96 protein-coding genes (1 of these 96 running past the window's edge) are annotated in these 112325 nt (G+C 71.2%); 57 read left to right on the top strand and 39 right to left on the bottom strand.

The genetic code is table 11. The features are described from left to right. A protein-coding gene (locus ACFQUV_RS12325; protein WP_129607419.1) for a BolA family transcriptional regulator crosses the window boundary here: on the top strand, positions 1-201 show its 3' portion. Its footprint begins 69 nt before the window's first position; 201 of the gene's 270 nt are visible here — the last part of the coding sequence; its start codon lies off the left edge, out of view; it ends in the stop codon at positions 199-201. Positions 202-601: 400 nt separating this feature from the next. On the opposite strand, the gene ACFQUV_RS12320 is transcribed toward ACFQUV_RS12325, so the two are convergent. The 3 genes from ACFQUV_RS12320 to ACFQUV_RS12310 all read right to left on the bottom strand — a co-directional run bounded on the left by ACFQUV_RS12320 (position 602) and on the right by ACFQUV_RS12310 (position 3929). Beyond that, a complete protein-coding gene (locus ACFQUV_RS12320) occupies positions 602-1894 on the bottom strand; it encodes an HlyC/CorC family transporter (RefSeq protein WP_129607418.1) in 1293 nt (430 codons plus the stop codon). A 233-nt stretch (positions 1895-2127) separates the two neighbouring features. Further along, complete coding sequence (aroB, locus tag ACFQUV_RS12315; protein WP_111388616.1) at positions 2128-3255, bottom strand: 3-dehydroquinate synthase; 1128 nt, start codon at positions 3253-3255, stop codon at positions 2128-2130. Next, positions 3255-3929, bottom strand: coding sequence for a shikimate kinase (locus ACFQUV_RS12310; RefSeq protein ID WP_111388615.1), 675 nt, complete (start codon positions 3927-3929; stop codon positions 3255-3257). Before ACFQUV_RS12310 ends, aroB begins: the two co-directional genes overlap by 1 nt. 252 nt (positions 3930-4181) lie before the next feature. Here ACFQUV_RS12310 and ACFQUV_RS12305 point away from each other — a divergent pair, with 252 nt between their 5' ends. From ACFQUV_RS12305 to ACFQUV_RS12265, 9 genes are all read left to right on the top strand, one after another. Continuing rightward, positions 4182-4808, top strand: coding sequence for a Spy/CpxP family protein refolding chaperone (locus ACFQUV_RS12305; RefSeq protein WP_378394935.1), 627 nt, complete (start codon positions 4182-4184; stop codon positions 4806-4808). Positions 4809-5014: 206 nt separating this feature from the next. Beyond that, positions 5015-5704: a response regulator gene (locus tag ACFQUV_RS12300; RefSeq protein WP_111388568.1), complete on the top strand. Its 690-nt coding sequence runs from the start codon at positions 5015-5017 to the stop codon at positions 5702-5704. Between the two features lie 68 nt (positions 5705-5772). Continuing rightward, on the top strand, positions 5773-7074 hold the full coding sequence (locus ACFQUV_RS12295) for a HAMP domain-containing sensor histidine kinase (RefSeq protein ID WP_207211509.1): 1302 nt from the start codon (positions 5773-5775) through the stop codon (positions 7072-7074). Between the two features lie 49 nt (positions 7075-7123). Next, complete coding sequence (locus ACFQUV_RS12290) at positions 7124-7276, top strand: histidine kinase (RefSeq protein WP_129609663.1); 153 nt, start codon at positions 7124-7126, stop codon at positions 7274-7276. A gap of 5 nt (positions 7277-7281) precedes the next feature. Then, positions 7282-8313: a site-specific tyrosine recombinase XerD gene (locus tag ACFQUV_RS12285; protein WP_129609662.1), complete on the top strand. Its 1032-nt coding sequence runs from the start codon at positions 7282-7284 to the stop codon at positions 8311-8313. 64 nt (positions 8314-8377) lie between these two features. After that, a complete protein-coding gene (locus tag ACFQUV_RS12280) occupies positions 8378-8674 on the top strand; it encodes a nucleotidyltransferase family protein (protein ID WP_129609661.1) in 297 nt (98 codons plus the stop codon). Between the two features lie 30 nt (positions 8675-8704). Next, the gene (locus tag ACFQUV_RS12275) at positions 8705-9025 is read left to right on the top strand and encodes a DUF86 domain-containing protein (protein WP_129609660.1); all 321 of its coding nucleotides are present in this window, start codon (positions 8705-8707) and stop codon (positions 9023-9025) included. A gap of 109 nt (positions 9026-9134) precedes the next feature. Further along, on the top strand, positions 9135-10091 hold the full coding sequence (locus ACFQUV_RS12270; RefSeq protein ID WP_111386251.1) for an acetyl-CoA carboxylase carboxyltransferase subunit alpha: 957 nt from the start codon (positions 9135-9137) through the stop codon (positions 10089-10091). Between the two features lie 390 nt (positions 10092-10481). After that, on the top strand, positions 10482-11945 hold the full coding sequence (locus ACFQUV_RS12265) for a murein L,D-transpeptidase family protein (RefSeq protein ID WP_244601621.1): 1464 nt from the start codon (positions 10482-10484) through the stop codon (positions 11943-11945). Between the two features lie 73 nt (positions 11946-12018). On the opposite strand, the gene ACFQUV_RS12260 is transcribed toward ACFQUV_RS12265, so the two are convergent. From ACFQUV_RS12260 to secA, 3 genes are all read right to left on the bottom strand, one after another. Further along, positions 12019-12348 (bottom strand): PilZ domain-containing protein, encoded by a 330-nt coding sequence (locus ACFQUV_RS12260; protein ID WP_165363991.1) that lies wholly within the window; start codon positions 12346-12348, stop codon positions 12019-12021. 168 nt (positions 12349-12516) lie between these two features. After that, positions 12517-13605, bottom strand: coding sequence for a DUF2336 domain-containing protein (locus ACFQUV_RS12255; protein WP_165363989.1), 1089 nt, complete (start codon positions 13603-13605; stop codon positions 12517-12519). 383 nt (positions 13606-13988) lie between these two features. Then, complete coding sequence (gene secA, locus ACFQUV_RS12250; RefSeq protein ID WP_129609656.1) at positions 13989-16778, bottom strand: preprotein translocase subunit SecA; 2790 nt, start codon at positions 16776-16778, stop codon at positions 13989-13991. 435 nt (positions 16779-17213) lie between these two features. Between secA and ACFQUV_RS12245 the strand changes: the two genes are divergently transcribed. The 3 genes from ACFQUV_RS12245 (at position 17214) to ACFQUV_RS12235 (ending at position 20331) form a co-directional block, all read left to right on the top strand. Further along, positions 17214-18176: a peptidylprolyl isomerase gene (locus ACFQUV_RS12245; RefSeq protein WP_111386261.1), complete on the top strand. Its 963-nt coding sequence runs from the start codon at positions 17214-17216 to the stop codon at positions 18174-18176. Positions 18177-18476: 300 nt separating this feature from the next. Then, complete coding sequence (gene argJ / locus ACFQUV_RS12240; protein WP_129609655.1) at positions 18477-19715, top strand: bifunctional glutamate N-acetyltransferase/amino-acid acetyltransferase ArgJ; 1239 nt, start codon at positions 18477-18479, stop codon at positions 19713-19715. A gap of 214 nt (positions 19716-19929) precedes the next feature. After that, positions 19930-20331: a (deoxy)nucleoside triphosphate pyrophosphohydrolase gene (locus ACFQUV_RS12235; RefSeq protein ID WP_280176760.1), complete on the top strand. Its 402-nt coding sequence runs from the start codon at positions 19930-19932 to the stop codon at positions 20329-20331. 8 nt (positions 20332-20339) lie between these two features. Here the strand turns inward: ACFQUV_RS12235 and ACFQUV_RS12230 are convergent, their stop codons facing one another. Continuing rightward, a complete protein-coding gene (locus tag ACFQUV_RS12230) occupies positions 20340-21248 on the bottom strand; it encodes a methyltransferase domain-containing protein (RefSeq protein WP_129609653.1) in 909 nt (302 codons plus the stop codon). A 407-nt stretch (positions 21249-21655) separates the two neighbouring features. Here ACFQUV_RS12230 and ACFQUV_RS12225 point away from each other — a divergent pair, with 407 nt between their 5' ends. The 4 genes from ACFQUV_RS12225 (at position 21656) to ACFQUV_RS12210 (ending at position 24541) form a co-directional block, all read left to right on the top strand. Then, positions 21656-22453 carry a ComF family protein gene (locus ACFQUV_RS12225; RefSeq protein ID WP_129609652.1) on the top strand — a complete coding sequence of 266 codons (798 nt, stop codon included), beginning with the start codon at positions 21656-21658 and terminating at the stop codon, positions 22451-22453. A gap of 389 nt (positions 22454-22842) precedes the next feature. After that, positions 22843-23100 carry a glutaredoxin 3 gene (grxC, locus tag ACFQUV_RS12220; protein WP_111387622.1) on the top strand — a complete coding sequence of 86 codons (258 nt, stop codon included), beginning with the start codon at positions 22843-22845 and terminating at the stop codon, positions 23098-23100. Positions 23101-23114: 14 nt separating this feature from the next. Then, a complete protein-coding gene (locus ACFQUV_RS12215; protein WP_111387620.1) occupies positions 23115-24005 on the top strand; it encodes a carbon-nitrogen hydrolase family protein in 891 nt (296 codons plus the stop codon). After that, positions 24002-24541 carry a DUF1178 family protein gene (locus tag ACFQUV_RS12210; protein WP_129609651.1) on the top strand — a complete coding sequence of 180 codons (540 nt, stop codon included), beginning with the start codon at positions 24002-24004 and terminating at the stop codon, positions 24539-24541. The genes ACFQUV_RS12215 and ACFQUV_RS12210 overlap by 4 nt, the downstream gene beginning before the upstream one ends. A 43-nt stretch (positions 24542-24584) precedes the next feature. Here the strand turns inward: ACFQUV_RS12210 and ACFQUV_RS12205 are convergent, their stop codons facing one another. Beyond that, the gene (locus tag ACFQUV_RS12205) at positions 24585-25481 is read right to left on the bottom strand and encodes an EamA family transporter (protein WP_129609650.1); all 897 of its coding nucleotides are present in this window, start codon (positions 25479-25481) and stop codon (positions 24585-24587) included. A gap of 92 nt (positions 25482-25573) precedes the next feature. After that, entirely contained in the window at positions 25574-25948 is a 375-nt protein-coding gene (locus ACFQUV_RS12200; RefSeq protein ID WP_129609649.1) for a hypothetical protein, read from the bottom strand. On the opposite strand from ACFQUV_RS12200, the gene ACFQUV_RS12195 reads away from it, so the two are divergent. The 3 genes from ACFQUV_RS12195 (at position 25899) to ACFQUV_RS12185 (ending at position 29283) form a co-directional block, all read left to right on the top strand. Beyond that, the gene (locus tag ACFQUV_RS12195; RefSeq protein ID WP_111388608.1) at positions 25899-27041 is read left to right on the top strand and encodes a carbohydrate kinase family protein; all 1143 of its coding nucleotides are present in this window, start codon (positions 25899-25901) and stop codon (positions 27039-27041) included. The genes ACFQUV_RS12200 and ACFQUV_RS12195 overlap by 50 nt on opposite strands. 198 nt (positions 27042-27239) lie before the next feature. Further along, positions 27240-28883 carry an exodeoxyribonuclease VII large subunit gene (gene xseA / locus ACFQUV_RS12190; RefSeq protein ID WP_129609648.1) on the top strand — a complete coding sequence of 548 codons (1644 nt, stop codon included), beginning with the start codon at positions 27240-27242 and terminating at the stop codon, positions 28881-28883. 169 nt (positions 28884-29052) lie between these two features. Next, entirely contained in the window at positions 29053-29283 is a 231-nt protein-coding gene (locus ACFQUV_RS12185; RefSeq protein WP_111388800.1) for a DUF2093 domain-containing protein, read from the top strand. A gap of 27 nt (positions 29284-29310) precedes the next feature. Here the strand turns inward: ACFQUV_RS12185 and lpxK are convergent, their stop codons facing one another. The 4 genes from lpxK to ACFQUV_RS12165 all read right to left on the bottom strand — a co-directional run bounded on the left by lpxK (position 29311) and on the right by ACFQUV_RS12165 (position 34024). Next, positions 29311-30315, bottom strand: a complete 1005-nt coding sequence (lpxK, locus tag ACFQUV_RS12180) for a tetraacyldisaccharide 4'-kinase (RefSeq protein WP_129609647.1) — start codon at positions 30313-30315, stop codon at positions 29311-29313. After that, on the bottom strand, positions 30308-31612 hold the full coding sequence (locus tag ACFQUV_RS12175; protein WP_129609646.1) for a 3-deoxy-D-manno-octulosonic acid transferase: 1305 nt from the start codon (positions 31610-31612) through the stop codon (positions 30308-30310). The genes lpxK and ACFQUV_RS12175 overlap by 8 nt, the downstream gene beginning before the upstream one ends. Positions 31613-31842: 230 nt before the next feature. Continuing rightward, positions 31843-32685: a 3'(2'),5'-bisphosphate nucleotidase CysQ gene (locus ACFQUV_RS12170; protein WP_129609645.1), complete on the bottom strand. Its 843-nt coding sequence runs from the start codon at positions 32683-32685 to the stop codon at positions 31843-31845. Further along, positions 32672-34024, bottom strand: a complete 1353-nt coding sequence (locus tag ACFQUV_RS12165) for a TldD/PmbA family protein (RefSeq protein WP_129609644.1) — start codon at positions 34022-34024, stop codon at positions 32672-32674. The genes ACFQUV_RS12170 and ACFQUV_RS12165 overlap by 14 nt, the downstream gene beginning before the upstream one ends. A gap of 324 nt (positions 34025-34348) precedes the next feature. On the opposite strand from ACFQUV_RS12165, the gene ACFQUV_RS12160 reads away from it, so the two are divergent. After that, positions 34349-34924, top strand: coding sequence for a DUF6101 family protein (locus tag ACFQUV_RS12160; RefSeq protein WP_129609643.1), 576 nt, complete (start codon positions 34349-34351; stop codon positions 34922-34924). 39 nt (positions 34925-34963) lie between these two features. Here ACFQUV_RS12160 and ubiA read toward each other — a convergent pair whose 3' ends face one another. After that, a complete protein-coding gene (ubiA, locus tag ACFQUV_RS12155; RefSeq protein ID WP_129609642.1) occupies positions 34964-35887 on the bottom strand; it encodes a 4-hydroxybenzoate octaprenyltransferase in 924 nt (307 codons plus the stop codon). Next, a complete protein-coding gene (locus ACFQUV_RS12150; protein WP_129609641.1) occupies positions 35884-36642 on the bottom strand; it encodes a hypothetical protein in 759 nt (252 codons plus the stop codon). The genes ubiA and ACFQUV_RS12150 overlap by 4 nt, the downstream gene beginning before the upstream one ends. A gap of 246 nt (positions 36643-36888) precedes the next feature. Here ACFQUV_RS12150 and ACFQUV_RS12145 point away from each other — a divergent pair, with 246 nt between their 5' ends. Further along, a complete protein-coding gene (locus tag ACFQUV_RS12145; RefSeq protein ID WP_129609640.1) occupies positions 36889-37644 on the top strand; it encodes a 16S rRNA (uracil(1498)-N(3))-methyltransferase in 756 nt (251 codons plus the stop codon). A 148-nt stretch (positions 37645-37792) separates the two neighbouring features. Continuing rightward, entirely contained in the window at positions 37793-38263 is a 471-nt protein-coding gene (locus ACFQUV_RS12140) for a hypothetical protein (RefSeq protein WP_111387103.1), read from the top strand. A gap of 85 nt (positions 38264-38348) precedes the next feature. Here the strand turns inward: ACFQUV_RS12140 and ACFQUV_RS12135 are convergent, their stop codons facing one another. Then, positions 38349-39260 (bottom strand): uracil-DNA glycosylase, encoded by a 912-nt coding sequence (locus ACFQUV_RS12135; protein ID WP_129609639.1) that lies wholly within the window; start codon positions 39258-39260, stop codon positions 38349-38351. A 306-nt stretch (positions 39261-39566) separates the two neighbouring features. Here ACFQUV_RS12135 and ACFQUV_RS12130 point away from each other — a divergent pair, with 306 nt between their 5' ends. From ACFQUV_RS12130 to ACFQUV_RS12120, 3 genes are all read left to right on the top strand, one after another. Further along, positions 39567-41234, top strand: coding sequence for an electron transfer flavoprotein-ubiquinone oxidoreductase (locus tag ACFQUV_RS12130; RefSeq protein WP_165363987.1), 1668 nt, complete (start codon positions 39567-39569; stop codon positions 41232-41234). Positions 41235-41917: 683 nt separating this feature from the next. Next, a complete protein-coding gene (locus tag ACFQUV_RS12125; RefSeq protein ID WP_244601620.1) occupies positions 41918-43726 on the top strand; it encodes a tetratricopeptide repeat protein in 1809 nt (602 codons plus the stop codon). A 217-nt stretch (positions 43727-43943) separates the two neighbouring features. After that, a complete protein-coding gene (locus ACFQUV_RS12120) occupies positions 43944-44834 on the top strand; it encodes a 4-(cytidine 5'-diphospho)-2-C-methyl-D-erythritol kinase (RefSeq protein WP_129609636.1) in 891 nt (296 codons plus the stop codon). A gap of 144 nt (positions 44835-44978) precedes the next feature. Here ACFQUV_RS12120 and ACFQUV_RS12115 read toward each other — a convergent pair whose 3' ends face one another. Both ACFQUV_RS12115 and ACFQUV_RS12110 read right to left on the bottom strand, forming a co-directional pair. After that, a complete protein-coding gene (locus tag ACFQUV_RS12115; RefSeq protein WP_155478188.1) occupies positions 44979-45569 on the bottom strand; it encodes a Uma2 family endonuclease in 591 nt (196 codons plus the stop codon). 125 nt (positions 45570-45694) lie between these two features. Beyond that, positions 45695-46705 (bottom strand): polyprenyl synthetase family protein, encoded by a 1011-nt coding sequence (locus tag ACFQUV_RS12110; RefSeq protein WP_111388497.1) that lies wholly within the window; start codon positions 46703-46705, stop codon positions 45695-45697. A gap of 182 nt (positions 46706-46887) precedes the next feature. Between ACFQUV_RS12110 and ACFQUV_RS12105 the strand changes: the two genes are divergently transcribed. The 5 genes from ACFQUV_RS12105 (at position 46888) to ACFQUV_RS12085 (ending at position 50836) form a co-directional block, all read left to right on the top strand. After that, positions 46888-47898, top strand: coding sequence for a glycosyltransferase family 2 protein (locus ACFQUV_RS12105; protein ID WP_378394919.1), 1011 nt, complete (start codon positions 46888-46890; stop codon positions 47896-47898). Continuing rightward, positions 47895-48125 (top strand): DUF2007 domain-containing protein, encoded by a 231-nt coding sequence (locus ACFQUV_RS12100; protein ID WP_111388496.1) that lies wholly within the window; start codon positions 47895-47897, stop codon positions 48123-48125. The genes ACFQUV_RS12105 and ACFQUV_RS12100 overlap by 4 nt, the downstream gene beginning before the upstream one ends. Continuing rightward, entirely contained in the window at positions 48115-48972 is an 858-nt protein-coding gene (locus ACFQUV_RS12095; protein WP_129607150.1) for a tRNA1(Val) (adenine(37)-N6)-methyltransferase, read from the top strand. The genes ACFQUV_RS12100 and ACFQUV_RS12095 overlap by 11 nt, the downstream gene beginning before the upstream one ends. 515 nt (positions 48973-49487) lie before the next feature. Further along, the gene (locus tag ACFQUV_RS12090) at positions 49488-50480 is read left to right on the top strand and encodes a S49 family peptidase (RefSeq protein WP_244601401.1); all 993 of its coding nucleotides are present in this window, start codon (positions 49488-49490) and stop codon (positions 50478-50480) included. 158 nt (positions 50481-50638) lie between these two features. After that, positions 50639-50836 (top strand): hypothetical protein, encoded by a 198-nt coding sequence (locus ACFQUV_RS12085; RefSeq protein ID WP_129607149.1) that lies wholly within the window; start codon positions 50639-50641, stop codon positions 50834-50836. 304 nt (positions 50837-51140) lie between these two features. On the opposite strand, the gene ACFQUV_RS12080 is transcribed toward ACFQUV_RS12085, so the two are convergent. The 5 genes from ACFQUV_RS12080 to ACFQUV_RS12060 all read right to left on the bottom strand — a co-directional run bounded on the left by ACFQUV_RS12080 (position 51141) and on the right by ACFQUV_RS12060 (position 59699). After that, a complete protein-coding gene (locus ACFQUV_RS12080) occupies positions 51141-51833 on the bottom strand; it encodes a 2-phosphosulfolactate phosphatase (RefSeq protein ID WP_129607148.1) in 693 nt (230 codons plus the stop codon). A gap of 252 nt (positions 51834-52085) precedes the next feature. Next, on the bottom strand, positions 52086-55100 hold the full coding sequence (gene ppdK, locus ACFQUV_RS12075; RefSeq protein ID WP_207211322.1) for a pyruvate, phosphate dikinase: 3015 nt from the start codon (positions 55098-55100) through the stop codon (positions 52086-52088). A 266-nt stretch (positions 55101-55366) separates the two neighbouring features. Further along, positions 55367-57481 (bottom strand): glycine--tRNA ligase subunit beta, encoded by a 2115-nt coding sequence (glyS, locus tag ACFQUV_RS12070; protein ID WP_129607146.1) that lies wholly within the window; start codon positions 57479-57481, stop codon positions 55367-55369. Next, on the bottom strand, positions 57474-58574 hold the full coding sequence (locus ACFQUV_RS12065) for a Fic family protein (protein ID WP_378394914.1): 1101 nt from the start codon (positions 58572-58574) through the stop codon (positions 57474-57476). Before ACFQUV_RS12065 ends, glyS begins: the two co-directional genes overlap by 8 nt. Before the next feature lie 186 nt (positions 58575-58760). Next, complete coding sequence (locus tag ACFQUV_RS12060) at positions 58761-59699, bottom strand: glycine--tRNA ligase subunit alpha (protein ID WP_129607144.1); 939 nt, start codon at positions 59697-59699, stop codon at positions 58761-58763. Positions 59700-60103: 404 nt separating this feature from the next. On the opposite strand from ACFQUV_RS12060, the gene ACFQUV_RS12055 reads away from it, so the two are divergent. The 4 genes from ACFQUV_RS12055 (at position 60104) to ACFQUV_RS12040 (ending at position 65782) form a co-directional block, all read left to right on the top strand. Further along, positions 60104-62347 (top strand): TRAP transporter fused permease subunit, encoded by a 2244-nt coding sequence (locus ACFQUV_RS12055; protein WP_129607143.1) that lies wholly within the window; start codon positions 60104-60106, stop codon positions 62345-62347. Positions 62348-62437: 90 nt separating this feature from the next. Then, entirely contained in the window at positions 62438-63433 is a 996-nt protein-coding gene (locus tag ACFQUV_RS12050) for a TAXI family TRAP transporter solute-binding subunit (protein WP_129607142.1), read from the top strand. A 124-nt stretch (positions 63434-63557) separates the two neighbouring features. Beyond that, positions 63558-64505, top strand: coding sequence for an amidohydrolase family protein (locus ACFQUV_RS12045; protein WP_129607141.1), 948 nt, complete (start codon positions 63558-63560; stop codon positions 64503-64505). A gap of 335 nt (positions 64506-64840) precedes the next feature. Continuing rightward, positions 64841-65782, top strand: a complete 942-nt coding sequence (locus tag ACFQUV_RS12040) for a transposase (RefSeq protein ID WP_378394911.1) — start codon at positions 64841-64843, stop codon at positions 65780-65782. 159 nt (positions 65783-65941) lie between these two features. On the opposite strand, the gene ACFQUV_RS12035 is transcribed toward ACFQUV_RS12040, so the two are convergent. Both ACFQUV_RS12035 and ccrA read right to left on the bottom strand, forming a co-directional pair. After that, complete coding sequence (locus ACFQUV_RS12035) at positions 65942-68707, bottom strand: phosphoenolpyruvate carboxylase (protein WP_165363909.1); 2766 nt, start codon at positions 68705-68707, stop codon at positions 65942-65944. Between the two features lie 311 nt (positions 68708-69018). After that, on the bottom strand, positions 69019-70296 hold the full coding sequence (gene ccrA / locus ACFQUV_RS12030) for a crotonyl-CoA carboxylase/reductase (protein ID WP_129609290.1): 1278 nt from the start codon (positions 70294-70296) through the stop codon (positions 69019-69021). Positions 70297-70847: 551 nt separating this feature from the next. Here ccrA and ACFQUV_RS12025 point away from each other — a divergent pair. The 5 genes from ACFQUV_RS12025 to ACFQUV_RS12005 all read left to right on the top strand — a co-directional run bounded on the left by ACFQUV_RS12025 (position 70848) and on the right by ACFQUV_RS12005 (position 76697). After that, a complete protein-coding gene (locus ACFQUV_RS12025; protein WP_129609289.1) occupies positions 70848-72080 on the top strand; it encodes a glycosyltransferase family 87 protein in 1233 nt (410 codons plus the stop codon). Beyond that, positions 72077-73291, top strand: a complete 1215-nt coding sequence (locus ACFQUV_RS12020) for a glycosyltransferase family 87 protein (protein WP_129609288.1) — start codon at positions 72077-72079, stop codon at positions 73289-73291. Before ACFQUV_RS12025 ends, ACFQUV_RS12020 begins: the two co-directional genes overlap by 4 nt. A gap of 204 nt (positions 73292-73495) precedes the next feature. Next, positions 73496-73744 carry a GlsB/YeaQ/YmgE family stress response membrane protein gene (locus ACFQUV_RS12015; RefSeq protein WP_111384073.1) on the top strand — a complete coding sequence of 83 codons (249 nt, stop codon included), beginning with the start codon at positions 73496-73498 and terminating at the stop codon, positions 73742-73744. Between the two features lie 292 nt (positions 73745-74036). Then, positions 74037-76007, top strand: a complete 1971-nt coding sequence (locus tag ACFQUV_RS12010; protein ID WP_129609287.1) for a methylmalonyl-CoA mutase family protein — start codon at positions 74037-74039, stop codon at positions 76005-76007. 489 nt (positions 76008-76496) lie between these two features. Then, entirely contained in the window at positions 76497-76697 is a 201-nt protein-coding gene (locus ACFQUV_RS12005; protein WP_111384075.1) for a hypothetical protein, read from the top strand. A gap of 117 nt (positions 76698-76814) precedes the next feature. Here ACFQUV_RS12005 and ACFQUV_RS12000 read toward each other — a convergent pair whose 3' ends face one another. After that, the gene (locus ACFQUV_RS12000; RefSeq protein WP_129609286.1) at positions 76815-78563 is read right to left on the bottom strand and encodes an ABC transporter ATP-binding protein/permease; all 1749 of its coding nucleotides are present in this window, start codon (positions 78561-78563) and stop codon (positions 76815-76817) included. A 498-nt stretch (positions 78564-79061) separates the two neighbouring features. On the opposite strand from ACFQUV_RS12000, the gene ACFQUV_RS11995 reads away from it, so the two are divergent. The 3 genes from ACFQUV_RS11995 to ACFQUV_RS11985 all read left to right on the top strand — a co-directional run bounded on the left by ACFQUV_RS11995 (position 79062) and on the right by ACFQUV_RS11985 (position 82793). Further along, positions 79062-80162 (top strand): TRAP transporter substrate-binding protein, encoded by a 1101-nt coding sequence (locus ACFQUV_RS11995; protein ID WP_244601593.1) that lies wholly within the window; start codon positions 79062-79064, stop codon positions 80160-80162. A gap of 190 nt (positions 80163-80352) precedes the next feature. Further along, positions 80353-81054, top strand: coding sequence for a TRAP transporter small permease subunit (locus ACFQUV_RS11990; RefSeq protein WP_129609294.1), 702 nt, complete (start codon positions 80353-80355; stop codon positions 81052-81054). Beyond that, positions 81051-82793 carry a TRAP transporter large permease subunit gene (locus ACFQUV_RS11985; protein WP_129609284.1) on the top strand — a complete coding sequence of 581 codons (1743 nt, stop codon included), beginning with the start codon at positions 81051-81053 and terminating at the stop codon, positions 82791-82793. Before ACFQUV_RS11990 ends, ACFQUV_RS11985 begins: the two co-directional genes overlap by 4 nt. 161 nt (positions 82794-82954) lie before the next feature. On the opposite strand, the gene ACFQUV_RS11980 is transcribed toward ACFQUV_RS11985, so the two are convergent. Continuing rightward, positions 82955-84163 (bottom strand): hypothetical protein, encoded by a 1209-nt coding sequence (locus ACFQUV_RS11980; RefSeq protein ID WP_129609283.1) that lies wholly within the window; start codon positions 84161-84163, stop codon positions 82955-82957. A gap of 214 nt (positions 84164-84377) precedes the next feature. Between ACFQUV_RS11980 and ACFQUV_RS11975 the strand changes: the two genes are divergently transcribed. Continuing rightward, positions 84378-84848 carry an META domain-containing protein gene (locus tag ACFQUV_RS11975; RefSeq protein WP_165363907.1) on the top strand — a complete coding sequence of 157 codons (471 nt, stop codon included), beginning with the start codon at positions 84378-84380 and terminating at the stop codon, positions 84846-84848. 71 nt (positions 84849-84919) lie between these two features. Here ACFQUV_RS11975 and ACFQUV_RS11970 read toward each other — a convergent pair whose 3' ends face one another. Beyond that, positions 84920-86416 (bottom strand): UbiD family decarboxylase, encoded by a 1497-nt coding sequence (locus ACFQUV_RS11970; protein ID WP_129609281.1) that lies wholly within the window; start codon positions 86414-86416, stop codon positions 84920-84922. Positions 86417-86552: 136 nt separating this feature from the next. On the opposite strand from ACFQUV_RS11970, the gene ACFQUV_RS11965 reads away from it, so the two are divergent. The 3 genes from ACFQUV_RS11965 to ACFQUV_RS11955 all read left to right on the top strand — a co-directional run bounded on the left by ACFQUV_RS11965 (position 86553) and on the right by ACFQUV_RS11955 (position 89246). Continuing rightward, on the top strand, positions 86553-87107 hold the full coding sequence (locus ACFQUV_RS11965) for an SCP2 domain-containing protein (RefSeq protein ID WP_111384082.1): 555 nt from the start codon (positions 86553-86555) through the stop codon (positions 87105-87107). Next, a complete protein-coding gene (locus ACFQUV_RS11960) occupies positions 87104-88138 on the top strand; it encodes a peptidase U32 family protein (RefSeq protein WP_129609280.1) in 1035 nt (344 codons plus the stop codon). Before ACFQUV_RS11965 ends, ACFQUV_RS11960 begins: the two co-directional genes overlap by 4 nt. Positions 88139-88286: 148 nt before the next feature. After that, a complete protein-coding gene (locus ACFQUV_RS11955) occupies positions 88287-89246 on the top strand; it encodes a U32 family peptidase (RefSeq protein ID WP_244601591.1) in 960 nt (319 codons plus the stop codon). Positions 89247-89335: 89 nt separating this feature from the next. Here ACFQUV_RS11955 and ACFQUV_RS11950 read toward each other — a convergent pair whose 3' ends face one another. From ACFQUV_RS11950 to ACFQUV_RS11940, 3 genes are read right to left on the bottom strand one after another with little or no spacing between them, the layout of a single operon-like run. Beyond that, the gene (locus ACFQUV_RS11950) at positions 89336-89767 is read right to left on the bottom strand and encodes a RidA family protein (RefSeq protein ID WP_111384084.1); all 432 of its coding nucleotides are present in this window, start codon (positions 89765-89767) and stop codon (positions 89336-89338) included. Between the two features lie 39 nt (positions 89768-89806). Continuing rightward, the gene (locus tag ACFQUV_RS11945) at positions 89807-90637 is read right to left on the bottom strand and encodes an ABC transporter permease (protein WP_129609279.1); all 831 of its coding nucleotides are present in this window, start codon (positions 90635-90637) and stop codon (positions 89807-89809) included. Continuing rightward, positions 90634-91524 (bottom strand): ABC transporter ATP-binding protein, encoded by an 891-nt coding sequence (locus ACFQUV_RS11940; protein WP_129609278.1) that lies wholly within the window; start codon positions 91522-91524, stop codon positions 90634-90636. Before ACFQUV_RS11940 ends, ACFQUV_RS11945 begins: the two co-directional genes overlap by 4 nt. A 291-nt stretch (positions 91525-91815) precedes the next feature. Between ACFQUV_RS11940 and ACFQUV_RS11935 the strand changes: the two genes are divergently transcribed. Together ACFQUV_RS11935 and ACFQUV_RS11930 are read left to right on the top strand one after the other, a co-directional pair. Continuing rightward, on the top strand, positions 91816-92331 hold the full coding sequence (locus tag ACFQUV_RS11935) for a MarR family winged helix-turn-helix transcriptional regulator (RefSeq protein WP_165363905.1): 516 nt from the start codon (positions 91816-91818) through the stop codon (positions 92329-92331). Positions 92332-92528: 197 nt separating this feature from the next. Next, positions 92529-93584, top strand: a complete 1056-nt coding sequence (locus ACFQUV_RS11930; RefSeq protein WP_129609276.1) for an ABC transporter substrate-binding protein — start codon at positions 92529-92531, stop codon at positions 93582-93584. 146 nt (positions 93585-93730) lie between these two features. Here ACFQUV_RS11930 and groL read toward each other — a convergent pair whose 3' ends face one another. Continuing rightward, positions 93731-95368 (bottom strand): chaperonin GroEL, encoded by a 1638-nt coding sequence (gene groL / locus ACFQUV_RS11925; protein WP_129609275.1) that lies wholly within the window; start codon positions 95366-95368, stop codon positions 93731-93733. 92 nt (positions 95369-95460) lie between these two features. Next, positions 95461-95757: a co-chaperone GroES gene (gene groES / locus ACFQUV_RS11920; RefSeq protein WP_111384090.1), complete on the bottom strand. Its 297-nt coding sequence runs from the start codon at positions 95755-95757 to the stop codon at positions 95461-95463. A gap of 622 nt (positions 95758-96379) precedes the next feature. Between groES and ACFQUV_RS11915 the strand changes: the two genes are divergently transcribed. The 3 genes from ACFQUV_RS11915 to ACFQUV_RS11905 all read left to right on the top strand — a co-directional run bounded on the left by ACFQUV_RS11915 (position 96380) and on the right by ACFQUV_RS11905 (position 98679). Continuing rightward, positions 96380-96925: a hypothetical protein gene (locus tag ACFQUV_RS11915; protein ID WP_129609274.1), complete on the top strand. Its 546-nt coding sequence runs from the start codon at positions 96380-96382 to the stop codon at positions 96923-96925. Positions 96926-96944: 19 nt separating this feature from the next. Next, entirely contained in the window at positions 96945-97376 is a 432-nt protein-coding gene (locus ACFQUV_RS11910) for a GNAT family N-acetyltransferase (protein ID WP_111384092.1), read from the top strand. 61 nt (positions 97377-97437) lie between these two features. Further along, complete coding sequence (locus ACFQUV_RS11905; protein WP_129609273.1) at positions 97438-98679, top strand: MFS transporter; 1242 nt, start codon at positions 97438-97440, stop codon at positions 98677-98679. A 35-nt stretch (positions 98680-98714) separates the two neighbouring features. Here ACFQUV_RS11905 and ACFQUV_RS11900 read toward each other — a convergent pair whose 3' ends face one another. Then, on the bottom strand, positions 98715-99485 hold the full coding sequence (locus ACFQUV_RS11900; protein ID WP_129609272.1) for a protein phosphatase CheZ: 771 nt from the start codon (positions 99483-99485) through the stop codon (positions 98715-98717). 359 nt (positions 99486-99844) lie between these two features. Between ACFQUV_RS11900 and ACFQUV_RS11895 the strand changes: the two genes are divergently transcribed. Next, on the top strand, positions 99845-100678 hold the full coding sequence (locus ACFQUV_RS11895) for a L,D-transpeptidase (RefSeq protein ID WP_129609271.1): 834 nt from the start codon (positions 99845-99847) through the stop codon (positions 100676-100678). A 634-nt stretch (positions 100679-101312) separates the two neighbouring features. Further along, positions 101313-103667, top strand: a complete 2355-nt coding sequence (locus tag ACFQUV_RS11890) for a tetratricopeptide repeat protein (RefSeq protein WP_129609270.1) — start codon at positions 101313-101315, stop codon at positions 103665-103667. A gap of 66 nt (positions 103668-103733) precedes the next feature. On the opposite strand, the gene ACFQUV_RS11885 is transcribed toward ACFQUV_RS11890, so the two are convergent. The 3 genes from ACFQUV_RS11885 to ACFQUV_RS11875 form a co-directional block, all read right to left on the bottom strand. After that, the gene (locus ACFQUV_RS11885) at positions 103734-104597 is read right to left on the bottom strand and encodes a DUF2076 domain-containing protein (protein ID WP_129609269.1); all 864 of its coding nucleotides are present in this window, start codon (positions 104595-104597) and stop codon (positions 103734-103736) included. 216 nt (positions 104598-104813) lie between these two features. Continuing rightward, positions 104814-105683 (bottom strand): ChbG/HpnK family deacetylase, encoded by an 870-nt coding sequence (locus tag ACFQUV_RS11880; RefSeq protein WP_129609268.1) that lies wholly within the window; start codon positions 105681-105683, stop codon positions 104814-104816. Further along, on the bottom strand, positions 105680-106786 hold the full coding sequence (locus ACFQUV_RS11875; protein WP_129609267.1) for a glycosyltransferase family 2 protein: 1107 nt from the start codon (positions 106784-106786) through the stop codon (positions 105680-105682). The genes ACFQUV_RS11880 and ACFQUV_RS11875 overlap by 4 nt, the downstream gene beginning before the upstream one ends. Before the next feature lie 130 nt (positions 106787-106916). Between ACFQUV_RS11875 and ACFQUV_RS11870 the strand changes: the two genes are divergently transcribed. Further along, positions 106917-107489, top strand: a complete 573-nt coding sequence (locus ACFQUV_RS11870) for a GtrA family protein (protein ID WP_244601590.1) — start codon at positions 106917-106919, stop codon at positions 107487-107489. A 7-nt stretch (positions 107490-107496) separates the two neighbouring features. Here ACFQUV_RS11870 and hisG read toward each other — a convergent pair whose 3' ends face one another. Together hisG and ACFQUV_RS11860 are read right to left on the bottom strand one after the other, a co-directional pair. Next, entirely contained in the window at positions 107497-108465 is a 969-nt protein-coding gene (gene hisG, locus ACFQUV_RS11865) for an ATP phosphoribosyltransferase (RefSeq protein ID WP_129609266.1), read from the bottom strand. Then, positions 108462-109613 (bottom strand): ATP phosphoribosyltransferase regulatory subunit, encoded by a 1152-nt coding sequence (locus tag ACFQUV_RS11860; RefSeq protein ID WP_129609265.1) that lies wholly within the window; start codon positions 109611-109613, stop codon positions 108462-108464. The genes hisG and ACFQUV_RS11860 overlap by 4 nt, the downstream gene beginning before the upstream one ends. A 458-nt stretch (positions 109614-110071) precedes the next feature. Between ACFQUV_RS11860 and ACFQUV_RS11855 the strand changes: the two genes are divergently transcribed. Continuing rightward, on the top strand, positions 110072-110884 hold the full coding sequence (locus ACFQUV_RS11855) for an enoyl-CoA hydratase (protein WP_129609264.1): 813 nt from the start codon (positions 110072-110074) through the stop codon (positions 110882-110884). A 311-nt stretch (positions 110885-111195) separates the two neighbouring features. Beyond that, positions 111196-112005, top strand: a complete 810-nt coding sequence (locus ACFQUV_RS11850) for a molybdopterin-synthase adenylyltransferase MoeB (protein ID WP_111385312.1) — start codon at positions 111196-111198, stop codon at positions 112003-112005. The last annotated feature ends 320 nt before the right edge of the window (positions 112006-112325 follow it).

Here is a 112325-nt window from a genome sequence, read left to right as displayed (position 1 = left end):
GACGAGTCCGACCGCCACGAGGGCCATGCCGGGGCGCGGCCCGGCGGCCAGACGCATTTTCGCGTGCGCATCGTTGCGGAAGCGTTTCGCGGCCGCAGCCGGCTCGATCGCCACCGGCTGATCAACCAGGCGCTCGCCGCCGAGATCGCTGGCGGTGTCCACGCGCTCGCCATCGAGGCGGCGGCGCCGGGGGAAGGCTGATCTTCTCCCTCTCCCCGCGCAGCGGGGAGAGGGTCGGGGTGAGGGGGCCTCTCGTAGATGCGAAGGCGCCCCCTCACCCGGAGCCCGCGCTGACGCGCGGACTCCGACCTCTCCCCGCGCAGCGGGGAGAGGTGAAGAGCACCGTAGCCCGGGTTGAGCGTAGCGAAACCCGGGAGAGTACCCCTATGGGGGCAGTGGCCGCCGCGGAATCGCCCTGGATCTCGCTTCGCTCGATCCAGGCTACACCGTGCGGCATGGCGCCTGTGCTCCCTCTCCCCGCGTGCGGGGAGAGGGTCGGGGTGAGGGGGCCTCTCGTAGATACGGAGGCGCCCCCTCACCCGGAGCCCGCGCCGACGCGCGGACTCCGATCTCTCCCCGCCTGGCGGGGAGAGATGAAGAGTCAGCCCACCCGCACCAGGGCACCGCGGCGGGAGAGCGGCGCGATGCGCAGCGCCGTGATGCGGTTGCGCTCGCGGCGCAGCACATGGAAGCGGAAGCCGTGGAACGTGAAGCTCTGTCCCGGCTCGGGGATCGAGCGCGCCTCGTGGATCACCAGGCCCGCGATGGTGGTGGCGTCGCCGTCCGGTAGGTTCCAGTCCATGGCGCGGTTGAGGTCGCGGATCGGCACGCCGCCGTCGACATTGACGGAGCCGTCCGGCTGGAGCCGCACGCCGGGGACGTCGATGTCGTGCTCGTCGGCGATGTCGCCGACGATCTCCTCCAGGATGTCCTCCAGGGTGACCAGGCCCATCATCTCGCCGTACTCGTCGACGACCAGCGCGAAGTGGCTCTTGCGCCGGCGGAACGCCTTGAGCTGCTCGGACAGCGGCCGGATCTCGGGGACGAACCAGGCCGGTCGCGCCAGCCCGAGCACGTCGATGCGGGAGAAGTCGCCGTCGCTGGCGTGCAGCGCCCGCAGCACGTCCTTGACGTGGAGGACGCCGACGATGTTCTGGGGCGAGCCCTGCCACAGCGGCACGCGAGTCTTCGGGCCGGCCAGCACCGCCTCGATGATCGCGGCGGGCGGATCGGCGGCGTTCGCCATGATGACGTCGGTGCGGTGGATCATCACGTCGGCGACGGTCAGCTCGCGCAAGTCGAGCAGGCCGCCCAGCATGTCGCGGTCGTGCTTCTCGACGCCGCCTTCGCGGTGCAGGAGATCGACGGCGCCGCGCAGCGCCTCGTGCGGTGTCAGGATCGGGGCGCTCTCGCCGATCACGATCCCGGTGCGGGCGAGCAGCCAGCGCACCAGCGTGCTGACCGCCCACAGCACCGGGCCGAGCAGGCGGACCGCCGTGGCGATCGGCCGCGCCACCGCGAGAGCGATGCGGTCCGGGCTGTCGAACGCCGCCGTCTTCGGCAGCACCTCGCAGAACACCACCACCAGCACCGTCATGATCAGCGTGGCGTAGATGACGCCGACCTCGCCGAACCAGGCGAGCAGCAGGCCCGTCGCCATCGACGAGGCGGCGATGTTGACGACGTTGTTGCCGATCAGCAGTGCGCCCAGCAGCCGCTCGCGCGAGGCCAGCAGCTCGGCCACGAGGGCGGCACGCGGATTGCCGTCGCGGGCGAGGCGCAGCATGGCGGCGCGCGACGAGGCGGTCAGTGCCGTCTCGCTGCCGGAGAAGAGAAACGAGGCCACCAGGCAGAGCAGGACGGCGGCGACGATCAGCCAGTCGGTCAGGTCCATGGCGGGGTCTCGCGTGAAAGCGCGTGCGACCGGACGGTCGCACGACGCAACCCGACCTCTCCCCGTGAGCGGGGAGAGGTCGGAGTCCGCGCCTCAAGGCGCGGGCTCCGGGTGAGGGGGCGTCGCGGCTCGAGCCGAAGCGCCGTTGCCCCTCGCCCGTCTCGCCTCTTCGAGGCGAGCCACCCTCTCCCCGCTGTGCGGGGCGAGGGCGCGCCGGTGCCGTGCCGACCGGCTCACGCCAGCTGCGACGCCACGAAGGCGCGCACGTCGTTCGCATCGACGTCGCGGGTGACGAACGCCTGCCCGATGCCGCGCACCAGGATGAAGGTGAGACGGCCGCGGCTGACCTTCTTGTCCTGCGCCATCAGGTCCATCATCCGGTCGGCGTCGGGCCAGCGGAACGGCACGTCGGCGACCCGGGTCGGCAGGCCCATCTCGGTCAGGTGGCGCTCGACCCGCTCCACTTCGGTCTTGGCGATCAGGCCGAGGCGGGCCGAGAAGCGGAACGCCAGCACCATGCCGAGCGACACCGCCTCGCCGTGCAGAAGCTTGGCCGAGAAGCCGGCGGCGGCCTCGAACGCATGCCCGAAGGTGTGGCCGAGATTGAGCAGCGCCCGGTCGCCGGTCTCGCGCTCGTCGCGGGCGACGATCGCGGCCTTCATCCGGCAGCAGGTCGCGATGGCGTGCTCGCGGGCGGCACCGCCGGCGAACAGCTCGGGGGCGTTGGCCTCCAGCCAGGCGAAGAAGCCGGCATCGCCGAGCAGGCCGTATTTCACCACCTCGGCATAGCCGGCGCGGAACTCGCGCTTGGACAGGGTGTCGAGCAGCGCCGTGTCGGCCACCACCAGGATCGGCTGGTGGAAGGCGCCGACCAGGTTCTTGCCGAGCCGCGAGTTGATCGCGGTCTTGCCGCCGACCGAGGAGTCGACCTGGGCCAGCAGGGTGGTCGGCACCTGCACGTAGTCGAGGCCGCGCCGGGTGATCGCCGCCGCGAAGCCGGCGAGGTCGCCGACGACGCCGCCGCCGAGCGCCACCACGAGGTCGCCGCGCTCGATCTTGGCGGCCAGGATCTCGTCGCAGACGCGCTCCAGGGTAGCGAAGCTCTTGGAGCCCTCGCCGGCCGCCACGATGACGCGGGTGCAGGGAATGCCGGCGGCCTTGAGGGCCGTCTCGACGGCGCCGAGATGCAGCGCCGCCACGGTGACGTCGCACACGATCGCCGCCTTGGCGCCCGGCTTGAGGGCGGCGAGGCGGGCGCCCAGCGAGGCCGCGAGGCCGCGCCCGATGACGATGTCGTAGGCGCGCTCGCCGAGCGCGACGGCGACCACGGTGGGCTCGCCCGGTCGAGTCGGAGCGTTCATCATGCGGGTCCCTTCTCGGTCGGGCGGTCCGGTGCGGGCGTCGCGGGTGGGACGGCCGATCGCGCCGCCACCGGGCCGGATGGCGGCGCCACGCCAAGCCGGTCCGCCAGCGTCGCGACGATCTCCTCGACGATCACGTCGTGGGGCACGTCGCGCGACTGCACCGTCAGGTCCGCCTCGGCGTAGACCGGATAGCGTTCCGCGATCAGCTTGGCCAGCGTCGCTTCCGGATCGTCGGTCTGCAACAGCGGCCGGTCGGCGCGCCGGCGGATGCGCCGCATCAGCACGTCGAGATCGGCGGCGAGCCAGACCGAGAGGCCGCGCGACGCGATCATGGCGCGGGTGCCCGGGTTCATGAAGGCGCCGCCGCCGGTCGCCAGCACGCGCGGCCCGTCGGCGAGCAGCCGGGTGATGACCCGCGCCTCGCCGGCGCGGAAATAGGGCTCGCCGTGCTCGGCGAAGATGTCCGGGATCGACATGCCGGCGGCCGCCTCGATCTCGTTGTCGGCGTCGACGAAGGGCAGCCCCATGCGACCGGCGAGCCGGCGGCCGACCGAGGACTTGCCGGCCCCCATCATGCCGACCAGCACCAGCGAGCGCCCGCCGAGCGCGCGGGCGACGGCGAGCGCCAGCGGCGACGGCTCGGCAGGAGAGCGCAGGGCGGGGTCGGTCATGCGGTCGGGCCGTCCGTTCGTGCCGTTCGTTCGAGGATTGTTCGCTCGATACAATCCCCTGCTGCGCCTGTCCATGGCGGCCAGCGGCAGGCGGAGCCGTCACCGGCGGGGCCTGCGATCGGGGCCGGTCGGCCGGCCGCCGGCTTTACACAACTTTACCCGGGGGAGAAGCGGGCGAAACCGGGGTCCCCGAGAGTGTCGTCATGGCCGATCGGCCGAACCGCTTCGGTTCGCAAGACAGGAGACACCGCCATGACCCACCAGCCCGCCCCGCAGACCTCCGCGGACGCCGCCTCCGCCGCCCCGCGCCGGCGCCGCCTCGCCCCCTATGCGGTCGCCGCCGCGCTCCTCGCCGGCGCCGTCGGCCTCGGCGCCTTCGCCACCACCTCGTTCGGCCAGGGGCCGGGATTCGGGCCGAGCTTCAGCCAGCCCTTCGGCCAGGCCGGCGGCGGCTTCGGGCCGCACGGCATGATGGGCTGGGGCGGCGGCCCGTTCAGTCGCGGCGCCTTCGATCCGGCCCAGGCCGAGCAGCGCGCCGACCGCATGGTCCGCCATCTCGCGGTCGAGCTCGACGCCTCGACCGAGCAGCAGGAGAAGCTGCGCACCATCGTCCGCGCCGCCGTCAAAGACGTGCTGCCGGTGCGCGAGAAGATGCGCGCCGCCCGCGGCCAGGCGCGTGACCTGCTGCTCGCCCAGACGGTCGACCGCGCCGGCATCGAGAAGCTGCGGGCCGAGCAGATGGCGCTCGCCGACGCCACCAGCAAGCGGGTCGCCCAGGCGCTCGGCGACGCCGCCGAGGTGCTCACCCCCGAGCAGCGCCGCAAGCTGGAGGATCGCATGTCGAGCTTCGGCCTGATGCGCGGGTTCTGGCGCGGCTGACCGCGGCTGACCGCGCGCTGGCGCGGCTGAGCGCGCGACGGCGTGACGAGCCGGGCTCTCGCCCCCCATTCCCCGCCCGCCCGCGCGCCCGAGCGTCGCCGTTCCACCCCGGACGGCGACGCTCTACAGTTCCGGGACCAATCCCGGCGCCCGAAGGCGGCGGCCGCCCGCCGCCGTCTCCCGGTCGCCGATTATCCAGGCCCGTCGTGACCGACCGCATCCTGCTGATCGAGGACGACGCCCGCCTCGCCGAGATGGTGCAGACCTATCTCGGCACCGCGGGCTTCGACGTTGTCGTCGCGCCCACCGGCCGCGCCGGCCTGGCACTGCATGCGCGCGAATCCTTCGATGCGCTGATCCTCGACCTGATGCTGCCCGACATGGACGGGCTCGACGTCTGCCGCACTATCCGGGCCTCGGCCCAGACCCCGATCGTGATGCTGACGGCGCGCGGCGACGCCATGGACCGGGTGATCGGGCTGGAGATCGGCGCCGACGACTATCTGCCGAAGCCGTTCGAGCCGCGCGAGCTGTCGGCCCGGCTGCGGGCGGTGCTGCGGCGGGCCAAGGGAGGCGGCGAGCCCGCCGAGGTGCTGCGCTTCGGCCGGCTGGAGATCGATCTCGGCGCCCGCCAGGTGCGGCTCGACGGCGAGCCGCGGCCGCTGACCAGCCACCAGTTCGCGCTGCTCGTCGTCCTCGCCCGCCATGCCGGCCGGGTGATGTCGCGCGACGCCATCATGGATCTGGTGAAGAACGAGCCGCTGGAGGCGTTCGACCGCTCCATCGACGTGCATGTCTCGCGCATCCGCGCCGCCATCGAGGACGATCCGAAGCAGCCGCGACGGGTCATCACGGTGCGCGGCGCCGGCTACGTCTTCGCCAAGGCGCAGGAGTGAGCATGGCGACGATCATCCGCTGCCGCGTCCGGGACACGCGGCGTCGGCCCGCGGACAGGTGACGCCGCATGCGCCGCCTCTACCAGAAGATCTACCTGACCATGATCGGCGCCCTGCTGCTCTTGGTGCTGATCGCCGGCGCCGCCTGGCGGTTCGGGCCGGGCGGCCCGCCGGTCGGGCAGGCGTTCGAGCTGATCGGCGAGCTGGCCGCCGTGGCACTGCCGCCGGCCGAGGCGGCGCCCGCCGTCCAGGCGGAGGCGCTGCGCCAGCTCGCCGGGCGGCTGCGGCTCGATCTCGCCCTGTTCGATTCCGGCCGCCGGTCGATCGCCATGATCGGCCACCCGCTGCCGCCGCCCGATCCCGATCGCGACAGCGGCGTCCGCTACGGGCCCGGCGGTCCGGCCTGGGTGTTCCGCCTGCCGGATGATCGCTGGCTGGTCGCCCGGCCGCCGCCCCGCCATCGCAGCCCGGTGGTCGCCCTGATGGCGGCGCTCGCCGTCGTGGCCGTGGTGGTGGCGGTCGCCGCCTTTCCGGTGGTGCGCGGCCTGACCCGGCGGCTCGAAACCCTCCAGGCCGGCGTCGAGACGCTGGGCGCCGGCCATCTGGCCGCACGGGTGCCGGTCGAGGGCCGCGACGAGGTGGCGCGGCTGGCCGAGAGCTTCAACCGCGCCGCCGGGCGCATCGAGGAGCTGGTCGGGGCGCATCGGCTGCTGCTCGCCAATGCGTCGCACGAATTGCGCACGCCGCTCGCCCGCATCCGCCTCGGCATCGAGCTGATGCGGGCCAGGCCCGACGACGACCGCCATGCCGCCGATCTCGCCCGCGACATCGCCGAGCTGGACGGGCTGATCGACGAGATCCTCCTGGCCAGCCGGCTCGACTCCATCGCGGCCCCGCCGGCCGCCGAGGAGGTCGATCTCCTGGCGCTGGCCGCCGAGGAGTGCGCCCGCTTCGACGGCACGCTCGACGGCGAGCCGGTGACGCTGACCGGCGATCCCCGCTTGCTGCGGCGGATGATCCGCAATCTCCTGGAGAATGCCGCCCGCTACGGCGCGCCCCCGGTGCGGGTCGGCCTGCGCGCCGAGGCGGGGCGGGCCGTGCTGACCGTCGCCGATGGCGGTCCCGGCATTCCGGCGGGCCAGCGCGAGCAGGTGTTCGCGCCGTTCTTCCGCCTCGCCGGCGACGGCCGCGGCGCCGGGCTCGGTCTCGCGCTGGTGCGGCAGATCGCCCGCCTGCACGGAGGCGACGCCGTGGTGGCGCCGCAGCCGGGGGTGCCGAGCTGCTTCCGGGTCGACCTGCCGCTGGCGCGGGGCGGTCCCGAGCCGAGCCGCGCCGACGCCCCGACGCTTGCCAGAGGCGGGCGAACATGATCGTAGTCGGGATGCGTCCCGCCCGATGTGCGGCGCCCGGAATCCCGTCATGCCCAGCCTGTTCCGCTTTCTCGCGGTCGTCGCGCTGATCGCCGGCCTCGTCTATGCCGGGATGCTGGCGCTCACCCTGTTGGTCGAGCTGAAGCCGCGCGAGATCAGCGTGTCGGTGCCGCCCGACCGCTTCGTCAAGCCGCCGCGCTGACCGCCATGGGCCGTCCCCCGAAGGCCCCCGGCCGGCGCCCCTCCGCCACGCCCGCGAAGCCGGCCCCGGCCCGTCCGAGGCGCGGCCGGCCGAAGGCGCCGCGCGCGCCGGTCGACCGCCATGTCGCCCTGTTCCTCGACATGATCGCGGCCGAGCGCGGCGCCGGCCCCAACACCACCGACGCCTATGCGCGTGATCTCGCCGACGTGGTCGCTCGCCTCGCCGCCGTCGGCCGCACCGTGACGACGGCCCGCACCGAGGATTTTCGGTCGTATCTCGCTGGACTCGCGGCGCGCGGCTTCGAGCCGACCTCGGTGGCGCGCAAGCTCTCGGCGATCCGCCAGCTCTGCCGCTTCCTCCAGGCCGAGGGCCACCGGAAGGACGATCCGGCCGCCACCATCGAGGGACCGCGCCGCGGCCGGGCGCTGCCCAAGATCCTGTCGGTGGCCGAGGTCGACCGGCTGCTCGACACGGCGCGGGCGCTGGCGGCTCGCGCCGAGCAGCCCGCGGGCGAGCGGCTGCGGGCGCTGCGCCTCGTCTGCCTGGTCGAGGTCCTGTACGCCACCGGCCTGCGCGTCTCCGAGCTGGTCGCCCTGCCGGCCGCCGCGGCGCGGCGCGACGAGCGCATGCTGGTGGTGCGCGGCAAGGGCGCCAAGGAGCGCATGGTCATCCTCAACGAGGCCGCCCGCGCCGCCATGAAGGAGTGGCTTGCGGCGCTGGCCGAGGCCGGCCGGCACGCCGGGGCCAAGTGGCTGTTCCCCTCGTTCTCCGAGAGCGGCCATCTGACGCGCCAGCACGCCGCCCGCGAGCTCAAGGACCTCGCCGTCTCGGCCGGCCTGCGGCCCGACAAGGTGAGCCCGCATGTCCTGCGCCACGCCTTCGCCAGCCATCTGTTGCAGAACGGCGCCGACCTGCGCTCGGTGCAGATGCTGCTCGGCCATGCCGACATCGCCACCACCCAGATCTACACCCACGTTCTGGAGGAGCGGCTGAAGAGCCTGGTGCGCGACCTCCATCCCCTGGCCGACGAGGGGTAGGGCGGGTGGAACGGGACAACCACCCGGGTTATTCTCGGCTGGAGGGCAGCCGTAGGATTGGCCTGTGAACCGGCAGGACGTGATCGATATCTTGCGACGGAACCAGGATGCTCTGCGCGCTCGGGGAGTCCTGCACGCTGCCCTGTTCGGCTCTCTGGCCCGCGGTGAGGAGCATCCCGGAAGCGATATCGACATCGTCATCGATTTGGCGCCGGACCTCGCCATCGATGTCTACCAGTATGTCGGGCTGAAGAATTACATCGAGGATCTATTTCCGTCTCCGGTTGATGTGGTCGACCGAGACACCATCAAGCCGCTCATCCGCGATAGTGTTATCAAAGAGTCCATTTTTGCCTTCTAATATAAGTCTCCGCTTCTCGCGCTTTCTGAAATGGCGGCGAATATCGATCTTGCCAAAGAATTTGTGAAGGGGCTCTCGTTTGAAGAATTCAGTGTCGATACGAAGACCTTGTATGCTGTCATCCGCTGCCTCGAGATCATCTCGGAGGCGTCACGACGCTTGCCGTCCGAGCTGCTTCAACGCCATCCGGACATACCGTGGGTCCAGATCGCTCGCGCGGGAAACATCTATCGTCATGAATACAACGACGTTCGTGAGAAGATGATCTGGACCACTATCCACGGTTCGCTCGATCCGCTGGAGGCCGTCGTCCGCCAGGAGCTCGCTCGCTTGAACGACGGGCAGGCTTGACGGCGGCTCCGCCCAGACAGTTCACCCGCACTTGACTTACCCGCTCTCTTGGGCGTCTTGTGCCGCGCCGCCGCCTAGGGCGGCAGGTCCTTGTCCCGATTTCCCGAAAATGCGCAGCTATCTCGATTTCGAAAAGCCGGTCGCCGAGCTCGAAGCCAAGATCGAGGAGCTGCACGCCCTCGAGCAGCCGGCGGGCGCCGTCGAGATCGGCGAGGAGGTCGCCCGGCTCGAAGCCAAGGCGGCCGAGGCCCTCAAATCGCTCTATTCGAACCTCACGCCCTGGAACAAGACCCAGGTGGCGCGCCATCCGCAGCGGCCGCACTGCCTCGACTATGTGGCCGGGCTGATCGCCGACTTCACGCCGCTCGCCGGCGACCGCAAGTTCGGCGAGGACGAGGCGATCGTCGGCGGGTTCGGCCGCTTCCGCGGCGAGAGCGTCTGCGTCATCGGCCAGGAGAAGGGCTCGTCGACCGAGAGCCGGCTCAAGCGCAACTTCGGCATGGCGATGCCGGAGGGCTACCGCAAGGCGGTGCGCCTGATGGAGCTGGCCGACCGCTTCGAGGTGCCGGTCATCACGCTGGTCGACACCGCCGGCGCCTATCCGGGCATCGGGGCCGAGGAGCGGGGCCAGGCCGAGGCGATCGCCCGCTCGACCGCCGCCTGCCTGGACCTCAAGGTGCCCAACGTCGCGGTGGTGCTGGGCGAGGGCGGCTCCGGCGGGGCCATCGCCATCGCCACCGCCAACAAGGTCCTGATGCTGGAGCACGCCATCTACAGCGTGATCTCGCCGGAGGGGGCCGCCTCGATCTTGTGGCGCGACTCGGGCAAGGCCCAGGATGCCGCGACCGGCATGAAGATCACCGCCGACGACCTGCTCAAGTTCGGGGTGATCGACGCCATCATCCGCGAGCCGGTGGGCGGCGCCCACCGCGACTGGGCGGCCGCCATCAACGCCACCGGCGACGCCATCGCGGCCGCCTTCGACAGCCTGCGCGATCTCGGCCCCGAGGCGATCCGCCAGCAGCGCCGCGACAAGTTCCTGGCGATCGGCCGCAATCTGGCCTGAGCCGGACAGCCGCGGCGAACCGGGCGCGGCGGCGCGATGCGGGCCGCGCGTGGGCATCGATCCGGGCCGGGTGCGTTCACACCAAAATACCGCGCCGGGCTGTTCGGTTAACCTGTCGTCAACCCTTCCGGCCCAGCCTGCCGGTGTCCCGCGGCAACCTTCGATTCACCATGAAGGTGGCGTGGACGGGAACCCGGCGCCCCGTCGCCTTGCTTAGACCACATCTTAACGCTACCGAGGTCTTGCAAGTACGGGGACGATGAGGGGGAGTGCCGTTTGAATCGCCACACGGCTAAGGTCCGCACGCTCATGGCGTCGGCGGCGGTCGCGGCTGCGATCGCGCTCGCCGGTTGCCAGACGGACGGGATCTCCCAGATCCCGAGCAAGGCCATGCAGCCCCTCTCGCGCGAGATGCAGGCGCTGCTCGACAAGAAGGGCATGCCGGTCGATTCGCCGATCCTGGTGCGCGTCTTCAAGGAGGAGGCGGAGCTCGAGGTCTGGAAGCAGGACAAGTCCGGCCAGTACGCGCTGCTCAAGACCTACCCGATCTGCCGCTGGTCGGGCGAGCTCGGCCCCAAGATCAAGCAGGGCGACCGGCAGGCGCCGGAGGGCTTCTACTCCATCACGCCCGGCCAGATGAATCCGAACTCGAGCTACTATCTCGCGTTCAATCTCGGCTTCCCCAATGCCTTCGACAAGGCGCACGACCGCACCGGCCAGTTCCTGATGGTGCACGGGGACTGTTCGTCGGCCGGCTGCTACGCGATGACGGACGAGCAGATCACCGAGATCTACTCGCTCGGCCGCGAAGCCTTCCTGGGTGGCCAGAAATCCTTCCAGGTGCAAGCCTATCCGTTCCGGATGACGGCCCTCAACATGGCCCGCCACCGCAACAGCCCGCACATGGCGTTCTGGCGGATGATCAAGGAAGGCAACGACCACTTCGAGGCCACCCGCCAGGAGCCCAAGGTCGACGTCTGCGAGAAGCGCTACGTCTTCAATGCCACCCCGGTGGCGGGGAGCTTCAACCCGGTCGGCCGCTGTCCGTCCTATCAGGTGCCGGCCGAGATCGCCTCGGCGGTCCGCGACAAGCAGGACCACGACGAGCGCCAGTTCGCCGCCCATGTGTCGCAGGGCGTCCGCACCGCCGCGGTGACGACCGGCAGCGACGGCGGCATGCATCCGACTTTCCTGGCCAAGCTCAACACTCAGGACAGCTTCGTCGCCAACGGCCGCCGGGTGGCGACGCTGCCGCCGTCGAGCCCGGGCGGCAAGCCCACCCTCGTTTATCTGCCGACCGCGACACCGACCGCGGTCGCCGCCGCCGATCCGGACACCACGGCCGGCGTCCTCGGCAGCACGCGGGTCGCCTCGGCGGACGGCTCCGCGCCGTTCGGCACGCTCTTCGGCGGCTCCGGCAGCGAGCCGGCGAAGTCGTCCGAATCCGGCTTCGGCCGGGTCGGCAAGTGGCTCGGTCTCGGCGGCAAGGCCGACGACGTGCCGCCCCCGCCGTCCGCCAAGCCTTCCACCAAGCCCGCCGCCAAGCCGGCATCCGCGGCCAAGCCGGCGAGCCGGCCCGCCGCCCCGAAGCCGGCCGCGTCGCAGACCATGCTGGCCTCGTCGTCGTCGCGCCCGGTGGCGCTCGGGGCCATCCGGCCCGGCACCACGCCGGCGCCCTCGTCGGCCGCTTCGGCCACGGGCGCGCAGCCGAAGGCCGCGCAGACGGCCGCCGCGGCGCCCAAGCCGGACAAGACTCCGGCCACCGCGACCGCGTTCGCTGGCGGCACGCTCGTGCCGGGCGCTCAGCCGGTGCGCTCGTCGTCCAGCTTCGAGGGTCGCTGGGGCGGAATGTAGGGGCCGCGTCCGGCAGCCTCCTCGCCGGCGCCTCCTTCGGGCGCCCCTCGGGGCGGCCCGCGTATCGCGGCGGTCAGGCGACCGGCCAGCCGTCCAGCGGCAGCGAGACCGGCGTCTCGAACGTCACCCCGACATGATGGCGGTTGCGCCACACCACGGTGCAGCGCGCCTCCAGGCGCCCCGAGTCGGCCCGCAGCGTGAACCGCTCCGGCACCGTGCCGGCGTTCTCCACCAGGAGACAGGCGCCGCTGGTCGACAGGTTGAGAATGGCGCACTCGGCGCCGGCCGACGGCTCGCCGGGCGACCACGGGTCGACGATCTTGGCGGTGGCGAAGACGAGATGGCGCGGCGCTCGGCGCTGGTCGCGCCGGCCCGGGGCCGCAGGCGGAACGATCTCCGACATGGCTGCGATCCGGACGAACCTGCCCGGCAGGCGGCAGGTGAGGGCATCGTCGCGACCGCGCGGGGCGGCCGCACGGCACCCCGGGCCGGACGCACGGGGCATGCCGATCATGGGGCGAAAGGCTGAACGAGGCTTTACCATCCTGCCACCGCGGGAGCAGTGGATCTCTTACAGCAGGCGGCGGAAGCCGGACGGCGCCGGCGGCTTGCGCAGCCGGATGAAGCGGACGGCGCGCTGCGCCGCCTCGGGCGTGAGGTCGGCGTAGAGGTCGAAGGTCTGGCGCTGGTCGCCCGCGGTGCCGACAGTGGCGGCCAGCACCCCCTTGGCGTCCGGCCAGGCGAGCCCGGCCGCCTTGCACAGCATCATCAGGCTCTGGGCGGAGCCCTGCCGGACCAGCGCGCGGACGGTGCCGACCGGCACCTCGGTGATGACCGCGAGCTCGTCGATCACGTCACCCCGGCGGCCGAGCCGCGCCTTCTCGCACAGCAGCCGCAGCCGGTCCGGCGAGGCGGCCGACGGGCCGGGCACGGCGGGAGCGGCCGCCGGCGCGCTCGCGGGTGGGGTGGCGCGCTGCCGGGAGAGCGCCGACATGGCTTGGGTGTAGCGGGTGCGCACGCCCGGTGCGTCGCAGCGGGCGACGCGGCGGCGCACCGCCTCGGTGGCGCTGCGCAGCAGGCCGGCGAGCACCTCGTCGGGGACGTCGGAGCGGCTCGCCACCAGGACCGCCAGCTCCTCGTCGCCATGGGCGCGGCCGACCACGAGGCCGAGCCCGATCGCCGAGAACAGGGCGCCCGCATTGGCCGTCACCTTCCGGGTGACCGCGAGGTCGGCATGCTCGACCACCACGTCGGTGACCCCCTCGGAGAGCCGCGGCCTGACCGCGATGGCGGCCAGATGGCCCTGGCTCTTGCTGCCGGCGATGGCGATCAGGACGTCGTCGCCGAGCCGCGGCGATCGCTCCAGGACGGGGCCGGCGACCGCGATGTCGTCGCTGTGGCCGAGCAGCGCGATGGTCTGAAGCGGCGCCCCCGGATGAGCAGCGAGCTGGAGGCCGAGCCGGATGAGGGCGTGGCGCTCCACCGTTCCGACCAGGCGCGCCATCACCAGGTCGAACAGGGCGATGTGATCGTCGGCGAGGGCCTCGGCGCGGGTCAGGAACAGATCGGTCAGCCGCCGCAGCATGTTGCCACGCGCGTCCGCGGTGGTGCGGTTCAGCGCACCGGAGAGGTCCTGGATCAGCGCGTGCGACGGGGTCATGACGCCGGCCGTGGTGCCGCCGCCGCGGCGCCTTGTGCAGGCGCGCCGGCGGCCGGGCCGGAGCTGCGGCGACCAACGTGCGGCGGCAGGCCGCGCGGCAGGGCGAAGGCGGACATCGGCGACCCGTGACGGGGCGGCGCAGCCGGGGGCACATCCGGGTCCGCCGATCCCGGGCGAGTGACCTGGGCTTGGCGCAAACGCGGACGGATGCCGGCTCGCACCCACGTCCGGCATCGCCGTGACCCTAACGGGGAACCCTCAACGGGGCGTTAAATCGCCTGTTCGGACTAGGTCGACGGTCGTGGCGTCACAGCGTCGCGGCGCTCCGCGATCCGTCCGGCGCCATGCCGGGCCGGCTCAACCGTGCCGCGCCGCGCCGTCGGTCAGGCGTAGCGGCCATGGCAGTGCTTGTACTTCTTGCCGGAGCCGCAGGGGCACGCCTCGTTGCGGCCGACCTTGCCCCAGGTGGCGGGGTTCTTGGGATCGCGCTCCGCCGCCTCGGCGGTGTCCTGGCGGTTGCCGAGCAGCAGGCCGACATCGGCCGTCGCGAACTCGTTCTCGCCGGTCAGCGGATCGAGCTTGGTGGCCTCCATGGGCGGCAGCGCCGCCTCCTCGGGCTGCTGCTGGACGATCTCGACCCGCATAAGCTGGGCGGTAACCGCTTCGCGCAGGCTCTGGCTCATCGCCTCGAACAACGCGAAGGCTTCCGCCTTGTACTCGTTGAGCGGATCGCGCTGGGCATAGCCGCGCAGGCCGACGACGTTGCGCAGGTGGTCGAGCATCACCAGGTGCTCGCGCCACAGATGGTCGAGCGACTGGAGCAGGATCGACTTCTCGACGTAGCGCATCACGTCGGGGCCCCACTGGGCCGCCTTGGCGGCCATGTGCTCGTCGGCCTTGCGGGTGACGCGGGCGAGCAGCTCCTCGTCGGCGATGCCCTCCTCCTTGGCCCATTCCTCGATCGGCAGATCGAGGCCGAGCACGCGCGACAGCTCCTCCTTGAGGCCGGGCGTGTCCCACTGCTCCGGATAGGCGCTCTCGGGGACGTGCTTGGCGACGAGATCGTCGACCACGGTGTGGCGCATGTCGGTGACGATCTCGTTCGTCACCTCGTCGCGCATCCAGTCGATCCGCTGCTCGAAGATCACCTTGCGCTGATCGTTCATGACGTTGTCGAACTTCAGCAGGTTCTTGCGGATGTCGAAGTTGCGCGCCTCGACCTTCTGCTGGGCCTTCTCCAGCGCCTTGTTGATCCACGGATGGACGATCGCCTCGTCCTCGCGCAGGCCGAGCTTCTGCAACATGCCGTCGAGCTTGTCGGACCCGAAGATGCGCATCAGGTCGTCTTCGAGGGACAGGAAGAACTTGGAGTGGCCGGGGTCGCCCTGGCGGCCGGAGCGACCGCGGAGCTGGTTGTCGATGCGGCGCGACTCGTGGCGCTCGGTGCCGAGCACGAACAGGCCGCCGGCGGCGAGCGCCTTCTCCTTCAGGCGGGCGATCTGCGCCTTGATCTCCTCGATGCGGCGGTGCCGCTCGGCCTCGTCGGTGACGTCGGCGAGCTCCTGGCGGATGCGCATGTCGGCATTGCCGCCGAGCTGGATGTCGGTGCCGCGGCCCGCCATGTTGGTCGCGATGGTGACGGCGCCGGGCACGCCGGCCTGCGACACGATATAGGCTTCCTGCTCGTGATAGCGGGCGTTGAGGATGGCGAAGACCTTGGCGTTGGTGGCGCCCTCGTCGCCGGAATAGAGCGCCGCGAAGGCGTTGGGGTCGGAGAAGTCGTGCGACTCCCACCCCTTCTCGCGCAGCATGTCGGCGAGCTGCTCGGACTTCTCGATCGAGGTGGTGCCGACCAGCACCGGCTGGCCGCGGGTCTTGCAGTCCTCGATCAGGGTGATGATGGCGCGGTACTTCTCGGCCGCCGTCCGGTACACCTCGTCGTCGTCGTCGATGCGGACCATCGGCAGGTTGGTCGGCACCTCGACGACCTCGAGATTGTAGATGTCCAGGAACTCGTCCGCCTCGGTCTGCGCCGTGCCGGTCATGCCGGCCAGCTTCGTATACATGCGGAAGTAGTTCTGGAAGGTGATCGAGGCGAGCGTCTGGTTCTCGGGCTGGATCGGCTGGCGCTCCTTGGCCTCGAGCGCCTGGTGGAGACCGTCCGAGTAGCGCCGGCCCGGCATCATGCGGCCGGTGAACTCGTCGATGATGACCACCTCGCCGTTGCGGACGATATAGTCCTTGTCGCGCTGGAACAGCTTGTGGGCGCGCAGCGCCTGGTTGACGTGATGCACCACCGAGACGTTCTCGACGTCGTAGAGCGAGTCGGTCTTGAGCTGCCCGGCCTCGCGCAGCATGCGCTCCATCTTCTCCATGCCGGCCTCGGTCATGGTGACGGTGCGCTGCTTCTCGTCGAGATCGACGTCGGTGCTGTCGAGGCGCGGAATGAAGGCGTCGATGGTGTTGTAGAACTCGGAGCGGTCGTCGAGCGGGCCCGAGATGATCAGCGGCGTGCGCGCCTCGTCGATCAGGATGGAGTCCACCTCGTCGACGATGGCGTAGGCATGGCCGCGCTGGACCATGTCCTCGACGCGGTACTTCATGTTGTCGCGGAGGTAGTCGAAGCCCAGCTCGTTGTTGGTGCCGTAAGTGACGTCGCAGCCGTAGGCCAGCTTGCGCTCCTCGTCGTCGAGCCCGTGCACGATGACGCCGACCGTGAGGCCGAGGAACCTGTAGATCTGGCCCATCCACTCGCTGTCGCGCTTGGCCAGGTAGTCGTTGACGGTGACGACATGGACGCCGTGGCCCGAGAGGGCGTTGAGATACACCGGCAGGGTGGCGACCAGGGTCTTGCCTTCGCCGGTCTTCATCTCGGCGATGGAGCCCTCGTGCAGCACCATGCCGCCCATCAGCTGGACGTCGAAGTGACGCTGGCCGAGGGTGCGCTTGGCGGCCTCGCGCACGGTGGCGAAGGCGGGCACCAGGATGTCGTCGAGGGTCTTGCCGGCGGCCAGCTCCTGGCGGAACGCCTCGGTGCGGGCGCGCAGCGCCTCGTCCGACAGGGCGGCGATCTCGGGCTCGAGGGCGTTGATCTGGTCGACCCGGGGGCGGTATGCGCGAATGCGTCGATCGTTGGCGTTTCCGAACAGCTTGCGGACGACAGCGCCGAACATCCCGGAGGTCCTTTCTGTGGTCTCGGGCGCGTGCCGGCCCCGAGGCGGGTTCGGCCGGTCCGGATGGGCCGGGGAACCGGCCGTGGTCCCGGCACAGCCCACCGTCACGGCAATGTCGGGAAAAGGGGTGCAGGCACGACGCCGCACGCCCAAGACGGCACTCGCCGGCGAGCGGTGGAGAGATAGGAGGGGGTCCGGGGCTTGTCAATCGGCGGCCCGGCGGCCGGCCCGGCATCCGGATGCGCCGTGCGGGCGCGACGAGGCCGCTGTCCGCGCCGCTCCGAAGCGCGGGTGACGCACCGCCCCTGTGCAACCATGCCGCAATCATGCCGTCGTTTGCCGATAGCAGACGAGAGTTGCCAAGCGCCCCGCCTTGAGCGACCTTGCCGCGCCGTCCGGTTCGGGCAGAGAGGCCCGCTTTTCCAAGGATTCTCGATGATTACGCAAGCTTCATTCGTGCGTCCGGGCTGCCCGGCGCGCCGTCGCGCCGGGGTCGGAGCGGCGTTGGTGCTCGCCGTCGTGCTCGCCGCCGGCGGTGCCGTGGCGCAGGCGCCGGCGCCCGCCGCCGATCCGGTGGTGGCGAAGATCAACGGCGTCGAGATCCGCCAGAGCGACCTCGCTCTCGCCGAGGAGGACGTCGGCCAGAACGTGCCGGCCGGCACCGCCGACGCCAAGCGCGACTGGCTGATCAACTATCTCACCGACATGACCTTGCTGGCCAAGGCGGCCGAGGCCCAGAAGGTCCAGGACTCCGACGACTTCAAGAAGCGCCTCGCCTATGTGCGCAGCAAGGCCCTGATGGAGACGCTGCTGCGCGACTCCGGCAAGGCCGGGGCGACCTCCGAGGCGATGCAGCACGTCTATCAGGAGGCCGTGAAGCAGATGGGCGACGAGCAGGAGGTGCATGCCCGGCACATCCTGTTCCGGGTCGCCGACGCCAGCGATCAGAAGGCCGCCGCGGCCGCCGAGGCGAAGGCCAAGGACACCCTCGCCCGGATCAAGAAGGGCGAGGACTTCGCCAAGCTCGCCAAGGATCTCACCGAGGACCCGCCCGGCAAGGCCGACGGCGGCGATCTCGGCTGGTTCACCAAGGACCAGATGGTGCCGGAGTTCTCGGAAGCCGCCTTCAAGCTCGACAAGGGCCAGGTCTCCGATCCGGTGAAGACCTCGTTCGGCTGGCACATCATCAAGGTCGAAGACAAGCGCAAGCGCGAGGCGCCGCCCTTCGACCAGGTGAAGGACCAGATCGAGACCTTCGTGACCCGCAAGGCGCAGATCGAGCTGCTCAACAAGCTGCGCCAGGAGGCCAAGATCGAGCGCCTCGACAAGCCGGCGGACGCCAAGCCGGCGGCCGACAAGCCGGCCGACACCAAGGCCCCGGCGCCGGAGAAGAAGTAACGACGCTTCGCCGCGGTTCACCTCTCCCCGCTGGCGGGGAGAGGTCGACGGTCGCACGCCTGCGTGCGGACGTCGGGTGAGGGGGCGTTTCGGTTCGAGCCGAGACGCCGTGGCCCCTCACCCGTCTCGGACCGTCGGTCCTCGCCACCCTCTCCCCGCCGCGCGGGGCGAGGGAGTCCCGGTGTCGTGCCTTGTCCACCCCTCCCGCTTGACCGGGCCTGCCGGCGCTCCTAATCGACGCTGCGACGTTCGTCGAAGGCGCGGGAGGGGCTCGCGCCGTTCATCAGGGGGCTCGTGCCGATGGCCGCCGTCTCTCCGCTCGCGCCCGAGCGCTTTCCCGACATGCCCGCCGTCGACGGGGTGCGGCTCGCCACCGCGGCGGCCGGCATCCGTTATGCGGGGCGCACCGACGTGCTGGCGGTGCTGCTCGACCCGGGCACCGCGGTGGCCGGCGTGTTCACCCGCTCGAAATGCCCGTCGGCGCCGGTCGACTGGTGCCGCGGCAAGCTGAAGGGCGGCAAGGCGCGCGCGCTGGTCGTCAACTCCGGCAACGCCAACGCCTTCACGGGCCGGTCGGGCGTCGCCGCCACCAAGCTGACCGCCGACATCACCGCCAAGGCGGCGGGCTGCAAGCCGGCCGAGGTGTTCCTCGCCTCCACCGGCGTGATCGGCGAGCCGCTGCCGGCGGAGCGGTTCGGCGGCGTCATGGACGGCCTCGTGCAGGGCGCCGCCCCGGGCTGCTGGGAGGAGGCGGCCCGCGCCATCATGACGACCGACACCTTCCCGAAGGGGGCGGCGGCGATCGCCCGCATCGACGGCAAGACGGTGACCATCTGCGGCATCGCCAAGGGCGCCGGCATGATCGCTCCCGACATGGCGACCATGCTGTCCTTCGTGTTCACCGACGCGCCGCTGGCGCCCGCCGTGCTGCAAAGCCTGCTGACCAAGGGCGTCGAGGACACCTTCAACGCGGTGACGATCGACGGCGACACCTCGACCTCCGACACGCTGCTCGCCTTCGCGACCGGCGCGGCGGCGGCCCGCGGCGTCCCCCGCATCGCCCGGGCGAGCGACCCGCGGCTGGAGCCGTTCCGCAAGGCGTTCAACCTGGTGCTGGGCAATCTCGCCGAGCAGGTGGCGCGCGACGGCGAGGGGGCGCGCAAGCTGGTCGAGATCGTCGTCGAGGGCGCCGCCTCCAAGAAGGCCGCGCGAAAAATCGCCATGTCGATCGCCAACTCGCCGCTGGTGAAGACCGCCATCGCGGGCGAGGATGCCAACTGGGGCCGCGTCGTGATGGCCGTCGGCAAGGCCGGCGAGAAGGCCGATCGCGACAAGCTGTCGATCTGGTTCGGCGGCATCCGGGTCGCCCACAAGGGCGCCCGCGATCCCGGCTACGACGAGGCCAAGGTCTCCGCCGTGATGCAGAAGCCGGAGATCGAGCTGAAGGTCGATCTCGGTCTCGGCAAGGGCCGCGACCGGGTGCTGACCTGCGATCTCACCAAGGCGTATGTCGAGATCAACGGCGACTATCGGTCGTGATCGTCGGTCTCGGAGCATTTTCCGGCGACGTGGACGCTGGTTCGCCGTCGAAAATGCGACCATGCAAGAACTTCTGGAGCGAAGTCAGATCCAGTTGGATCGGACTCCGCTCCAGCCACGGTTCGCCGATACGTGTCCCGGGCGCGGCGCGCTCGCGCGGCACCGCGGGCGGGACACGCGCGTCTTGGTCTGGATCGAATCCGCGGAGCCTCCCGTGAAGCTCGTCCTCGTCGTCGCCTGCGCGCTGATCGATGCCGACGGCCGCGTGCTGCTGGCGCAGCGCCCCGCCGGCAAGGCGATGGCCGGCCTGTGGGAGTTTCCCGGCGGCAAGGTCGAGGCCGGCGAGCGCCCCGAGGAGACGCTGATCCGCGAGCTGCACGAGGAGCTCGGCATCGCCGTCAAGGAGCCCTGCCTCGCCCCGCTCACCTTCGCGAGCCATGCCTACGCGGACTTCCACCTGCTGATGCCGCTGTTCGTGTGCCGGCGCTGGGACGGGATCGTCGCGGCGCGCGAGCATGCCGCACTCGCCTGGGTGCGGCCCAACAAGCTGCGCGACTATCCGATGCCCGAGGCCGACATCCCGCTGATCCCGCATCTGACCGGGCTTTTGCTATAAGGCTCCTGTCACTGCGTTCGTCCCGGGTCGGCCTTCTCGCCGGCCGGGATCTCGCGGGTGCCGAGCGCATCGGCGAGCCGCGCGGTGGCGCTGCCGGGCCGCAGCGGCTTCTGCTGGCTCTCGTGCGGCGCCCAGCCCGACAGCCAGATGATCTCCACGGTGGCGCGCACCCGACCGTCCGGATCGGAGAAGCGCTCGCCGTAAATCTCGACCGCCCGCATCAGCGTGGCGCGGCGCAGCGGCGTGCGACGCCGCTCGGCGAGCGGGTTGGTGGCGCCGAGGCGGCGCAACTCGTGCATCAGGCCGATCGGTGAATCGTAGCGCACCGTAAAGCGATCGACATCGGTGACCGGCAGCGCGAAGCCGGCGCGCTGGAGTAGCGCCCCGATGTCGCGGACGTCGGCGAACGGAGCGACGCGCGGCGACAGTCCGCCTTCGCATTCCGTCTCGGCGAGCGCGAAGCTCTGCCGCAGCTCGGTCAGGCTCGCGCCGCCCACGAGGGCGGCGAGGAACAGCCCGTCCGGCTTCAGGGCGCGGCGGATCTGGGCGAAGGTGCCGGGCAGGTCGTCGACGACTTGGAGCGCCAGCGCCGAGACGACGAGATCGAGGGCGCCGTCGGCGAAGGGCAGCATCTCCGCGTCGGCCACCACGGTCGGGCCACGCGCCGCGGCGGCGCTGGCGAGCGCATCGACCGCGACCAGCCGGCCGACCCGCGGGTGCCCGGCGAGCGCGCGACGCACCGCGTCGTCGGGCGTGCCGAGATCGACCGCGCACGCGAAGGTCCGCAGCGTCGCGGCGAGACGGTCGGCCATGTCGTCGGCGACCCGCTCGGTCAGAAAGGTGGGCGCGCCCATCCGGGCGGCGCGGCGCCGCCGGCGCAAGATCAGGGGACGATCGAAGAGGCGTGAAGCATTCATTAACCATCCTGCTGTATCATGAGCCACGACGGTGAGTCTCGCCGCCTTGTGACAACGTCTGCGTGCCGCGGAGGTGCGGCCTGCCGGTTCTGGCCCGGTGCTTGCATGTAAATCGGGGCAAGCCAAGGGTCTTCCGGCGTCTTCCGGCACACGGGGCACCCCCGGGGCTGGAACGATGCAGGCGGGATGCGCCGGCTGTTGCCGGCCGTGCCGAACTGAGAATTGCGAACTGTAACAGGGCGAGATGCGAGGTGGGCGGTGGAGCGGGCCCGGTGAGCGGCCCGAAGAACCGCGCGCCAGAACCGCGCGTGAGGATCGCGGCCGCACGGGTCGACGTGCGGGACTTTCGGTGCGTGCCGGTGCGCTCCGCGCCGCGGAACGGCCGGCGTCCATGAACGAGGGTTCATATGGCGACGCACGCTTCCGTCACGAATCGGATCGGCACGGCCCGCTGCGGCGTGACTCGCTCGGGCCTGCGATCGGCGCTCCGCTTCGCCCTCGACGCGGTGCTGCCGCCGCTCTGCCCGGTCTGTGGCGAGCCGCTGACCGATGCCGATGCCCTGTGTGCCGCCTGCTGGTCGCGCTTGTCATTCATAGCGCGTCCTTATTGTGACCGGCTCGGAACACCCTTTCCGCATGACGCCGAGGCGACTCGGGTTTCGGCTGCGGCGATTGCGCATCCCCCCGCGTGGGATCGGGCGCGTGCCGCTGTGCGTTACGACGATGTGTCTCGCGCGCTCGTCCATGCCTTGAAGTACGCCGACCGGCTGGAGCTGGCCCCGATGATGGGGCGCTGGATGAGCGAGGCGGGCCGCGACCTGCTCGCCGACGCGGACGCGCTGGTGCCGGTTCCGCTGCATTGGCGCAGGCTGTGGGCGCGCCGCTTCAATCAGGCGGCGCTGCTCGCCACCGTGATGGCGGATTTGCGTGGCATGCCGGTGCTCGTCGACGCCCTCAAGCGCGTGCGGGCGACGCCCCAGCAGGTCGGCATGACGCGGGCCGAGCGGGCCGGCAATGTTCAGTCGGCGTTTCGGCTCACGGAACACGGCGCGGCGGCCGTGCGGGGGCGGCGCGTCGTCCTGGTGGACGACGTGATGACCACCGGGGCGACCGCCGAAGCCTGTGCCCGCGCGCTGTCGCGGGCCGGTGCGGCCCGGGTGGACGTGATCGTGTTCGCCTGTGTCCTCGATGCAACGAAGGTATGACTTCCGGGAGACACGGATTGTTGATGCGCCGCACTCTCCCTTATATTGGTCCATTGCGTTCTGTGTGCGACGCAAGCCCGGCGGCCGAGATGATCGACCGACGACCTCCGACGGGCAGGCTGACGACGAGCAGGCTGACGAAGGGCACGCTGATCGGGTCGCCGGGATGAGTCCGGATGATCGGCGCTCCGGCAGCAGCTCGGGAGTGGCGCACGGGACGAGCCGTGGAGACCGGGTGGTTGTTCCGGGTCGGCGCATGGCCGGGCAGCCGAAATCTCGACGGACGAGACACGGCCGATGAGATAAGGCTGACGAGACACGTCTGACGAGACAAGGCTGACGAGATACGGCGACCGAAACGCGACGCGAGGCGAGAGACGCGACGAACGATGGCTGAAGTGGAAATCTATACGACGCCCTTCTGTCCCTATTGTGCGTCGGCCAAGCAGCTGCTTCGCCGCAAGGGTGTCGCGTTCACGGAGATCGGCGTCGCCGGTCACCCGGAGAAGCGGGCCGAGATGGAGGCACGCGCCAACGGGCGGACCACGGTGCCGCAGATCTTCATCGGTCCGAACCATGTCGGCGGCTGCGACGATCTCTACGCCCTCGACGAGGCGGGCAGGCTCGACCCGTTGCTGCGGGCGTGACGGAGGGTTCACTGATGACGTTTCAGCTCCGAGAGAATTCGACCTTCCGGGTGGCCCTGGTCCAGCTCCAGTCGGGCCGGCGGCCGAGCGCCAACATCGATGCGGCCATCAAGCTCATCGGCAAGGCCAAGGAGCGCGGCGCGCACTATGTGCAGACGCCCGAGATGACCAATCTGATGGAGAGCGACCGGGCCCGGCTGCTCGAGCTGGTCGCCCCCGAGGAGAGCGACCCCGGCCTCGCGGCGTTGCGTGACACCGCGCGCCGCCATCGCCTGTGGCTCCATATCGGCTCGCTCGCCGTCAAGGTCGGCCCCGATCTCGCCGCCAACCGGACCTTCCTGATCGATCCGGACGGCGAGGTGGTCGCCACCTACGACAAGATCCACATGTTCGACGTCGACCTGCCGGGCGGCGAGAGCTATCGCGAGTCGCGGATGTTCCAGCCGGGCGACCGCGCCGTGGTGGCGGACCTGCCGTGGGGCCGTCTCGGCCTGTCGATCTGCTACGACCTGCGCTTCCCGGCGCTGTACCGGGCGCTGGCCGAGGCGGGCAGCTCGTTCCTGGCGATCCCGGCCGCCTTCACCCGGCAGACCGGCGAGGCCCATTGGCATGTGCTGATGCGGGCGCGCGCCATCGAGAACGGCTGCTACATCTTCGCCGCCGCCCAGGGCGGCCTGCACGAGAGCGGCCGCGAGACCTTCGGGCGCTCCCTGGTGGTCGACCCGTGGGGCGTGGTGATCGCCGAGCACGGCACCCAGCCCGGCTTCGTCATGGCCGAGATCGATCCGGCCGCCGTCACGGCGGCGCGCAGCCGCATCCCGTCGTTGCAGCACGGGCGCCGCTTCGAGCTGGTCGAGCCGACGGCCGCGGCCGTGCGTCTGCACGCACTGCACGAGGCGAAATGATCCGTTATGCGCTCGCATGCGCGGATGGGCATGCGTTCGAGAGCTGGTTCCGCAACTCGTCAGACTATGACGATCAGGCGAGGCGCGGGCTCGTCACCTGCCCGGTGTGCGGTGACGTCCGGGTCGAGAAGGCGCTGATGACGCCGCGGCTCGGTCGGTCGTCCAAGTCGGCGCCCGATCACCCGGTGCTGGATCGTGCAGCGGTGGAGCGGGCTGGACTCCCGCAGGCCGGATCAGCACAGGCCGGCTCCGGCGAGACGGTGGCCGAGGCGGCCGGCGAGGCTCGCGCGCCCGTTGCCCTGATGTCGCCCCAGGAGGTCGAGCTGCGGCGCAAGCTCAAGGAGCTGCGCGACCATCTCGTCGCCAACGCCGAGCATGTCGGCCCGCGCTTCCCCGACGAGGCCCGGCGGATGCACTACGGCGAGACCGAGCACCGCTCGATCTATGGCGAGGCGTCGTCCGACGAGGTGAAGGCGATGCTCGACGAAGGCATCGCGTTCCATCCGCTGCCGATGCTGCCGGACGAGCGGAACTGATCGGTCTGCGGGCGCCGCGGGACGCCGTGCCCGGCGGTGCGCCTCATTGGGCCCACAGCAGCATCACCACGCCGACGACGATCAGCACGACGCCGATCAGCTCGCGGGCGGTCGTCCGCTGGCCGAAGACGAAACGGCTCACCCCCTGGGCGAACAGCACCTCCACCAGGGCCAGGGTGCGCACATTGGCAGCCGTCGTGAGGGCGAAGCCGAGGAACCAGAGCTGGGAGGCGAGCGCCCCCATGAAGCCGGCCAGCAGCGACGGCCGCCACGCCCGCAGCACCGCCACCAGCACGGTGCGGTCGCGCACCGCGAGCCACACCGACAGCAGCAGCGCCTGGAGCGCCAGCGCGATGCACAGGGTGGTGCCCGCCGCCGTCAAATAGCCGGCGTCGAGGCTGAGGATGGCACCACGGAACGCCACCGCCGAGACGGCGAAGCAGGCCGCCGCGCCGATTCCCAGCGCCACCGGCCGGGCGCCGCCGGCCTCCTGGCCAGGCCGCAGCGACATCGTCACCACGCCGGTGGTCGCCACCGCGATCGCCGCCCCCACCGCCAGGGTGATCGGATCGCCCAGCACGGCGAGGCCGAACAGCGCCACCTGGATCGGCTCGGTCTTGGTGTAGGCGATCACCACCAGGAACGATCGTTCCCCCATGGCGGCGAGCATCATGGCGGTGGCGGCGATCTGGGTCAGGGCCCCGGTGGTCACCCACGGCCAGAAGGCGAGCGGCGGGCGCGGCGGCGCCGTGCCGGTGGCGAGCACGATGGCGGCCAGGAACACGACCGCGAACGGCACGCCGAACAGGAAGCGCACATGGGTGGCGCCGGTGGTGCCGAGCGTCCGGGTGAGCTGGCGCTGGGCGGCGTTGCGCACCGTCTGGGCGGCGGCCGCCGCCACCGTGAACGCCGCCCACGGCCAGATCGTCCACTCCGACATGTCCCATCCGGACAGGTTCAAGGCGGACACACTCGACCACCCGGTATCACCCGACACGGCGCCTCCGCGGCCGGCCCCCGCCGCCGGGGCCGTCACGACGAGGCACTGCGCGGCGGCGTCGATCGCGCAGCGGCAACCTGTCCGCCCGCGAGGCCCGCGGGTGCTGGTGCAGGAAAGGCCGAACCGTTATATCTCATAGGCCGGGGTATCGTGCGACCGGGTGCGAGCGCGGACGACGGATGCAGGGTGGCGGTTCCGGAAGGCCGGGCGTCGATCGGCCGCCGGGCGAGCCGTTCGGATCGAGGCCGGGCGCCTTGACGAATCGCGCCGCGGAAGGCGAAGCCGAGGCGGTGGGCCGCCGGCGCCCCCATGGTGTGCTCCGTCTCGTCCGCGAGGACGTGCAGCAGGAGGGATGCGATGAAGGCCCTGACGATCGGCGGCGCGATGATCGACACCATCGCGATCATCGAGAGCTCGCGCATCGAGCGCATGGCGATGTCGAACGCGGACTCGTCCTTCCTGCTGATGGAGGAGGGCCGCAAGACCGAGGCGCTGGAGATCTCGACCCATATCGGTGGCGGCGCCGTCAATGCGGCGGTGTCGATGTCGCGGCTCGGCTTCGACGTCTCCACCCTGATCAAGCTCGGCCAGGACAGCCGCGCCGAGACGATTCTCACGACGCTCGAGCACGAAGGGGTCTCGACCCGCTGGGCGCTGCGCGACCCGCGCGCCCCGACCGGCGCCTCGGTGCTGATCTCGTCGCATGACCGCAACGCCGCGGTGTTCACGTTCCGCGGCGCCAACACCATGCTGGAGACGCAGGACCTGCACGACAACGCCTTCGCGGTCGACGTCGTGTACATCACGTCGCTGAGCGGCAAGTCGGCCGAGCGCTTCCCCGAGCTGGTGCGCCGGGCCAAGGCGCAGGGCGCCCTGGTGGCTACCAATCCTGGCGTGCGGCAGCTCTCGGCCCGCGCCGGCCCGTTCCAGGACGCGCTGCGCATGGTCGACATCGTGGCGCTGAATCGCAGCGAAGCCTCCACCCTGGTGCCGAGCCTGATCGCCCAGTTCGGCGAGGGCGGCCCCAAGCTGCCGCTGGCGCCCGACGAGGAGCGGCCCGACATCGATCGCCGCCCGCTGTCCGGCGGCGGCTTCGACATGAGCGTGGTGGCGTTTTTCCGCGCCCTGACCAGCCTCGGGGTGAAGCGGGTGCTGCTCACCGACGGCAAGCGCGGCGCCTATGTGGCCACCCCGGACGAGATCGTGTTCTGCCCCTCGGTGGAGTGCCCGGTCGCCGGCACGGCCGGGGCGGGTGACGCCTTCACGTCGACCTACACGGCCTACGAGGCTCTCGGCTTCGCGCCGCTCGACGCCCTCAAGGCGGCCACCATCAATGCCGCCTCGGTGGTCGGCGTGGTCGACACCCAGACCGGCCTCCTGAAGCGCGACGAGCTGGAGCGGCGCATCCAGGCGCTGGCGCCGCAGTTCGTCACCCGCCGCTGGCCGCTGCATTTCGAGACGCCCGAGGACGAGCGCGTCGGCGAGATGGCGGCCGAGTAGGCCAGGACCGCAGCGGTGCGCCGTGCACGGCGCCCGGGCTCCGTCTCCCTGCCTGCGGGGAGAAGGTTGGGATGAGGGCGAGCGGCGTTTCGGCTCGAGCCGAAACGCCGCTCATCCGACACGCCTCGCGGGCTCGGCGTGTCGACCTCTCCCCGCTGGCGGGGCGAGGCGAGAAGAGCAAAAGAACAGAACGCCGGCATGGACGAGCCTCGCCTCAACATTCCCGAATGGAGCGTCTCGGAGCTGTCGGCGGCGCTCAAGCGCACCGTCGAGGACGCCTACGGCCAGGTGCGGGTGCGCGGCGAGATCTCGGGCTTCCGCGGCGTCCACTCCTCCGGCCACGCCTATTTCTGCCTCAAGGACGAGAGCGCCCGGCTCGATGCGGTGGTGTGGCGCACCGCCTATGGGCGCATGCGGATCAAGCCGGAGGAGGGGCTGGAGGTGATCGCCACCGGGCGGCTCACCACCTATCCGGGCCGCTCGACCTATCAGATCGTCATCGACAGCCTGGAGCCGGCCGGGCTCGGCGCCCTGATGGCGCTGCTCGAGCAGCGCAAGCAGGCGCTCGCCGCCGAAGGGCTGTTCGATCCGGCCAGGAAGCAGCTCCTGCCGGCCCTGCCGGGGGTGATCGGCGTCGTCACCTCGCCGACCGGCGCCGTCATCCGCGATATCCTGCATCGGCTCGCCGACCGCTTCCCGCGGCCCGTGCTGGTGTGGCCGGTGCGGGTGCAGGGCGAGGGGGCGGCCGAGGAGATCGCCGCCGCCATCCGCGGCTTCAACGCGCTCGCCCCGGGCGGCCCGATCCCGCGCCCCGACCTCCTGATCGTCGCCCGTGGCGGCGGCTCCATCGAGGACCTGTGGGCCTTCAACGAGGAGATCGTGGTGCGGGCGGCGGCCGACAGCGGCATCGCGCTGATCGCCGCGGTCGGCCACGAGACCGACGTCACCCTGATCGACTTCGCCGCCGACGTGCGGGCGCCGACCCCGACGGCCGCCGCCGAGATGGCGGTTCCGGTGCGCGCCGAGCTGCTGGAGCGGGTCGCCGGGCTCGGCCGCCGCGGGCTCGCCTGCTGGCTCCGCAGCCAGGAGCACCGCCGCGTCGCCCTGCGCTCGGCCGCCCGGGCGCTGCCGTCGGCCGATGGGCTCCTCGCCACGGCGCGCCAAAAGCTGGACGGCGCCGCCGGCCGGCTGCCGCGGGCGCTCCTCGCCGGCACCCACCGCCATCGCGGCGACTTCTCGCGGGTGGCGGGCCGTCTGACGCCGCTGGTTCTGCGCAACCGCCTGGAGCGCGAGGGCGAGCGGGTGCGGGGGCTCGGCGAGCGCGCGGCGCGCTGCCTGCGGGTGGGGACGGAGCGCCGCCGCGACCGCTTCACGGCCGTGTCGGGGCGGCTCGGTGCGGCGCTGCGGGCCGCGCTGGCGGCCCAGCGCCTCGGCATCGCCCGCGACCGGGAGCGCGTCGCCGCCCTCGGCGCTCGGGCCGCGCGGGCCTCCCACCACCTCGTGGCCGAGCGCCGCGCCCGCCTGGCCCGCGCCGGTCAGCTGCTCGCGGCGCTGTCCTACACGGGCGTGCTGGCGCGCGGCTTCGCGCTGGTGCGCGGTCCGGACGACCGGCCGCTGCGCAGCGCCGCCGCGGTGCCGCCCGGCCTGCGGCTCAGCCTCGAATTCGCCGACGGGCGGGTCGCCGCGGTCGCCGGCGAGGGGAGCGGTGCAGCGCCGCCCGGACCCGGTGCCGTGGGGACGGCTCCCGCCCGGGTGCCGACGATGCCCCCGGCCGAGCGGCCGAAGCCCGCCCGCGCGGCGCGGCGGCGGGACCCGGAGAGCGGCCAGGGCTCGCTGTTCTGAGCCGCCGCGGCGCCGCCTGCGCCACGCCCGCGGGGTCACGTCGACGCGAGCGCATCGACCAGGGTTTCGTCCCCGGCTGCGAGCGACTACATTGGCCGGATGCTTCGACATTGCCGGCCGGCGGTCCGCGCGCCGCGCCGACGCGACTTTGCGCCGGAGGTACGACGTGCTGAACCGCTTCGATTTTCGCTCCCCGCAGACGGGCGAGGCGGAGATCCGTTATCTCGATGCCGATTTCCGGGTGCTGCGGGCGGGCGCCTTCGTGCGCTGCGCCGTCACCGGCGTGCCGATCCCGCTCGAGGAGCTGAAGTACTGGAGCGCCGAGCGCCAGGAGGCCTATGCGGGGCCCGAGGCGGTGCTCCAGCGTCTGCACCCGGACCGCGTCAAGCCGGCCGGCTGAACCCCGTCGAAGTCTGAAAACGGGGGCTTACAGCCGCAGCCCCGTCCGCTCCGCCAGGAGGCGGCGCAGCGCCGCCGGCTCGTCCAGGACGAGCCCGACCGGCAGTGCGAGGCTGAGGCCCGCCAGTCGGTCGAGCCGCGGGTCGCCCTGCATCCGGCACAGATCCTTCTCGGTGGTCACGAGGGTGAGCGACCGCTCGCGGGCCGCCGTCAGCAGCCGGGCGACGTCGCCACCGCCGTAGCGGTGGTGATCCGGGAACGCCACCGTCTCCTCGACGCGCAGCCGCAACGCGGCCAGCATGGCGAAGAACTTGTCCGGATCGGCGATCCCCGCATAGGCGAGGAGGCGCTGGCCGCGCAGGCCGGCGACGGCGGCCGGGTCCGGCGCCAGCCGTCCCGACAGCACCGGCAGGCCGCGCGCGCGCACCGCCGCCACGATGTCGAGAGCCGCCGGCGAGGGATCGCCGATCACCAGGAGCGCATGGGCGCGGTCGAGCTGGGTGTCGAGCGGCAGCCGCAGCGGCCCGGCCGGCAGCACCCGGGCGTTGCCGGCGGCGCGGCGGCCGTCCAGCACCACGAGGGCGACGGACTTCACCAGCGTCGGGTTCTGAAGCCCGTCGTCCATGACGATCACACCGGCCCCCTCGGCGATCGCCCGCTCGGCTCCGGCCAGGCGGTCGCGCGCCACCACGGTGGGGGCGACGCGGGCGAGCAGCAGCGGCTCGTCGCCGACATCGGCGGCCGCCGCGTCCGCCGCCACCCGCAGCGGCCCGGCGAGCCGCCCCTTGTAGCCGCGGGTGAGGAACACCGGGCGCAGCCCGGCGCCGAGCAGCATGCGGGCGATGGCGATGGCGGTCGGGGTCTTGCCGGCGCCGCCGACCGTCAGGTTGCCGACGCAGATCACCGGCACCCGTACCGTGCTGCCGGGCCGGCGCAGCCGCGCCGCCGCGATGGCCCCATAGGCGGCCGCGAGCGGCGCCATCAGGCCCGCCGCGAGCCCCGGCTCGCGCCACCAGAAGGCCGGCTCACGCATCGCCCGTGCGGCCCTCCAGCCGGATCTGGACGAGATACGGCTCCAGCGCCGCCATGGTGCGATCGACCGCGCCGGCGAGGATCTGCACGGTGCGCTCGCCGGCCGCCGCAAGGGTGGCGCGGGCCTCGCCGTCGGCGAGCAGCACGGTCAGCGCGGCGGCGAGATCCTCGGCGTCGGCGACCGCCTTGGCTCCGCCGGCTCCGTCGAGCGCGGCGTAGATGTCGGCGAAGTTCTTTACATGCGGCCCGTGCAGCACGGCGGCGCCGAGCTTCACCGGCTCGATCGGGTTCTGCCCGCCATGCGGGATCAGCGAGCCGCCCATGAACACCACCGGGGCGACCCGGTACAGGAGCCCCAATTCGCCGAGCGTGTCGGCCACGTAGATCTCGGTGGCGGCGTTGGGCAGCGCGCCCTGCGACCGCCGCGCCGCCTCCAGGCCGGCGGTGGCCGCCATCGCGGCGATCTCGGCGCCGCGCTCCGGATGACGCGGCGCGATCACGGTGAGGAGGCGCGGAAACTCGAGACGGAGCTTGCGGTGCACCGCGAGCAGCGCGGCCTCCTCGCCCCCATGGGTCGAGGCGGCAGCCACCAGCGGGCGGCCGGCGAGCGCGCCGCGCAGCTCGGCGAAGCGGGCGGGATCGACCGGCAGCGCCGGCACGTCGAGCTTGAGATTGCCGGTGACGCCGAGACGCGGCGCCCCCAGGGCACCGAAGCGCTGGGCATCCTCGGGCGAGCGCACCAGGCAGAGGTCGAAGCGCGACAGCAGCGTCTCGATGGTGGCGGGGGCGCGCTGCCACTTCTCGTAGGAGCGCTCCGACAGGCGGCCGTTGACGAGGATCAGCGGCACGCGGCGCTCGGCGGCGGCGAGGATCAGGTTCGGCCACAGGTCGGATTCGACGAACAGGCCGAGATCGGGCCGCCAGTGATCGAGGAAGCGGCCCACATAGGCGGGCGCGTCGAGCGGCACGAACTGATGGATGGCGCCCTCCGGCAACCGCCGTGCCGCCAGCTCGGCCGACGTCACGGTGCCAGTGGTGACCAGCACGGCGACGCCCCGCGCCCGCAGGCGCTCGACCACCGGCAGCGCCGCGACGAACTCGCCGACACTGGCGCCATGGACCCAGACGAGCGGGCCGTCCGGGCGCGGCACGCCGGGCTCACCGCGCCGCTCCGGCAGGCGGGTGGGATGCTCCTTGCCGCGGCGCAGCCGGCGGCCGAGCAGGTAGCGCGCGAACGGCGTGGCCGCCCGGGTAGCGAGCCGGTAGGCCGTGAAGGTGAACGGCAATCGTTCGACCAAGACCGCCGTCTCCTGTGGTGAGGCGTGTGGCGCGGCGACCGTCGGAGGCTGTCCGAGGGATGGTGGTCACCGCAGGATGGCCGCCGAGTGCGGCCGGCATGAGACGGCCGGGACGGCCGGTGCGACACGTCCGGCGCCGAGCGGGCCGGACGAGGTGACGGAGCGCGTGGACGGTCGGGACAGGGCGCCGGCGGCGGGCCGTGCGCATCACGCGGGCGGCGCCCGCGTCGTCAGCGGGCTGCTCGCGTCAATGTCGCGACGATCTCGCTCACCACCCGGTGTCGCGCCGGATCGGCCGCGACGAGCGCCTCGTGGGTCGGCACCGGACGGTTGTACCGGATGGCTTCACCCGAGACCGTCGTCAGCGTTCCGGAGGCTTCGTGCACCAAAAGGTCGGCCGCCGCAAGGTCCCAGTCGTGCGCGTGACGCGAGGCGAGCGCGACGTCGATGCGGCCCTCGGCCACCCGCGCGAGACGCAGCGCCAGCGAGTGGACCTTGGGCTGCGGCAGCAGGCCGGGCACGGTGGCGGCGAGCCGTTCCAGCAGGCGCTGCGGACCGGCCACGCGGGCGCCGGCCAGCATCTCGGGCGCATCCGCGGCACCGCTCGCCGGGCCGCGCGTCACGCTGATCGGCGTGCCGTTGCGGGTGGCGCCGCGGCCGGCGACCGCCAGGAACATCTCGTCGCTCACCGGCGCGAACAGGGCGGCGACCACCGGGCGTCCGCGCTCGACCAGCGCCACCGAGACGGTCCAGTCGGGCTTGCCGGCGAGCAGGCCGCGGGTGCCGTCGATCGGGTCGACCACCCACAGCCGCTCGCAGGCGAGCCGCGCCGGATCGTCCTCGGTCTCTTCGGACAGCCAGCCGCAGCCGGGCAGCAGCGCGCCGAGACGCTCCTTCAGCAGGCGGTCGACGGCGAGGTCGATCTCCGACACCGGCGAGCCGTCGCCCTCGGTCTTGAACCAGCTCCGGATCGGACGCCGGGTTCGTTGCAGCGCGCCAGCCCCGGCCTCGCGCACCACGTCGGCGAGTTGCAGCACCAGCGCCGCGTGATCGATGGTGTCAGAGGCCCGCAACGGTCAGGCCCTCCACCCGCACGGTGGGCGCGTTGATGCCATAGCGGAACGTGAGATCGTTGGCCGGGCGCAGCGTGCCGAAGATGTCGAGCAAGTTGCCCGCGATGGTGATCTCGCTGACCGGATAGGTCGGCGTGCCGTTCTCGATCCAGAAGCCGGAGGCGCCGCGGCTGTAGTCGCCGGTCACCATGTTGACGCCCATGCCGATCAGATCGGTGACGTAGAGCCCCTCGGCGATGTCGCCGATCAGCGCGGCGGGCGTGTCGGGGCCGGGCTCGAGATGGACGTTGGAGGCGCTCGGCGAGGGCGTCGACGAGACGCCGCGCTGGGCGTGGCCGGTGGTCGTCATGCCGAGCTCGCGTGCCGTCGCGCAGTCGAGCAGCCAAGTGGTGACGACGCCGTCCTCGACCAGTGCCAGCGGCTTGCCGGCGACGCCCTCGGCATCGAACGGATGCGAGCGCAGGCCGCGCCGGCGCAGCGGATCGTCGACGATGCGGATGCCGGGCGCGAACACGCGCTGGCCGAGACGGTCGCGCAGCAGGCTGGTCTTGCGCGCCACCGAGGCGCCGTTGAGGGCGGAAACGAGATGCGAGACGAGCGAGCCGGCGACGCGCGGATCGAACACCACCGGCACCTTGCGGGTCGGCACCTTGCGGGGCGACAGGCGCTTGACGGCGCGCTCGCCGGCGGAGCGGCCGATCTCCTCGGGATCGTCGAGATCGGCGGCATGAACCGTCGACGACCAATCGTAGTCGCGCTCCATGCCGGTGCCCTCGCCGGCGATCGCCTGCATCGAGACGGAGTGGCGCGAGCCCACATAGACGCCGGTGAAGCCGGTCGAGGTGATCAGCACCAGGCCGCCGATGCCGGCCGACGCCGAGGCGCCGCCCGACTTGGTGACGCCGTCGACCGCGAGCGCCGCCGCCTCGGCCGCGACGGCGCGGCGCTCCAGCTCGCTCACCTCGGGAATGACGTGGTCGACGAGATCGAGATCGGGAATTTGCTTGGCCAGCAGCGCCGGATCGGCGAGCCCCGCATAGGGGTCCTCGGGAGCGACGCGCGCCATCGCGACAGCGCGCTCGGCGAGCGCCGCGACGCTCTCGCGCACCAGATCGTTGGTCGACACCACCGCCTGGCGGCGGCCGATCAGCACGCGCAGCCCGACCTCGTCGTCCTCGGCACGGGTCGACTCCTCGACGGTGCCGTCGCGCACGTCGACCGACAGCGAGACGCCGCGGGTGGCGATCGCATCGGCGGCATCCGCGCCGGCCTTGCGGGCGGCGGCGACGAGACGCTCGGCGAGATCGACGAGCGCGGACTGATCGAACAGGGAGGACATGCGAGCTTGCGCTTTCGAGTGCGAGAGACGGCGGCCGCGAGCGGACGAGACACGAGCGGACGAGACACGAGATGGGGCGAACGGCCGCCGCGATCAAGGCGACAGGCCGGGGGAGGATGCGGACCCACGTCTCGCCGCCGCCGCGAAGCCACGACAATGAGAACGGCTTCGGCAACGGCTCGTCAAGCATGTGCTTCGAAGGATTAGCGAAACCCCCGATTAACCAGCGCTTTTAAGACGAAACCAAACCATCGGCGCTAGTCTCCCAGGAAAGATCGGGCCGACAGAGTCCGAACAGGGAAGCTGCAATCAGCGAGGCGTCAAATGAGTGCCGGTGGGGTCACGCCCTCCGGGTCGAGCCGGCATGCCCGGCTCGACCCCTTCGCTCTTCCGATCCGCTTCACCACCGCCGACACGGCGACCGACACGCGCTTGCGCGATGTCGAACTCGGCCGCGACCGGGTGGTGTTGCGACGGACGGTGTCCGGCATGCGCATGGCGATGGCGCTGCCGCTCGACCATTTCCTCGGCGTCACCTTGAACGTGGTGCCGCCGGGCGACAACGACGACGGCGCGGTCGCCATCGTCCTGTCGCATCGCGACCCGGCGCTGTCGGTGCCGCTCTACATTGCCGACGACGGCACCGAGGCCATCGCCGAATGGCAGCTCTGGGCCAAGGTGCTCGGCCTGCCGCTCCTGATCGCCGATCCGGACGGCGTGCTACGCGAGCCGTTTCCGCGGCTCGGCTCGGTGCGCGTCGGGGCACCGCAGCTCCGCCGCCGCCGCTGCGGGCCGGTGAAGCGTCGCCGCGCCTCGATCCTGATGCGCCGCAAGCCCGGCCGCATGCCGGCGCGCCCGCGGGTGATCAAGGACGAGCGCGAGATCATCGCGCGGAGCTGACGGACTTTCGCCGCTCCGCCACGGGGCGGTGCCGTGACCTCACAGCATCGCGTCGACCACCAGCCCGGCGAACAGCAGCAGGCCGGCGTCGCGGTTCGAGCGGAACAGCTTGAGGCAGCGCGGCGCGTCGCCGATGTCCAGCGTCGTCACCTGCCAGCCGAGATGCGTCGCGAAGGCGGCGAGCCCGAGCCAGAACGGCAGGCCGCCGCCGGCGAGCAAGCCGGCCGTGCCGATCAGCAGCACCGCGGCGCCGTAGAACGCCGCGACGATCGGCCGGGTGCGTGACCCGAACAACAGGGCGGTCGACTTGACGCCGGCGAACAGGTCGTCGTCGCGATCCTGATGGGCGTAGATGGTGTCGTAGGCGATCACCCAGGCGATGGCGCCGAGATAGAGCAGCACCGGCGCGACATCGAGCCGTCCGAACGCGGCGGCCCAGCCCATCAGGGCGCCCCACGAGAAGGCGAGGCCGAGCACGCTCTGCGGCCAGTAGGTGAAGCGCTTCATGAACGGATAGAGCGCCACGATGCCGAGCGAGGCGATGCCGGTGGCGATCGCGAAGCTGTTGAACTGCACCAGCACCACGAAGCCGACGAGCGATTGCAGGATCGCCCAGGCGAGCGCCTGCGACAGCGTCACCTGACCGGCGGCGAGCGGCCGCGAGCGGGTGCGCTCGACGCGCTTGTCGATGTCGTGGTCGGCGATGTCGTTCCAGGTGCAGCCGGCGCCGCGCATCACGAAGGCGCCGACGAAGAACAGCACGAGGTGCCAGACGTTGGGCAGCGGCGCGCCGGCCGCGACCGCCGCGAGGCCCGCCGACCACCAGCACGGCAGCAGCAGCAGCCAGGCGCCGATCGGGCGATCGAACCGCGACAGACGCAGATAGGGCTTGAAGGCGGACGGGGCGGTGCGGTCGACCCAGTTGCCGACCGAGTCGGCGACGCGACCCTCGGCGGTGTTCATCGGGCGAGCGAGCTTCCGGTGAGGGTGTCGAACGTGCCCGTGCTCGGCCGCGATCCGCCGGTCGATCCGGCCACCGGGGCGCGGGCGGTGCCGAGCGCCTCGCTGAGGCTGGGCGGCGCCGCCGGGCCGGGTCCGGCGCCGACCGGGCCGGCCGCACAGGCCTGCTTGGCGTTCTTGGAGATGTTGGTGTGGCCGGTCTTGAGCTGCTCGGCCACGTTGGCCGGGATGCCGCAGCTCGCGGCGTTCTGGCGCACATACTTGGCCCAGTTGCCGATGGCGGTGGCGAAGCTGGTGAGCAGCTTGCACATCTCCTCGCGCGGCACCTTCTTCTCGACGCCGGCCTTGGCGGCCTTGCCGCGCTTGTCGGTCTCGGCCTGAAGCTTGGTGAACTCCTCCATGCAGGGCGGGGCGCCACCGGCGCCGGCAGGACCGCCGGGCCCGCCGGCGCGCGGCGGCACCGGGGTCATCGGGCCGGCCCCCATCGGGGCGGCACCCATCGGGCCGGGCGGCGCCCCCATCCCGGCGCGAGGCGGGCTCGCGGGCCACGGCGCGGAGCCGCCGGCTCCGGCCTGAGCGGGCGGATCGGAGGGCCACGGCGCGCCGCCGCCGCTGGCGGCCGGCGGGCTCGCCGGCCACGGGGCCGTCTGCGCCATCGCGGCCCCGGCGAGGAGACCGACCACGAGGGTGACCGGGACGCCGACTCCCAGATGCCGTGCCGCGCGGGCCGCCGATCGTCCGGGTCGCGTCGTCCGCATGTCGTGTCCCCCCTGTCCGGGTTCGTGGTTCCGCTCTACGAGATCCGCTCTACAAGAGACGGGAAATCCGGCGACAAGGGGGCGATTCGCGGCCCTTTCCGCCGTGTCGTCACGGGCTTGGTAGCACCTCGGCGATGTCGGTTCCACGGTCGCGTCCGCTACGTCGCGAGCGCCACGTCGTGGTTCGTAGTGGCGTGGCCGGACCATCCGGGTAGGAGCCCCGGGGCTGGGGAGGAGATGAGGGGAATGGCGCGCTACGAGTTCCGCAGCCCGCGATTGCATGTGGAGGCACCGCTGGCGGCCGGCAGGCGGGTGCCGCTCACGGCGCCACAGCAGCATTACCTGCGCGACGTGCTCCGCCTCGACCCCGGCGATCCGGTGCTGGTGTTCAACGGCCGCGACGGCGAGTGGCGGGCCGCCGTCGCCGAGGAGGGGCGGCGCGCGATCGCGCTCGATGTCGCGGCGCCGACCCGGCCGCAGCCCCCGCCCGGCGATCTGCACTACCTGTTCGCGCCGCTCAAGCGGGCGCGGCTCGACTACCTGGTCCAGAAGGCGGTGGAGATGGGCGCATCGCGGCTCGTCCCGGTGATGACCCGCCACACCCAGGCCGAGCGGGTGAACACGGGGCGGCTGCGCGCCAATGTGGTGGAGGCGGCCGAGCAGTGCGGCATCCTGGCGCTGCCGGAGGTCGACGAGCCGCAGCCGCTCGCCCGGGCGCTCGACGCCCTGGGGGCGGGCCGCTGCCTGGTGTTCTGCGACGAGGACGCGCCGGTCGCCGATCCGCTCGCGGCGCTCGCCGCGGTGCGCCCGGTCGGCGGCGCGGTGCCGCCGCTCGCCGTGCTGATCGGCCCGGAGGGCGGCTTCTCGGAGGAGGAGCGGGAGGCGCTGACCCGGCGCGACGGGGTCGTCCGCCTCGCCCTCGGGCCGCGCATCCTGCGCGCCGACACTGCCGCAGTGGCGGCGCTCGCTCTCGTCCAGGCGGTGCTCGGCGACTGGCGGTGACGAGCCCACTCGCGGCGGCCCGGCCGCCGTCGGACCAGGCAGTGCAGCCGGGCCACACCTCGCCGCCTTCGTGCGTCCGGGGGCCGGGTCGCCCTTGACCCCCGCGGAGCGGCACGGCACCGTCCGCCGGAAGAACTGGGGGTGGATCATGCACGCCACGTCGCGGACGCTCGCGCGAACTTTGACAGCTGTTGCGCTCGCGGCGCTCGCTTGTGTGGTCGCCGGCGAGAGCCGGGCCGCGAACCCGCTGGAGCTGAACTTCTGGCTGTCCGGCCCGCGCTACGACGCGGTGGTGCCGCTGTGCGACGAGCCCGCTCCGCTGATGAAGATTCAGGATCGCTTCGGCCAGAAGGAATATCGCTTCTGGAACTCGGACCTGAAGATCGTCGGCTTCGACCGCCTGCACGAGGTCTCGTTCATGCCGTGGGCGTCGGGCACCATTCCGCGCCGCTTCTGTAGCGGCCGGGTGCTCACCAACGACGGCCATTACCGCACCATCCACTACTCGATCGCCGAGGATACCGGGATGATCGGCTCGACCTTCGGGGTCGAGTGGTGCGTGGTCGGCCTCGATCGCAACTGGGCCTTCAACCCGTCCTGCAAGATGGCGCGGCCCTGACGGCACGCTGCTCCAGAATCCTTGATGCAATCCGGAAGGCGGTGGCCGCGGGCCGCCGCCTTTTCGATTCCATACAGCGGCCGATTCAGGTCGGCGCCCCCGGACGGGCCGCCGCCAGGGCGGCCTTGATGGCGAGGAAGTCGCGCCAGGCGAGCCGCTTGGCCAGCGGCTGGCGCAGCAGATAGGCGGGGTGCAGCGTGGCGATGGCGCGGATCTCGCGCCGCCCGGTGTGGTACGTGAACCACCGCCCGCGGGTCTTCATGATGCCCTCGCGGGTGCCGATCAGCGTCTGGGCCGCAGGTGCGCCCAGGCAGACCAGCACGTCGGGGTCGGCGAGCTCGATCTGGCGCTGGATGAACGGCAGGCAGATCTGCGTCTCCAGCGGCGTCGGCGTGCGGTTGCCGGGCGGGCGCCACGGCACCACGTTGGCGATGTAGGTGTCGCTGCGGGCGAGCCCGATCGCCGCCATCATGCGGTCGAGCAGCTTGCCGGAGCGTCCGACGAACGGCAGGCCCTCCAGGTCCTCGTCGCGGCCCGGCGCCTCGCCGACGAACATCACCGGGGCGCCCGGGCGGCCGTCGGCGAAGCACAGCCTGGTGGCGGTCGCCTTCAGCGGGCAGCCCTCGAAGCCGGCCAGGATGGCGGCCAGCTCCTCGAGCGTGGCGGCGCCGCGGGCGGCCGTGCGGGCCGCCATCACGGCGTCGTCGGGTGTCGCGGGTGCGGCGCCGGGCATGGCGGCGAGGAGATCGCCGCGGCCGGTCGCGGCGCGCTCGCCGCGCGGCGGCCGGGCGACGGCTTCGGCGCCCGCCTCGCGGGGCGGGGTCGCGGGGGCGACCGGCATCGGCGCCGCGGTCGCTGCCGACGCCAGGTCGTCGGGGCGCAGCCGGTCCTGCGGGGTCTCGACCAGCAGGGCGTCGACGCCCGCGTCCAGGTAGAACGCGAGGAGGCCACGGACCGCGTCCAGGCCGGCATCGGGGCTCGTTCGATCACCGCTCATCACGGCCAGCCTATAGCAGATCGCGGCCCGGTATGGCGCGGGACGCGCGAGGGGGAGCGCATGCGTCGGTGATGCGCTTGCATCGGCGGCATTTGCGGAAGATCAAGGAGCCGGCCCGTGGCCAGCGCTCTGTGGTGGAATACCGCTGCGTGTGCGGTGCGCGGGGCGACGCGGCACGGTCGCCGACGGGTGGCGGCGAGCGCGTCGCAACGCAGCTTCCAATTGTCGCAGGGTGCCGAGGCGCCCAGTCTGCCTTTGTGAGCCGCCGCCGCGGGGGCGCGGCCTTGTCGATCGAACCAGGGTGACGTGATGGACGCAGAGTTGCCGGACCGCGAGGCGATGGAGTTCGACGTGGTGATCGTCGGTGGCGGGCCGGCCGGCCTCGCCGCCGCGATCCGCCTCAAGCAGCTCTCGCCCGATGCGTCCGTGGTGGTGGTCGAGAAGGGCGCCGAGGTCGGCGCCCACATCCTGTCCGGGGCCTGCATCGATCCGATCGCCATCGACCGGCTGCTGCCGGGCTGGCGCGAGGAGGACACGCCGATCCGCACCCCCGTCACCGAGGATCGCTTCTACATGCTGTTCGGCCAGCGGGCGCTGAAGCTGCCGAACGCCTTCATGCCGCCGCTGATGAGCAATCACGGCGCCTTCATCGTGTCGCTCGGCGACGTCTGCAAGTGGCTCGCCGGCAAGGCTGAGGCGCTCGGTGTCGAGATCTATCCGGGCTTCGCGGCCGCCGAGGTGCTGTTCGGCGACAACGGCGAGGTGGTCGGCGTCGCCACCGGCGACATGGGGGTGGGCCGCGACGGCCAGCCCAAGGACACTTTTACGCGCGGCATGGAATTGCGCGGAAAATACACGCTGTTCGCCGAGGGCGCGCGCGGCCATCTCGGCAAGCGGCTGATCGCCCGCTACGGCCTCGACCGCGATCGCGAGCCGCCGAAGTTCGGCATCGGCATCAAGGAGCTGTGGCAGGTGGCGCCGGAGCGGCATCGGCCCGGCTTGGTGCAGCACACGTTCGGCTGGCCGCTCGACAACAAGACCGGCGGCGGCTCGTTCCTGTATCATTACGGCGACAACCTCGTGGCGGTCGGCTTCGTGCTGCATCTCAACTACGAGAATCCGTATCTGTCGCCGTTCGAGGAGTTCCAGCGCTTCAAGACGCATCCCCTGGTGCGCGACACCTTCGCGGGCGGCAAGCGCATCGGCTACGGCGCCCGCGCCATCACCGAGGGCGGCTGGCAGTCGGTGCCCAAGGTCGCCTTCCCGGGCGGCGCGCTGATCGGCGACGACGCCGGCTTCCTCAACGTGCCGCGCATCAAGGGCACCCACAACGCCATGCTGTCCGGCATGCTGGCGGCCGAGCACACCGCCGCGGCGCTGGCGGCCGGCCGTGCCGGCGACGAGCTCGCCGACTACGAGAATGCCTGGCGCGGCTCCGACATCGGCAAGGACCTGTGGAAGGTCCGCAACGCCAAGCCGCTGTGGTCGCAGTTCGGCACCGCCATCGGCATCGGGCTCGGCGGCGTCGACATGTGGACCAACACGCTCGGCTTCTCGCTGTTCGGCACCCGCCGCCACGGCAAGCCCGATTCGGCCTGCCTGAAGCCGGCGGCGAGCTGCCGGCCGATCGCCTATCCGAAGCCCGACGGCGTCCTCACCTTCGACCGGCTGTCGTCGGTCTACCTCTCCAACACCAACCACGAGGAGGACCAGCCGGTGCACCTCGTGCTCGCCGATCCGGGACTCCAGAAGGCGTCGGAGCACGACGTGTTCGACGGTCCGTCGGGACGCTACTGCCCGGCCGGGGTCTACGAGTGGGTGCGAGAGGACGACGGGCCGCAGTCGCGGGTGCGCTTCCAGATCAACGCGCAGAACTGCGTCCACTGCAAGACGTGCGACATCAAGGATCCCAACGGCAACATCACCTGGGTGGCGCCGGAGGGCGGCGGCGGCCCGGTCTACCCGAGCATGTGACCCGAGCCTCGCATGTGACAGGGCCTCGTCCGGGGCGCCGGGCGGCGGCCTTGCGGGCAGACTCATACGTCGAATCGCCATGCCCGGCACTCGGGTCCGGCCTTCGGCCGGCCCGAGCATATGCCTCGTGCCGGCCACAACGGAGGTGCGTGTCCCGGGCGGAGGCGCGACGCGCCGGAGACCCGGGACCCAGGGGCGGCGATCACGGAGTTCGCGGCTCTGGGCCCCGGCTCGCGGCACTGCGCGCCGCGTCCGGGGCACGAGGCCTCACGACATGCTCTTTCACGGTATCATGCGGGCCGGCAGCGGGGGCGGTTCGCCACCGCCAGCGCCACCCGGTGCGCCACCCGGTGCGCCCCCCGGCGCCACGCGGGCGCCCTGTGGGTGCCGCCAAATAGCCGTGATCTCACGCGAATTCGCGCAGCATCGGCGTCGCGCGGCGGCGCCTCCCTTGCGGCCGACCGGCAAACCCGTCATTGTCGGCCGTCCGTGGCGCGCGGCTCGCGGTCGCCGCGCCGGGACCGGCGGCCGCGCCAGTGGCCTGCCGGGACGTCCGACACGAATCCCCGGAGACGGGTGCGCCGATGCCGAGCCGATGTCGGCGCCCGGAACGGGGACGAACGATAGCGGGCGCCGGCGCTCTCGCCGGTGACGGGACCCGTCCAGTTGGAGAACATCGAGCCGTGAGACGTAGGCTGGCCTTCCACGCCGCGGCGTACGCCGCCACCCTCGTTCTGATCGCCGGCCTGCCCGGCGGGCTCGCCGCCCAGACCTCGACCACGGCGGCCGTCTCTCCGCGCGAGGCGATGCGCGAGCCGTCACGCAGCAGCCTGGCGGGCGACTATCTGGCGGCACGCCACGCCAATGTGGGCCGCGACTCGGCCTCGGCCTCGGCCTATTACCGATCGGCCCTCAAGGGTGATCCGAAGAACGCCGAGCTGCTCGAATACGCCTTCTACGCGGTGCTCGCCGACGGCGACATCGACGAGGCGGTGAAGATCGGCGAGCGGCTGCTGCAATCGGACCGCAACGCCCGCAACCCGAATGTGCGGCTGGTGCTCGGCGTGCGCGCCCTCAAGCAGCGGCAGTACGGCCAGTCCCGCAACCAGCTCGGCCAGGCGGCGCGCGGCCCGGTGAGCGATCTCATCGCCACCCTGCTGGCCGGCTGGGCCCAGCAGGGCGCCGGCGACGTCAAGGGCGCCGTCGACGCCATCGACCGGCTGCAAGGGCCGGACTGGTACGGCATCTTCAAGGATCTGCACACCGGGCTGATCTACGACCTCACCGGCAATCGCAAGGAGGCCGGCAAGCGCTTCGAGCGCGCCTACAAGCTCGACTCCTCGGCGCTCCGTGTCGTGCAGGCGTGGGGCGGCTGGCTGTCGCGCAACGGCCAGCGCGACGAGGCCCTGAAGGTGTTCGAGACCTTCGATGCGGCGCTGCCGCGCCATCCGCTGATCCGCGCCGCCATCGAGCAGGTGAAGCGCGGCGAGCCGCTGCCCCGCATGGTGGAGAGCACCGGGGTCGGCGCCGCCGAGGCGCTGTATGGGCTCGGCGCCGCGCTGGCTCGCCGCGAGGAGGAGCTGAGCCTGGCCAATCGCGGCCTCGCCTATCTCCAGCTCGCCCTCTATCTCGACCCGCATCACGCGCTGGCGCTGCTCTCCCTCGCCGATCTCTACGAGGCGATGAAGAAGCCGGAGCTGGCCATCACGGTGTATTCGCGGGTGCCGGCCGAGTCGCCGCTGCGGCGCAATGCCGACATCCAGATGTCGCTCAATCTCGACTCGCTCGACCGCACCGACGAGGCGCGCGCCCAGCTCGGCAAGCTGATCGCCACCCACGGCGACGATCTCGAAGCCGTCATGGCGCTCGGCAACATCCTGCGGGACCGCAAGAAGTACGAGGAGTGCGCCGACGTCTACGGCAAGGCCATCGACCTGATCAAGAACCCGACCCGGCCGAACTGGATGGTGTTCTACTTCCGCGGCATCTGCCACGAGCGGTCGAAGCAGTGGGCGAAGGCTGAGGCGGATCTGAAGAAGGCGCTGGAGCTGTATCCGGACCAGCCGCACGTTCTCAACTATCTCGGCTATTCGTGGATCGATCAGCACGTCAATCTCGACGAGGGCATGCGGCTGATCCGCAAGGCGGTCGATCAGCGTCCGGACGATGGCTACATCGTCGACTCGCTCGGCTGGGCCTACTACCGCATCGGCAACTACGACGAGGCGATCAAGCATCTGGAACGCGCCGTCGAGCTGAAGCCGATGGACCCGACCATCAACGATCATCTCGGCGATGCGTACTGGAAGGTCGGCCGCCAGCTCGAAGCCAAGTTCCAGTGGACCCACGCCAAGGACCTCAAGCCGGAGCCGGACGAGCTCGCCAAGATCGAGCAGAAGCTGAAGGTCGGGCTGGCCGAGGAGCCGTCGACCGCGGCCGAGGCCGACAAGCCGAAGCCGGCCGGCCAGGGCGCCGGGCAGGGCGGCGGCTGAGCGCCGTCGGCTGCGATCCTGCTTCCCTGGCGCCATCGCCGGGCTCGACCCGGCGACCCATCTCGCCGGCTGCCGTCGCCGGACCCGGCTGCTGATATCGTCCCGGCTCGTCGCCGGGCTTGACCCGGCGACCCATCCTTTCGAGAAGATCATGTCCTTCGTCGGTGGGCGCGCGGGTCTCCGCCCGCGCACGACGAGGTCATGACGCGGACCTCAGATGACTGCGACCGTCGCATCCGATCTTCTCGAAGAGACCGCCCCCGCCAAGATCAACCTGACGCTGCGCGTGCTCGGCAAGCGCGCCGACGGCTATCACGAGCTGGAAAGCCTGGTGACCTTCACGTCGCTCGGCGACCGTCTCACCCTGCGGCCCGGGCCGGCGCTCGATCTCGCCGTCTCGGGGCCGACCGCGGCCCAGGCCGGGCCGCTCGGCGACAATCTGGTGCTCAAGGCGGCGCGGCTCCTGGCCGAGCGCGTGCCCGGCCTGGCGCTCGGTGCCTTCGACCTCGTCAAGCGGCTGCCGGCTGGCGGTGGACTCGGCGGCGGCTCGTCGGATGCGGCCGCGGCGCTGCGGCTGCTCGCCCGCCTCAACGGGCTTCCGCTCGACGACCCGCGGCTCGCCGAGGCGGCCCTGAAGACGGGCGCCGACGTGCCGGTGTGCCTCGCCGGCCGGCCGCGCATCATGCGCGGCGTCGGCGAGCGGCTGGCGCCGCCGGTGGCGCTGCCGCCGCTGTTCGCCCTGCTGGTCGGGCCGGGGTTTCCGCTCGCCACCCGCGACGTGTTCACGGCGCTTGGCCTGGCGCCGGGCGATCGCCGCGGCGAGGCCACCGCCGACGATGCGGTGCCGGCCGATCCGGACGGCTTCTGGGAATACCTGGCGGAGAGCCGCAACGACCTGGAGCCGCCGGCGATCGGGCTCGCTCCGGCGGTCGGCGATCTCCTGGCGACGCTGCGCCGCCAGCGCGGCTGCCGGCTCGCCCGCATGTCGGGGTCGGGCTCGACCTGCTTCGCGCTGTTCGACGAGCCGCGCGCCGCCGCCGACGCGGCGCTCACCCTCGGCAGCCGCCATCCGGGCTGGTGGGTGCAGGCGACCGCGCTGGCGCGGTGACGATATCGCGCTGGCGCCTGTCCTGTGCACCCAAAGCCGGGGTCTTGCGCGGAACTGTCTGTCGCCGCATGGGCCTCGGTTCAGCGGCGCCCTACGGCGCTGCGCGTCGCAGTGCGCCGCGCCCGGGACACGAGGCCGGTGTGATCAGTGCAGCTCCAGCGCCGCGAGCGTCACCGCCAGCGCCGGCACCTGCTCCGGCACCAGCGGCACGTCGGCGGCGCAGTCGGTCACCGCGGTATATCCGTCCGGACCTGGCGATCGATGAATGCGGGTCGTCAGCCGCACCGCATCGATCACCCACAGCTCGGCGATGCCGAAGCCGGCATACAGCTTGGCCTTGCGGCCACGATCCCAGCCGAGGCTCGAATCGGCGACCTCGACCACCAGCCGGGCCGTCGCGGCGGTCAGGCCCGACCAGCCCTCGGCCTTGGGATAGAAGACGAAATCCGGCTCCAGGAAGGTGTCGATGGAGAGCCGGAAGGTGGTCTCGGTGGTGAACAGGAGATCGTCCGGCAGCCGGCGCGCCCAGTGGAGATTGAGGGCCGACTTCAGAATCTCGTGGTGCCGCCCCTTGGACGCCATCGGAACGATCTCGCCCCCGATCAGCTCGATCCGCTCGTGCTCATGGAAGATGCCGAGCTCGGTCATGCGGTCGATTTCGGCGACCGTGAATCGCCAGCGCGGCAGACCTTCGGCCGCCGTCGTGGTGCGCGTCACCGGGGGGTGGACCGTCATGCCGGAAATGTAGCAAAGATCGCGGCGCCCGTCATGCGGGCGCTGTCGGCGCTCAGCCTCCGTGTCCCGGACGCGGGCGCCCGCCGTGCGTTGTCCGGGCACGGGGCGGAGAGTCAGGTAGCCGCTCAGTGGGTGCGGCTGATGGCGAACTCGACGGCCTCTTCGAGCGCCTGCTTGATCGAGCAGTCTGGGAAGAGGGCGAGCGCATCGCGGGCGATGGAGCCGTAGTGGCGGGCCCGCGTGATGGTGTCGTCGAGCGCCCGGTGCTTGGCGACCAGCGCGATCGCCTGCTCCAGATCGCCGTCGGCGATCGCGCCCGTCTCCAGCGTGCGGCGCCAAAAGTCGCGCTCGGAATCCGAGCCGCGGCGGAAGGCCAGCACCACCGGCAGGGTGATCTTGCCGTCGCGGAAGTCGTCACCGACATTCTTGCCCAGCTTGGCGGCCTTACCGCCGTAGTCGAGCGCATCGTCGACGAGCTGGAACGCGATGCCGAGATTCATGCCGAAGGAGCGGCAGGCGGCCTGCTCGGCCTTGGGCCGCTCGGCGATCACCGGGCCGACCTCGCAGGCGGCTCCGAACAGCTCGGCCGTCTTGGCGCGCACCACGGCGAGATACTCGTCCTCGGTGGTGGCGGTGTTCTTGGCGGTGCCGATCTGCCGCACCTCGCCCTCGGCGATCACGGCGGCGGCGTTCGACAGGATCTCCAGCGCCCGCAGCGAGCCCACCTCGACCATCAGCTTGAACGCCTGGCCGAGCAGGAAGTCACCGACCAGCACGCTCGCCTCGTTGCCCCACAGCATGCGGGCCGCGAGCTTGCCGCGGCGCATGTCGCTCTCGTCGACGACATCGTCGTGCAGGAGCGTCGCCGTGTGCATGAACTCGACCGAGGCGGCGAGCTTGACGTGGCCGTCGCCCTCGTAGCCGGAGAGCTGCGCCATGGCGAGCGTCAGCATCGGCCGCAGCCGCTTGCCGCCCGAGGTGATGAGATGGTTGGCGACCTCCGGGATCATGGTGACCTCGGAGCCGGTACACGACAGGATGGCGGCGTTGACACGCGCCATGTCGGCGTTGACGTGGGTCACCAGGCGATCGATGGACGCGCCAGAATGGGACTCGAAAGGAATAACGACGGCCAACGCCGATTCTCCGAAAGCAAGGACCAGGGACAATAGAAATGCTACGATAGCGCCGCAAGTGCGCTGTTTGCCACTGGCGTGGCGCTTCCGCAACGGGCGTGGCGATGCGTCCCTCGCGACACGTCCGTAGCGAAACGTCCGTAGCGAAACGTCTGGGGCGAATCGTCCGTAGGAGGACCGACTTGACGCGACTGCTCGACCGCCGCGGCGCATCCCGCTCCGGCGTTGAGACCGGCCTGCGGATCGCCGTCCTGGTGCCGTGTTACGACGAGGAGGCCTCCATCGCCCAGGTGGTGGCCGACTTCCGGGCCGCCCTGCCGGACGCCACCATCCACGTCTACGACAACAATTCGAGGGACCGCACCGCGGAGGTCGCCCGCGCCGCCGGCGCGGAGGTGCGCGGCGTCGCCCAGCAGGGCAAGGGGCACGTCGTCCGCCGCATGTTCAGCGACGTCGACGCCGACGTCTATGTCCTGGTCGACGGGGATTCTACGTATGATGCGCCGAGCGCATCGGCCATGGTGGCGCGCCTCCTCGACGACGGGCTCGACATGGTGGTGGCGGCTCGGGTGGCGGAGGGGGCGGGGGCCTATCGGCGCGGCCACCGCTTCGGCAATCGCCTGCTCACCGGCTTCGTGCGCTGGACCTTCGGGGCCGCCGTCACCGACATGCTGTCGGGCTACCGGGTGTTCTCGCGCCGCTTCGTCAAGTCGTTCCCGGTGCTGTCGGGCGGCTTCGAGATCGAGACCGAGCTGACCGTTCATGCCCTGGAGCTCGACATGCCGGTGGCCGAGATCGCGACGCCCTACTACTCACGCCCGGACGGGTCGGAATCGAAGCTCAGCACCTGGCGCGACGGCTTTCGCATCCTATGGACCATCGCCAAGCTGTACCGGGCCGAGCGACCCTTGCCGTTCTTCGGCTGGATCGGGCTCCTCGTCGCGACCCTGGCGATCGCGCTGGCGGTGCCGATCGTCGTCACCTTCTTGGAGCAGGGCGTGGTGCCGCGCTTTCCGACCGCCATTCTGGCCACCGGCATGATGATCGTGGCGGTGCTGTCGATCGCCTGCGGTCTCGTGCTCGACACGGTCACGCGCGGGCGGCGCGAGATGAAGCTCCTGGCCTATCTGGCGCAGCCGGCACCGGGCCTCGCCGGCGTCGGCGTCCGAGCCGGGGAGGGGAGCCGGCCGTGAAGGAGATTCTGCGGACCAACGATCCGGTGCTGCTGTCGGCCGTGGTGGCGCTGCTCGACGGCGCCGGCATCGACCACCTGGTGCTCGATCAGAACATGAGCGTGCTGGAGGGCTCGATCGGCATCCTGCCGCGCCGGCTGCTGGTGCCCGACACCGCGGTGCGAGTCGCCCAGGGGCTGCTGCGCGACGCCGGGCTCGGCCACGAGCTGCGGCCCGATGTCGGCTGAGACTCGCGCGCCCGCCGGCGAGGCGCCTCCAGGCGACGTGTTTCCGGGCGAGGCGCCGGCCGGGTGGCCGGCGGCCCTGGGGAGCGCGGACGCCTGGACCGACGATGCGGTGCTGAACGGCCGCCTCCGCCTGCTCCAGCCGCGCCGCGGCCATCGCTTCGGCCACGATGCCGTGCTGCTGGCGGCGGCGACGCCGGGCCGGGCCGGCGAGCAGGCCGTCGATCTCGGCGCCGGGGTGGGAGCGGCCGGGCTGCTGCTCGCCGCGCGGGTACCAGGGCTACGGGCGAGCCTGGTCGAGATCGAGCCGGCGCTTGCGGCTGCCGCCCGGGAGAACGCCCGGCGCAACGGCCTCGGCGACCGGGTCGACGCCGTGGCGCTCGATGTCGAGGCGGCGTCGGACGTCTTCGCGGCCGCCGGTCTTTCGCCCGGTGGCGTCGACCGGGTGCTCACCAACCCGCCGTTCAACGATCACCGGCGGCTGTCGGCCTCGCCCGATCCGGAGCGGCGCCGCGCCCATGTGGCGGCGGCCGATCTGGCGGCCCGCTGGATCGCGGTGGCGGCGCGGCTGCTGCGACCGGGCGGCACGTTGACGCTGATTCACCCGGCGGACCGGCTCGGCGATCTGCTCGCCCAGCTCGACCGCGGCTTCGGGGCCATTGCGGTGCTGCCGATCCACGGCAAGCCGGGCCGGCCGGCGATCCGGGTCCTGGTGCGGGCCGAGAAGGGGGGGCGGGCGCCGCTGGCGCTGTGGCCGGGGCTCGTGCTCACCGACGCGGCAGGGCTGCCCAGCGCCGAGGCGGAGGCCGTGCTGCGCGGCGGCGCGACGCTGCCGCTCGCGGCATCGTGAGAGCCGGGCCACGGACCGCAGGGAGTGGCCGCGAAACGAGGGAGGTGCGGAGCGTGTGCGAAAACCTCAGCCGCGGCGGACGCGGCGGCCGAGCCGCCATTCGGGCGCGTGATACATGGCCGCGATGAAGCCGAACAGCGACGCCATGATCAAGACCTTGAGCTCCATGACGGCACCTCCTGGTTTGCCGGGGGTAGGCAACCCGCGACGGTTCGTCCCATCTGCAACGTGCAGATGCGACGAGAGTTCGCGCTAAGCAAGAATTGCGCCTGCATTCGAGCGGTTGGATTCACGGTCGATCAACCTTGCCGGCGCTCGGCCACTGAACACCGGGGCCGGTAAACGAATCGTAACGGCCGGCTGCGACACCCCGCCCTCGCGTCCTGCGGCCGCGCGTCGATGCGGCGCCACAATCGCCCCGGAAACTCGAAGCCCTCGATCGGCTTGTCGTCCGGCGGCGGCCGGTGGTCGAGCGGAGTGGCGAAAGCAGCAGGCAGCGGATGCAGGACGGCACCATGACGGCAATGGAGACCGCGCGGCCCGGCGGCGCGGAAGGGCCGGTCTCCGGCGCGCAGCCCGACGGATCGGGCGGCTCGGCCCGCCTTCTTCTCGATCGGGCGCGGCGGCTGCTGCGGCCCGTTCTGCCGCGCCGCTGGCGCGACGACGCCGTGGTGGTGCCGGTGGTGCGAATCTCCGGGGTGATCGGCATGGCGACGCCGCTGCGGCCGGGCGTGACGCTCGCCGGCCTGGCCCGCGCGCTCGACCGTGCCTTCGCGGTGCGCGGCGCCAAGGCGGTGGCGCTCGCCATCAACTCGCCGGGCGGCTCGGCGGCGCAGTCGCACCTCATCTTCCGCCGCATCCGTCAGCTCGCCGAGGAGAAGGAGCTGCCGGTGATCGCCGCGGTCGAGGACGTCGGCGCCTCGGGCGGCTACATGATCGCCTGCGCGGCCGACGAGATCGTCGCCGATCCGGCCTCGATCGTCGGCTCCATCGGGGTCATCGGGGCGACCTTCGGGCTCGACCGGGCGATCGAGAGGCTCGGCATCGAGCGGCGCATCTACACGGCCGGCGAGCACAAGTCGTCGCTCGATCCGTTCCTGCCCGAGAACCCCGAGGACGTCGCCCGCATCAAGGCGATCCAGGAGCAGATTCACGCATTGTTTATCGATCTGGTGCGCACCCGCCGCGGCGCCCGCCTGTCCGGCCCCGAAAAGACCCTGTTCTCGGGCGAGTACTGGGTCGGCACGACGGCGCTCGGGCACGGGCTGGTCGACCGGCTCGGCGATCTGCGCGGCTATCTGCGCGAGCGCTTCGGCAAGGATGTGGTGACGCCGCTGGTCGCGTCGGAGCGCAGCTTTTTGGCGCGGCGGCTGATCGGCGCGACAGGTGGTTCCTTCGGGGATGATCTGTTCGGAGCCGGCGGACGTAGCGGATTTCCAGAAGGGCTCGCCGGCGACATCGTCTCGGCCCTGGAGGCACGCGCGCTGTGGAGCCGTTACGGCCTGTAGCGCGGCCAGGACGGCGTGCCGGTGAATGCGCGTCGGATGAACATGCCGATGCGGCGGAGCGACACAGGATTGTATCGATTCCGGGCGTCGCGTCGAACTATGGAGTGAGCGGTCGCCCGCGCCGCGCCGGTTCGCGGGCTTCGACAAGGAGAACCAGCATGCCGTTCGTGTTTCCGCCCATGATCGCAGCCGGCGTCGCGGCGCTCGGCGTGGCGGCGCTCGGCCGCGTGCTGATGAAGGAGTGGCGCCGCATCAACGAGGAGCTGGAGCAGATGCGCCCGGTCGAGGCGGTCGATCCGGCACGCCTGCCCAAGCTGCGCCGCGACCCGCGCACCGGGGTGTACCGGCCCGAATAGGCCCGAATCCTGCCTCTCACCGGCGACGTGCATGAGGCCTCGTGCCCCGGATGCGGCTCGCAGTGCCGCGAGCCGGGGCCCAGAGCCGCAAGCTCCGCAATCGCCGCCCCTGGGTCCCGGGTCTCCGGCGCGTCGCGCCTCCGCCCGGGACACGCGACCGCCGACCAGATCAGACCAACGGCAGCACTCTCGGACTGCATCCTCCGGCCGAACGCCGGGCACGACGAGTCGACCTCAGCAGCCATCGGTATTATTTGATCGCATTTTCGACGGCGAACCGGAGTCCACTTCGCCGGAAAATGCTCTAAACCCGCTCGATCCGCGCGACGGGGCGGCCGTCCTCGGCCGTCACCCGAATCGCGAAGTCGTAGCGGCCGATGTCGAGACAGATGTCGAGATCGCCCGGATGCATGTGGGCGACCTCGGGGTCGCGGAACTCGGCGATCTGGCCGCCGGCGAGGATCAGGTCGCGCACCGCCGCCGGCGCGCCGGTCCGGTCCTCCAGCAGATTGCGCAGATGGATGGCGCAGATGTCGTCCTCGTCGGTGCGCACTTGGCCGTGCCGTCCCATGGCGACGAGGGTGACGCGGTCCGGCTGCCCCGCCGTCACCGCACGGGCCGTCGCCGGCGCGGTGACGAGGGCCGCCGCATAGAGACGGTGGGCGCGGCCGAGTGCCGCCACCACGCCCTGGGTGCCGGCGCTGGTGCGCTGGATCACGGTGCGGCCGGAAAAGTCGAACTCGGACGCCTCGAACGGCGAGTTGCCGAGGTCGAAGCCCTCGACCTTGACGGCGTCGACCTCGCCCATGCAGGCGCTGCCGATCCCGGCGTCGCGCAGCGCGAACGCCTCGGCGACCGCCTCGACCATGATGATCTTCTCGGCGCCGCGCGAGAACGCCACCGCCGCGGTGGTGAAGGCGCGGAACACGTCGATCACCACCACGGTCCCGGTGGCGCGGCGGGCGCCGTCCAGCAGGCTGTCGACGACGATGTCCATGGGCTGCTCTTTCTTTCGACAGCCCCCGAACATCAGGACGAATTGCTCCGAAGCCGTATTGTCACAAGGCTCGGCGTCTCGCTCCCCCTCATCACCGCGCGCTGCGCTCGCGGGGGAGGGGAGCGGAGAGGCCCTGCGCCGGGCGTCTGGCCCGGCGCCGTCGATCGCCGATCGTCACACAATGGCGATCGTCACGATGGCGATCGTCACACGATGGCGATCGTCGCTATGGCGATCGTCACACCGTTCCGATCACACCGTGCCGGACGAGCCGCCGCCGAGCGCCGCCTGGGCGGCGGCCAGGCGGGCGATCGGCACCCGGAACGGCGAGCACGACACGTAGTCGAGCCCGATCTTGGAGCAGAACATCACCGAGGCGGGATCGCCGCCGTGCTCGCCGCAGATGCCGGCCTTGAGGCCCGCCCGCACGGCCCGCCCCCGCTCGGTGGCGATCTGCATCAGCTCGCCGACGCCGTCGACGTCGATCGACACGAACGGATCGATCGGCACGATGTTCTTGGCCGTGTAGGCGCCCAGGAACGTCGCCGCGTCGTCGCGGCTGATGCCGAAGGTGGTCTGCGTCAGGTCGTTGGTGCCGAACGAGAAGAACTCGGCCGACTCGGCGATCTCGCCGGCCCGCAGGGCGGCGCGCGGCAGCTCGATCATGGTGCCGACCTGATACTTGATCTTGATGCCGGCCTCGCCCATCACCGCCTTGGCCATGGCGTCGATGCGCGCTTTGACCAGATCGAGCTCGGCCTTGGTGGCGACCAGCGGCACCATCACCTCGGGCACCACCGGCTCGCCGGTGCGCTTGCCGGCCTCGACGGCCGCCTCGAAGATCGCCCGCGCCTGCATCTCGGCGATCTCCGGATAGACCACCGCCAGCCGGCAGCCGCGGAAGCCGAGCATCGGGTTGAACTCGGCCAGCTCCTTGGCCCGGTCGGCGAGCTTCTTGGGATCGGCCCCCATCGCCTCGGCCACCTCGGCGACCTCCTGCTCGGTGTGCGGCAGGAACTCGTGCAGCGGCGGATCGAGCAGCCGGATGGTCACCGGCTTGCCCTTCATGATCTCGAAGATCTGGGCGAAGTCGTTGCGCTGCATCGGCAGCAGCTTGGCGAGCGCGGTGCGGCGGCTCGCCTCGTCGTCGGCCAGGATCATCTCGCGCACCGCGCGGATGCGCTCGCCCTCGAAGAACATGTGCTCGGTGCGGCACAGGCCGATGCCCTCGGCGCCGAACTTGACGGCGACGCGCGCATCGTTGGGCGTGTCGGCATTGGTGCGGACCTTGAGCTTGCGCGCCTTGTCGGCCCACGCCATCAGGGTCTCGAAGTCGCCCGAGAGGGTCGGCTCCTGCATCGGCACCCGGCCGGCCAGCACCTGGCCGATGCCGCCGTCGATGGTGATCACGTCGCCCTTCTTGAAGACGTGGCCACCGGCCGTCATGGTGCCGGCCGCGTAGTCGACCCGGATCGAGCCGGCGCCGGCCACGCAGGGCTTGCCCATGCCGCGCGCCACCACGGCGGCGTGCGAGGTCATGCCGCCGCGGGTGGTGAGGATGCCCTCGGAGGCGTGCATGCCGTGGATGTCCTCCGGGCTGGTCTCGACCCGCACCAGGATGACTTTGCGGTTCTGCGACTTGAGCAGCTCCGCCTCGTCGGAGTTGAAGACGATCTCGCCCGATGCGGCGCCCGGCGAGGCCGGCAGGCCGGTGGCGATCACCTTGCGATCGGCCTTGGGATCGATGGTCGGATGCAGAAGCTGATCGAGCGAGGCCGGCTCGATGCGCAGCACCGCCTCGTTGCGGGTGATCACGCCCTCGTTGGCGAGGTCGACGGCGATCTTCAGCGCCGCCTTGGCGGTGCGCTTGCCGTTGCGGGTTTGCAGCATCCATAGCTTGCCGCGCTCCACCGTGAACTCCATGTCCTGCATGTCACGGTAGTGCTTCTCGAGCTTCTCGTAGTACTTCACCAGCTCCTTGAACGGACCCGGCATGGTCTTTTCCAGCGACGGCCGGTCGGAGCCGGACTGGATGCGCGCCGACTCGGTGATCTCCTGCGGCGTGCGGATGCCGGCGACCACGTCCTCGCCCTGGGCGTTGATCAGGAACTCGCCGTACAGCTTGCGCTCGCCGGTCGACGGGTTGCGCGAGAAGGCGACGCCGGTCGCCGAGGTCTCGCCGAGATTGCCGAACACCATCGCCTGGACGTTGACGGCGGTGCCCCAGCTCTCCGGCACGTTGTTGAGCCGGCGATACGTGATGGCGCGCTGGTTCATCCAGCTCCCGAACACCGCCCCGATGGCGCCCCACAGCTGCTCCTTGGGGTCCTGCGGGAACGGCCGGCCGGCCTCCCGCTCGACCCGCAGCTTGTAGCGGCCGACCAGCTTCTCCCAGTCCTCCGCCTTGAGGTCGGTGTCGAGCTTGTAGCCGTGCTCCTCCTTGTGCTCGTCGAGGATCTCCTCGAAGTGGTGATAGCCGACGTCGAGCACGACGTTGGAGTACATGGTGATGAAGCGGCGGTAGGAGTCGTAGGCGAAGCGGCGGTCGTTCGCCTGCTTGGCCAGCGCCTCGACGGTCTCGTCGTTGAGGCCGAGATTGAGCACCGTGTCCATCATGCCCGGCATCGAGGCCCGGGCGCCGGAGCGCACCGAGAGGAGCAGCGGGTCGGTCTTGTCGCCGAACGTCTTGCCGACGATCTTGCCGACGTGCTGGAGCGCGGCGTCGACCTGGGCGGCGAGGTCCTTCGGATAGGTCTGCTTGTTCTGATAGTAGTAGGTGCAGACCTCGGTCGTGATGGTGAAGCCGGGCGGCACCGGCAGCCCGAGGCTGGCCATCTCGGCCAGGTTGGCGCCCTTGCCGCCGAGCAGGTTCTTCATGCCGGCCTGGCCTTCCGCCTTGCCGCCGCCGAAGGTGTAGACCCACTTGCCCTTGGGGGCGGCCGCCGGGGCCGGCTTCGCCTTGGCGGCGGCCTTCGCGACCACCTTGCCGGCCGTCTTGATCGCGGTTTTGGCCGCCTTGGCGGCCGTCTTGGCGGTCTGGGCGGTGCCCTTGGCGGCCGTCTTGGCCGCAGTTTTGGCGATCGCCTTGGCGGCGGTGGCGACCGCCTTCTTGGCGACCGACTTGGCTGCCGGTTTGGTCGCCGGCTTGGCCGCCGGCTTCACCGGCGCCGCCTTCGATGCGGCCTTAGGCTGCGTCTTGACCGCGGTGGCACCGCGCGCCGCGACGACCTTGGCAGGGGCCGCGACCGACCTGCCGCGTGCTTTCATCTCGGCGGATACGGGGGCGCTCGCCGCGGCCTTCGTCCGGCCACTCCGCTCTCCCTGCACGGTCCCGGCGGGACGGCGACGCAGTGTTTTGCTCGACTTGGGCATGGACAGCTCCGGTTTTCGCAATCGCAGAAGGCACCTGAGCGGCGCGCGCAGTTCGACTGCACACCGCGGGGGGTGATATCACGGCCCGTTCGCGGGCCTCGTCCGAACTGAAATCATCCGGTTGTTATGGCCGGCAGTTTCCACTGGCGGCGCCGAATTTGCTAGCCCTCGATACGGGAAAAATCCGCGACCGCGAGAGTGGCGGCACGGATGCCGTCGAGCAGCCGCAGCCGATTCGCCCGCACGGGGGCCTCGTCCGCATTAACCGTCACCCGCTCGAAGAATGCATCGACATGAGGTCGCAGCGTCGCCATGGCGCGCATGGCGGCCGAGAAATCCTCGCGCGCCACCGCGGCCTCGGCCTCGCCCTGCGCCGCCTCGATCGCCCGGAACAGCTGCCACTCCTCGGCGTCGCGCAGCAGACCGGCATCGACCGCCCCGGTGTAGCGGGTGTCGTCGCGCTTCTCCTCGATGCGCAGGATGTTGGTGGCGCGCTTGACGCCGGCCAAGAGGTTCTTGCCATCCTCGGTGTCCAGGAATTTCGCCAGCGCCTCGACCCGGCGGACGATGAGGAGGAGGTCGCGGACATTCTCCATGCCCGGCATCTGCACCTCGGCGCGAATCCCTTGCCGGAAAACAGCATCGACGAGGTCGGGCCTTGCACCTTGCTCTCTGAGCTGCACCTTTAGACGCTCACCCAAGAAGTCGAGCAGGTCGAATACGGTAGACGCCCAGTTGTGGTTGGCAAAAAGGTCTGAGTGCTTGATCAGTATGGGGGTCATGTCGAGTCGCAACCCATTCTCCAGCACGATGCGGATCACCCCCAGCGCCGCGCGGCGCAGCGCATAGGGGTCCTTGGAGCCGGTCGGCTTCTCGTCGATGGCCCAGAAGCCCACCAGGGTGTCGAGCTTGTCGGCCAAGGCGACGGCGATCGACACCGGGTCGGTCGGCACCCGGTCGGCCGGGCCCTGCGGCTTGTAGTGCTCCTCGCAGGCCGCGGCGACGGAAGAATCCTCGCCCTGGGCGAGCGCGTAGTACTTGCCCATCAGCCCTTGCAGCTCGGGGAACTCGCCCACCACCTCGGTGAGCAGGTCGGCCTTGCAGAGCTGCGCGGCGCGCCGGACTTTTTCCACGTCGGCACCGACCAGCGGCGCCAGCTCCACCGCCAACAGCCCGATGCGGGCGATGCGCTCGGCCTGGGTGCCCAGCTTCTCGTGGAAGACGATCTGCGAGAACTTCGGCAGCCGGTCTTCCAGCCTGGTCTTCAGGTCGGTCTCGTAGAAGAACTTGGCGTCCGCGAGCCGCGCCCGGATCACCCGCTCGTTGCCGGCGACGATCGCGGCGCCGCCGTCCACCGCCTCGGTGTTGGAGACGAGGATGAACCGCGGGGCGAGCTTGCCGGTCTTCGGGTCGCGCACCACGAAGCACTTCTGGTTCGCCCGGATGGTGGCACGGATCACCTCGTCGGGGATTTTCAGGAAGGCCGGGTCGAACGACCCCATCAGCACCACCGGCCATTCGACGAGGCCGGCCACCTCGTCCAACAATCCCTGGTCCTCGACCAGCTCGAACCCTTGCGCGAAGGCGAGCTGCCGCGCCTCGTGCAGCACGATGTCGCGCCGGCGCGCCGGATCGGCCACCACCTTGGCGCCCTCGAGCTTCTGCACGTAATCGTCGAAATGCTTCACCCGGATGACGTCCGGCGCCAGGAAGCGATGCCCGCGGGTGGTGTCGCCGGCCGTGATGTGGTCGACCGTGAACGGCACCACGTCGGGGTCCTCGGTCTCCGGCCCGAAGGTGGCGACGATCGAATGCAGCGGCCGCACCCAGGTGAGCCGCCCCGTGCCCCAGCGCATCGACTTCGGCCACGGAAAGGTGCGCACCACGAGGGGCAGGATCTCGGCCAGCACGTCGATCGCCGGCCGGCCGGGCTTCTCGATCAGCGCCACGTAGAAGTCGCCCTTCTTGGGGTCCTTCTGGACGGTCGCCTGGTCGAGCGAGGCGAGGCCGGCGCTCTTGAGGAAGCCCTCGACCGCCTTCTCGGGCGCGCCGACCCGCGGCCCCTTCTTCTCCTCGCGGAGATCGGGCTGACGGACCGGGATGCCCTGCACGGCGAGTGCCAGGCGCCGCGGCGTCACCAGGGCGGTGGCGCCCTCGTAGACCAGGCCGGCATCGACCAGCCGGTCGGTGACCATCTTCTTCAGGTCCTCGGCCGCCCGGGCCTGCATGCGGGCCGGGATTTCCTCGGAGAAGAGCTCGAGCAGGAGGTCAGGCATCGGACTTCATGGTTTGGGTGATGATGTCGCGGATCTCGCGGGCGATGAAATACTTCGGATTGGAGGTTCCGGAAACCTCGCTCAGAATGCCGACCCGCACCAGGGACTCGACGTTGAGCTGGGCCGAACGGTACTGCACCCCGAGATGTTCGGCGAGCCGAGGGATGGTGACCACCGGCGAGCGGAACAGGAGGTCGGTGATCGCCACCAGGTTGGCGGATCGGCCGGCGTCCCGCAGGCGGCTCCGATACTCCTTTTGCAGGGCGAGGAGTGCGTCCGCGGTGTCGATGGCGTTCTGGCAGGCTTCCGCGACGACCGCGAGGAAGAAGTCGATCCACTCGCCCCACCGTCCGGCCCGCGAGACCTCGAAGAGATGGTCGATGTACTCGTCCTTGCGGCGCTCCAACACCGGGCTGAGATAGAGGAGCGGCTGCCGGATCGCCTGACGGGCGTGCAGATGCAGGGTGATGAGCATCCGCCCGACCCGGCCGTTGCCGTCGGCGAACGGATGGATGGTCTCGAACTGGTAGTGGATCAGCGCGGCGTCGACGAGATCCGGGATGCCGCCGCGATCCTCGCGATGAATATACTTTTCCAGCCGGTCCAGCGCCGCGATGGCCTCGCTCGGCGGCGGCGGGACGAACCGGGCATTCTCGATCTCGTGGGCGCCGATGAAGTTCTGGCGCTGCTTGAACTCGCCGGCCCGCGCGTCGGCGCCGCGGTGACGGGCGACGCCGGCGAGCAGGGTCCGATGGGCATTCCGGAGGGTTCGCAGCGACAGCGGCACGTCGGCCAGGCTGTCCATCGCCTGGGCCAAGGCCCGGCGGTAGTTGTGGACCTCGACCGTGTCGCGCCATGGCTCGCGCGCGCTACCGCCGGCGTCCATCAGGAGGAGCTGATCCACCGTCGTGTAGGTGCCCTCCATGCTGGACGAGGTGAGGGCTTCCCGCACCTGGAGCGGCTGGATCAGCAGCCAGGGATCGGGAAGCGTCCGGCCGATGCCGTTCAGCTCACCCAGTCGCTGGGCCGCGATCGCCAAGGGGGCCGCGAGCCGCGACAGGTCGAGATCGGGCGGTGGCAGGTCGTGAGGCACGAAAGCGACTTGCCCGCGCTCGGTGGGCACGAGCCGCCTCGCTGGCGATCGCGCGAAGTCGTCCCGTTTCATGTCGGCTCAGCCGACCCGCACGGATTGTAAAAACGGCTGAATTCTTATAATCGGCCGGTCCCCGCTTGTCATTTCATATCATCGACGAGGGTCGGCCTGCCCGGCAGGCTCGCCCTACCCCGCCCCGCCGCCGGCGGTGGCGAGCCAGGCGGCGCCGCAGGCCTTGGCCAGCTCGCGGACCCGCAGGATGTAGCTCTGCCGCTCGGTGACCGAGATGACGCCGCGGGCATCGAGCAGGTTGAAGACGTGGCTCGCCTTGATGCACTGGTCGTAGGCCGGCAGCGCCATCGTGTGGCGGGTGCGCGCCTCGTCGGCCCAGCCGGTGTCGAGATACTTGCGGCACGCGCCCTCCGCCATGCGGAACTGCTCGAACAGCATGTCGGTGTCGGCGTGCTCGAAATTGTGGCGCGAGTATTCCTGCTCGGCCTGGAGGAAGACGTCCCCGTAGGTGACGCGCTTGTCGTCGTCGCGGCCGTTGAAGGCGAGGTCGTAGACGTTCTCGACCCCCTGCACATACATGGCGAGGCGTTCGAGCCCGTAGGTCAATTCGCCCGCCACCGGGGCGCACTCGAAGCCGGCGACCTGCTGGAAGTAGGTGAACTGCGACACCTCCATGCCGTCGCACCAGCACTCCCAGCCGAGCCCCCAGGCGCCCAGCGTCGGGCTCTCCCAATCGTCCTCGACGAAGCGGACGTCGTGCAGGCGGGTGTCGATGCCGATGGCGGCGAGGCTGTCGAGATAGAGCTGCTGGAGGTTCTCGGGCGACGGCTTCAGGATCACCTGGAACTGGTAGTAGTGCTGGAGCCGGTTGGGGTTCTCGCCGTAGCGGCCGTCCTTGGGGCGGCGCGACGGCTGCACATAGGCGGCGTTCCACGGTTTTGGGCCGAGCGCCCGCAGGGTGGTCGCCGGGTGGAAGGTGCCGGCCCCGACCTCCATGTCGTAGGGCTGGAGGATGACGCAGCCGTAGTCGGCCCAGTAGCGTTGCAGGGCGAGGATGAGCCCCTGGAACGAGCGTTGGGGCCGCATGTGCGGCGGCAATTCGATATCGGGCATGGCGGCTCGCAGCGGCGGAGAACGGCGATGGGCGCGGCCGCGACCGGCGTCGCCACGACGGCGCGCCCGGGCCTCGGCCGGCGGCTGCGGACCCTAGAGGCAGGGATTCGGGGGGTCAAGGCGAGGGCGCCTGTGCTGCCCTCTCTCGCCCCGGCGTCTCGCGATGCACGCATCGCGAGACGCCGCGACGCTTCGACGATGGCCAACCACGCCGGCGGCGCGAGGGGGCGCCGCCAGGAACTGGGGCGGCGCGGCCCGGCCGCCCGCCGGAACGCTCCGTCATCCCTTCGTCCCACTAGACATTTTTCCCGCCTCTTGGGAGGCTTCCCAAGACACGCGGGCCGCCAGAGCCTGCGACAAACGAACAGCCGTCTCCCCGGCGGCCCCAGGGCAGGAACGCGAGCATGGCCGACGAGCGTACCGGCGCGCACTCCGCGCCGCCATCGGGGTCCGGGCGCCAGCCCTCGTCGGATGGCACCGCGGCGGCGACGCCCGGCGCACCGGCCTCGTCACCAGGATCGCCGCTGCCCGGCTCGTCGCTGTACGGCGCCGCCGACAAGAACGACCCGTTCCGGCCGCTGGAGCCGCCGCCCGGCTATGTGCCGGGCTCCTCCGGCCGGCCGGCGCCGGTCGACTCCGCCCTGCCGGACGTCCGCCTCACGTCTCAAGGCGCCATCAGCGACGAGGCGTTGCGCAAGGCCGAAGCCTATATCGAGCAGGAGGAGGGAGCCGCCAACCGGCTCTCCGGCCGCGCCGGCATGATCGTCACCGCCATCGCCGTGGTGTCGACCCTGTTCCACCTCTACGCCGCCTACGCGATCGTCCCCACCCAGACGCTGCGCTACGTCCACGTGGCCTTCGTGATGGCGCTGTGCTTCCTGCTGTTCCCACTGGCGACGCGGTTCCGCAACGCCATCCGCTGGTGGGACGTGGTGGCGGCGATCGCCAGCGTCGGCATTCTCGGCTACGCGCTCATCGGTGGCGAGGAGTTCACCGACCGCGCCACCATGCCGGACCATCTCGACGTGGTGCTCGGCGTCGTCTTCATCGTCCTGCTCCTGGAGGCGACGCGGCGCACCACCGGCTGGATCATGCCGGTGGTGGCGATCCTGTTCATCGTCTACGCCCTCGTCGGGCCGCATCTGCCGGCGCCGTGGACGCATCGCGGCTACACCTTCACGCGCCTCGTCGGCCACCTGTTCATCACGCTGGAAGGCATCTTCGGCGTCGCCGTCGACGTCTCCTCCAGCCTGATCATCATGTTCACCATCTACGGCGCCTTCCTCCAGCATTCGGGCGCCGGCAAGTTCTTCATCAACTTCTCGCTCGCCGTGATGGGCGGCAAGCCCAACAGCGCCGGCCGCACCGTGGTGCTGTCGTCGTTCCTGCTCGGCGGGCCGTCGGGCTCCGGCGTCGCCACCACGGTGACGATCGGTGCCGTCGCCTATCCGATGATGGCGCGTGCCGGCTTCGAGAAGAACGCGGCGGGCGGCCTCTTGGCCGCCGGCGGCCTCGGCGCGATCCTCTCCCCGCCGGTGCTCGGCGCCGCCGCCTTCCTGATCGCCGAGTTCCTCAAGATCAGCTATCTGGACGTGATCTGGATGGCGCTGATCCCGACCTGCCTCTACTACCTGTCGCTCCTGTTCATGGTGGAGCTCGACGCCCGGCGGTTCGGCGCCAAGGCGGTGCCCTACGACACCTCGCTGACCATCCCGCAGATGCTCCGGCGCTACGGCTTCCACTTCACCTCGCTGGTGGCTGTCGTCGGCTTCATGGTGGCGGGCTACTCGCCGATGCTGTCGGTGTTCTGGTCGACGCTGCTGGTGCTGGGCTTGAGCTTCCTGCGGCCCGACACGGCGCTGTGGCCGAAGAAGCTCGTGCGGGCGCTCGCCGACGGCACCATCGGGGTGCTCAACGCGGCCACCACCTGTGCTTCCGCCGGCATCATCGTCGGCGTCGTCACGCTCACCGGGCTCGGCCTCAAGTTCTCGTCGATCGTGCTCGCCTATGCGGGCAACAGCCTGCTGCTGACGGCGCTCTACACGGCGTTGATCGTGTGGATCGTCGGCCTCGCGGTGCCGGTGACGGCCTCCTACATCATCTGCGCCGTGATCGCGGCGCCGGCGCTGATCAAGCTCGGCGTGCCGGAGTTCGCGGCCCACATGTTCATCTTCTACTATGCGGTGCTGTCCGAGGTGTCGCCGCCGACCGCGCTGTCGCCCTTCGCGGCCGCCGCCATCACCGGGGGCGATCCCTACCGCACCACGCTCCAGGCATGGAAATACACGCTGCCGGCCTTCCTGGTGCCCTTCGTGTTCATCCTCGATCCGCTCGGCGTCGGCCTGCTGATGGCGGTGCCGAAGGGCGGCACCGTGCTGGACGTCGTGCTGATCGCGCTGAAGACGGCGATCGGCCTCGGCGCGCTGGCGGTGGCGGCGCAGGGCTGGGCCTGGCGGGCGGTCGCCGCCGGCGAGCGCGGTCTGTGGATCGTCGCCGGCCTGCTGCTGGTGTTCCCGAGCCTCCTGGAGCCGGCCACCGAGTGGCTGGTGGGGGTCGACGTGCCGCACCCCGCCTGGTTTGGCCTCGCGCTGGTGGCTCTGCTAGTCTTGCACCAGATCAGGACGCGGGGTGAAGCGCGGCCGGCATGACGCCCCGTTCGGGTGGTCGGCCGGGCCGGCCGGCCACGACCGCGACACCAGCCATAAAAGCAACACCTGATCGTAAGGGAGAACGTCCAGATGCAGTTCCGATTCCGCAGCGTATGGGCCGGTGCGGCAGCCGCCGTGCTGGCCGTCGGTGTGCTGACCGTCGGCGCGCTGACCGTCGGCGTCGCCGTCGCCCAGCAGAAGACCATCGCGATCGGCACCGGCGGCACCGGCGGCGTCTACTATCCGATGGGCGGCGGGCTGGCGGCGGTGCTGTCCAAGGCGATCCCGGGCATGCAGGCGACCGCCGAGGTGACCGGCGGCTCGGTCGACAACCTCAAGCTGATCGGCTCCGGCCAGAGCGAGGTCGGCTTCTCCATGGTCGACGCCGCCCTCGACGCCTACAAGGGCGAGGACAAGTTCCGCGGCGGCAAGGTCGAGGTGCGCACCCTGCTGGTGCTCTACCCCAACCGCATGCATGTGGTGACCATCGAGGGCACCGGCATCGAGACCATGGCGGACCTCAAGGGCAAGCGCGTCTCCACCGGCTCGCCGGGCAGTGCCACCGAGGTGATGGCGTTCCGCGTCATCGAGGCGGCCGGGCTCGACAAGGACAAGGACCTCAAGCGCGAGCGGCTCGGCGTCGCCGAGTCGGTCAACGCCATCAAGGACCGCAAGATCGACGCCTTCTTCTGGGTCGGCGGGCTGCCGACCGCGGCGGTGACCGATCTCGGCGCCACCCCGGGCGTCAAGATCAAGATGGTCGATCACGCCGACACCGTCGATAAGATGAACGCCAAGCACGGCCCGCTCTACGCGGCCGACACCATCAAGGCCGGCACCTATCCGGGCCAGGACAAGGACAACAAGATCACCGTGGTGTGGAACGTGCTGGTCACCAACGACAAGATGTCGGACCAGATGGCCTACGACATCGTCAAGGCCATCTTCGACAAGAAGGACGAGCTGGTCGCCGTTCACAAGGAGGCCGCCAGCATCGACTACAAGAATCAGCTCAAGGCCAACTCGTCGACACCGTGGCATCCGGGCGCCCTCAAGTACTTTGCAGAAAAGGGGGTGCAGATGTAGGCTCGGGACGGACCGCCGCGCCGCGAAGGTCCGGCCCGAAGATCGCCGTGGCGAGAGCCGCGGCGATCGATGCCGGCACGAGCGGAGGCCCGAGCGTCACACGGCCATCGGGATGGAGGCGACCATGACGTCCGCGACATCCGCCGAACGGCAGCTCGGCGTGCAAGCCAGCGATCAGCGCGGGGCGCAGCAGGGCGCGCAACCCACGTGCCCGCCGCCGGACCCCGATCCGACGCAGCCCAGCTACGTGCCGCCGCCCGGCGCCTGCGACTCGCATTTCCACGTCTTCGGGCCGCACGCCGTCTTTCCCTATGCGGCGAAGCGCCCATTCACCCCGCACGACGCCCCCAAGGCGATGCTGCTGGCGCTGCACCGGCGGCTCGGCTTCGGGCGCGGCGTCATCGTGCAGTCGACCTGCCACGGCACCGATCACGCGGCGCTGCTCGATTTCCTCGCCGATGTCGGCGACCGCTATCGCGGCGTCGCGCTGCTCGACGCCGATGTCGACGCCGACGAGATCGCCCGCCTGCACGCCGCCGGGGTTCGCGGCGTCCGCTTCAACTTCCTGCCGCATCTCGGCAACCGGCCGTCGCCCGAAGGCGTGCGGGCGGTGGTCGAGCGGGTGGCGCCGTTCGGCTGGCACGTCGCCGTCCATGTCGGCGGCAAGGAGCTGCTCGACACCCTCGGCCTGATCACCGCCATCCGCGCCAAGGTGGTGATCGACCATGTCGGCCGCGTCGACGTCACCGAGGGCGTCACCGGCTTCGGCTTCGGGGCGCTGAAGAAGCTGCTCGATCGCGGCACCGTGTGGGTGAAGCTGTCCGGCCTCGATCGCCTGTCGCGGGCAGGGCCGCCGTTCGCCGACAGCGTCGCGCTGGCGCGGGCGCTGGTGCGCCACGCCCCCACCCGGGTGCTGTGGGGAACCGACTGGCCGCACCCGAACATCTCGCGCTTCATGCCCAACGACGGCGAGCTGGTCGACCTGATCCCGCAGATCGCCGAGGACGAGCGCAGCCGCCAGCTGATGCTGGTCGACAACCCGACCGAGTTCTTCGAGCTGCCGCCGGCGTGAGACGCGGTCTGTCGGATCAGCTCGGGGTGTGGGAGTGGCACGGCTTCACCTCTCCCCGCTTGCGGGCTAGGGCATGCACACATCGTGGTGCGGCGGAGTGACTCGGGGGTGTCGGCAGCTCTTCCGTAGTGGGGGCTTCGCATGATTCCATGTCGGACACTTCGGGCTGATCGGAGTGTCGCGATGGGGAGCAGCGGATTGTCGTTGGGCCGGTTCGGGGATCGTCGCCTCGATAAAGGGGGGCGGCGCTGCTCGAACGCATGGTCACGCGCCAGAGCGTGTGTCTGCGCCGTCTGAGCGGCGGCCGACGGTCCTCGGAGGTCCGGTTTCATCGCTTGCTGGGGAACGAGAAGGTCACGGTCGCGCGTCTGATCGAGGGGTGGAGCAGCGAGACCGGGCCGGCGGCGGCCGGGCGGCATGTGCTGGCCATCCAGGACACCAGCGAGATCACCATTTCGACCCGGCCGGGGCGGCGGCGCGGGCTTGGCGAGATCGGCAAGGGCACGGGGCACGGCCTTTTGGTGCACGCCATGCTGGCGCTCGACGCCGACACCGGCGCGAGCCTCGGCCTGGTCGGCGGCGCGACCGGGACGCTCGACCTGCCGGCCCGATCGCCGCAGCGCCCGGCCCGCAGCGCGACGCTGACCCTGCGGTTCGGCCCCGTCGTGCTGCGCCGGCCGAGGGGGAGCCACCATCGCCATCTGCCCGAGAGCGTGCCGCTCACGCTGGTCGAGGTGGTCGAGCATGGCCCGCCCGCCGGCGTCGTGCCGCTGCACTGGCGGCTGCTCACCACCCATCCGGTCGACGACGCCGCGGCGGCGTGGCGGATCGTCGACTGGTATCGGCGGCGCTGGACCATCGAGCAGCTGTTCCGCCTGATGAAGACGCAAGGCTTGCGCCTCGAGGACAGCCAGATCGAGACCGCCGACCGCCTGCAAAAGCTCGCCGCCGTCGCCACCAAGGCGGCCGCCGTCACGCTCGCCCTCCTGCAGGCACGCGACGGCACCGGCGCCGAGCCCGCCGGCACGGCCTTCACGCCACACGAGCTCGACGTGCTCGATGCACTCGATGCCGCCTATCGCGGGAGGACCGCGCTCCAGAGAAATCCGCACCCACCTCGCAGCCTCCCCTGGGCCGCCTGGATCATCGCTCGGCTGGGCGGCTGGGACGGCTATCCATCTTCCCGCCCGCCCGGCCCCATCACGTTCCGCCACGGCCTCGAACAGTTCAAAATCCACGCCGCCGCAGCCGCAACCGGAAATCTGTGCATGCCCTAGCGCTTGCGGGGAGAGAGCCTGCCCTCGGGCTTCGACCCGAGGGTCGACGCGCGGCGCGTCAGCGCCAAGAGCGCGGCGTTGAACATCATCCTTCGATGCTGACGCCCCTCACCGTGGCTCGCATTGCTCGCCGACCCGCTCCGACCACCGAAAACAAGATCAGCCCGTCGTCTTCTGGCCCATGGCGATGGCGTTGACGGTGAGCAGCAGCGCGTCGAGCACCGCCTCCTCACCGGAGGCCCGGTAGGCGCGCAGCAGCTCCACCTGGCGGGCGTGCAGCCAGCCGAGGCCGCGGGCCCGCAACGCCAATGTGCGCAGGAAGCGCGGCCGCCGCTCGGCGATCGGGGTCGGGAACAGCGCCGCGAGGGCGTCGCGGGTGCGGGCGTGCTCCGCCAGGATCAGGTCCAGCATGCGCTCGCGCAGCGCCTCGTCCTCCACCAGCGAGCCGTACAGCCGCATGGTCTCCGGGCTCGCCATGGTCAGGCTCGCCTCGACGTTGAGCAGCACATAGGCGAGGAAGCGCCATTCCGGCAGCGCCGCGCGCAGCGCCGCGAAGCCGTCCGGCTTCTCGTCGCGCAGCCAGGCCAGCGCGCTGCCCACCCCGTACCAGCCGGGCAGGTGGAAGCGGGCCTGGCTCCACGAGAACACCCACGGGATGGCGCGCAGATCGGCGAGCGTGGCACGGCCGCTGCGCCGCGGCGGCCGCGAGCCGATGCGGCTCTGCTCGATCGCGTCGATCGGGGTGGCGGCGCGGAAGAAGTCGACGAAGCCGTCGGCCTCCACCAGCGCCCGATAGGCCGCGAAGCTCCGCGTCACCACGTCGCCCCACAGGCCGCGCAGCGGATGCGGCTCGGCCGCTTCGGTCGCGTGCAGCAGCGAGGTGCGGGTGACGCCGGACAGCAGACGTTCGAGGTGGAAGGTCGCGGTGACGCGGTTGGCGTATTGCTGGGCGATCACCTCCCCCTGCTCGGTCACCCGCAGATGCCCCGTCAGGGTGCCGGCCGGCAGGGCATCGAGGAACGCATGGGTCGGTCCGGCGCCGCGCCCGATGGTGCCGCCGCGGCCGTGAAAGAAGGTGATGCGCACGCCGCGCGCGCGCCCCACCCGGGCGAGGCGCTCCTGGGCGAGATGCAGGCCCCAGTGGCTGGCCAGGATGCCGCCGTCCTTGTTGCTGTCGCTGTAGCCGATCATCACCAGGCATTCGGGCTCGGCGGCGCCGTCGCAGCGGCGGACATGCTCCAGCGTGCGGCGGGTGATCGGGTGCGCCAGGAAGGCATCGAGGATGCGGTCGCAGGCGTCCAGATCTGCGATGGTCTCGAACAGCGGCACCACCGGCAGGGCGCAGGCCGGCCCCTCCGGGGTATCGATCAGCAGGCCGGCCTCGCGGGCCAGCAGATAGACGCCGAGCAGATCGGCGACGCCGCGCGTCATGCTGACGATCAGCGGGCCGAGCCCGGCGGGGCCGTGGCTGGCCAGATGCGACCGCAGGACGCGAAAGACCTCGACCACCGCGGCGGCCTCGCCATCGAGCGGCGTATGCCGCCCGGTGAACGGCCGCGGGCCGGCCAGCTCGGCGGCCAGGAAGGCGAGCTTCTCGGCCTCGCTCCACTCCGGATAGTCGGTGCGCGGGCAGCCGGCCGCGGTGAGCAGGTCGGCGATGGCGCGGTCGTGGAAGGCGCTGTTCTGGCGGATGTCGAGCCGCGCCAGATGGAAGCCGAACGCGCGGACGAGGGCCATCAGCGGCCGCACGTCGGCGCTCGCCACATGGGGGGCGCCGGCCTCGATCAGCGCGGCCTGGATGACGGCGAGATCGTCGAGCAGCGCGGCGGCGGCCGGATAGGCGGCAGGGCCGGCGTCACGGGTGTCGGCCAGCCGCAGCAGCATCAGGTTGATCATCTGCCGCCACGCCTCGCCGCGATTGCGGTCGAGCGCCGCGGCGGCGCGCGCGCCGACGAGGGCCACGGTCGCCTCCAGGCGCTCGCGCAGCGCCGGCGGCACGGTCGCGGCGTCGGCGGCGAGGCTGATGCGGGCCGCGAGCCCGGCGAGGCGGCCGTGCAGCATGCGCAGCGCGCCCGTCCGCAGGCTCTCCAGCATCCCGCGGGTGACCGCGGCGGTGACGAACGGGTGGCCGTCGCGGTCGCCGCCCACCCAGGTGGCGAAGCCGAGGCGCGGCAGCGGCGGCGCCGCGGAGCCGAAGACGGAGCGCCACGCCTCCTGGAAGCGCAGGTCGAGCAGCTCGACGACGTCCGGGAACACCGTGTCCATGTAGTGCAGCACGGTGCGGATCTCGCTCGCGACGTCGGGCCGCTCCAGCATGATCTCGCCGGTGCGCCACAGCCGCTCCAGCGCGGCGGCGAGACGGCGATCGTGGATGGCGTGCTCGATGTCGGTGAACGAGCGCGTCTCGTGCTCCAGCATGAGCAGATAGAGCGCGCGGTGATGCTCCAGCACGGTGGCGCGCTTGGCCTCGGTCGGGTGCGCGGTGAGCACCGGCTCGAAGGCCGCGGTCGCGAGGGTGCGGCGGACCGCCTGTTCGTCGTGGCCGCGGCCGATCAGGTCGTCGAGATCGTGGCGCCACAGGCCGGGCTCGTGCTCGTGGCGGCGACCCTCGGCGCGGCGGCGCATCTGGTTGGTGGTGTTCTCCTCGACGATGTTGAGAAGCTGGAACGCGATGGACAGCGCCTGGCCGCGCGCCAGCGCGTCGGCGGTCGCGGTTGTCGCGGACTCGGCCGTCGGGGCGGGCTCGGAGTCCGGCCGTTCGCCGGCAGAGTCCGTCCGCTCGCCGGCAAAGCAGTCGCGCACGAAGTCGGCGACCTCCGGCCCCTCGCGGCTGCCGTCCACCACCCGGCAGAAGACGTCGAGCAGGCGGGTGAAGTCGGCCGACCACTTGGTGAAGGCATCGTGCAGGTGAGCGGGTGCGGTCATGGCGATACGGTCATCTCGGGCGGTCATGGCACTGTGGTCGGATCGGAGCGGCGCGCGCCGGCGAGCCGGCATCGACGGCAAAGCGAGCCACGCCGTGCGGCTCACAAGACGCGAGCGAACGCGATCGCGACAGGCGCTCTATCGCCGCTGCGACGCGACGCAGCAGGATCGACCGCGGCGCCGTTGGGCGCCGCTCGCGGACAAGACGGACGGACCGAATTGGTTTCGTCCGAAACGAAAAGCGCCCCGGCGACGGAGTCGCCGGAGCGCACGATGACGGGCGTCGCTCGCGATGAAAACGCGCCGGCCGCTCAGCCGCCGACCGCCTCCAGAACGTCCTCGAAGGTCTTGAGCCCGCGCTGCGGGGCGTTGACCATCACGGCCATGTTGCCCGGCTTGTGCTGGTTCTGCCACATCATGTGATGGGCGAGGGGGATGTCGGCCCAGGAGAACACCTCGCTCATGCACGGATCGATGCGGTGATCCAGCACGAACTGGTTCGCCTGCGAGGCTTGCTTGAGATGGGCGAAGTGCGAGCCCTGGACGCGCTTCTGCCGCATCCACACATAACGGGCGTCGAACGTGATGTTGAAGCCCGTGGTCCCGGCGCAGAACACCACCATGCCGCCGCGCTTCACCACCAGACACGACACCGGGAAGGTCGACTCGCCCGGATGCTCGAAGACGATGTCGACGTCCTTCTTGCCGGTGATGTCCCAGATCGCCTTGCCGAACTTACGGGCCTCCTTGACCCACGCCGTGTACTCCGGCGTGTTGACCTGCGGCATCTGGCCCCAGCACTTGAAGTCCTTGCGGTTGATCACGCCCTTGGCGCCGAGGTCGAGCACGTATTGGCGCTTCGACTCGTCCGAGATGATGCCGATGGCGTTGGCGCCGGCCGCCGCGCAGATCTGCACGCCGAACACGCCGAGGCCGCCCGAAGCGCCCCACACCAGCACGTTGTCGCCCGGCTTCAGGGTGTGCGGCGGATGACCGAACAGCATGCGATAGGCGGTGGCGAGCGTCAGCGTGTAGCAGGCCGCCTCCTCCCAGGTGAGATGGTCGGGCTTCTTGAGGAGCTGGCGCGACTGGACGCGGCAGAATTGCGCGAACGAGCCGTCCGGCGTCTCGTAGCCCCAGATGCGCTGCGACGGCGAGAACATCGGGTCGCCGCCGTTGCACTCCTCGTCGTCGCCGTCGTCCTGGTTACAGTGGACGATCACCTCGTCGCCGACCTTCCAGCGGTGCACCTTGCTGCCCACCGCCCAGACGATGCCGGAGGCATCCGAGCCGGCGACATGGAAGGACGAGTCGTGGCCGTCGAACGGCGAGATCGGCTGGCCGAGCGCCGCCCAGATGCCGTTGTAGTTGACGCCACCCGCCATGACGTGGACCAGCACGTCCTCGTCGCCGAGCTCCCAGGTGGGCACCACCTCGATCTGCATGGCGCTCTGCGGCGGGCCGTGACGCTCGCGCCGGATCGCCCACGCATACATCTTGGCCGGCACATGGCCGAGCGGCGGAATCTCTCCGATTTCATAAAGGTCTTTGGGCTCGGTCGATGATCTGAGCTGGGTCACGGCCGACATGGGATTCCTCCGCCGGTCAAAAAAGAGCTGCTTGTTGTCCGCGTGAGCCACGAGTGTGCATCAGGCGATTTCGCGCCGCAACAAGTACCACGGTCGCAGGGGGCGAGGAGCCCTTAAGGCTTCGTCAATTCGGAGGGGGGATTGATCGGCGCGGCGCGTCGCGCGCGCTGCCGACGAGGGGAGCCGACCGAGTGGGGTCGTCAGAGCCCGTTTGGAAACTCGGACGGAGGTTGCGTCGCAATGCGAACAGCCGGAGGCCAGGAGAGAAGCGACGCCGATATCGGGGATATCGGCGAGATTCTCGACGCCGCGGCCGGCGTTCGCATCGCGACTCCCCCGCAAGTCGGGCCTGCCCGACTTGCGTCGCATGACGAGCTGAACTCGGCGAGCCCGAGTTCAGGGGCCGGGCCGCTTTCGGCCGCCCGGTGCGTCGCCGATCTCGACCGTACTCCCTGGTACGCCCTTCGATCGGCTCCTGCCGGATCGGCCGGAATCGGCTCCGGCGCAGCCCCGTCGGAGTTTCCAAACGGGCTCTCAGATGGGAGCCACGGGTGACCGCGCCGGCCTCGATCGTCCGGAGCCTCCGTGACGGCACGCCCCGCCCGAGCGCCGCCGGTGTGCCGCAGGGCGGCGAGGCGCTGCGGCTCGTCTGCTTCGCTCTCGTGGTGGCGCATGTCGCCTATCTGGCCGTCGTCGGGCTCTCCGGTGACTGGATCGTCGACGCCACCGGGCATCCCGTTCACACCGATTTCGTGATGGTCTACGCGGCCGGCAAGCTGGCGCTCGCGGGCGATCCGGCCGCCGCCTGGGACTGGACCGCCCACCGCGCCGCCGAGGACCTGGTGCTCGGCCGCGCCGTGCCGGCCTATTACGGCTGGCACTATCCGCCGCCGTTCCTGATGGTCGCCGCCGTCCTGGCGACGCTGCCCTATGGGGCCGCCTTCGTGAGCTGGATGGCGGTGACGCTGCCGCTTTATGTCGCGGCTGTGCGGGCGATCGTCGGCGATCGGATCGGCTGGCTCATGGCCGGCGCCGTCCCGGTGCTGCTCCCCAACCTGATCCCGGGCCAGAACGGATTTCTCACCGCGGCGCTGATCGGCGGCACGCTCCTGTGGCTCGGGCGACATCCGGTCGCGGCCGGCGTCTGCCTCGGGCTCCTCACCTACAAGCCGCAATACGGCGTGCTGTTTCCGCTGATCCTGCTGGTCGATCGACGGTGGACCGTGATCGCGGCCGCGACCGTGACGGCGCTGGCGCTCGGCGTCGCCACGCTGTTGGTGTTCGGCGTCGGCGCCTGGGCGGCCTTCCTGCACTGGCTGCCGCTGACGGCGCACGCGCTGCTGTCAAGCTCCGACGCCGCCTTCGAGAAGTTCCAGAGCGTCTTCGCCCTGGTGCGGCTCCTCGGCGGCGGCGCGCAAGTCGCCTGGGCGGTCCAGTTGGTCGTGGCGGGGACGACGGCCGTCCTGCTTTGCCTAGTTTGGCGAAATGAGAAAATTTCGCACGACATGAAGGCGGCTGCGACTGCAGCCGGCGTGCTGCTCGCCACGCCCTATGTGTATCTGTACGACCTCACCGTGCTCGCCGTGGCGCTGGCCTTCCTGCTGCGCCGGGCGCTGGCCGACGGATTCCTTCCCGGGGAGCGGCCGGCGCTGGCGCTGTTCGTCGCCCTGTTCGTCGTGGTGCCGGTGCTCGGCCTGCCGGTGGGCCTGCCCGGCATCGTGATCACGCTGGCCCTCGTCGGCCGCCGCATGCGGGCCGAGTGCCGCGCCGAGCGCCCCGCATGAGCGGCGTGGCCATCCCGGGTGGCGTCCCCGCGCCGCCGTTGTCGCCCGCCGCGGCGCGGCTCGAGGCCATCGGCCTGATGCTGTCGCTCGCCGGGCTCGTGTTCCTGGCCGCCGCCGCGGTGCAGGGGGCGTGGCTGATCGGCAGCGACGGCCGCCCCTATGCCAGCGACTTCGTCAATCTCTACGCGGCCGGCCGGCTGGTGCTGGAGGGGCGGGCCGCCGACGCCTATGATTGGGCGGCGCACGGGCAGGCCGAGGCGGCGGCGGTCGGCTACGACTTCGGCGGTTATTATAACTGGCCGTATCCGCCGACCTTCCTGTTCGCGGTGGCGCCGTTCGCGCTGCTGCCCTTCGTGCCGGCGCTGTTCGCCTGGATCGCCGTCACCCTGCCGCTGTACGTCGCCGCCATCGCGCCGATCCTCGGCCGCCGGCCCGGCCTGGCGCTCGCCTGCGCGTTCCCGGCGGTGCCGTGGACCATCTCGGTCGGCCAGAACGGCTTCCTCACCGCGGCGCTGGTGGGCGGCACGCTGGCGGCATGGCGGCGCCATCCGGTGCTGGCCGGGGTGCTGCTCGGCGGGCTGACCTACAAGCCGCATTTCGGCCTCCTGTTTCCGGTGGCGCTGATCGCCGCCGGCCGCTGGCGCACCATCGCGGCGGCGGCCGTCACGGCGCTGCTGCTGGCGGTGGCCGCCGGCGCCGCCTTCGGGCTGGAGAGCTGGGCCGCCTTCGTCCGCTCGGTCGCCACCACGGGCGTCCTCGTCTTCGCCGAGGGGCGCGCCGGAATCGCCAAGCAGCACAGCCTGCTCGGTCTGGTGCGCTGGCTCGGCGGCCCGCTGGCGCTGGCCTGGACCCTGCAAGGGCTGCTGATCGCCGCCGCTGCTGTCTGGATCGCCAGGCTGTGGCGGGGGCCGGCGTGCTTCGAGGTGAAAGCCGCCGGGCTCGGCGCCGCCGTGCTGCTCGCCACGCCCTATCTCTACATCTACGATTTCCCGGTGCTGGCGGTGCCGATGGCGTTCCTGATCCGGCTCGGCCTCGCCGACGGGTTCCGGCGCGGCGAGGCGGCGGCGCTGACGCTGGCGGCCGTGCTGGTGTTCCTGTTCCCCTTCGTGGCGGTGCCGACCGGGCTGTTCGCGACCCTGATCGTGGCGCTCGTGGCGGCGCGTCGCGCCACCGTGCCGGCGCCTGCCGACGGGCCGGCCGACGGCCATTAGCCGAATTGCCGCGGAAATTCCCCGAAGGACCGGGCTGACAAGGCCGCCGCGCTCGCGTTATGCTGCATCCCGCAGTGCGAAAGGCGCGTTCCTCGAGGGCTGGTTTGCGGCCGTCGCGATGGTGGGAGCTTCCATCGGCGTGTCGTCGCAATCCCGTTCGGTCATCCGGACGCTGCGAACGGGCTGCTGCCACCGGGATGGAGCATGGTCGTGTCCTTGCTGATCTGGCTGATCGTCGGAGCCTTGGCGGGCTGGCTCGCCGGCAAGCTGGTGCACGGGGCCGGTTTCGGCCTGATCGGCAATATCGGGGTCGGCATCGTCGGCGCCGCCATCGCGGGCTTCCTGTTGCCGCGGCTCGGCGTCGTACCGGGCGGCGGCTTCGTCTGGGCGGTGGTCCACGCGGCCATCGGCGCCGTCATTTTGCTGGTCGTGGTCGGGCTCGTCCGTCGCTAGCGCGTTGTCCGGCGAAGCGGGACCCGGTTCGTCGTCGACAATGCGGTCGTGAGGACGTCCGGAGCGGCGTTCGATCCACCTGGACCGGACTGCGCTCCCGGACGCCGACCGAACAAGAAGGCGTGAGGCCGGCATGCCGCGGGCGCGCGGCACGGGCGGCCGACCCGCCCTGCTGATTGCGAGACCGGAGGTCGGCCGGACTGCGATGTCCGCCGGCGGTCGGGTCTCCGATCCGGACCCGTGTGGTCCGGAATTTTTTGACAGTACTTCTCAGTTTGGGGAAACGCCCGCGATGCGCGACAAGCCGTGGATCATCCGGACCTATGCGGGACACTCGTCCGCCCGCGAGTCCAACGCCCTCTATCGCAAGAATCTCGCCAAGGGGCAGACCGGCCTGTCGGTGGCCTTCGACCTGCCGACCCAGACCGGCTACGACTCCGACCACGCGCTGGCGCGCGGCGAGGTCGGCAAGGTGGGCGTGGCGATCTCCCACATCGGCGACATGCGCGCGCTGTTCGACGGCATCCCGCTCGGCGAGATGAACACGTCGATGACCATCAACGCGACGGCGGCCTGGCTGCTGGCGCTCTATGTGGCGGTCGCCGACGAGCAGGGCGTACCGCGCGCCAAGCTGACCGGCACCACCCAGAACGACATCATCAAGGAGTATCTGTCGCGCGGCACCTACGTGTTCCCGCCGGCGCCCTCGATGCGGCTGATCAAGGACGTGATCCTGTTCACGACCCGCGAGATGCCGAAGTGGAACCCGATGAACGTCTGCTCCTACCATCTCCAGGAGGCCGGCGCGACGCCGGTGCAGGAGCTGGCCTTCGCGCTCGCCACCGGGGTCGCGGTGCTCGACGCCGTTAAGGAGACCGGCGAGATGCAGGGCGCCGCCTTCGGCGAGGTGGTCGGGCGCATCTCGTTCTTCGTCAATGCCGGCATGCGGTTCATCACCGAGATCTGCAAGATGCGGGCGTTCGGCGAGCTGTGGGACGAGATCACGGCGGAGCGCTACGGCGTCGCCGACCCCAAGCAGCGGCTGTTCCGCTACGGCGTGCAGGTCAACTCGCTCGGCCTCACCGAGCAGCAGCCCGAGAACAACGTCTACCGCATCTTCCTCCAGATGCTCGCGGTGACGCTCTCCAAGAAGGCCCGCGCCCGCGCCGTGCAGTTGCCGGCCTGGAACGAGGCGCTCGGCCTGCCGACTCCGTGGGATCAGCAGTGGTCGCTGCGCGCCCAGCAGATTCTCGCCTATGAAAGCGACCTGCTCGACTACGCCGACATCTTCGAGGGCTCCACCGTGATCGCTGAGAAGGTGGCGGCGCTGAAGGCCGAGGCCAAGGACGAGCTGCGCCGGATTCTTGAGATGGGCGGCGCCGTCGCCGCCGTCGACACCGGCTATCTCAAGGCCCAGCTCGTCGAGAGCAACTCGCGCCGCGTCGAGCAGATCGAGGCGGGCGAGCAGGTGGTGGTCGGCGTCAACAAGTTCATCGAGACCGAGCCGTCGCCGCTGCCGACCGGCGAGGGCGCCATCATCACCATCCCGCCGGAGGTCGAGGCCGAGCAGGTCGAGCGGCTGCGGGCGTGGCGCGAGGCGCGCGACAATGCCGCCGTGCAGGCGTCGCTGGCGGCGCTGCGCCAGGCGGCGCGCGGCGGGCAGAACATCATGCCGGCCTCGATCGCCTGCGCCAAGGCGGGCGTCACCACCGGCGAATGGGCGTTCGTGCTGCGCGAGGGTTTCGGCGAGTACCGGGCGCCGACCGGCATCTCGCACGCGGCCCGCAACGACGCCCGCAATCTCGACGACGTCCGCGCCGAGGTGGACCGGGTGTCGCGCAAGCTCGGGCGGCGGCTGAAGTTCCTGGTCGGCAAGCCGGGCCTCGACGGCCATTCCAACGGCGCCGAGCAGATCGCCGTGCGGGCCCGCGACGCCGGCATGGACGTGGTCTACGAGGGCATCCGCTTCACGCCGGCCGACATCGCCCAGGCGGCGCGCGACAAGAACGTCCACGTCGTCGGCCTGTCGATCCTGTCGGGCTCGCACATGGAGCTGGTGGCCGACACGCTGGCCAAGCTGAAGGAGGCCGGGGTGTCGCATGTCCCGGTGGTGGTCGGCGGCATCATTCCGCCCGAGGATGCCGAGGCGCTGGTCGCCGCCGGAGTGGCCGCCGTCTACACGCCGAAGGACTTCGATCTCAACCGGATCATGACCGAGCTGGTCGGCATCGTCGACGCGCGCAGCTCCGACAGGGCGGCCTGACGGCGGGCGTTTGGCGCCGCCGGCGCTGGCGCCGTGGTCGCCGTAGCCCGGGCTGAGGACAGCGAAGCCCGGGACTCCCTGGCCCTGCCCGAAGGGGCGCCCTCCCGATGTGTGGCCACGACGGCCCCGGATCGCGCTTCGCTCGATCCGGGCTACGGTTGCCCGTAGCCCGGGCTGAGCGCAGCGAAGCCCGGGACCATTCCATCCGATCATCGAGGCGGTCGCCCGCCTGTGCGCGGCGACCGAGGGGCGTGGGCGCAGGCTTGTGCGCGAAACGCGCGAGTGCTTCCGGGCGGATTCGCATATGTTGCGAGTGTGCAACGGGGTGCGCAATTTCAGCGAAGATGAACCCCGAGTTCAGGTAATTTGATTTCCCTTACATGACCAGTTCATGTCATATTGTGCTCGTTCCGTGCGGATGAACGACACGGACGGGAGTGTCGGTCCCGCAGCGGCCGGCGCCCGAGGGAGTGGGGAAGGAGGGGAACCATGCGAACGGACGACTCTCGCCAGCGCAGCAGCGACGCCACCTGCCGGACCTGCGGCAGCGCCGTGGAGGTCCCGCGCTTTTTCGACACCCGGGGCCACCACTATTGTGCCCCCGAGTGCTGGGAGAGCGTCGGCGTCGCGCCGGCCCATGCCCACAGCCACGCCCACGCTCACAGCCGGGCCCCGGCGGAGCTGCGCTGAGCGGCTCCGATCGCGGCGTCGCCGTGACGCGACGACGCTGTGGCCGTCACGGTCGCGGCGCGACGACATCGGGCCTTACGCGGCCGCGAGCCCCGGGCCGCCCCGAACGCCGGCCGGTCACGCGCCCGGCGCCCCGGTCGCTTCGCGCAGCCGGTGGAGATTGCCGTCGCGCTCCAGCACCACATGGCGGTCGTGCAGCGGCATCAGCGTCGAGCGGTGGCCAATGGAGATCAGCGCCGTCTCCGGCAGCCTTCGGCGCAGCAGCCCGTAGAGCGCCGTCTCGGACGGCTCGTCGAGCGAAGCGGTCGCCTCGTCCAGGAACAGATAGTCGGGCGCGTGCAGGATGGCGCGGGCGATCGCCAGGCGCTGCTGCTCGCCGAGCGACAGCATGCGGCCCCAATGCGCCTCCTCGTCGAGCCGGTCGGCGAGCCCCCCGAGCCCGACCGTGCCGAGCACCTCGGTGACGCGGTCGCGTGGGAAGGCGTCGGGCAGCGCCGGGTAGGCGATCGCCGCCGCCAGGGTGCCGACCGGCAGATAGGGCCGCTGGGGTAGGACCATCACGGAGCGGCCGGCCGGCACGCTCACGCGGCCGCGCCCGAACGGCCAGACCCCGGCGAGCGCCCGGAACAGGGTCGACTTGCCGGAGCCCGACGGGCCGCCGACCAGCACCCGCACCCCGGCCGGCAGCACCAGCGCGTCGGCCGCGACCAGCGGCGTCCCGGCGGGAAGCCGCACCTCCAGCGCCTCGGCCGCGACGGCCTCCGCGTCCGGCTCGGCCGACACCACGATCCGCTCCGGCACCGTCGCGAGGGCGCGGCCGGCCGTGAGCGCGGCGTCGAAGCCGGCGAGACGATCGATCACCGCCTGCCATTCGGCGAGCTGCCGATAGGAGGTGACGAAGAACGACAGGGCGCGCTGCACGCTGCTGAACGCCTCGGAGGTCTGCATCAGGCCGCCGAGGCTGAAGCCGCCGGCGAAGTAGGCGGGGCTGACCACGACGAACGGAAACACGGTCGACACCTGGTTGAAGCCCGCGGTGAAGAAGGTGAGCTTCTTCTGTCGCGTCATGATGGCGTACCAGTTGGCCATCACGGCACCGAAGCGGTCGAGCAGGCGGGCGCGTTCGGCCGTCTCGCCGCCGAGCAGCGCGATCTGCTCACCGTTCTCGCGCACCCGCACCAGATGGAAGCGGAAGTCGGCCTCGTAGCGCTGCTGCTGGAAGTTCAGCCCGATCAGCGGCCGGCCGATCAGATGCGTGAACACAGTGCCGACCACCGCGTAGATCAGCGCCGCCCACACGAGGTAGCCGGGAAAAGACCAGGTGGTGCCGCCGATCACCAGCGGCGCCTGGGCCGACAGGCTCCATAGGATCGTCACGAAGGACGCCAGCGTGACCACCGAGCTGAGCAGCCCGAGCCCGATCGCCAGGCCGCGGTCGATGAACAGGTTGATGTCGTCGGCGATGCGCTGGTCGGGGTTGTCGGCGGCGTCGCCGAGAAGCTGCATCCGGTAGTGATTGCCGTCGTCGAGCCAGTGACCGAGATACTGCGCCGTCATCCAGCGCCGCCAGCGGATCTGGAGCCACTGGTTCAGATAGAGCTGATAGACGGCCAGCACGATGAACGCCGCGGCCAGGACGCAGAAGTACAGGAGCTCGGACACGAAGGTGTCCCAGGCCCGCTCTTGCAGGGCGTTGTAGAAGCGGGCGTTCCACTGGTTGACCAGCACCGTGATGCCGACGATGGCGAGCTCGATGGCGATCACGGCGGCGAGCAGCAGGCGGCCGGCCCGGCGATCCTCGGCGGAGCGGAAATACGGTGCGGCGAGGCGCCACATCACGGTGAGGGCGGTGATCAGGCGTGTCACGCGGGGCTCCAGGGGGCTGGCGCCGGACGGAGCGGCCGGCGGAACAGGCTGCGGTGGGCGCCTGCTTCCGGCGGAATCCAGGCGTTTTGACGTCGGGTCTGGCCGCCGCCGCACGGCCCCTGCGAGGCGCCGCGTCTCTCTCGGCGCGGCCGCCGGCTGCGGCTCTGGGTCGCCGAAAGTACAATGGCGGCAGGCTTGTGGTCGGATCGTGAAACCGTCACACTTCGGCGCCCGATGCCGCCCGACCGAGGACGGGGACCCGGCGACCAAACTCCCGAGCCCTCTGCTCGACCGAGCCACCCGCCTTCCAACGCCCGACGTGCCGCGCATCGGCATCATGTGCTGAACGAGCGACCATCGCTCCAAGACGGCCCGTAGAGGCCGTCGGTCATACTCAGGAGGAAACGAGTCATGTCCCGCCCGGATTCCGTCCCGTCCGCCGCCGGCCAGACCAGTGTGTCCGGTCCGTCCGCTCCGCGCACCAGCCGCCGCAAGTTCATGCTCACCGCGGGTGCGGCCGCGGCGGGCGCCGCCGTCGCGGCCCCCGCCGTCGCGCAGTCGACCGGCCCGGTCGCCATGCGCTGGCAGAGCACCTGGCCCTCGAAGGACATATTCCACGAATACGCCCTCGACTTCGCCAAGAAGGTCAACGACATGACCGGCGGCGACCTGAAGATCGAGGTGCTCCCGGCCGGCGCCGTGGTGCCCGCCTTCGGGCTGCTGGAGGCGGTGTCGAAGGGCACCCTCGACGGCGGCCACGGCGTCATGGTCTATCACTACGGCAAGCAGACCGCGCTCGCCCTGTGGGGCTCCGGCCCGGGCTACGGCATGGACGCCAACATGCTGCTCGCCTGGCACAAGTACGGCGGCGGCAAGGAGCTGCTGGCCAAGCTCTACGACTCGATCGGCGCCAACGTGGTGTCGATGCCCTACGGCCCGATGCCGACCCAGCCGCTCGGCTGGTTCAAGAAGCCGATCGCCAAGGTCGACGACATGAAGGGGCTGAAGTTCCGCACCGTCGGCATCTCGATCGACGTGTTCACCGGGCTCGGTGCCGCCGTCAATGCGCTGCCGGGCGGCGAGATCGTATCGGCCATGGACCGCGGCCTGCTCGATGCGGCCGAGTTCAACAACGCCTCCTCGGACCGCGTGCTCGGCTTCACCGACGTCTCCAAGATCTGCATGCTCCAGAGCTACCACCAGAACGCCGAGCAGTTCGAAATCCTGTTCAACAAGGCCAAGTACGACGCGCTGCCCGAGAAGATGCGCGCCATCATCGCCAACGCCGTCGAGGCGGCTTCGGCCGACATGTCCTGGAAGGCGATCGATCGCTACTCCAAGGACTATGTGGAGATGCAGACCAAGGACAAGGTCCGCTTCTACAAGACGCCCGACCCGGTGCTGAAGAAGCAGCTCGAGGTCTATGACGAGGTGGTGAAGAAGAAGGCGGCCGAGAATCCGATGTTCAAGGAGATTCTCGAGTCGCAGCGCCAGTTCGCGCAGCGCGCCACCCAGTGGGAGAACGACACGGTGGTGAGCCGCAAGATGGCGTTCGACCACTATTTCGGCCAGGCCGGCGTGGCCAAGCAGCCCACCTGACGATGCGGTGGCGCCGTGGCGGGCCTCCGGAGAGGGCCGCCCGGCGCACCCGTGCCGATCGCCGGCGGTGCCTCCCCGGTCCGCCCGCGAATCCGCTCGCGAACGGTCGCCGCCCGCAGCCGAGCCGACGAGGCGCGCCCACTCGCCTCCCTCGCGCCGAAACTCCAGCGCCGAGATCCCGCCCATGACGATGCTCCAGTCCACCAGGGCCATCCGGCGCGCCAAGCCCGTGCAGCGCGTCCTCTACATCGCCGACCTGATCAGTACGGTGGTCGGCAAGACCGCGGCGTGGCTGATCATCGCCCTGATGACCGTGGTGGTCGTCGAGGTGGCCAAACGCTACCTTCTGAATGCTCCGACCGCCTGGATCTTCGATCTCAACAACATGCTGTACGGCACCGTGTTCATGCTGTGCGGCGCCTACACGCTCGCACAGAACTCGCATGTGCGCGGCGACTTCATCTATGGCTCGCTGAAACCCCGCACCCAGGCGACGCTCGACCTGATCCTCTACGTGCTGTTCTTCCTGCCCGGAATTGCTGCACTGATCTATGCCGGCTGGCACTATGCGCAGGACTCCTGGCGCATCCTCGAGCACTCCAACGTCACCGCCGACGGCCCGCCGGTCTATCCGTTCAAGACCGTCATCCCGGTTGCCGGCACCCTGGTGATGATGCAGGGGCTCGCCGAGATGCTCCGTTGCGTCGTCTGCCTGAAGAGCGGTGCCTGGCCGCCCCGACTCAAGGACGTCAGCGAGCTCGACGTCGTCGAAGAGCAACTCGCCCGCAGCGAGTATGTGGACGAAGAAGACCGGCGCGCCGCCATCGCTGGCGCTCACAAGATCGACGAGACCGCGCGCCAGCGCGGCATGGGGGGAGACCTGAACACATGAGCGATCCTGCGCTCGGATTGCTGATGCTGGGACTCATCGTGATCGCCATCATGATGGGCTTCCCCACCGCCTTCACCCTGATGGGGCTCGGCATCTTCTTCGGCTTTTATGCCTTCTACGACCCGTCGCAGTTCTGGTGGGACAACCGCGTCTTCGACCTGATGGTCCAGCGCACCTACGGGGCGATGACCAACGACGTTCTGATCTCCATCCCACTCTTTGTGCTGATGGGTTACGTGATGGAGCGCGGCGCGCTGGTCGACAAGATGTTCTACAGCGTCCAGCTCTCGTTCAGCCGGCTGCCGGCATCACTGGCGGTGGCGACCCTGATCGTCTGCGCCTTCTGGGGCCTCGCCTCCGGCCTGGTCGGCGCCGTCGTGGTGCTGATGGGGGTGATCGCCTTCAATCCGATGCTGCGGGCCGGCTACGACGTCAAGCTCGCCGCCGGCGTGATCACGGCGGGCGGCACCCTCGGCATCCTGATCCCGCCATCGGTGATGATCATCGTCTACGCCGCGGTGGCCGGCCAGTCGGTGGTCAAGCTCTACGCGGCCGCGATGTTTCCCGGCTTCTTCCTGGCCACCCTCTACATCGCCTATATCATCGGCCGGGCGCTGATCCAGCCGTCGCTGGCGCCGCCGCTGCCGCCCGAGCAGACCCGGGTGCCGGTGCCGGACTGGCTCGATCGGCTGCGTGCGGCCTATTCGTCCAACATGATGAGGACCTTCCTGTCGGCGCTCGCCTCGCCGGCGCGGGCCCGGGCCGTCAAGAGCGAGGACGGGACCCCGCTCAGCTACGGTGCGTTGGCCGGGAACTTCCTGATCGCGCTGGTGCCGCTCGCTCTCGTCGTGGCCGTGCTGGGGCTGGTCTGGTGGTATGTCGTCATCCATCGGGCGCCGACCGAGGAGATCGAGGCGCTCGGTCTTCAGCCGCTGGGCGGCGCTGCCCCGGTGGAGGCCGAGGCGGCGTCGGGTCCCGGTACCGGCTTCTACGTGACCTTTGCGACGGTGGCGGTGCTGCTGGCGCTGATGCTCGCGCGCTACTACTGGCGCATGGGGGCGGAGCGGTTCGCGCTCCTCAAGCTGCTCGCCGTCTCGGTGCTGCCGATCGCGGTGCTCAGCATCTCGGTGCTGCTGGTCATCCTCCTCGGCATCACCACCGCCACCGAGTCGGCGGCGGTCGGCTCTGCCGGCGCCTTCCTGCTGGCGCTGTTCGCCCGCACGCTCGACTGGAAGCGGACCAAGGAGGCGGTGTTCCTCACCGCCAAGACCACCGCCATGGTGTGCTGGCTGTTCGTCGGCTCGGCGCTGTTCTCGGCGGTGTTCGCGGTGCTCGGTGGTCAGGCGCTGCTGGAGAAGTGGGTGCTGTCGCTCGACCTCACCCCGACCCAGTTCATGATCCTGTCCCAGGCCATCATCTTCATTCTCGGCTGGCCGCTGGAATGGACCGAGATCATCATCATCTTCGTGCCGATCTTCCTGCCGCTGCTCAAGCACTTCGGCATCGATCCGATCCTCTGGGGCGTGCTGGTCTTCGTCAATCTCCAGGCCGCGTTCCTGTCGCCGCCGGTCGCCATGTCGGCCTTCTATCTGAAGGGCGTGGCACCACCGCACGTCACCATCAACCAGATCTTCGCCGGCATGATGCCCTACATGCTGGTGGTGATCCTGTGCATGGTGATCATGTATCTGTGGCCGGGCATCGTGCTGTGGCTGCCGACCTGGCTGTATGGCGGGTGAGGTGAGGCGACGCGCGGCGCGCTCGCGTTCTCACGTCCTGGATGCCCGGCCTTGTTGTTCAGCCCCAGGCCGGGCGTGACGGAGCCGGGGCGCGCGACGCGCCGCCGCTTCCCATGCGGCGGAGCCGCCGCTACGTCCCCAAAGCGGCGGAGGAGCCGCCGCTACTTCCAGCGCGCGTTCTCGGAATCCCACACCTGGCCATCGAGATCGCGGGCGAGCGCCGCGATCAGCGCCTCGAACTCGATGGCGGCGCTCTCCTCGTCGCCGCCCTGGTAGCCGCTGGTGAAGGCGAGCCGCGAGTCCGCCGCCCGGTCGGCCGGCTCGACGCTCGATTCGCCGATCCAGATCACCAGGCCGTCGCCGCCGCCGGGCGTCTCCGGGCCGACCAGCAAGGTCAGCTCGATCACCTCGGTGAGATCGAGGCCGCGCGCCGCCTGGTCGGGACGCTCCAGCTTGAGGGTCAGCTCGCGGGTGACGTCGTCCCACTGGGTCGACACCGGCTTGGCACCGAGCGCCGTGCCGACCGCGGCGCCGATCCGCTCGGCCAGCGCGTCGGCCTTGAGGCTGCCGCTGTCGGTCCATGCCGAGGCCTTCACGCGCACCGAGCGCTCGATGCCGTAGGAGCCGCTGGTCCAGCCGGCCGCGACGACGCCCGGCATTGCCTGGAGTTTGGCGACCAGCGCCGCCGCCCGCTCCGGCGCCGTCTCGATCCGCACCGTCTGCCGGCCGCCGCGCAGGTCGGCGCAGCTCTGCACCAGGCTCGCATAGTCGACGCGCGCGCCCTGGCCGCGCAGGCTCTTCACCACGTCGAGGAAGCCGTCGCGCGACACCCGCACCGCGACGGCGATCGGCGATACCTCGGCGAAGTTTGCCGGTGCCGTCACGATCTCGTCCTCGGTCGACTGCTGGTCGCGGAACTCCGCCTCGCTCATGTCGCCGAGATCGCTCGCCGCGACCGTGAGGGTGGTGTCGCCGCGCGTGATGGTGCCTTCGAGCGCGAAGGTGTCGCCGGTCGCCCGGCGCGTCAGGCTCACCTTGACGGGGACCTGGTCGGGCTCGCTGTGGCCGCTGCCGACCAGCTTGCCGCCCTGCGGCTCCAGGGTGACGACGAAGCGGTCCTTGCGGGCCGAGGTGGCGGAGACCGAATGGCAGACGTCGAGCACCGCCGCGGTCACCCGGCCGCCCTGGCGGGTCTCGCGCCAGATCGCGTCGCTCTGCAACGAGCCCATCAGCTCGCCGAAGATCGTGGTGTAGCGGACCGTGGCACCGGCCGGCGGGGCAGGGGGCTTGGCGCCGCCCTTGGCCTGCGACCAGGCCGGAGCCGGCAGGGCGAGCATCAGGGACGCGGCGACGACGACGAGCGCACGCATGGAATCCTCCGGAGGGACGACGGCGACCGACCGCGCGGCCGCGCGGCGCCGTCGAGCAGCCGGGACGGCCGGCGCGCCGGCGGCGCTTGACCACAAGCACGGGCTGCCGGCAAGAACAAGGCGCCTGTCGCCCTTCGTCCTCGTGCGGAGGGCCGGGCGGCGATTGCCGGCACGGGGCCGGGCCGCCGGTTCCCTCTCCGAACGGAGCATCCTCATGATCCGGCGTCGCGTGTCGTCGCTCCTGCGGTCCGCCGCGTCGTCCGCCCGGAGCGGGGGCGCCGCGGTCGTGCTCGCCGGGGTTGCGTTGGCCGGGGCTGCACTTCTGGCGCCGGCGATCGATCCGGCCCGGGCGCAGGCGGCCTTCCCGTACGGTCAGGAGCTGCGGATGGACACCGACCCCATGAAGGGGTCGAAGAAGATTCCGGTGATCGACATCGCCGACAATGGGCTCGCCGAGATCGAGCTGTGGTGCAATGCCGTCAAGGCGCGCCTGATCGTGGTGGGCGACACCGTCACGGTGCTGACCGGGCCGCGCACCGAGCGCCAATGCCCGCCCGAGCGGGCCCGCGGCGACGACGAGATGCTGGCCGCGCTCGGCCAGACCACCCACTGGCGCGTCGCCGACGATCTCCTGGTGCTCTCGGGCGGCCCGCGGGAGCTGCGCTTCCGCATGCAGCGCAACTGAGCGCTACTCGACTCGGCGCTCGTGTCCCGGGCGCGATGCGACGCGACGCGCAGCGGGCACGAGGTCGAGAGCTACAGCCCGAGCTTCGGCCACAGGGCGTCGACGCGCGCGATCAGCTCCGGCGTCGCCTTCAGCACCTTGCCCCATTCGCGGTGGGTCTCGCTGCCGATCTTGTTGGTGGCGTCGATGCCGAGCTTGCCGCCGAGGCCGGACTCCGGCGAGGCGAAGTCGAGATAGTCGATCGGCGTGCGGCCGATCACCGTGAGGTCGCGCGACGGGTCGGCGCGCGTGGCGATCGCCCAGGCGACATCGTCCCAGCTCTTCGGATCGACGTCGTCGTCCACCACCACGATCAGCTTGGTGTAGGAGAACTGCGGCAGCATCCCCCACAGGCCCATCATGATGCGCTGGGCGTGGCCGGGATAGCGCTTGCGGATCGAGATGATCGCCATCCGGTACGAGCAGGCGTGCGGCGGCAGCCAGACGTCGACGATCTCCGGGAAGGCGCGCCGCACGATCGGCAGGAACAATTCGTTGAAGGTGGCGCCGAGCACCGCCGGCTCGTCCGGCGCTCGCCCCGTGAAGGTGGAGAGATACAGCGGGTCGCGCCGCGTGGTGATCGCGGTGACACGCATCACCGGGAAGGGCTCGACCGAATTGTAGTAGCCGGTGTGGTCGCCGAACGGGCCTTCCGGCGCCGTCTCGGTGGCGGACACGAAGCCCTCCAGCACGATCTCGGCATCGGCCGGCACCATCAGGGGCACCGTGCGGGCCGGCGCGAGGCGCGGCCGGGCGCCGCGCAGCAGGCCGGAGAAGCGCACCTCCGACAGCGTCTCGGGCAGCGGCAGCACGGCGGCCAGCATGGTGGCCGGATCGGTGCCGATCGCCACCGCGACCGGCGCGTCCTGGCCGCGCGCCGCCCACTGGGCGTGGTGCTTGGCGCCGCCGCGATGGTGCAGCCAGCGCATGATGGCGCGGTCGCGGCCGAGCACCTGCATGCGGTAGATGCCGAGATTGTAGCCGGCGACCGCCTCGCTGTCGGGCGGCCGCGTCACCACCACGGGCCAGGTGATCAGCGGGCCGGCTTCGCCGGGCCAGCAGGTCTGCACCGGCAGGGCGCCGAGATCGACGTCGGCGCCGGTCCGCACCTCGGCCTGGCAGGGCGGGCGATCGACGGTCTCCGAGCGGGTGTTGAGGGCGGCCTTGAGGATCGGCCAGCGCGAGAGGGCGTCGCGCAAGCCCTCGACCGGCTGCGGCTCGCGCAGCGAGGCCAGCACCTCGCCGAGCTCCGCGAGGCGCTCGGGCCGGATGCCGAGCCCGGCGGCGACGCGGGTGCGGGTGCCGAACAGGTTGACCACCGCCGGCACCGGCAGGAGCTGGCCGTCGGCGGCGCGCGGCCGCTCGAAGACGAGCGCCGGACCGTCGCGGCCGATCACCCGGCGGTGGATCTCCGCCATGTCGTGGACGATGTCGACCGGCTCGGCGACGCGGGCGAGATCGCCGGCCGCGTCGAGATGGCGCAGGAAGTCGCGCAGGTCGCGGAAGGGCGGAAAATCGCGGATCGGCACGGCAACTCCTGACGCCGCTCGGGGGCTGCGGCCGGGGTCCCGGCCGCCCGGCGGGGGATCAAGGGCGTCGAGGTGTCAAGCGTCCTTGATATAGGACAAAGTCGCAGCCGGTCCGAACCGATAACCAAGGTGCTCCATGTCGACCAACTCAGCCACAGTTCCGGAGCTTCCGGCCGCCCTGTCGTTCGGCCTGCGGCCCCTGCCGCTCGCGCCGCTCGCCGCGGCGCTGGATCTCGTCGTCAAGTCGGCGGCCCGCCGGCATCCCGCCATGTTCGCCCGCCTCGGCGACCAGGCCGGCAAGCGGTTCCTCATCGAGCCGACCGACCTGCCCTTCGTCGTGGTGATGACGCCGCGCCCGGACGATCCCGAGGTGCAGGTGGTGCGTCCCGGCGAGGAGCCGGCGACCGACGCTCGCATCGCCGGGCCGCTCGCCGCGCTCGTCGGCCTCGTCCACGGCGCCTATGACGGCGACGCGCTGTTCTTCTCGCGCGACCTGACCGTCGAGGGCGACATGTCGGCCGTGGTGGCGCTGCGCAACGCCCTCGACGACGCCGAGATCGACCTCGTGGCGGAGGCCGCCGCGGTGCTCGGGCCGCTGGCCCAGCCGGCCGAGACGGTCGGCCGCATCGCCGCCTCGCTCGCCGAGCGCATCACCGGCATCGCCTTCGCCCGCCCACGGAGCGGTTCATGACGACGACATACACGGCGCCGGCCCCCAGCGCCGCCTGGAAGCCGAAGGGTCGGCTCGAGCTGGTCTGCCCGGCCGGCACCCCGGCCGCCATGCGGGCCGCCATCGAGGCGGGCGCCGACTCGGTCTATTGCGGCTTCGCCGACGAGACCAACGCGCGCAACTTCCCCGGTCTCAACTTCAGCCCGGCCGAGATGGCGGAAGGCGTCGCCCACGCCCACAAGCGCGGCGTCAAGGTGCTGGTCGCGGTGAACACCTTCCCGCGCGCCGGCGAACCGGGCGCCTGGCACCGTGCCATCGACACCATCGCGGAGTGCGGCGGCGACGCCGCGATCGTCGCCGACATCGGGCTGCTCGACTACGCGGCCGAGAAGCATCCGCGGCTGCGGCTGCACCTCTCGGTGCAGGCGGCCGCCGCCAACCCGGAGGCGATCGGCTTCTATGTCGAGCGCTTCGGCGTCAAGCGCGTGGTGCTGCCGCGCGTCCTCACCGTCGCCGAGATCGCCGCGCTCAACCGCGAGATCGCCTGCGAGACCGAGGTGTTCGTGTTCGGCGGGCTGTGCGTGATGGCGGAGGGCCGCTGCTCGCTGTCGTCCTACGCCACCGGCTGTTCGCCCAACATGAACGGGGTGTGCTCGCCGCCGAGCCACATCACCTACGCGCAGGAGCGCGGCGAGTTCGTGTCGCGGCTCGGCGAGTTCCTGATCAACAAGGTGCCGGGCGGCCAGCCGATGCCCTATCCGACCCTGTGCAAGGGCCGGTTCACCGCCAACGGCGAGACCGCCCACATCTTCGAGGACCCGGCGAGCCTGGACGCCAGCCTGCTGATCCCGCCGCTCGCCGATGCCGGCGTGACGGCGCTCAAGATCGAGGGCCGGCAGCGCAGCCGCAGCTACACCGACGCCGTGGTGCGGGCGCTGCGCGGCGCGCTCGACGCCCATGCCCGCGGCCTGCCGATCGACAGCCGCCCGCTGATGGCGCTCTCCGAGGGCGCCTCGACGACCCGCGGCGCCTACCAGAAGACGTGGCGGTGAGAAAGACGAAGCCGTTGCTGGTCATTCCGGGGCGCGGCGACGCCGCGAACCCGGAATCCAGCAACCGGCGCGGCGATTGCGGCTGGATTCCGGGACCGCTGCTTTGCAGCGTCCCGGAATGACGACCGTCGGGATATCGGGACGTGAGATGATGGCACCTTCGGACACTTCGCCTGGCAGGACTCTGGCTGGCGGGACTCTGGCTGGCAGAACTCTCACGCTCGGGCCGCTCCTGTTCAACTGGTCGCCCGAGCAGTGGCGCGACTACCATCACCGCATCGCCGACGAGGCGCTGGTCGAGCGCGTCTGCGTCGGCGAGGTGGTGTGCTCCAAGCGGCTGCCGTTCTACGAGGACGACATTCCGGGGGTGATCGAGCGGCTCCAGCGCGGCGGTAAGACCGTCGTGCTGTCGTCGCTGGCGCTGCCGACCACGGCGCGCGAGCGCGGCATGATCCGCGACCTCGTCGCCATGCCGGGCGTGGTGGTGGAGGCCAACGACGTCTCCGCCTGCGGGCCGCTCGCCGGCCGGCCGCACGCCATCGGGCCGCTGATCAACGTGTACAACGAGGGCACGCTCGCCTTCATGGAGAAGCAGGGGGCCGTGCTGGTCTGCCTGCCGCCGGAGCTGCCGCTCGCCGCCGTCGGGGCGCTCGCCGGTGCGGCACGCACCGCCGTCGTCGAGACCTGGGCGTTCGGCCGGGCGCCGCTCGCCATCTCGGCGCGCTGCTATCACGCGCGCGTCCACGGGCTCGCCAAGGACTCCTGCCAGTTCATCTGCAACCAGGACCCCGACGGCCTGGCGGTCGACACCCTGGAGGGCAAGGAGTTCCTGTCGGTCAACGGCGTGCAGACCCTGAGCCGGACCGTGGTCAATCACGTCGCCGATCTCGGTACGCTGACGGCGCGCGGCGTGCGCGCGTTCCGACTGTCGCCGCATACCTGCGACATGGTGGCGGTGGCGCAGGTGTTCCGCGACGTGCTCGACGGCGCGATCACCGGCGCCGAGGGCGAGGCCCGCATCGCCGCCCTGATGCCGGGCGTTATCTTCGCCAACGGCTTCCTGCACGGCCGGCCCGGCCACCAGCGCGTCGCCGCCGCGGCCGGGTAGGGCGCTGTTCGACCTCGGTGAATTTTGGTTGGCGACGCGCTCCTGCGGAATGCTCTCCCAGGGGGAGAAGCGGGCCGCCGCCGCGCGATCTACCCCTTCTTCGGCAGCGCCACGATCATGTCGAGCTCGACCCGGGCGCCGGGCGACGAGAGCTGATTGATGCACACCATGGTGCTGGCCGGCCGCCAGTCGCCGAAATAGCTCCGCATGGTCTTGTGCATGCCGTCGCCGTCACGGATGTCGGTCAGGTACTTGGTGACCTTGACGACGTCCGTCCAGCTCGCGCCGACATGGTCGAGGATCGACTTGATCGCCTCCATGGCGTTCCGCGTCTGCTCCTCGATGGAGTGCGGGTGGACGTGCTCCTCGTCGCGGTGCGGATGATCGTGATAGAGCGGCGACGCCGTGGCGCCCGAGATGAACATCAGGTCGCAGGCGCCGACGATGTGGACGGCCGGCGCATAGGGCATCTTGTGGGCCTGCGACGGGTCCGGATGGATCGACTTCAGCTCGAACGTCATGGGCGGCTCCGCTGCTTCTTCCGATCGTGAGAGTGTGGGTCAGTTGACGCGCCAGTGGCCGAGGCGGACGTCGATCATGTCCTGGGCCTTGGTGACCACGATGCCGAGCGTGGCGAGCACGATCAGCACCGCGAACACCTGCTCGGTCTCCAGCACCTGGCCGGCGAGATAGAGCCGTGCCCCGAGCCCGACCTTGCCGATCACCATCTCGGCCGCCACCACCAGGATGATGGAGACGCCGAGGCCGAGCCGGATGCCGGCGAAGATCGACGGGATGGCGCTCGGCAGCAGCACCATGCGGATGATCTGGCGGCGTGAGGCGCCGAGGTCGCGGGCCGCCAGGACGAGCCCCTGGTCGCACTGGCCGATGCCCAGCACCGTGTTGATGACGATCGGGAAGAAGGCGCCCAGCATGCTGATGGTGAGCATGAACGGGCCGCCGGTGCCGAGCCAGATGATCAGCAACGGAATCAGCGTCACCTTGGGCAGCGGATAGAGCGCCGCGATGAACGTGTCGGCGACGGCGCGCACCCGCTCCGAGGTGGCCATCCAGACGCCGAGCGCGACGCCGAGGCCGAGCGCGAGGAAGAAGCCGCCGAAGATCCGGGACAGCGTCGCGACCAGATCCGACGTCAGGCCGCCGGTGCGGAACATCTCGAACAGCGCGACGACGATGCGGCTCGGCCGCGGCAGGTAGATCGGGTTGAGCGCGAGCGCGATCACCGCGAGCTCCCAGCCGGCCAGGACGATCACCACCGAGAGCCAGCTCAGCACGCGCGGCTCGCCGAGCCGCGCCAGAAGGCTCCGCGCCGGCGTGCTCTGCACAGACGGGCCGGTAACGGCGGGCGGCGCGGACGGCTGGTGGCTCACGCGCCGCCTCCCTCGGTCGCCATGGCGCGGATCACCTCCTGGCGCAGCAGCCCGTAGATGTGATCGAACAGCGCCGCGAAGCGGGGATCGCGCGTCGTCGCCATGCTGCGGGGGCGCGGCAGATCGACCGCGATCTCGGCGGCGATGCGGCCGGGCCGCGCCGTCATCACCAGGATGGTGTCGGCGAGCAGCACCGCTTCCTCGATCGAGTGGGTGACGAGAATCGCGGTGGTGCCGCTGGTCTCCACCAGCGCGGCGAGCTGCTCCTGGAGCACCAGGCGGGTCTGCGCATCGAGGGCGCCGAACGGCTCGTCGAGCAGCAGCAGCTCGGGCTCCATCACCAGCGCGCGGGCGAGGCCGACCCGCTGACGCATGCCGCCGGAGAGCTGGCGCGGGTACTTCCGCTCGAAGCCGGCGAGGTCGACCTTGGCGAGGGCAGCGCGGGCGCGCGCCTCACGCTCGGCCCGTCCCACGCCGGCGACTTCGAGCCCGAAGGCGACATTGTCCAGGATGGTGCGCCACGGAAACAGATTGAAGGCCTGCCACACGGTGGCCATGTGGGGGGTGGAGTGAGGTGTGGAGTGGGGCGCAGAGTGGGGCGCCTTGTGCGGTGCATCACCTGGGCCGGCGACGAAGCGCAGCCGTCCGTGCGTCGGCGCCAGAAAGCCGCGGATGATCTGAAGAAGCGTGCTCTTGCCGCAGCCGCTCGGCCCGATGATGGCGGTGACCGCACCGGGGGCGAAGTGGCAGCTCACGTCGGCGAGCGCCACCGTGGGCTCGCCCGACCGCGACGGGAAGACGAGGCCGACCTGCTCGACCGCGACGGTGGTGGCGACCGCGCCGGTGCTGGCGGCCGGGACGGCGGCGGCTGTACCGACAGGAGGCATCGTCGCGGCGGTCTCCGGTGGCGGTCGCGGGGATGGCGCGTGGTCTTTCGACCGACGCCTCGGTCGTCAACGGAACGGTTCGGCAGATCGTGTCGTCGAGGTGAATTCTCTGCGCAAGTTCTCTGCGTGCTTGCGCCGAGGACTTTCAGAACGGCTCTTGTCAGGAAAGGGTGCGGCCGTGTTATCTTGATGTCAAGATAAATGCGGATCGCAGCCTTGCCCTCATCCGATCTCCGAGCCGCCCCCCTCGATCGCAGGTCGACCGGCGTCGCCCGGGGCGATGTCGATGCCATGGACCGCTTCATCGCCGAATGGGGTGCGGCACGGCCCGATCTCGATGTTCGTTATCTGGCGACGCTCGGCCGCATCCTGCGGCTGTCGGCGCATCTGCGCGACGCGGTGGACGGCTGGTTGCGTCCGTTCGGCCTCACCTGGGACGTGTTCGACCTGATCGTGACGTTGCAACGCTCCGGCCGGCCCGAGGGGCTGCGCCCGACCGCGCTCACCGATGCGTGCCTGCTGTCGTCCGGCGCGATGACCAGCCGCATCGATCGCGTCGAGAAACTCGGGCTCGCCGAGCGCCGTCCCGATCCGGACGACCGGCGCGCCACGCGCGTGGCGCTGACCCGCCGCGGCGCCAGGCTCGCGGCGCGCGCCATGGCGGAGCACGCCGCCCGCTCGCGCCGCATCGCCGATCAGCTCACCCCGGCCGAGCAGGACGAGCTCGCGCAGTTGCTGCGCAAGCTTCTGAGATCGTTCGAGAGTGAGGTTCCGCCCGCCGACGGGCGCGACAGCGGTTCGGCGTGACCGGCGCGCGTCGCTGTCGCGCCTGCCGCACCGGGGTCCCGCCGGGCGAAACGCCGCAGCGGGGCCGCCGCCGACGCCCTTGCGGGTGCGACGATGCGTGGTGCACAGTGCATATAAAGTCGTGATCCGCCCGGCATCGATCTCGTGTTTGGGCTCGGTGCCTCGCCGATGTCGTCGTCCCACCCCCGGAGGCGCCCATGACCAGCTCCCTCGATCGCCGACGTTTCGTGTCCACCACCGCCGCGGCCGCGGCGGCACTCGCGATGCCTCGCGTCGCACGGAGCCAGGAGCGGGCCAAGATCCGCATCGGCGTCGTGCCGCTGATCTCCTCGGGTCCGGTCTTCCTGGCCCAGGCGAAGGGCTTCTTCGATAAGGTCGGGCTCGACGTCGAGATCCGCTACTTCGCCGACGGCGTGCTGGCGATGCCGGCGCTGATCGCCGGCGAGCTCGACGCCACCGTGGCGACGCTCAATGCCGGCCTGTTCAACACGGTGGCGAAGGGCGCGCCGTTCAAGCTGGTTCTCGATCGCGGCTCGGAGAAGCCGGGCTCCGGCTCGATGACCATCGCGGCGTCGAACGAGCTGGTGAAGGCCGGCATGACGGCACCGGACAAGATGGCCCTGCTGAAGGGCAAGAAGGTCGCCATCCAGGCGCCCGGCGGGATCGATCAGTATCTGCTCGGGCTCGGCGTCCGGCGCGCCGGTCTCGATCCGCGCACCGACGTGGAGTGGTCGAGCGGGCTCGCCTATCCGGACATCGTCAAGGCCATGGGGGCTGGCCAGGCCGATGCCGCCAATGTGCCGGTGCCGCTCGGCTTCCTGGTCGAGAAGAACAATTTCGGCAAGCTCGTCTTCTCCGGCTGGGACATCGAGCCGAACACCCAGCTCGCCTGCTGGGCGATGTCGCAGAAGTATCTCCAGAGCAACAAGTCCGCGGCGGTGCGCTTCGCCATGGTGCACACCCATGCGGGGCGGCTCTACAACAAGGCGGCCGCCGCCAAGGATCCCGACGTGATCAGGATCATCTCGGAGGCCACCAAGGTGCCGCCGCCGCTGATCGAGGCCGCGGCGCCGCGCTGGACCTGGTTCAACGAGAACGGACAGCCCAACATCGAATCCTGCATGGCGCAGGGGACGTTCTGGACCGAGCAGATGAAGCTGGTGTCGGGGAGTGTCACCAAGGAGCAGCTGTTCGACCTGTCGCCGGCCATCGAGGCGGAGGCGCAGCTCGCGAGCAAGAACCCGTTCGGGTGAGGACGGGTGCCCTCATGTTTGCGTGCCCGTCGCAGATGTGCTCCGGGCTCCGCGTGCCCCGCCGAGCTGCGACCGGGACCGAATGACAAAAGGGCCGCCTCGCGGCGGCCCTTCGTCATGTCGTCGTCAGAGGCTCGGGGGCCGGATCAGAAGTCCATACCGCCCATGCCGCCGCCGTGCGGCATCGCCGGGGCCGGCTTGTCCTTCGGCAGCTCGGCCACCATGGCCTCGGTGGTCACCAGCAGGCCGGCGATCGAGGCGGCGTCCTGAAGGGCGGCGCGCACGACCTTGGCCGGGTCGATGATGCCCTTCTCGACCATGTCGACATACTCTTCGTTCTGCGCGTCGAAGCCGAAGGTCTGCGACTTGTTCTCGAGGATCTTGCCGACCACGATCGAGCCCTCGACGCCGGCATTGTCGGCGATCTGGCGGATCGGGGCTTCGAGCGCCTTCAGAACGATGTTGATGCCGGCCTGGACGTCGGCATTGTCGTTCTTCAGCTTGCCGACCGACGCCTTGGCGAGCAGCAGGGCGACGCCGCCGCCCGGGACGATGCCCTCCTCGACGGCCGCGCGGGTCGCGTTGAGGGCGTCCTCGACGCGGTCCTTCTTCTCCTTCACCTCGATCTCGGTGGCGCCACCGACGCGGATCACCGCGACGCCGCCGGCGAGCTTCGCCAGGCGCTCCTGGAGCTTCTCGCGGTCGTAGTCCGAGGTGGTCTCCTCGATCTGCGCCTTGATCTGCCCGACGCGGCCCTCGATGTCGGCCTTGTTGCCGGCACCGTCCACGATGGTGGTCTTCTCCTTCTCGATGATCACCTTCTTGGCGCGGCCGAGCATCTGCACGGTGACGTTCTCGAGCTTGATGCCGAGGTCTTCGGAGATCACCTGGCCGCCGGTGAGGATCGCGATGTCCTCCAGCATGGCCTTGCGACGGTCACCGAAGCCGGGCGCCTTGACGGCCGCGACCTTCAGGCCGCCGCGCAGCTTGTTGACCACGAGGGTGGCCAGCGCCTCGCCCTCGACGTCCTCGGCGATGATGACGAGCGGCTTGCCCGACTGCACCACCGCCTCGAGCACCGGCAGCATCGCCTGGAGGCCCGACAGCTTCTTCTCGTGCAGGAGGACGAAGGCGTCCTCCAGCTCGGCCGTCATCTTCTCGGCGTTGGTGATGAAGTACGGCGACAGATAGCCGCGGTCGAACTGCATGCCCTCGACCACCTCGAGCTCGGTGTCGAGCGACTTGGCCTCTTCGACCGTGATGACGCCCTCGTTGCCGACCTTCTGCATCGCGCCGGCGATCATCTCGCCCACGCCCTTGTCGCCGTTGGCCGAGATGGTGCCGACCTGGGCGACCTCGGCGGACGAGCCGACCTTCTTGGCGCGGCCTTCGATGTCCTTCACCACGGCGGTGACCGCGAGGTCGATGCCGCGCTTGAGATCCATCGGGTTCATGCCGGCGGCCACCGACTTCACGCCCTCACGGACGATCGCCTGGGCCAGCACGGTCGCCGTGGTGGTGCCGTCGCCCGCGATGTCGTTGGTCTTGGACGCGACCTCGCGCACCATCTGGGCGCCCATGTTCTCGAACTTGTCCTCGAGCTCGATCTCCTTGGCGACGGTGACGCCGTCCTTGGTGATGCGAGGCGCGCCGAAGCTCTTCTCGATGACGACGTTGCGGCCCTTCGGGCCGAGCGTCACCTTCACGGCGTTGGCGAGCAGGTCGACGCCGCGCAGCATCTTGTCGCGCGCGTCGGTGGAAAAGCGGACGTCCTTGGCAGCCATTTGCTTGCTCCGAATTCGAATGGTCGGGGGAGCGTCGTCCGGGGCGGCGCCGATGGCGCCCGCGCCTCACAGACGACGTCGCGGGGCGTCGGTCAGCCGACGATCCCCATGATGTCGCTCTCCTTCATGATCAGGAGATCGACGCCGTCGAGCTTCACCTCGGTGCCCGACCACTTGCCGAACAGCACCCGGTCGCCGACCTTGACGTCGAGGGGGGTCAGCTTGCCGGCCTCGTCGCGCCCGCCCGGGCCGACCGCGATCACCTCGCCCTGGCTCGGCTTCTCCTTGGCGGTGTCCGGGATGATGATGCCGCCGGCGGTCTTCTCTTCGGCCTCGATGCGCTTCACGACGACGCGGTCGTGCAGCGGGCGGAACGTGGTCTTCGCCATGGATCAGGTATCCTCGTCGCCACCGGAGGTGGCTGGGTTCGTTGGAAACTCGTGATGGGAGGCTAGCACTCGGACATCGAGAGTGCCAGCGCCGCGCCGGACATAGGGAGTAGGTCCGGGGCTGTCAAGGCGGGCAGGCGGCCGGAGCGATGCGGCGCGGAGGGGCGCTGCGGCTGCGGTTAATGCCGGTGGCGATCGTCGGCCGAGCCGTGGCGGCTCGCCCCAGAAGGGGGGGAAGCCGCGCGGTCTCGCCGACCGCACGGCTATAGCGCACCCGGCGGCGCCCCCCGTGGTCCTAACGCCAACGGCCGGCCTCGGCAAGCCGCGCCGCCTGCGGGGCGCTGGGGTAGCTGGCGCTGGGGTGTCCGGCGGCCGGCTGTTCCCGGCGGGTGACACCTGCGGCGAAACCGTGCCGGGCGCGGCGGCTCGCGACAATGCCGCGACCGTGCCACGACGGTGTTTACCCCGTCATCGAAACGCCCACCTGATGGGTCAAAGCCACGGCTCGACCCTGCCTCGCGAGCCGCGCGGTGGCGGCGCGCTGCCGCCCGAGGCGGGTTATGTCCCGCTTGCACCGAAGCCTTTCGCCCATCAGAGTGGGCCGTCATTGTCGGAGATCGTCATGTTCGGTTCGTTCCGGGGCGTCGCGCGCGCGCTGATGGCCGTCGCGCTGCTGTCGCTCACTGGCTGCGCCAGCACTCTTCCGTCGTTCTCGGGCGGTGGCTCGGCGCCCGAGCCGCAGCCGAGCGCGCCGCCGCCGCCCTCCAACATCCGCCCCGAGGACCTGGTCGGCCGCTGGGGGCTCGCCGCCTATCATCGGCCGGAGGATCGCGCCCGCACCGAGGCGGCGGCCCGGCGCGGCTGCACCCAGCCCTTCGTCATCAACCGCAGCTCGGTGGGCGTGGCGATGCTCGGTCACGACAATCCGCAGGTGCAGGACATGCTGGTGAAGGGCAGCTACGAGGGCAAGACCTTCATCGGGCCGAACCCGCAGTCCGGCGATGCCGACGACCGCGAGGTGGTGTCGTTCGACGGCCGCGTGCTGGTGATGAGGTGGGTCGACCAGGAGGTGGCCGGCCGCTACGGCACCATGGTGCTGGTGCGCTGTGGCGCCGAGGGCACCGCCTCGCGCGGCGCTCCGCGCCCGGCACCCGCCCCAGCGCGCTGACCGGAGCGAGGGACGCGAGATGACGGCGCGCCATCCGCGCCTGCTGTGGCTGCCACTGGCGCCGTTCGAGCGTGACGGCGCCCGCGCGGCGCTGAAGCGGGCCGGACTTCCCCACGACGACGTCGACGCACCCGGCCGCTGGTACTGGCGGTTCGAGGAGGACGATGTGCCGGTCGGCTTCGGTGGCGTCGAGGTGCATGGCGATGCCGGTCTTCTGCGCATCGTCACCCTGCCGGTGCTGCGCCATCGCGGCCTCGGGGCCGCCATCGCGACGGCCCTCGAGGGTGAGACCGCGGCGCTCGGCTGCCGCATCCTCTATGTGGCGCCGGGGGGCGAGGTCGCCTTCTTCACCGAGCAGGGCTACGCGCCCTGTCCGGCCGGCACGGTTCCGGACGCCATCGCGGCGCGGCTGCCGGCCCCCGATGGCGTGATGCACAAGCGGGTCGGGTAGCGGCGGCGCGCTCCGGTGCCCGTCCGCAGGAGCGGCGCGATGGCGCGGCGTCGGGACGTGAATGGCGAAGCGGCGCAAGCTCCTCTCTCGTAAGCTCCTCTCCGGCAAGCTGCTGTTGGACGGCCCGTGGCGGGCGCTGCCCGTTCTCGGCGTCACCCAGGTGCTCGCCTGGGGCAGCCTGATTTATCCGGCCGTGCTGATCGTGCCGCGGATCGCCGCCGAGCGTGGCTGGTCGCTGTCCTTCGCCATGGCGGGGTACTCGGCGGCGCTGCTCGCTGGCGGCCTGGTGGCGCCGCTGGTCGGCCGCACCATCGACCGCCGTGGCGGCCACGGGGTGATGACGGCCGGAGCGCTGATCGGGGCGGCCGGGCTGGTCGGCCTCACCCTGGCGGCGCATCCCGTCGCCTATGTGGCGGCGTGGGCGGTGGTCGGCGTCGCCATGGCGGCGTCGCTCTACGAGTCGGCCTTCGCGACGCTGGGGCGGCTGTTCGGGGCGGCGGCGCGGCGGCCGATCACGCTGCTGACCTTCGTGGGTGGCCTCGCCTCCACGGTGAGCTGGCCGGCCACCGCGGCGCTCGATGCGGCGCTGGGCTGGCGCGGCTGCCTCCTGGTCTATGCGGCGCTCCTCGCCGGCGTCGCGGCGCCGCTGCTCGCCTTGGCGTTGCCGCGCCGGCCCGCCGATCCGGTCCCGGCGGCGGACTCCGGGCTGGGATCGGCGCCGGGGTCTCCCACCCCCGCCCCGGTGCTGCCGCCGCGCGGGCGGCCGTTCCTCCTGGTGATGGCCGGCTTCGCCGCCTATGCGTTCGTGCCCTCGGCCCTGGCGGCGCATTTCCTCGCCATCCTGCAACGCGGCGGTCTCGACCCGTCGACCGCTGTGCTCGTCGGCATGCTGTTCGGGCCGTGCCAGGTGCTGGCGCGGGTCGCCGAGTTCGCCTTTGCGGGACGCACTCATCCGCTGCTGCTGGCCCGCTTCGCCTTCGGGCTGATTCTGGCGGCGTTCGGGCTCTTGGCCGGCGCCGGCCTGTCGGTGCCGGCGGCCGCGCTCTTCTATGTGATGTTCGGGGCGAGCAACGGTCTCGTCACCATCGCGCGCGGCACCGTGCCGCTGGCGCTGTTCGGGCCGTCGGGCTTCGGCGTGCTGGTCGGGCGGCTGGCGGCGCCGTGGCTGGTGATGCAGGCGGTGGCGCCGCTGGCGATGGCGCTGGTGGCGGAACGGACGTCGGATGCGGTCGCGCTCGCCGTGGCGGCGGGCTGCGCCGGCGTGGCGCTCGCCTGCTTCTCGGTGATCCGCCGGCCCGGCTGACCCGGGCGGGCGGCGCGTCGCGCCGCGCCCGCGGCTCAGCCGAACAGGGCGTCGATGTCGTCCTGGGAGGCGTGGCCGATGTCGCCGTCGAGCTTCGGCCCGTTGAGGAGCTTGTCCTCCTCGGTCTGCTCGGGGACCTGCACCACCGGCGCCACGGTGCCGAAGGCTTCGATGCCGCCCCAGATCTCTTCCATCCGCCGGATGTGATCCTCGATGAACTTCAGGGCCGCCACCACCTTGCTGATGCGCTGGCCGGTCAGGTCCTGGAAGTTGCACGCTTCGAAGATGCGGATGACGCAGTCCTGGATCTCGCGCGCCGTCGCCCGGTGGGCGTCGTCGGTCAGCCCGGAGGCGAGCGCGTCGGCGCGGGCGTCGATGTCCTCGACGGCGCCGAGGATCGCCTGGGTGGCCTGCTCGGTGTCGTCGACCACCGCGTCCAGCTCGTTCGCCACCCGCGACATGTCCTGGCCGTTGAAGCCGGTGACGTGGATGGTGGCCAGCTCGCGCTTGGTCTCGGTGATGGCGCTCTCGATGACGTCGAGCTCCACCTTGAGCTTGTGCAGCTCCTTGAACTGAGCCTGCACCTTGTCGAGCGCGTCCTGGGCCTCGCGGGCGCGGCCCTCGATCAGGGCACGCACGCCGCGAATCTCGGTGATCACTTCGAGGTGGCGCAGGGCGGCATCCGCGTCGTTGGCGGAGGCGGGCGGTACACCGTCGGAGGCCGCGACGGCCGCACCCGCCACGCCGGCGGTGACCTCGTCGACCGGACGATACTGCTCGATGCGGAAGAGCTTTCGCGGCTGCATGGCGACATCGCAATTCGAGGTGTTCTTTACGCTTTTACCGGATCAACCTTTAACGCGGGGTTCACACCTCCCGGCCCGGGCGAAGCCCACAGGTTGCAGGCATGCGTCGACGCATCGCTCCATCCAGAGATGTCGACGAATTGTTTACCATGTTGGTTCTGTTGACCCATCATTAACTATAATTTTTTCGTGTTTACGTTTCGATCACCATGGTTCTCTGAAATTCGTAGCTGCTCGCTTTACAGTAAATCATCGGGCTCTCGTTTTTACGACTTGGTGTCCACTTCTGGTTTTTACTGGAAATGCACCAAGGCTTGGTGTCCGAACCGTTCATGCAGTAGCGAGTGCAGAGCCCCGTCATGTATCGCGTACTCCTTTGCACCCTGGCCGCGACCGCCCTGTCGGGATCGCTGGCGACCGCCCAGCCCTATGTGCCGGGTCCTTATGCGTCCGGCGCGTATGCGTCCGGCGCCTCCACGCCCAGCTACGGGTCCGGCCCGTATGCCTCCGGCGCGTATGCGTCCGCCCCGTCGGCGCCGCGCGGCTATGCGGCACCGCCGGCGGCGCGCCCGGGGCGCACCAATATGGGCGGCGGCTTCATCGAGGCGATCTTCGGGGGCGGTGACGCCCCGCCGCGTGCCGCCCGCGAGCCGCAGACCTATGCGGTCGACCAGTACGGCAACCCGGTGGCGGCCTACGGGGGCCGCTATGCGGCGCATGATCCGGCCGAGTACAGCCGCACCGCCGTCGATCCGCGCTTTCGCCCGCAGCGGGTGGCGTATTCGGGCAGCGAGCCGCCCGGCACCGTGATCGTCGACACCCGGCAGTTCTATCTGTTCCTCGTGGAAGGGAACGGCACCGCCATGCGCTACGGCGTCGGCGTCGGTCGCCCCGGCTTCACCTGGTCGGGCGTCCACACCGTCAGCGCCAAGAAGGAATGGCCGGACTGGCGGCCGCCCGACGAGATGCTGCGCCGGCAGCCGCATCTGCCGAGCTACATGGCGGGCGGGCCGCAGAACCCGCTCGGGGCGCGCGCCCTCTATCTCGGCTCCACGCTCTACCGCATCCACGGCTCCAACGAGCCGTGGACCATCGGCACCCAGGTCTCCTCGGGCTGCATCCGGATGCGCAACGAGGACGTCATGGACCTCTACGAGCGCGTCAAGATCGGCACCAAGGTGGTGGTGATCTGACGCGGGCCGGCGGCTCCGCCGCCGAGGAGATTTCCGTCGCGCCGCCCGAGGGTGGCGCCGGCATCGACGTCCGATGTGGCATCGGACGACTGGCGCGGGGCGCGCTCGGTCCTTCCCGGACCGGGCGCGTTTCTGCATGGGCGCCCGTGAAGGCCGGCTGCGGCGAAACCGCGGCCGTGCTTCGACACGCGAGGGTCAAAATCTTGGCCATACGGTCCTGCTCGGTGCCATAAGAGCCCGTTTGGAAACTCGGACGGAGGTTGCGTCGCAATGCGAACAGCCGGAGGCCAGGAGAGAAGCGACGCCGATATCGGGGATATCGGCGAGATTCTCGACGCCGCGGCCGGCGTTCGCATCGCGACCCCCCCGCAAGTCGGGCCTGCCCGACTTGCGTGGCATGACGAGCTGAACTCGGCGAGCCCGAGTTCAGGGGCCGGGCCGCTTTCGGCCGCCCGGTGCGTCGCCGATCTCGACCGTACTCCCTGGTACGCCCTTCGATCGGCTCCTGCCGGATCGGCCGAAATCGGCTCCGGCGCAGCCCCGTCGGAGTTTCCAAACGGGCTCTAAGGCCGCGGGGGCGGCCCGGGAGGGTGTCGTGGGACAGGTGGTGCGGCCGACATATCGAGCCTTCATCGTGCACGCCAAGGCTGACGACGCCCTGGCGCGGGCGCTCCAGCGCGGCCTCGAAGACATCCTCGTGCCGTGGGCGCTGATCGGGCGCGACACCCCGCAAGGGCCGGTGCCGAAGACGTTGCGGCCCTTGTTCCGGCTGCTGGCGCCCGCCCCCGCGGTGATGCCGGAGCGCACCGTGCCGGAGCGCACCGCGCCGGCGGCCGACGCGCCCGCCGTCGCGGGCGAGCCGCCCGCCGCCCCGATCCCGGCCGCCGGCGAATCACCCGCGGCCGCCGAAACGCCGGCACCCCCCGCATCGCCCACGGAGTCGTCCACCGATTCGCCCGCCCCCGAGACGGTGGCCGCGGCGCCGCCCGACGCGCCGATCCTGCTCGCCCCCGCTGCGCCGGTCCTGTCCGACGAGGCCGTGGCAGCGCTGGTCGAGGCCCGCCACCTGATCGTGCTGTGCTCGCCCGACGCGGCGACGAGCGAGGTCGTCGACGAGGCGGTGCGGCGCTTCAAGTCGCTCGGCCGCGGTGACCGGGTGGTCGCCGTGCTGGCCGGCGGCGATCCGGAGGCGTCCGAGCGGACCCTGTGCCCGCCGGCGCTGGCCCGGCGGCTGCGTCCCGACGGCAGCGTCGGCGACGAGCCCGAGGAGCCGGTCGCCCCGGTGGTGATCGACGCCCGGTCGGGACGGACGCCCCCATCCGAGGTGGTGATGCGGATCGCCGCCACCCTGCTCGGGCTCGGCGTCGACGAGTTCCGCGGCCCGGCCGAGCGCGCGGTCCGCAATCGCCGCCGCCTGCGCGGCTGGCTCGGCGCCGCGGCCGCCATCCTGCTGGTGGTCGGCGGCGGCGTGGCGGTCGTGCGGTTCGCGTTGCCGGCCCATCCGCCGCTGTTCGATGCGGTGCTGGGAGGCGCCACCGAGGCGACGCTCGCCAGCCTGACGGCGGCCGAGCGCTTGGGCCTGCCGCCCGCCGCGGCGATCGCCATCGCGGAGCCCGCCGGGGCCATGCTGCACGATCTGGCGATGGCCGGCGGCGACGACCCGCGCCTCCGGCTGCGCCGCGCCGCCATCCTGCTCGCCTTTGCGCAGCACCGCGAGACCCTCGGCCTGGCCGATGGCGGGCGCGCTCGGGTCGCGGCGGTGGAGACCCTGCTCGACCCGCTGTCGGGCGAGCGGCTGGACGACCTGGAGCTGGTGCGCACGCTCGTCGGCCTCCGGCTCGCCGTGGCGACGACGCGGCTCGCCCATGGGGAGACCGACCGGGCGCTCGCCAGTGCCCGTGCGGCGCTCGCCGGGGCCGAGCGCTTGGCCGCCCTCGATCCGTCGAGCCCCGACCGCCAGCGCGACCTGTCGCGGGCCGCGACCGCCATGGGCGATGTGCTGGTCGCCCGCGCGGCCCTCGACGACGCATTGCGGCACTACCGGGCGGCGCTGGCTGTCCGCGACAAGCTCGCCGCGCTCGATCCGGCGAGCGCGTCGGCCCGGCGCGATCTGTCGGTCGCCCACGAGCGCATCGGCGACGTCGCGGCGGCGCGCGGCGCCCTCGACGACGCGCTGAAGAGCTACCGCGCCGGCCTGTCGCTGCGGCTCGCCGCCGTCGATCCGGCCGCCGGCGCCGGCTGGCAGCGCAGCCTGTCGATTCTCTACAACAAGATCGGCGACGCCCAGATGGCCCAAGGGGCCGTCGAGGACGCGCTCGGCAGCTACCGCGCCGGCCTCGCGCTCCAGCTCGCGGTGGTGGATCGCGCCGACGCCCAGGCGCGCCGCGATCTCTCGGTGTCCTACGAGCGCATCGGCGACGTCCTCAAGGCGCAGCGCGCCTACGACGACGCGCTCGCCGCCTATCGGGCGAGCCTGGCGATCCGCGAGCGGCTCGCCGCCGGCGATCCGCCGCTTCGCCGCTGGCCGCGCGACCTGCCGGTCTCGCAGGAGCGCATCGGCGACGTCCTGATGGCGAAGGGAGCGGCCGAGGAGGCGCTGGCCGCCTACCGCACCAGCCTGGCGGCGCGCGTGCGCATCGCCACCGAGGCGCCGTCGCCGGCCGCCCAGCGCGACGTCGCGGTGGCGCAGAGCAAGATCGGCGACGCGCTCGCCGCCAAGGGACAGGGCGCCGAGGCGCTGGCGAGCTACCGGGCGGCGCTGGCGGTCAGCCAGCAGCTGGCGCTGCTCGATCCGACCAATGTGCAGTGGCAGTGGGAGCTGGCGGTGCTGCACTGGCGGCTGGCGAGCGCCGGCGACGAGCCGGCGGAGCGGTATCGGGCCGTGGTGGTGACGCTGCGCGACCTCGCGGCCCGCCGTAAGCTGAGCCCCGAGCAATCGCGCTGGCTGCCGCTCGCCGAGCGTGAGCTGGCGAAAGCGCGCGGCCGCTGACGACGAGGCGCCGGCCATGGGATCGGCCATGGCGTCGGCGTCTCCGATCCGTGGCGGAACGCCCCGTCAGGCGTAGTCGGAATCGCCGAAGTCACCGCCGAAATCGTCGCCGCCGTCGTCCGTGCCGGGGTCCTCGTAGGCGGCGGTGCGACGCCCGCCGATGTCGTCCACCCCGGCCTCACGCGACAGGTCACCGCCACCGGCACCGCCGCCGAATGGCGAGCCGCCACCGGCGCCCGGATCGAGCGCGCCTTGTCCGGCCGCCCCGCCGGCCGCCGCGTGGGCGCCGCCCGTCATGCCGCGCATGGCGTCGAGCAGCAACGAGCCGCCGATCACGCCGGCCGCCGCGGCCGCCGCCGTGCCCAGGAACGAGCCGCGGCCCCCGAAGGCACCGCCCGGCGCCGCGCCGGGGCCGCCATAACCAGGACCGCCATATCCCGCACCACCGGGGCCGCCATAGCCGGGTCCGCCGCCCCACGGGGCGCCGGGCTGCGGGCCGCCCTGCGGACCCTGGCCGAAGCCGGGCGGGGCGCCCATCGGGCCACCCATCGCGCTGCCGGCACCGAAGCCGGTGCCCCCGGTGTTCCACCGCGGGTCGCCGCCCTCGCCGGGCCGGACCGAGGGAACCGAGCCGCGCCCCTGGCCGGGCTGCGGCGCGTCGCCGCCGAACATGCCGCGCAGGCTGCCGAGAAAGCCGCCCTGCTGCTGCGGCGGCGCCAGCGCCGCCTCCAGCTCGGCGATGCGCTCGTGCGCCTGGCGCAGCGCCTCGTCCTGCAACAGCGTGGTCTGCACCAGCGCATAGACGGCGTTGGGGGCGCGCGACAGCCCGTCTCGGATCGCGCGCTCCGCCTCCGGATCGCGGGGCTCGCGTTCGAGGGTGGCGAGGCGCTGGAACAAGTCGTCGACGAGCTGGCGTTCCTGCGGGGTCATCTCGGGTCTCCTGTGGCCCATATCCATGTCGGGCCACGTCCGTGTGGCCCATGTCCGGCACGAGGGGGCCGGCGAAGAGGGCCGGCAAGAAGGTGAGCGGCGGCGGTCGGGCGGCCTCGCCGCCGCCGCGCCGTCTCGCGCCCCTCCAATATGGGGGGCATGGCGGCGAGCGGAATGGCGGCCGGCCCCCGTGGCAGCCTGCCGCATGGCGAAAGCTCAGGCGGCAGGGTGGGCGAGCACCATCCCGGCCTGCGTCAGGGCGGCCGGAAAGGCGTCGCCGGCCAGATAGGCGTACTCGGCCTCGCGCAGGCCGGTCAGCGGGTCGAGGCGGACCAGCTCGGCGTCGACCCGGCCCGGATGGCACATCACCACGGCGCCATCCGGCAGGCCGGCGAGGAAGCCCGGGAACAGCGCCGCATAGTCGGTGCCGGGCCGGAACGTGTAGGTGCCCGCGAAGGCCGGGTTGGTGGGCACCCCGAGGGCGGTGGCGCGCCGCCGCAAGGCGCCGCTGAGCGCATCGAGCACCAGGCTCTTGGGATCGCGGAGCCGGGCGAGGGGGCTCGTCACCTGGCCGCATTGGCGCACCCACACGGCGGGGCCGGCCCGGCGGGCGGCGGCCAGCACCGCGTCGCGCACCCCCGGCAGCAGGTGGACGTGCTGGTGGCCGTCGACGAAATCGGGCGGCCGGCCGAAGGCGGCCACGAAGGCCGCCATCTGGGCGTCGACCTCGCGGGCCACGGCGGTGCGATCGAACGGCTTCAGGTGGGCGGCGACCAGCATGCGGCCGATCGGCAGGAAGGTGCCGTCGGGCGCCAGCGGCGAGAAGCCCGCCGTCAGCGGCCGGAACGGGGCCGTGAGGGTGACATGCAGCCCGATGGCGGCGCGTCCGCTCTCCCGGGCCACGGCGTCGAGGCGGGCCGCCTCGGCGGCCGCGAAGGTCGGCGGCAGCACCATGACGCTCGTCGCGGTCAGGCGGCCGCGCGCGATCAGATCGAGGATGGCGCCGTCGACGCCGGGCGCGAGGCCGTAGTCGTCGGCGCACAGGATCAGCCGGCGCGCCGCCCCATGGCCGTCTGCCGCCGTCACGCGCGGTGCTCCGGCACGCTCGCGCCACCCTCGGCGGCGGCCGCGATGGGCGGCGCGGTCTCGGCCGGGGCAGGGGTCGTGTCGGCGCGCTTCACCTGGTGCTCGGCCACGAAGTAGACGGGCCGGCCCTTGGTCTCCGACAGGATCTTGGCGATGTACTCGCCCATCACGCCGATCATCAGGAGCTGGACGCCGCCGATCACCATCAGGCCGACGACCAGCGACGGGTAGCCGGGGACGTCGGTGCCGAAGACCAGCGCCTCGACGAGGATCTTGAGGCCGAACAGCAGGGCGGTGGCGGCGAGCGCCAGGCCGAGCAGGCTGGCGATGCGCAGCGGCGCCACCGAGAACGCGGTCAGGCCCTCGATCGACAGGCCGATCAGGGCGCCGATGTTCCAGCTCGACGCGCCGTGCTCGCGGGCCGCCGGCTCGTAGTCGATGCGCAGCTGGCGGAAGCCGATCCAGCTCGCCAGCCCCTTGAAGAAGCGGTTGCGCTCCGGCAGCCGGCGCAGCGCCGCCGCGGCCCGCGGCGAGAGCAGCCGGAAGTCGCCGGCGTCCTCCGGGATCTTGTGGCGCGAGCCCCAGTTGATGAGCGAATAGAAGGCGTGGCCGCTGAGCCGGCGCGGCAGCGACTCCGTCTTGCGGTGCGCCTTGGCGGTGAAGACGACGTCGTAGCCGTCCTCGATCCAGTGGCCGGCGAGCCGCTCCACCATGGCGGGTGGATGCTGGCCGTCGGAATCCATGAACAGGACGGCGCCGAGCCGGGCGTGCTCCAGGCCGGCGAGCAGCGCCGCCTCCTTGCCGAAGTTGCGCGACAGCGCCACCACCTGGACGTCGATGCCGTCGGCCGGCAGCGCCGTGGCGACGGCGAGCGAGGCGTCGCGGCTGCCGTCGTCCACATAGACCACCTCGCAGGCGAGGCCCCAGCGCCGCCGCAGCCCGGTAGCGACCGCCACCAGGCGCTGGTGCAGGGCGGCGAGCCCCTCCGCCTCGTTGTAGACCGGCATGACGATCGACAGGCCGGCGGCCGCACGGGTCGTCGCCGCGGTGCCGGACGGGTCCGTGCCCGCGTCCGGCCGCAATGCTGGTTCACCCGACGTCATGCGCTGGAAGGGTCCGTGCTGGTTGGCGATCGGGCGCCTTATAGCGTAGGCGGCCGTGCCTGTCGCGGCGGCCGGTTTCCCGGCCGGCATCCCGGCATGCTATGCGGAGCCCCATGAGCGATCCCACACCATGAGCGAGCCGGCCCCGACCGACGCCGCACCGCCGCGGATGCCGTCCGCCGAGACGTCCCCGTCCCCCGGGACGGCGCGCCTCGTCTTCTTGCGCAAGGCGATCAGCTTCGCGCTGATCGGCTTGGTCAACACCGCGGTCGACGCCGCCGTGTTCTTCGCCGCCTATGCGGGGCTGACGACACTGCCGGCGAGCGTGCGCGCCTTCGGGGCCGCAGCCGGCCTGTGCGGCTGCGGCGATCCCGAGGATCTGATGCTGATCGTCGCCAACGTGCTCGGCTGGATGGTCGGCGTCAGCGGCTCGTATGTGATGAACTCGACCGTCACCTTCGCGGCGGAGTCGGGCCGCCGGCTGCGGCTGCGCGACTACGGCACCTTCGTGGCGTCGGGCGTGCTCGGCGCGGTCGCCAACACCGCGACGCTGGTGCTGGTCGCCCAGACCATGCCGGTGTGGTTCGCCAAGGGCTGCGCCATCCTGGTCAGCTTCGTGGTGAACTTCACCATGTCGCACTTCGTCGTGTTCCGGCCGCGGCGCCCCGCCGCGACCGCGGCCGATCCGTCGCGGCCGACGTGATCCGCTCTCAGAGCGCCGCTTCGAGCCGGTCGAACAGCGGGTTCTCGCAGGCGAACACGTAGTCGAGCGGCCCCACCACCACGCTGGCGGCGCCATGGCCGCGCAGGAAGGTGGCGAGCGCGTGCACCTGGTCGGGCGGGCAGTGCAGGGTCAGCATGCCGGACGAGGTCGGGCCGCCGAACGGCGTCTCCACGCCGAACCTCTCGCGCGCCTCGGTGATCAGGGCGTCGTCGCACGCCTTGAAGCGGGTGCGCATCTCGCGGAACGAGGCGGCGCGGTCGTAGGCGGCGATGCGGTCGAGCACCAGCCGCGCCGTCTCGCGCGCCGCGGCGTCCCAGCGGGCGCCACGGGCCGCCACGAGGTTCGCCTGCGAGCGCAGGATGACGCCGTCGTCGACGATCTTCAGCGCATTGGCGGTGAGCGTGGTGCCGGTCGAGGTGATGTCGACGATCAGCTCGGCGGTGCCGGCTGCGGGCGCGCCCTCGGTGGCGCCGGCGCTCTCGACGATGCGGTAGTCGACGATGCCGTGGCGGGCGAAGAAGGCGCGCGTGAGGTTGACATACTTGGTGGCGACCCGCATCCGCGCGTCGTTGTCGAGCCGGAACGCGGTGGCGACGTCGTCCAGATCCGCCATGGTGCGCACGTCGATCCACGCCTGCGGCACCGCCACCACCACGGTGGCGTGGCCGAAGCCGAGCGGGTGCAGCAGCACGACATGCGCATCGGCGCGCGGGATGCTCTCGCGGATCAGATCCTCGCCGGTGATGCCGAAATGCACGGTGCCGGCGGCGAGCTGCTGGGCGATCTCCGAGGCCGACAGGAACGCCACCTCGATCTCCGGCACCCCCACCACGGTGCCGCGATACTCGCGGGCGCCGCGCGGCTTGGCGAGCTTGAGCCCGGCGCGGGCGAAATAGGTCTCGGCGTTCTCCTGGAGCCGGCCCTTGGCCGGCACCGCGATGACGAAGGCGCTCATCGTGCCGCTCCCGCGCCCTCGCCGAGCGCCACCAGACGATCGATCCACACCGCGAAGCCGACCGCCGGGATCGGCGTGTCGTGGCCGAGCCGGGCGAACAGCCCGTCGTAGCGGCCGCCGGCGACGAGCTGGCCGTCCACCCGACCCTGCGGATCGTGCAGCTCGAACACGACGCCGGTGTAGTAGTCGAGACCGCGCCCGAACGCGGTGGCGAAGCGGATCGCCGCGACGTCCACCCCGGCGCGCGCCAGGAGCGCGGTGCGCTGCTCAAGGGTGTCGAGGGCGGCGGCGAGATCGAGCCGGGCGTCGGTGGCGAGCCGGCGCAGCGCCGCCGCCGCCGCGGACGGATCGCCCGCGATGGCGAAGAAGCGGCCGATCAGGTCGCGCGTCTCGGCCGGCAGGGTGGCGCTGGCGCCGAGCTCGGCCTGCTCCAGGAAGCGCGCCGCGATGGCGCCGACCGAGCGGCCGCCCACCGTGGTGATGCCGGCGATCGACAGGAGGTCGGTCACCAGGGCGCGGGCCGCCTTGGGGTCCGAGTTGGCGAGCGCCGCCAGCACGCCTTGATACTCCGGCGGCCCGTTGGCGGGCGGCGCGGTGAGGCGGCTCAGGTCGTCGGCCAGCACGCTCTGGCGGGTGAAGTCCTTGGCGAGGCGGCGGCGCCACACCGGCGGCAGGTCGAGCGCCTCGATCAGCGCCGCGAACAGGCCGATGTCGCCCATGCGCAGCGCCGGCCCGGTGAGCCCGTAGCGCGCCGTCGCCTCCAGCGCGAGGGCGACCGCCTCGGCGTCGGCCTCGGCCTTGTCGAGGCGGCCGAACGACTCGATGCCGGCCTGGAGAAACTCGCCGGAAGCGCTCGGCCGCTGCCGGAACACCGGGCCAAGATAGCTGAACCGGGCCGGCCGCCCGGCTGCCGGGGAGGCGAGGTAGTCGAGCGCCACCGGGATGGTCAGGTCGGGCCGCAGGCAGAGATCGTCGCCGCCGGAGTCGGGGATCAGATACATGCGGCGGCGGATGTCCTCACCCGACAGGGCCAGGAACGGCTCCGCCGGCTGGAGGATCGCGGGCTCGACGCGGTCGTAGCCGGCGCGCGCATAGGTGGCGGCGAGCGCCTCCGCACGCGCGTCCTTGGCGGTGGTGGATACGGACATGTCTTCCCCGGGCACCATTGGTCGGCGCCGCCTTAGCACGTCTCCGCCGGGGTTTCGATCGCGATGCGCGCCCGGACGTGCCGGACAGGATGCAGCGCGATGGGGGGCGGCGTGCGGCCCGCCGGTGCGCGGCCCGCCGGCACCGGCTGGAAGGCCGGGCGCGGTCCGGCGCGATCGCCCATCAGTATTCGTCGGGACCCTCGGCCGCACGGCGAGACGTCGCCGTCCTCTCTGCATTGCAACATCTTGTCGTTGTGCTCTGCGATCGGCGCGGAACTCCCATGATCACTCCGTTTTAAGCGAATCGTGATTGCTTGGAACAGCCGGGTGCGTTACGGCTTTTGCAATGCAGCACGTTCGGAGCCCCCGCCGCTCCGCCATTGCGGTTGCAGAACCCCCCGCGACGCGCTTCGACAGGCGCCCGAGCCGCCCGGCTCGGTTCAGCAAGGACTGGTCTCATGACCTACGAAACCCTCATCGTCGAAACGGTCGGACGAGTCGGCCTGATCCGGCTGAACCGGCCCAAGGCGTTGAATGCTCTGAATTCGAGGCTCGCCGAAGAGCTGCGGCAGGCGTTCGCGCAGTTCGATCAGGACGACGACATCGGCTGCGTGGTCATCACCGGGACCGATCGCGCCTTCGCGGCCGGCGCCGACATCAAGGAGATGGCGCCGAAGTCGTTCATCGACACCTTCAAGGCCAACTACATGGCCAACTGGGACAGCCCGGCGCGCTCGCGCAAGCCCAGCATCGCGGCGGTGGCGGGCTTCGCGCTCGGCGGCGGCTGCGAGCTGGCCATGCAGTGCGACCTGATCATCGCGGCCGACAACGCCAAGTTCGGCCAGCCCGAGATCACCCTCGGCATCGTGCCCGGGCTCGGCGGCACCCAGCGCCTCACCCGTGCGCTCGGCAAGGCCAAGGCGATGGATCTGGTGCTGACCGGCCGCATGATGGACGCCGTCGAGGCGGAGCGCTGCGGCCTGGTCTCCCGCGTCGTGCCGCTCGACAAGCTGATGGACGAGGCCATGAAGGCGGCCGAGACCATCGCGTCGATGTGGCTGCCGGCCGTGATGACCGCCAAGGAGCTGGTGCAGCGCGCCCACGAGCTGCCGCTGGCCGAGGGCCTGCGCTTCGAGCGCCGCGCCTTCCACGCGATGTTCGGCACCGAGGGCCAGCGCGAGGGCATGGCGGCGTTCCTGGAGAAGCGGCCGCCGCGCTTCGACGAGCTGCACCACAAGACCCCGCCGGATCTCACCGAGGCGGCCGAGTAGCCACGCGGCAGCCGCCGCCCGGGGGCACGACGCCGAGCGGCCAACATGTCGCCCCCCGCCGTGGTGCCGGGCGCTGGCCGTCGATGGACGAAGGGGCGAGCGGCCGGCGTCGAGCGAATCCTGCCACGATCGGATACGAGCTTGCGTCGGACGATATTTGTCCGGGACAGTACCGGAACGGCCGGGCCGGATCGTCCTTGTGACGACGATCGTCGTCACGAGGACCGGCGTCGCGAGACCCGGCGTCACGAGAACCGGCGGGGCCTCCGCCGGTCCGGGTCCCGACCGCCGCCTGCCAGAAAGGCCCCGTCATGCTGCAATCCGACGAGCTCGAACGCTACGCCCGGCACATCGTGCTGCACGAGATCGGCGGTCCCGGCCAGAACGCTCTCAAGCAGGCGCGGGTGCTGGTGGTCGGCGCCGGCGGGCTCGGGGCGCCGCTGCTGCTCTATCTGGCGGCCGCCGGGGTCGGCACCCTGGGCATCGTCGACGACGACACCGTGTCGCTCTCCAACCTGCAACGCCAGGTGATCCACGGGACGCCGGACGTCGGGCGTGCCAAGGTCGAGAGTGCCGCCGCCGCGATCGCCGCCCTCAACCCGCATGTGGCGGTCGAACGCCATCCGGTGCGGCTCGGCCCCGACAATGCGCTCGACCTGATCGGCCGCTACGATCTCGTCACCGACGGCTCCGACAACTTCGCCACCCGCTATCTCGTCTCCGACGCCTGCTGCCTCGCCGGCAAGCCGCTGGTGACGGCGGCCCTCGGGGTGTTCGACGGGACTTTGACCACGTTGCGGCCGTTCGAGCGCGGACCGGACGGCACCTTGAACCCGACCTATCGCTGCCTGTTTCCCGAGCCGCCGCCGCCCGGCACCGTGCCGACCTGCGCGGAAGCCGGCATTCTCGGCGCCTTCGCCGGTGTCCTCGGCACCCTGATGGCGGTCGAGGTGGTGCGCGAGATCGTCGGCTTCGGCGAGGGGCTGGTCGGTCGGCTGCTGATGGTGGATGGCCGCGGCCCGCGCTTCGAGACGCTGCGCTACGCCTGGGACCCCGCCAATCCGCTCACCGGCGAGCATCCGACCATCACCGACCTGTCGGGGCATCGGCGGGCGGCGTGAGAGGCGACCCCCTCCACTCCGCCGTGTCGGGTATGGCGCCTGCCGCGGCGCGAGGCGGGATCGGCGGTTTCATACGAGATCCGGCTGATCCATTTGGGCGTCATTCCGGAAGCCGCGAAGCGGCTGTCCGGCGACTGTCTTGGATGTCAAGCGGGTGCGTATACGACGTCGGCTTTGACGAGGCCGTTGGCGACGACGAGGATCTTCCTGGCGACGGCGATGAGGGCGACCTTTGCGGGCTTTCCCTGGTCGCGCATGGCCTTGTAATCGTCCCTGAGCTTCGGGTTGTGGCGGACGGCGACGAGGGCGGCGAGATAGAG

The organism is Rhodoplanes sp. P11 (genome assembly GCF_964266735.1).
GTDB lineage: Bacteria > Pseudomonadota > Alphaproteobacteria > Rhizobiales > Xanthobacteraceae > Rhodoplanes > Rhodoplanes serenus.
This window is presented reverse-complemented; position numbering and strand designations above follow the sequence as displayed.

What these genes read in the sequence shown, in the direction of transcription:
- ACFQUV_RS12095 (WP_129607150.1), top strand. Translation starts at nt 48,115, where the DNA reads ATGTCGGCTGAGACTCGCGCGCCCGCCGGCGAGGCGCCTCCAGGCGAC.
- ACFQUV_RS11950 (WP_111384084.1), bottom strand. Translation starts at nt 89,767, where the DNA reads ATGACGTTCGAGCTGAAGTCGATCCATCCGGACCCGTCGCAGGCCCAC.
- ACFQUV_RS12270 (WP_111386251.1), top strand. Translation starts at nt 9,135, where the DNA reads ATGCGCAGCTATCTCGATTTCGAAAAGCCGGTCGCCGAGCTCGAAGCC.
- ACFQUV_RS11980 (WP_129609283.1), bottom strand. Translation starts at nt 84,163, where the DNA reads ATGCGTGCGCTCGTCGTCGTCGCCGCGTCCCTGATGCTCGCCCTGCCG.
- ACFQUV_RS11940 (WP_129609278.1), bottom strand. Translation starts at nt 91,524, where the DNA reads ATGCCTCCTGTCGGTACAGCCGCCGCCGTCCCGGCCGCCAGCACCGGC.
- ACFQUV_RS12020 (WP_129609288.1), top strand. Translation starts at nt 72,077, where the DNA reads ATGAGCGGCGTGGCCATCCCGGGTGGCGTCCCCGCGCCGCCGTTGTCG.
- ACFQUV_RS12255 (WP_165363989.1), bottom strand. Translation starts at nt 13,605, where the DNA reads ATGACCCCGTCGCACGCGCTGATCCAGGACCTCTCCGGTGCGCTGAAC.
- groL (WP_129609275.1), bottom strand. Translation starts at nt 95,368, where the DNA reads ATGGCTGCCAAGGACGTCCGCTTTTCCACCGACGCGCGCGACAAGATG.
- ACFQUV_RS12050 (WP_129607142.1), top strand. Translation starts at nt 62,438, where the DNA reads ATGCAGTTCCGATTCCGCAGCGTATGGGCCGGTGCGGCAGCCGCCGTG.
- ACFQUV_RS12310 (WP_111388615.1), bottom strand. Translation starts at nt 3,929, where the DNA reads ATGACCGACCCCGCCCTGCGCTCTCCTGCCGAGCCGTCGCCGCTGGCG.
- ACFQUV_RS12320 (WP_129607418.1), bottom strand. Translation starts at nt 1,894, where the DNA reads ATGGACCTGACCGACTGGCTGATCGTCGCCGCCGTCCTGCTCTGCCTG.
- ACFQUV_RS12245 (WP_111386261.1), top strand. Translation starts at nt 17,214, where the DNA reads ATGATTACGCAAGCTTCATTCGTGCGTCCGGGCTGCCCGGCGCGCCGT.
- ACFQUV_RS12305 (WP_378394935.1), top strand. Translation starts at nt 4,182, where the DNA reads ATGACCCACCAGCCCGCCCCGCAGACCTCCGCGGACGCCGCCTCCGCC.
- ACFQUV_RS12230 (WP_129609653.1), bottom strand. Translation starts at nt 21,248, where the DNA reads ATGAATGCTTCACGCCTCTTCGATCGTCCCCTGATCTTGCGCCGGCGG.
- ACFQUV_RS11930 (WP_129609276.1), top strand. Translation starts at nt 92,529, where the DNA reads ATGACCAGCTCCCTCGATCGCCGACGTTTCGTGTCCACCACCGCCGCG.
- glyS (WP_129607146.1), bottom strand. Translation starts at nt 57,481, where the DNA reads ATGCCTGACCTCCTGCTCGAGCTCTTCTCCGAGGAAATCCCGGCCCGC.
- ACFQUV_RS12225 (WP_129609652.1), top strand. Translation starts at nt 21,656, where the DNA reads ATGGCGACGCACGCTTCCGTCACGAATCGGATCGGCACGGCCCGCTGC.
- ACFQUV_RS12165 (WP_129609644.1), bottom strand. Translation starts at nt 34,024, where the DNA reads ATGTCCTCCCTGTTCGATCAGTCCGCGCTCGTCGATCTCGCCGAGCGT.
- ACFQUV_RS11965 (WP_111384082.1), top strand. Translation starts at nt 86,553, where the DNA reads ATGTCGACCAACTCAGCCACAGTTCCGGAGCTTCCGGCCGCCCTGTCG.
- argJ (WP_129609655.1), top strand. Translation starts at nt 18,477, where the DNA reads ATGGCCGCCGTCTCTCCGCTCGCGCCCGAGCGCTTTCCCGACATGCCC.
- ACFQUV_RS12195 (WP_111388608.1), top strand. Translation starts at nt 25,899, where the DNA reads ATGAAGGCCCTGACGATCGGCGGCGCGATGATCGACACCATCGCGATC.
- ACFQUV_RS11915 (WP_129609274.1), top strand. Translation starts at nt 96,380, where the DNA reads ATGTTCGGTTCGTTCCGGGGCGTCGCGCGCGCGCTGATGGCCGTCGCG.
- ACFQUV_RS11870 (WP_244601590.1), top strand. Translation starts at nt 106,917, where the DNA reads ATGAGCGAGCCGGCCCCGACCGACGCCGCACCGCCGCGGATGCCGTCC.
- hisG (WP_129609266.1), bottom strand. Translation starts at nt 108,465, where the DNA reads ATGAGCGCCTTCGTCATCGCGGTGCCGGCCAAGGGCCGGCTCCAGGAG.
- ACFQUV_RS12290 (WP_129609663.1), top strand. Translation starts at nt 7,124, where the DNA reads ATGCCCAGCCTGTTCCGCTTTCTCGCGGTCGTCGCGCTGATCGCCGGC.
- ACFQUV_RS12265 (WP_244601621.1), top strand. Translation starts at nt 10,482, where the DNA reads ATGCAGCCCCTCTCGCGCGAGATGCAGGCGCTGCTCGACAAGAAGGGC.
- ACFQUV_RS11935 (WP_165363905.1), top strand. Translation starts at nt 91,816, where the DNA reads ATGGACCGCTTCATCGCCGAATGGGGTGCGGCACGGCCCGATCTCGAT.
- ACFQUV_RS12260 (WP_165363991.1), bottom strand. Translation starts at nt 12,348, where the DNA reads ATGTCGGAGATCGTTCCGCCTGCGGCCCCGGGCCGGCGCGACCAGCGC.
- ACFQUV_RS11995 (WP_244601593.1), top strand. Translation starts at nt 79,062, where the DNA reads ATGCTCACCGCGGGTGCGGCCGCGGCGGGCGCCGCCGTCGCGGCCCCC.
- ACFQUV_RS12090 (WP_244601401.1), top strand. Translation starts at nt 49,488, where the DNA reads ATGACGGCAATGGAGACCGCGCGGCCCGGCGGCGCGGAAGGGCCGGTC.
- ACFQUV_RS12135 (WP_129609639.1), bottom strand. Translation starts at nt 39,260, where the DNA reads ATGAGCGGTGATCGAACGAGCCCCGATGCCGGCCTGGACGCGGTCCGT.
- ACFQUV_RS11990 (WP_129609294.1), top strand. Translation starts at nt 80,353, where the DNA reads ATGCTCCAGTCCACCAGGGCCATCCGGCGCGCCAAGCCCGTGCAGCGC.
- ACFQUV_RS12015 (WP_111384073.1), top strand. Translation starts at nt 73,496, where the DNA reads ATGGTCGTGTCCTTGCTGATCTGGCTGATCGTCGGAGCCTTGGCGGGC.
- ACFQUV_RS11905 (WP_129609273.1), top strand. Translation starts at nt 97,438, where the DNA reads ATGGCGAAGCGGCGCAAGCTCCTCTCTCGTAAGCTCCTCTCCGGCAAG.
- ACFQUV_RS12045 (WP_129607141.1), top strand. Translation starts at nt 63,558, where the DNA reads ATGACGTCCGCGACATCCGCCGAACGGCAGCTCGGCGTGCAAGCCAGC.
- lpxK (WP_129609647.1), bottom strand. Translation starts at nt 30,315, where the DNA reads ATGCGTGAGCCGGCCTTCTGGTGGCGCGAGCCGGGGCTCGCGGCGGGC.
- ACFQUV_RS11955 (WP_244601591.1), top strand. Translation starts at nt 88,287, where the DNA reads ATGATGGCACCTTCGGACACTTCGCCTGGCAGGACTCTGGCTGGCGGG.
- ACFQUV_RS12275 (WP_129609660.1), top strand. Translation starts at nt 8,705, where the DNA reads ATGGCGGCGAATATCGATCTTGCCAAAGAATTTGTGAAGGGGCTCTCG.
- ACFQUV_RS11910 (WP_111384092.1), top strand. Translation starts at nt 96,945, where the DNA reads ATGACGGCGCGCCATCCGCGCCTGCTGTGGCTGCCACTGGCGCCGTTC.
- grxC (WP_111387622.1), top strand. Translation starts at nt 22,843, where the DNA reads ATGGCTGAAGTGGAAATCTATACGACGCCCTTCTGTCCCTATTGTGCG.
- ACFQUV_RS11960 (WP_129609280.1), top strand. Translation starts at nt 87,104, where the DNA reads ATGACGACGACATACACGGCGCCGGCCCCCAGCGCCGCCTGGAAGCCG.
- ACFQUV_RS11900 (WP_129609272.1), bottom strand. Translation starts at nt 99,485, where the DNA reads ATGCAGCCGCGAAAGCTCTTCCGCATCGAGCAGTATCGTCCGGTCGAC.
- ACFQUV_RS12085 (WP_129607149.1), top strand. Translation starts at nt 50,639, where the DNA reads ATGCCGTTCGTGTTTCCGCCCATGATCGCAGCCGGCGTCGCGGCGCTC.
- ACFQUV_RS12285 (WP_129609662.1), top strand. Translation starts at nt 7,282, where the DNA reads ATGGGCCGTCCCCCGAAGGCCCCCGGCCGGCGCCCCTCCGCCACGCCC.
- ppdK (WP_207211322.1), bottom strand. Translation starts at nt 55,100, where the DNA reads ATGAAAGCACGCGGCAGGTCGGTCGCGGCCCCTGCCAAGGTCGTCGCG.
- ACFQUV_RS12200 (WP_129609649.1), bottom strand. Translation starts at nt 25,948, where the DNA reads ATGATCGCGATGGTGTCGATCATCGCGCCGCCGATCGTCAGGGCCTTC.
- ACFQUV_RS11975 (WP_165363907.1), top strand. Translation starts at nt 84,378, where the DNA reads ATGATCCGGCGTCGCGTGTCGTCGCTCCTGCGGTCCGCCGCGTCGTCC.
- ACFQUV_RS12080 (WP_129607148.1), bottom strand. Translation starts at nt 51,833, where the DNA reads ATGGACATCGTCGTCGACAGCCTGCTGGACGGCGCCCGCCGCGCCACC.
- ccrA (WP_129609290.1), bottom strand. Translation starts at nt 70,296, where the DNA reads ATGTCGGCCGTGACCCAGCTCAGATCATCGACCGAGCCCAAAGACCTT.
- ACFQUV_RS11875 (WP_129609267.1), bottom strand. Translation starts at nt 106,786, where the DNA reads ATGACGTCGGGTGAACCAGCATTGCGGCCGGACGCGGGCACGGACCCG.
- ACFQUV_RS12140 (WP_111387103.1), top strand. Translation starts at nt 37,793, where the DNA reads ATGCACGCCACGTCGCGGACGCTCGCGCGAACTTTGACAGCTGTTGCG.
- ACFQUV_RS12160 (WP_129609643.1), top strand. Translation starts at nt 34,349, where the DNA reads ATGAGTGCCGGTGGGGTCACGCCCTCCGGGTCGAGCCGGCATGCCCGG.
- ubiA (WP_129609642.1), bottom strand. Translation starts at nt 35,887, where the DNA reads ATGAACACCGCCGAGGGTCGCGTCGCCGACTCGGTCGGCAACTGGGTC.
- ACFQUV_RS12120 (WP_129609636.1), top strand. Translation starts at nt 43,944, where the DNA reads ATGACTGCGACCGTCGCATCCGATCTTCTCGAAGAGACCGCCCCCGCC.
- ACFQUV_RS12010 (WP_129609287.1), top strand. Translation starts at nt 74,037, where the DNA reads ATGCGCGACAAGCCGTGGATCATCCGGACCTATGCGGGACACTCGTCC.
- ACFQUV_RS11895 (WP_129609271.1), top strand. Translation starts at nt 99,845, where the DNA reads ATGTATCGCGTACTCCTTTGCACCCTGGCCGCGACCGCCCTGTCGGGA.
- ACFQUV_RS12215 (WP_111387620.1), top strand. Translation starts at nt 23,115, where the DNA reads ATGACGTTTCAGCTCCGAGAGAATTCGACCTTCCGGGTGGCCCTGGTC.
- ACFQUV_RS12150 (WP_129609641.1), bottom strand. Translation starts at nt 36,642, where the DNA reads ATGCGGACGACGCGACCCGGACGATCGGCGGCCCGCGCGGCACGGCAT.
- secA (WP_129609656.1), bottom strand. Translation starts at nt 16,778, where the DNA reads ATGTTCGGCGCTGTCGTCCGCAAGCTGTTCGGAAACGCCAACGATCGA.
- ACFQUV_RS12060 (WP_129607144.1), bottom strand. Translation starts at nt 59,699, where the DNA reads ATGCCCGATATCGAATTGCCGCCGCACATGCGGCCCCAACGCTCGTTC.
- ACFQUV_RS11985 (WP_129609284.1), top strand. Translation starts at nt 81,051, where the DNA reads ATGAGCGATCCTGCGCTCGGATTGCTGATGCTGGGACTCATCGTGATC.
- ACFQUV_RS12295 (WP_207211509.1), top strand. Translation starts at nt 5,773, where the DNA reads ATGCGCCGCCTCTACCAGAAGATCTACCTGACCATGATCGGCGCCCTG.
- ACFQUV_RS11885 (WP_129609269.1), bottom strand. Translation starts at nt 104,597, where the DNA reads ATGACCCCGCAGGAACGCCAGCTCGTCGACGACTTGTTCCAGCGCCTC.
- ACFQUV_RS12210 (WP_129609651.1), top strand. Translation starts at nt 24,002, where the DNA reads ATGATCCGTTATGCGCTCGCATGCGCGGATGGGCATGCGTTCGAGAGC.
- xseA (WP_129609648.1), top strand. Translation starts at nt 27,240, where the DNA reads ATGGACGAGCCTCGCCTCAACATTCCCGAATGGAGCGTCTCGGAGCTG.
- ACFQUV_RS12115 (WP_155478188.1), bottom strand. Translation starts at nt 45,569, where the DNA reads ATGACGGTCCACCCCCCGGTGACGCGCACCACGACGGCGGCCGAAGGT.
- aroB (WP_111388616.1), bottom strand. Translation starts at nt 3,255, where the DNA reads ATGAACGCTCCGACTCGACCGGGCGAGCCCACCGTGGTCGCCGTCGCG.
- ACFQUV_RS12035 (WP_165363909.1), bottom strand. Translation starts at nt 68,707, where the DNA reads ATGACCGCACCCGCTCACCTGCACGATGCCTTCACCAAGTGGTCGGCC.
- ACFQUV_RS12145 (WP_129609640.1), top strand. Translation starts at nt 36,889, where the DNA reads ATGGCGCGCTACGAGTTCCGCAGCCCGCGATTGCATGTGGAGGCACCG.
- groES (WP_111384090.1), bottom strand. Translation starts at nt 95,757, where the DNA reads ATGGCGAAGACCACGTTCCGCCCGCTGCACGACCGCGTCGTCGTGAAG.
- ACFQUV_RS11860 (WP_129609265.1), bottom strand. Translation starts at nt 109,613, where the DNA reads ATGTCCGTATCCACCACCGCCAAGGACGCGCGTGCGGAGGCGCTCGCC.
- ACFQUV_RS12205 (WP_129609650.1), bottom strand. Translation starts at nt 25,481, where the DNA reads ATGTCGGAGTGGACGATCTGGCCGTGGGCGGCGTTCACGGTGGCGGCG.
- ACFQUV_RS11855 (WP_129609264.1), top strand. Translation starts at nt 110,072, where the DNA reads ATGACCTACGAAACCCTCATCGTCGAAACGGTCGGACGAGTCGGCCTG.
- ACFQUV_RS12005 (WP_111384075.1), top strand. Translation starts at nt 76,497, where the DNA reads ATGCGAACGGACGACTCTCGCCAGCGCAGCAGCGACGCCACCTGCCGG.
- ACFQUV_RS11850 (WP_111385312.1), top strand. Translation starts at nt 111,196, where the DNA reads ATGCTGCAATCCGACGAGCTCGAACGCTACGCCCGGCACATCGTGCTG.
- ACFQUV_RS12055 (WP_129607143.1), top strand. Translation starts at nt 60,104, where the DNA reads ATGGCCGACGAGCGTACCGGCGCGCACTCCGCGCCGCCATCGGGGTCC.